Annotated in this window: 97 protein-coding genes and 1 other RNA gene (2 of these 98 cut by a window edge); 55 read left to right on the top strand and 43 right to left on the bottom strand. The window is 54.7% G+C overall.

All coding sequences use genetic code 11. The annotated features are described in order from the left end of the window. Positions 1–2, top strand: partial view of a hypothetical protein gene (locus tag HOV93_RS19460; RefSeq protein ID WP_207398203.1) — a 2-nt sliver only. It extends 475 nt beyond the left edge of the window; a 2-nt sliver of its 477-nt coding sequence is all that appears in the window; the start codon falls outside the window, past its left edge; only part of the stop codon is in view: it crosses the left edge, with 2 bases visible at positions 1–2. A 43-nt stretch (positions 3–45) separates the two neighbouring features. On the opposite strand, the gene HOV93_RS19455 is transcribed toward HOV93_RS19460, so the two are convergent. Both HOV93_RS19455 and HOV93_RS19450 read right to left on the bottom strand, forming a co-directional pair. Then, positions 46–1,038, bottom strand: a complete 993-nt coding sequence (locus HOV93_RS19455) for an ion channel (protein ID WP_207398202.1) — start codon at positions 1,036–1,038, stop codon at positions 46–48. Positions 1,039–1,158: 120 nt separating this feature from the next. Then, on the bottom strand, positions 1,159–2,010 hold the full coding sequence (locus HOV93_RS19450) for a hypothetical protein (RefSeq protein ID WP_207398201.1): 852 nt from the start codon (positions 2,008–2,010) through the stop codon (positions 1,159–1,161). A 551-nt stretch (positions 2,011–2,561) separates the two neighbouring features. On the opposite strand from HOV93_RS19450, the gene HOV93_RS19445 reads away from it, so the two are divergent. The 20 genes from HOV93_RS19445 to HOV93_RS19350 all read left to right on the top strand — a co-directional run bounded on the left by HOV93_RS19445 (position 2,562) and on the right by HOV93_RS19350 (position 16,443). Then, entirely contained in the window at positions 2,562–2,909 is a 348-nt protein-coding gene (locus tag HOV93_RS19445) for a hypothetical protein (protein WP_207398200.1), read from the top strand. 2 nt (positions 2,910–2,911) lie between these two features. After that, the gene (locus tag HOV93_RS19440) at positions 2,912–3,178 is read left to right on the top strand and encodes a hypothetical protein (RefSeq protein ID WP_207398199.1); all 267 of its coding nucleotides are present in this window, start codon (positions 2,912–2,914) and stop codon (positions 3,176–3,178) included. Next, positions 3,166–3,567, top strand: coding sequence for a hypothetical protein (locus tag HOV93_RS19435; RefSeq protein WP_207398198.1), 402 nt, complete (start codon positions 3,166–3,168; stop codon positions 3,565–3,567). Before HOV93_RS19440 ends, HOV93_RS19435 begins: the two co-directional genes overlap by 13 nt. Positions 3,568–3,695: 128 nt before the next feature. Beyond that, a complete protein-coding gene (locus tag HOV93_RS19430; protein WP_207398197.1) occupies positions 3,696–4,463 on the top strand; it encodes a hypothetical protein in 768 nt (255 codons plus the stop codon). 34 nt (positions 4,464–4,497) lie between these two features. Further along, positions 4,498–4,878, top strand: coding sequence for a thioredoxin family protein (locus tag HOV93_RS19425; RefSeq protein ID WP_207398196.1), 381 nt, complete (start codon positions 4,498–4,500; stop codon positions 4,876–4,878). Then, complete coding sequence (locus HOV93_RS19420) at positions 4,865–5,188, top strand: hypothetical protein (protein WP_207398195.1); 324 nt, start codon at positions 4,865–4,867, stop codon at positions 5,186–5,188. Before HOV93_RS19425 ends, HOV93_RS19420 begins: the two co-directional genes overlap by 14 nt. Before the next feature lie 50 nt (positions 5,189–5,238). Continuing rightward, entirely contained in the window at positions 5,239–5,643 is a 405-nt protein-coding gene (locus HOV93_RS19415) for a hypothetical protein (RefSeq protein WP_207398194.1), read from the top strand. 119 nt (positions 5,644–5,762) lie between these two features. Beyond that, the gene (locus tag HOV93_RS19410) at positions 5,763–6,101 is read left to right on the top strand and encodes a hypothetical protein (RefSeq protein WP_207398193.1); all 339 of its coding nucleotides are present in this window, start codon (positions 5,763–5,765) and stop codon (positions 6,099–6,101) included. Next, positions 6,028–7,326, top strand: a complete 1,299-nt coding sequence (locus HOV93_RS19405) for a terminase large subunit domain-containing protein (RefSeq protein WP_207398192.1) — start codon at positions 6,028–6,030, stop codon at positions 7,324–7,326. The genes HOV93_RS19410 and HOV93_RS19405 overlap by 74 nt, the downstream gene beginning before the upstream one ends. Positions 7,327–7,381: 55 nt before the next feature. Then, on the top strand, positions 7,382–8,953 hold the full coding sequence (locus tag HOV93_RS19400) for a phage portal protein (RefSeq protein ID WP_207398191.1): 1,572 nt from the start codon (positions 7,382–7,384) through the stop codon (positions 8,951–8,953). Positions 8,954–9,091: 138 nt separating this feature from the next. Then, a complete protein-coding gene (locus HOV93_RS19395; RefSeq protein WP_207398190.1) occupies positions 9,092–10,162 on the top strand; it encodes a hypothetical protein in 1,071 nt (356 codons plus the stop codon). A 123-nt stretch (positions 10,163–10,285) separates the two neighbouring features. Beyond that, positions 10,286–11,029: a hypothetical protein gene (locus HOV93_RS19390; protein ID WP_207398189.1), complete on the top strand. Its 744-nt coding sequence runs from the start codon at positions 10,286–10,288 to the stop codon at positions 11,027–11,029. Positions 11,030–11,177: 148 nt separating this feature from the next. Further along, positions 11,178–12,413: a phage major capsid protein gene (locus tag HOV93_RS19385; RefSeq protein ID WP_207398188.1), complete on the top strand. Its 1,236-nt coding sequence runs from the start codon at positions 11,178–11,180 to the stop codon at positions 12,411–12,413. A 48-nt stretch (positions 12,414–12,461) separates the two neighbouring features. Further along, positions 12,462–12,914: a hypothetical protein gene (locus HOV93_RS19380; RefSeq protein ID WP_207398187.1), complete on the top strand. Its 453-nt coding sequence runs from the start codon at positions 12,462–12,464 to the stop codon at positions 12,912–12,914. 133 nt (positions 12,915–13,047) lie between these two features. Continuing rightward, positions 13,048–13,290, top strand: coding sequence for a hypothetical protein (locus HOV93_RS19375; RefSeq protein ID WP_207398186.1), 243 nt, complete (start codon positions 13,048–13,050; stop codon positions 13,288–13,290). Further along, positions 13,287–13,622, top strand: a complete 336-nt coding sequence (locus HOV93_RS19370) for a hypothetical protein (protein WP_207398185.1) — start codon at positions 13,287–13,289, stop codon at positions 13,620–13,622. The genes HOV93_RS19375 and HOV93_RS19370 overlap by 4 nt, the downstream gene beginning before the upstream one ends. A gap of 10 nt (positions 13,623–13,632) precedes the next feature. Then, the gene (locus HOV93_RS19365; RefSeq protein WP_207398184.1) at positions 13,633–14,073 is read left to right on the top strand and encodes a hypothetical protein; all 441 of its coding nucleotides are present in this window, start codon (positions 13,633–13,635) and stop codon (positions 14,071–14,073) included. Between the two features lie 12 nt (positions 14,074–14,085). After that, complete coding sequence (locus tag HOV93_RS19360; RefSeq protein ID WP_207398183.1) at positions 14,086–14,988, top strand: phage tail tube protein; 903 nt, start codon at positions 14,086–14,088, stop codon at positions 14,986–14,988. Between the two features lie 149 nt (positions 14,989–15,137). Further along, positions 15,138–15,509, top strand: coding sequence for a hypothetical protein (locus HOV93_RS19355; RefSeq protein WP_207398182.1), 372 nt, complete (start codon positions 15,138–15,140; stop codon positions 15,507–15,509). A gap of 391 nt (positions 15,510–15,900) precedes the next feature. Then, the gene (locus tag HOV93_RS19350) at positions 15,901–16,443 is read left to right on the top strand and encodes a hypothetical protein (protein ID WP_207398181.1); all 543 of its coding nucleotides are present in this window, start codon (positions 15,901–15,903) and stop codon (positions 16,441–16,443) included. Between the two features lie 97 nt (positions 16,444–16,540). Here the strand turns inward: HOV93_RS19350 and HOV93_RS19345 are convergent, their stop codons facing one another. After that, positions 16,541–16,915: a hypothetical protein gene (locus tag HOV93_RS19345; RefSeq protein ID WP_207398180.1), complete on the bottom strand. Its 375-nt coding sequence runs from the start codon at positions 16,913–16,915 to the stop codon at positions 16,541–16,543. A 27-nt stretch (positions 16,916–16,942) separates the two neighbouring features. Between HOV93_RS19345 and HOV93_RS19340 the strand changes: the two genes are divergently transcribed. From HOV93_RS19340 to HOV93_RS19310, 8 genes are all read left to right on the top strand, one after another. Further along, the gene (locus HOV93_RS19340; RefSeq protein ID WP_207398179.1) at positions 16,943–17,665 is read left to right on the top strand and encodes a hypothetical protein; all 723 of its coding nucleotides are present in this window, start codon (positions 16,943–16,945) and stop codon (positions 17,663–17,665) included. 131 nt (positions 17,666–17,796) lie between these two features. Continuing rightward, complete coding sequence (locus HOV93_RS19335) at positions 17,797–20,349, top strand: hypothetical protein (RefSeq protein WP_207398178.1); 2,553 nt, start codon at positions 17,797–17,799, stop codon at positions 20,347–20,349. A gap of 1 nt (position 20,350) precedes the next feature. Then, positions 20,351–22,015: a hypothetical protein gene (locus tag HOV93_RS19330; protein WP_207398177.1), complete on the top strand. Its 1,665-nt coding sequence runs from the start codon at positions 20,351–20,353 to the stop codon at positions 22,013–22,015. After that, positions 22,002–24,815 (top strand): hypothetical protein, encoded by a 2,814-nt coding sequence (locus HOV93_RS19325; RefSeq protein WP_207398176.1) that lies wholly within the window; start codon positions 22,002–22,004, stop codon positions 24,813–24,815. Before HOV93_RS19330 ends, HOV93_RS19325 begins: the two co-directional genes overlap by 14 nt. Then, positions 24,815–25,372 (top strand): hypothetical protein, encoded by a 558-nt coding sequence (locus HOV93_RS19320; protein ID WP_207398175.1) that lies wholly within the window; start codon positions 24,815–24,817, stop codon positions 25,370–25,372. Before HOV93_RS19325 ends, HOV93_RS19320 begins: the two co-directional genes overlap by 1 nt. A 305-nt stretch (positions 25,373–25,677) precedes the next feature. Then, positions 25,678–27,132: a DUF2188 domain-containing protein gene (locus HOV93_RS19315; RefSeq protein ID WP_207398174.1), complete on the top strand. Its 1,455-nt coding sequence runs from the start codon at positions 25,678–25,680 to the stop codon at positions 27,130–27,132. A gap of 39 nt (positions 27,133–27,171) precedes the next feature. After that, positions 27,172–27,306: a hypothetical protein gene (locus HOV93_RS26225; protein WP_261358635.1), complete on the top strand. Its 135-nt coding sequence runs from the start codon at positions 27,172–27,174 to the stop codon at positions 27,304–27,306. A gap of 190 nt (positions 27,307–27,496) precedes the next feature. Then, complete coding sequence (locus HOV93_RS19310) at positions 27,497–28,513, top strand: alpha/beta hydrolase family protein (RefSeq protein WP_207398173.1); 1,017 nt, start codon at positions 27,497–27,499, stop codon at positions 28,511–28,513. On the opposite strand, the gene HOV93_RS19305 is transcribed toward HOV93_RS19310, so the two are convergent. Further along, positions 28,514–29,323 (bottom strand): TVP38/TMEM64 family protein, encoded by an 810-nt coding sequence (locus tag HOV93_RS19305; RefSeq protein ID WP_207398172.1) that lies wholly within the window; start codon positions 29,321–29,323, stop codon positions 28,514–28,516. It lies immediately after the preceding gene. Positions 29,324–29,719: 396 nt separating this feature from the next. Between HOV93_RS19305 and HOV93_RS19300 the strand changes: the two genes are divergently transcribed. From HOV93_RS19300 to HOV93_RS19290, 3 genes are all read left to right on the top strand, one after another. Further along, the gene (locus HOV93_RS19300; protein ID WP_207398171.1) at positions 29,720–30,595 is read left to right on the top strand and encodes an alpha/beta fold hydrolase; all 876 of its coding nucleotides are present in this window, start codon (positions 29,720–29,722) and stop codon (positions 30,593–30,595) included. 310 nt (positions 30,596–30,905) lie between these two features. Beyond that, a complete protein-coding gene (locus tag HOV93_RS19295; RefSeq protein ID WP_207398170.1) occupies positions 30,906–31,697 on the top strand; it encodes a hypothetical protein in 792 nt (263 codons plus the stop codon). A 26-nt stretch (positions 31,698–31,723) separates the two neighbouring features. Continuing rightward, the gene (locus HOV93_RS19290) at positions 31,724–32,332 is read left to right on the top strand and encodes a hypothetical protein (RefSeq protein ID WP_207398169.1); all 609 of its coding nucleotides are present in this window, start codon (positions 31,724–31,726) and stop codon (positions 32,330–32,332) included. A gap of 63 nt (positions 32,333–32,395) precedes the next feature. On the opposite strand, the gene pyrF is transcribed toward HOV93_RS19290, so the two are convergent. The 4 genes from pyrF to HOV93_RS19270 form a co-directional block, all read right to left on the bottom strand. Continuing rightward, complete coding sequence (gene pyrF, locus HOV93_RS19285) at positions 32,396–33,322, bottom strand: orotidine-5'-phosphate decarboxylase (protein ID WP_207398168.1); 927 nt, start codon at positions 33,320–33,322, stop codon at positions 32,396–32,398. Positions 33,323–33,417: 95 nt separating this feature from the next. Further along, on the bottom strand, positions 33,418–33,630 hold the full coding sequence (locus tag HOV93_RS19280; protein WP_207398167.1) for a hypothetical protein: 213 nt from the start codon (positions 33,628–33,630) through the stop codon (positions 33,418–33,420). A gap of 471 nt (positions 33,631–34,101) precedes the next feature. Continuing rightward, complete coding sequence (locus HOV93_RS19275; protein WP_207398166.1) at positions 34,102–34,287, bottom strand: hypothetical protein; 186 nt, start codon at positions 34,285–34,287, stop codon at positions 34,102–34,104. A 112-nt stretch (positions 34,288–34,399) separates the two neighbouring features. Then, complete coding sequence (locus HOV93_RS19270; protein WP_207398165.1) at positions 34,400–36,658, bottom strand: HEAT repeat domain-containing protein; 2,259 nt, start codon at positions 36,656–36,658, stop codon at positions 34,400–34,402. A 399-nt stretch (positions 36,659–37,057) separates the two neighbouring features. Here HOV93_RS19270 and HOV93_RS19265 point away from each other — a divergent pair, with 399 nt between their 5' ends. The 9 genes from HOV93_RS19265 to HOV93_RS19225 all read left to right on the top strand — a co-directional run bounded on the left by HOV93_RS19265 (position 37,058) and on the right by HOV93_RS19225 (position 47,061). Further along, on the top strand, positions 37,058–37,927 hold the full coding sequence (locus HOV93_RS19265; RefSeq protein ID WP_207398164.1) for an alpha/beta fold hydrolase: 870 nt from the start codon (positions 37,058–37,060) through the stop codon (positions 37,925–37,927). Between the two features lie 266 nt (positions 37,928–38,193). After that, positions 38,194–38,289: signal recognition particle sRNA small type (ffs, locus tag HOV93_RS19260), an RNA gene on the top strand. A gap of 502 nt (positions 38,290–38,791) precedes the next feature. Continuing rightward, positions 38,792–40,564, top strand: a complete 1,773-nt coding sequence (gene dnaX, locus HOV93_RS19255; protein ID WP_315853439.1) for a DNA polymerase III subunit gamma/tau — start codon at positions 38,792–38,794, stop codon at positions 40,562–40,564. A 177-nt stretch (positions 40,565–40,741) separates the two neighbouring features. Continuing rightward, positions 40,742–41,089, top strand: a complete 348-nt coding sequence (locus HOV93_RS19250) for a YbaB/EbfC family nucleoid-associated protein (RefSeq protein ID WP_315853438.1) — start codon at positions 40,742–40,744, stop codon at positions 41,087–41,089. A gap of 57 nt (positions 41,090–41,146) precedes the next feature. After that, positions 41,147–41,746 carry a recombination mediator RecR gene (recR, locus tag HOV93_RS19245; protein ID WP_207398162.1) on the top strand — a complete coding sequence of 200 codons (600 nt, stop codon included), beginning with the start codon at positions 41,147–41,149 and terminating at the stop codon, positions 41,744–41,746. A gap of 254 nt (positions 41,747–42,000) precedes the next feature. Beyond that, entirely contained in the window at positions 42,001–43,479 is a 1,479-nt protein-coding gene (rpoN, locus tag HOV93_RS19240) for an RNA polymerase factor sigma-54 (protein WP_207398161.1), read from the top strand. Between the two features lie 444 nt (positions 43,480–43,923). Continuing rightward, positions 43,924–45,054 carry a hypothetical protein gene (locus HOV93_RS19235; RefSeq protein WP_207398160.1) on the top strand — a complete coding sequence of 377 codons (1,131 nt, stop codon included), beginning with the start codon at positions 43,924–43,926 and terminating at the stop codon, positions 45,052–45,054. Positions 45,055–45,136: 82 nt separating this feature from the next. Then, positions 45,137–46,309: a transporter gene (locus HOV93_RS19230; RefSeq protein ID WP_207398159.1), complete on the top strand. Its 1,173-nt coding sequence runs from the start codon at positions 45,137–45,139 to the stop codon at positions 46,307–46,309. 20 nt (positions 46,310–46,329) lie between these two features. Next, entirely contained in the window at positions 46,330–47,061 is a 732-nt protein-coding gene (locus tag HOV93_RS19225; protein WP_207398158.1) for a C39 family peptidase, read from the top strand. A gap of 85 nt (positions 47,062–47,146) precedes the next feature. Here the strand turns inward: HOV93_RS19225 and HOV93_RS19220 are convergent, their stop codons facing one another. The 4 genes from HOV93_RS19220 to HOV93_RS19205 form a co-directional block, all read right to left on the bottom strand. Then, the gene (locus HOV93_RS19220) at positions 47,147–47,554 is read right to left on the bottom strand and encodes a hypothetical protein (protein WP_207398157.1); all 408 of its coding nucleotides are present in this window, start codon (positions 47,552–47,554) and stop codon (positions 47,147–47,149) included. Between the two features lie 420 nt (positions 47,555–47,974). Beyond that, positions 47,975–48,439, bottom strand: a complete 465-nt coding sequence (locus HOV93_RS19215; protein WP_207398156.1) for a DUF6314 family protein — start codon at positions 48,437–48,439, stop codon at positions 47,975–47,977. Positions 48,440–48,576: 137 nt separating this feature from the next. Next, positions 48,577–50,547 carry a SpoIIE family protein phosphatase gene (locus HOV93_RS19210; protein ID WP_207398155.1) on the bottom strand — a complete coding sequence of 657 codons (1,971 nt, stop codon included), beginning with the start codon at positions 50,545–50,547 and terminating at the stop codon, positions 48,577–48,579. Positions 50,548–50,907: 360 nt separating this feature from the next. Continuing rightward, positions 50,908–52,434 (bottom strand): AAA family ATPase, encoded by a 1,527-nt coding sequence (locus HOV93_RS19205; RefSeq protein WP_235990669.1) that lies wholly within the window; start codon positions 52,432–52,434, stop codon positions 50,908–50,910. Positions 52,435–52,813: 379 nt separating this feature from the next. Between HOV93_RS19205 and acnA the strand changes: the two genes are divergently transcribed. Next, positions 52,814–55,525: an aconitate hydratase AcnA gene (gene acnA / locus HOV93_RS19200; protein WP_207398154.1), complete on the top strand. Its 2,712-nt coding sequence runs from the start codon at positions 52,814–52,816 to the stop codon at positions 55,523–55,525. Positions 55,526–55,717: 192 nt separating this feature from the next. On the opposite strand, the gene HOV93_RS19195 is transcribed toward acnA, so the two are convergent. Then, a complete protein-coding gene (locus HOV93_RS19195; protein ID WP_207398153.1) occupies positions 55,718–57,916 on the bottom strand; it encodes a cation:dicarboxylate symporter family transporter in 2,199 nt (732 codons plus the stop codon). A 232-nt stretch (positions 57,917–58,148) separates the two neighbouring features. On the opposite strand from HOV93_RS19195, the gene HOV93_RS19190 reads away from it, so the two are divergent. Together HOV93_RS19190 and HOV93_RS19185 are read left to right on the top strand one after the other, a co-directional pair. Beyond that, positions 58,149–58,607, top strand: coding sequence for an SRPBCC family protein (locus HOV93_RS19190; protein ID WP_207398152.1), 459 nt, complete (start codon positions 58,149–58,151; stop codon positions 58,605–58,607). A 62-nt stretch (positions 58,608–58,669) separates the two neighbouring features. Further along, positions 58,670–59,134 carry a VOC family protein gene (locus HOV93_RS19185; protein WP_207398151.1) on the top strand — a complete coding sequence of 155 codons (465 nt, stop codon included), beginning with the start codon at positions 58,670–58,672 and terminating at the stop codon, positions 59,132–59,134. Between the two features lie 6 nt (positions 59,135–59,140). On the opposite strand, the gene HOV93_RS19180 is transcribed toward HOV93_RS19185, so the two are convergent. The 4 genes from HOV93_RS19180 to HOV93_RS19165 all read right to left on the bottom strand — a co-directional run bounded on the left by HOV93_RS19180 (position 59,141) and on the right by HOV93_RS19165 (position 65,230). After that, on the bottom strand, positions 59,141–60,559 hold the full coding sequence (locus HOV93_RS19180; protein ID WP_207398150.1) for a DUF1501 domain-containing protein: 1,419 nt from the start codon (positions 60,557–60,559) through the stop codon (positions 59,141–59,143). Between the two features lie 23 nt (positions 60,560–60,582). Further along, entirely contained in the window at positions 60,583–63,048 is a 2,466-nt protein-coding gene (locus HOV93_RS19175; protein WP_207398149.1) for a DUF1553 domain-containing protein, read from the bottom strand. A gap of 177 nt (positions 63,049–63,225) precedes the next feature. Then, complete coding sequence (locus tag HOV93_RS19170; RefSeq protein ID WP_207398148.1) at positions 63,226–64,422, bottom strand: Gfo/Idh/MocA family protein; 1,197 nt, start codon at positions 64,420–64,422, stop codon at positions 63,226–63,228. 22 nt (positions 64,423–64,444) lie between these two features. Continuing rightward, positions 64,445–65,230 (bottom strand): phytanoyl-CoA dioxygenase family protein, encoded by a 786-nt coding sequence (locus HOV93_RS19165; RefSeq protein ID WP_207398147.1) that lies wholly within the window; start codon positions 65,228–65,230, stop codon positions 64,445–64,447. A 581-nt stretch (positions 65,231–65,811) separates the two neighbouring features. On the opposite strand from HOV93_RS19165, the gene HOV93_RS19160 reads away from it, so the two are divergent. Together HOV93_RS19160 and HOV93_RS19155 are read left to right on the top strand one after the other, a co-directional pair. Further along, on the top strand, positions 65,812–67,926 hold the full coding sequence (locus HOV93_RS19160; protein ID WP_207398246.1) for a DUF1592 domain-containing protein: 2,115 nt from the start codon (positions 65,812–65,814) through the stop codon (positions 67,924–67,926). Then, positions 67,923–69,272 carry a DUF1552 domain-containing protein gene (locus HOV93_RS19155; protein WP_207398146.1) on the top strand — a complete coding sequence of 450 codons (1,350 nt, stop codon included), beginning with the start codon at positions 67,923–67,925 and terminating at the stop codon, positions 69,270–69,272. Before HOV93_RS19160 ends, HOV93_RS19155 begins: the two co-directional genes overlap by 4 nt. Before the next feature lie 8 nt (positions 69,273–69,280). On the opposite strand, the gene HOV93_RS19150 is transcribed toward HOV93_RS19155, so the two are convergent. After that, positions 69,281–72,556: a DUF6797 domain-containing protein gene (locus tag HOV93_RS19150; RefSeq protein WP_207398145.1), complete on the bottom strand. Its 3,276-nt coding sequence runs from the start codon at positions 72,554–72,556 to the stop codon at positions 69,281–69,283. A gap of 274 nt (positions 72,557–72,830) precedes the next feature. After that, positions 72,831–73,307, bottom strand: a complete 477-nt coding sequence (locus HOV93_RS19145) for a hypothetical protein (RefSeq protein WP_207398144.1) — start codon at positions 73,305–73,307, stop codon at positions 72,831–72,833. 225 nt (positions 73,308–73,532) lie between these two features. Between HOV93_RS19145 and HOV93_RS19140 the strand changes: the two genes are divergently transcribed. Then, positions 73,533–74,066: a hypothetical protein gene (locus HOV93_RS19140; protein WP_207398143.1), complete on the top strand. Its 534-nt coding sequence runs from the start codon at positions 73,533–73,535 to the stop codon at positions 74,064–74,066. Positions 74,067–74,140: 74 nt separating this feature from the next. Here HOV93_RS19140 and HOV93_RS19135 read toward each other — a convergent pair whose 3' ends face one another. The 3 genes from HOV93_RS19135 to HOV93_RS19125 form a co-directional block, all read right to left on the bottom strand. Then, positions 74,141–74,617: a DinB family protein gene (locus tag HOV93_RS19135; RefSeq protein WP_207398142.1), complete on the bottom strand. Its 477-nt coding sequence runs from the start codon at positions 74,615–74,617 to the stop codon at positions 74,141–74,143. A gap of 93 nt (positions 74,618–74,710) precedes the next feature. Further along, complete coding sequence (locus HOV93_RS19130; RefSeq protein ID WP_207398141.1) at positions 74,711–77,311, bottom strand: polynucleotide kinase-phosphatase; 2,601 nt, start codon at positions 77,309–77,311, stop codon at positions 74,711–74,713. A gap of 95 nt (positions 77,312–77,406) precedes the next feature. Further along, a complete protein-coding gene (locus tag HOV93_RS19125; RefSeq protein ID WP_207398140.1) occupies positions 77,407–78,801 on the bottom strand; it encodes a 3' terminal RNA ribose 2'-O-methyltransferase Hen1 in 1,395 nt (464 codons plus the stop codon). Positions 78,802–78,991: 190 nt separating this feature from the next. On the opposite strand from HOV93_RS19125, the gene HOV93_RS19120 reads away from it, so the two are divergent. After that, the gene (locus HOV93_RS19120) at positions 78,992–79,144 is read left to right on the top strand and encodes a hypothetical protein (RefSeq protein WP_207398139.1); all 153 of its coding nucleotides are present in this window, start codon (positions 78,992–78,994) and stop codon (positions 79,142–79,144) included. 57 nt (positions 79,145–79,201) lie between these two features. On the opposite strand, the gene HOV93_RS19115 is transcribed toward HOV93_RS19120, so the two are convergent. Further along, positions 79,202–80,146 (bottom strand): phage exclusion protein Lit family protein, encoded by a 945-nt coding sequence (locus HOV93_RS19115; protein WP_207398138.1) that lies wholly within the window; start codon positions 80,144–80,146, stop codon positions 79,202–79,204. 271 nt (positions 80,147–80,417) lie between these two features. Between HOV93_RS19115 and HOV93_RS19110 the strand changes: the two genes are divergently transcribed. Next, positions 80,418–82,178: a recombinase family protein gene (locus tag HOV93_RS19110; RefSeq protein ID WP_207398137.1), complete on the top strand. Its 1,761-nt coding sequence runs from the start codon at positions 80,418–80,420 to the stop codon at positions 82,176–82,178. 128 nt (positions 82,179–82,306) lie between these two features. Here the strand turns inward: HOV93_RS19110 and HOV93_RS19105 are convergent, their stop codons facing one another. The 3 genes from HOV93_RS19105 to HOV93_RS19095 all read right to left on the bottom strand — a co-directional run bounded on the left by HOV93_RS19105 (position 82,307) and on the right by HOV93_RS19095 (position 85,933). Continuing rightward, the gene (locus HOV93_RS19105; protein WP_207398136.1) at positions 82,307–82,801 is read right to left on the bottom strand and encodes a hypothetical protein; all 495 of its coding nucleotides are present in this window, start codon (positions 82,799–82,801) and stop codon (positions 82,307–82,309) included. 158 nt (positions 82,802–82,959) lie between these two features. Beyond that, complete coding sequence (locus HOV93_RS19100) at positions 82,960–83,667, bottom strand: hypothetical protein (protein ID WP_207398135.1); 708 nt, start codon at positions 83,665–83,667, stop codon at positions 82,960–82,962. 436 nt (positions 83,668–84,103) lie between these two features. Then, positions 84,104–85,933 carry a hypothetical protein gene (locus HOV93_RS19095; protein ID WP_207398134.1) on the bottom strand — a complete coding sequence of 610 codons (1,830 nt, stop codon included), beginning with the start codon at positions 85,931–85,933 and terminating at the stop codon, positions 84,104–84,106. Positions 85,934–86,624: 691 nt separating this feature from the next. Between HOV93_RS19095 and HOV93_RS19090 the strand changes: the two genes are divergently transcribed. Continuing rightward, a complete protein-coding gene (locus HOV93_RS19090) occupies positions 86,625–87,506 on the top strand; it encodes a hypothetical protein (protein ID WP_207398133.1) in 882 nt (293 codons plus the stop codon). Between the two features lie 50 nt (positions 87,507–87,556). Here HOV93_RS19090 and HOV93_RS19085 read toward each other — a convergent pair whose 3' ends face one another. Continuing rightward, positions 87,557–88,558: a hypothetical protein gene (locus HOV93_RS19085; RefSeq protein WP_207398132.1), complete on the bottom strand. Its 1,002-nt coding sequence runs from the start codon at positions 88,556–88,558 to the stop codon at positions 87,557–87,559. A 184-nt stretch (positions 88,559–88,742) separates the two neighbouring features. Here HOV93_RS19085 and HOV93_RS19080 point away from each other — a divergent pair, with 184 nt between their 5' ends. The 3 genes from HOV93_RS19080 to HOV93_RS19070 all read left to right on the top strand — a co-directional run bounded on the left by HOV93_RS19080 (position 88,743) and on the right by HOV93_RS19070 (position 91,024). Beyond that, a complete protein-coding gene (locus tag HOV93_RS19080) occupies positions 88,743–89,324 on the top strand; it encodes a hypothetical protein (protein ID WP_207398131.1) in 582 nt (193 codons plus the stop codon). Between the two features lie 70 nt (positions 89,325–89,394). Continuing rightward, entirely contained in the window at positions 89,395–90,210 is an 816-nt protein-coding gene (locus tag HOV93_RS19075; RefSeq protein ID WP_207398130.1) for a DNA-methyltransferase, read from the top strand. A gap of 151 nt (positions 90,211–90,361) precedes the next feature. Continuing rightward, on the top strand, positions 90,362–91,024 hold the full coding sequence (locus HOV93_RS19070) for a hypothetical protein (RefSeq protein WP_207398129.1): 663 nt from the start codon (positions 90,362–90,364) through the stop codon (positions 91,022–91,024). A gap of 86 nt (positions 91,025–91,110) precedes the next feature. Here the strand turns inward: HOV93_RS19070 and HOV93_RS19065 are convergent, their stop codons facing one another. Together HOV93_RS19065 and HOV93_RS19060 are read right to left on the bottom strand one after the other, a co-directional pair. Then, positions 91,111–92,025, bottom strand: coding sequence for a plasmid pRiA4b ORF-3 family protein (locus HOV93_RS19065; protein WP_207398128.1), 915 nt, complete (start codon positions 92,023–92,025; stop codon positions 91,111–91,113). A gap of 152 nt (positions 92,026–92,177) precedes the next feature. Then, positions 92,178–92,876 (bottom strand): hypothetical protein, encoded by a 699-nt coding sequence (locus HOV93_RS19060; RefSeq protein WP_207398127.1) that lies wholly within the window; start codon positions 92,874–92,876, stop codon positions 92,178–92,180. Between the two features lie 264 nt (positions 92,877–93,140). Between HOV93_RS19060 and HOV93_RS19055 the strand changes: the two genes are divergently transcribed. Both HOV93_RS19055 and HOV93_RS19050 read left to right on the top strand, forming a co-directional pair. After that, on the top strand, positions 93,141–96,038 hold the full coding sequence (locus HOV93_RS19055) for a TrlF family AAA-like ATPase (RefSeq protein WP_207398126.1): 2,898 nt from the start codon (positions 93,141–93,143) through the stop codon (positions 96,036–96,038). Positions 96,039–96,079: 41 nt separating this feature from the next. Continuing rightward, positions 96,080–96,730, top strand: coding sequence for a DUF2726 domain-containing protein (locus HOV93_RS19050; protein ID WP_207398125.1), 651 nt, complete (start codon positions 96,080–96,082; stop codon positions 96,728–96,730). Positions 96,731–96,805: 75 nt separating this feature from the next. On the opposite strand, the gene HOV93_RS19045 is transcribed toward HOV93_RS19050, so the two are convergent. The 14 genes from HOV93_RS19045 to HOV93_RS18980 all read right to left on the bottom strand — a co-directional run. Then, positions 96,806–97,870 (bottom strand): DUF3883 domain-containing protein, encoded by a 1,065-nt coding sequence (locus HOV93_RS19045; RefSeq protein WP_207398124.1) that lies wholly within the window; start codon positions 97,868–97,870, stop codon positions 96,806–96,808. Positions 97,871–97,875: 5 nt separating this feature from the next. Next, positions 97,876–98,547 carry a TIGR02391 family protein gene (locus HOV93_RS19040; protein WP_207398123.1) on the bottom strand — a complete coding sequence of 224 codons (672 nt, stop codon included), beginning with the start codon at positions 98,545–98,547 and terminating at the stop codon, positions 97,876–97,878. A 312-nt stretch (positions 98,548–98,859) separates the two neighbouring features. Then, positions 98,860–99,282 carry a hypothetical protein gene (locus HOV93_RS19035; protein ID WP_207398122.1) on the bottom strand — a complete coding sequence of 141 codons (423 nt, stop codon included), beginning with the start codon at positions 99,280–99,282 and terminating at the stop codon, positions 98,860–98,862. A gap of 28 nt (positions 99,283–99,310) precedes the next feature. Then, positions 99,311–99,790 (bottom strand): hypothetical protein, encoded by a 480-nt coding sequence (locus HOV93_RS19030; protein WP_207398121.1) that lies wholly within the window; start codon positions 99,788–99,790, stop codon positions 99,311–99,313. Between the two features lie 311 nt (positions 99,791–100,101). Further along, positions 100,102–100,593: a hypothetical protein gene (locus HOV93_RS19025; protein ID WP_207398120.1), complete on the bottom strand. Its 492-nt coding sequence runs from the start codon at positions 100,591–100,593 to the stop codon at positions 100,102–100,104. 274 nt (positions 100,594–100,867) lie between these two features. Further along, positions 100,868–104,407 carry a P-loop NTPase fold protein gene (locus HOV93_RS19020; RefSeq protein ID WP_235990681.1) on the bottom strand — a complete coding sequence of 1,180 codons (3,540 nt, stop codon included), beginning with the start codon at positions 104,405–104,407 and terminating at the stop codon, positions 100,868–100,870. Between the two features lie 29 nt (positions 104,408–104,436). After that, positions 104,437–106,491: a protease Lon-related BREX system protein BrxL gene (brxL, locus tag HOV93_RS19015; RefSeq protein WP_207398118.1), complete on the bottom strand. Its 2,055-nt coding sequence runs from the start codon at positions 106,489–106,491 to the stop codon at positions 104,437–104,439. After that, positions 106,475–109,090, bottom strand: a complete 2,616-nt coding sequence (gene pglZ / locus HOV93_RS19010) for a BREX-1 system phosphatase PglZ type A (protein ID WP_207398117.1) — start codon at positions 109,088–109,090, stop codon at positions 106,475–106,477. The genes brxL and pglZ overlap by 17 nt, the downstream gene beginning before the upstream one ends. A 6-nt stretch (positions 109,091–109,096) precedes the next feature. Beyond that, a complete protein-coding gene (locus HOV93_RS19005) occupies positions 109,097–109,705 on the bottom strand; it encodes a hypothetical protein (RefSeq protein ID WP_207398116.1) in 609 nt (202 codons plus the stop codon). Continuing rightward, positions 109,706–110,383, bottom strand: coding sequence for a hypothetical protein (locus tag HOV93_RS19000; protein ID WP_207398115.1), 678 nt, complete (start codon positions 110,381–110,383; stop codon positions 109,706–109,708). 131 nt (positions 110,384–110,514) lie between these two features. Further along, a complete protein-coding gene (locus HOV93_RS18995) occupies positions 110,515–110,667 on the bottom strand; it encodes a hypothetical protein (protein ID WP_207398114.1) in 153 nt (50 codons plus the stop codon). Further along, positions 110,668–111,483, bottom strand: coding sequence for a hypothetical protein (locus tag HOV93_RS18990; RefSeq protein ID WP_207398113.1), 816 nt, complete (start codon positions 111,481–111,483; stop codon positions 110,668–110,670). It lies immediately after the preceding gene. Beyond that, positions 111,480–115,091, bottom strand: a complete 3,612-nt coding sequence (gene pglX, locus HOV93_RS18985) for a BREX-1 system adenine-specific DNA-methyltransferase PglX (RefSeq protein WP_207398112.1) — start codon at positions 115,089–115,091, stop codon at positions 111,480–111,482. Before pglX ends, HOV93_RS18990 begins: the two co-directional genes overlap by 4 nt. Before the next feature lie 3 nt (positions 115,092–115,094). Then, on the bottom strand, positions 115,095–115,343 hold the 3' portion of the coding sequence (locus tag HOV93_RS18980) for a DUF262 domain-containing protein (protein WP_207398111.1). 1,512 nt of this gene lie beyond the right edge of the window; 249 of the gene's 1,761 nt are visible here — the last part of the coding sequence; its start codon lies off the right edge, out of view; the stop codon is at positions 115,095–115,097.

Raw genomic sequence — 115,343 nt, 5'->3', positions numbered from 1 at the left:
AGCCGCACTTACCCTGCCAAGTGCCTGGCGATAAGCGATCGACGCCTAACGCCACCCGTCTTGCTCGCACAAAGCGACCAGCTTTCCGCGACGCTTGGCGTAGCTTCTCAATGCCAGATCGAACTCGGCTTCGTCGACCACCGGAATATCCATTTTGCGAAGCGTATCCAGGCGAAGCGCTTCGGTATTCACCGAATCAATATGACCGGGAAGCATCGCCTGAGCCGTCGCCAGCTGGGCGTAATTGTCGATACTCGCATTGACCAGCTTGATGAAAGGTCGTGGCGGCCTGGCACTCTCGGCAGCTCCACAACTAATCAAAAAGATGGCATCGGCGAACATCAACATGGCCTTGCCGGGCGACTGTTTCCAATCGGCGCTGTGAAAGTATTGCAGGATCGGATAAGCCAAATGCTTGTGCGCATGCCGGTCGACTTCGGCACTAAGTGACAACAGGTACTGATCGAGAGCCCCGCTCGAGCGCCCTTGCCAAGATTCGACAATGAACTCAGGCACCGTCTTTCCAATTCCAAAAATGCGTTGGGCGAGGTACATACGTTCCAGGCTGGCCGCCACGATCGGCAACAAGTAGGAAAGCGACGTAGTAAGCAGCACCGTACTGGTGAACGCCGCGAAATTGCTCCACAGCGTCCAAGGAAAGCGGCCCGGCACCAGGTCGCCGTAACCGACGCCGGCCAGCGTGGTGCCGACGAAGTAGATAATCTTCTCGATGTTGGCAGGCTCCTGCGTCAGGTTATCGACCACCAAAGCATCGCCTGAGCAGAAGAACATAACCCAGCCGGTAGCGAGCAAAGCGTACCACACGCACACAACCGCCAAAAGCATGACAGGCCCCGCCATGGAAAGCACCCGATGGATCGGCCGGCGATGGTGAATCATCAACAACAGTCGCCATACTCCGCCGGTCCACCAACGCGTTAGCGGGCCCGCCCCATGCGTACTAAATACAGTGATGAACGCATCCCAAAACACGACGGCCATCAGGATAACAGAGCAGACCAGTAGGAGAACTTGCATAGATTTGGTGCGTGGTGTCGGAACCTCGGGCTGGGGTCACGCGCGTAAACGATACGCGTGGAATGCTCTCCATTGGGTGCAATCACCGTGCCAGTTTCTATGCTCCGGCGCCAGCGACCTCTACTTCAACCATTCTGGCCACCACACCGGTACCACATCACTGACCAGTGACAGGTCGTCTCGGTAGTGTTTCTCGTCCCAGGCCGATGGGTAGGTATGCAAGCCCAAGCCGATCAGCTCGCCCCACTGCTGATCGTTGGTGCGAAGTTCGCCGAGCAAACAATCCGCCGCGATCATCTGCCAGGCCCGGCTTCTGGGGTGCCACAACCGTAGTTGGTCGACATGCCGACGCGAATGATGCAGAAGCTTTTCTCGTTGAAGATCGGCTTGACCAGGAACTTTGAAATCCTCGCTTCGCGGTAATTCTTCGTGGGCGCTGGTGATAAGTAGCTCGTGATACTTGCGAAAGCTCTGCTTGGCTCGAAAATACCCCTGAGTAATTCGCGGCGGTTGCTCTTTCCACATTCGCTCGAGCCGACTCAGCGCTTCCAGCGAGACCGCCGTGGCTAACACTTCCAACTGCAAGTTGCTCCGGGCTGGTCCCAACTTCACGTGGGCCAGTTCGTGCGAAAGCTGGAACGCCATGTCTTGCCACAAGCGAGACTCTTTGCGCACACCCCGTGAATTGGTCGGGCTCAGCGGCATCGTCCGGCAGAACCCTTCAAAGATCACCATGTACCACGCATCGGCTCGGTTGCTGAGCACAATTCGATACGCCTCAGCGTCGTGGTCCTGCTTTTCCCACCACACGCCAGGGACGGCCTTAGCGCGATCGTCAAGCGAAACATGAATCTCCCGATCTCCAAACGGAGGTTCGCCCGGCAAGATATCATCGACCACGCCGACAATCTGATTGACGATCGCCAACGCCTCGCCGTTGCCATCAAAACCGTTCGCTTGAGTTGCCTGCACGTTGTTCTCTCTCCCTTAGCTGCTAAGAGGCCATGACCATGATTTTAATTTTAGGAGCTTAGCCACAGAGGTCACAGAGGGCGCCGAGGAAGAAGCGTTTCACCAACCGATGAACACGTGCAGGGGTCAAGAAATGAATACCACTGGCCTTAGGTTTCTTTTCTCCATCTCTATCCGCGAAATCCCTGTTCGCTCGCTTTTCCATCTTCCTCTCGGTGCCCACGGTGACCTCTGGGGTTACACCTCTTTTCGCCAAAAAACCTTCGTTTCGTCCGCGTTTTACCGGCATTTATTAAATCCGGAAAAATTTTGACGCGGGCACTATACATATGCTACACCAGGCTGGTATATCTATATCTCACGCGGGGACGCTACCCCCGCAACCGTATCTCTGACGGCCGAATCTTAGGTCACCGATCTCACTAAACGCGGTCGCGTTTTTCTTACTGGTGAACCTTTCGTTCCCTGTTCTGCGTTTGCCTATCTGCTTGGCACGGAACTCTCTCGGCGACGTCTTTTTTTCTCACCTTACTCGACTTTAGGAGCGAGTTATGGCGCATTTAGCCCAACATGTGGAAGCAATTCGAGACTCTTATCAAGCGGCGATTGCCGACGGCAAGTTCACCGCCGTCGAAGGCATGATCCTTGCCGGCCAGATCGGTCAGGCCGTCGAGCACCTGGCCGAAACGTTCGTTGGCGACGACCAACATTTTGAAATGGAACTGGTCGCAGGCCGCGCGGCCTACATGCAGTACATTGCCCCGATCGACATCCCCAACGTGCCGAACTTCCTGGAAGGTTGGCTCGACCAAGGCATCGTCGGCAGCCTGGAAGAAGGTGCGAGGCTGCTACGCCAGCGAGCGATTGCCAACAACCCGCACCTGGCACCGGAGGCCTAACCATGGATCTTCCAACCCTCATCACCTGTGGTGGTCTCAGTGCGTGTAGCGTGCTGTTGATCGCCACCAACTGGTCTCAGGCAAAGCAGTGGCTGCCGCGTTTGCCCAGCACTGCTTCGCCCAGCCGCAACCACAGCAACCCGGCCGAGTTGATCGAAGCCTACCACGTTGCCCGAGATGCCTGCGGTGACAACGCCAATTTGGCCACGCTCACCGACCAGGTATTCAAAGACCTCATCTGTCGAAAGGTGCTGCGATGCGAGAAGTAATCAACCGCGTAGTGCCGATGCTGATGGTCGCGTTGATCGTCTGGCATGTCGCAACGAACGGTTTTCCTAGGCTCGATCAAATCATGATCGAGCCGACCAGCGGCCCCCGAGCCGTGGTCACCGTCACCGAAAGCAGCACCGCCACGCCCCAGCGCGACGCCTTGTTAGCCCAACTGCAAACCGACACCGATTGGGGAACTTCGGTCTATCGCGCTTACGAAGCCGATCACCCCGCCGCAGAAGCGTTCACCCAAGCCCACCCCGGCAGCAGCCTGCACATTGGCACGCTGACCACCGACGGCAAGCTGAACCAGCTTCTTTATAGCGGCCCACTGCCGCCGACCAAGCAGCAAGTGCTTGACCAATGGAACCAACACGGCGGCAAGTAAACCGCCGCCGGGCAACATCTAACGCGCTCGGTGTCGGAAGAAGTCTCGCCACCGAGCTCACAGCAAGCATCGCAAGAAGTGCCTCAGCACTTGTTCGCTGCGCGATATCCACACGAAAGACAATATCTATGACGGAAACCAAACTTCCCTATTTAAACCAACCAGGCCGCGGCGATGCGGTGGTGCGTGGTAACACGTTTGGCTCGATGTTCGAGCGATTCGAGAACGACCAAAACGTGATCCCGCGAAGCCAATGGGACCAGCTTCTGGCCGAGCACGACTATGCCCTCGCCCAACGGTACGTAGCCCGCATTAAGCGGCAAACGCTCGGTTCGTGTGCGTCCCACTCGGCGACCAGCGCGCTCGAGTACCTGCGAAACAAAGCCGTCGGCACGAACCTCTGCGTGCTTCTTTCGCCGCTGAGTGTGTTCAAGTTCGTCGGCTCGCGTCATGGCGGCTCGACGTTAGACGCCAACATGCGGCAGATCAGTCAGGTAGGCGTGCTTCCGCTCGATACGCCGGAGAACCGCGCGGCGTACGGCGATCACGTCTGGCCAGAGAACCAGTGGAGCGGCAATTTGCCCAGCGGCTGGGAAGAAACGGCCGCCAAGTTTCGCTTCACCGAGTGGAACGAGATCGGTTCGTTCGACGAACTGTTTTCAGCGCTGCTGCAGTGGAAGCCGGTTTACTACGGCCGGGCAGGGCACGCGATCTACGCAGTGCGTCCCATGAAACGAGACGGCCAGTACGTCTTGAAGTACGCCAACAGCTGGGGCACCTGGGGTGACGCCGGCTACGGCTACGACACCGAGCGTTACGTCAGCAGCTCGATCCGCTCGTACGGCTGCTACGCCCCACGAGCCAGCCTGTTGCTGCCAGAAGACGCGCTCGTTTAAGTCACCACACACATCACGAAAGCAAATCACCCCTATGAAACGCATAGCAATCAACGGCCTACTGCTGGCCGGTATCTTCTCCGCAAGCACCTGGCTTTATGTCGACTCGACCCAGGCCAACCGCCCCATCCCGTTACCCGCGGCAAGCACGGCCCACTCACGTGTCGTGCAGCCCCAACCGATCATCTATTTCTTTACCCGCTCAGACTGCATCTATTGCCGGCCGATGCACAAGCTGGCCAATCAGCTGCATCGCGCAGGGCACACCGTGTACGTGGTGAACGAGTCACGGCCAGACCTTGTCCGAAAATACGCCGTGGCCGCCTACCCAACCTTTCTGGTTGTCGATGGCGAAACGGTCGTTCGCCGGGTGATTGGCTTAACCACAAAGGAACGCATCCTTGGCCACTCTTGAAACCGCACAACCCGGCGCAACCCGCCACTGGCAGACCTTTTCGACCGGTGCCAAGGCCTATATCGCTCGGCGTTTCTGGCAATACCGCCCCGACTTTCGCACCCGCGTCGTCCAGGCCGCCATCGATCATTGGCCGACCGAGCAAGCGACCTCCGGCAAAGCGGCCATCGTCAATCGCCTCTTTCACGATACCAACTTCCGCCGCGATCTGGCCCTGGGCCCCATCACCTGGTGGCTACTGGGCCTGGCCGTGAAAGCGATCTTGAACGCCTTGGTCGATTATTGGTTTCAGACGCAACAACGGCGTTAGCCACAGAGGTCACACTCCCAATTCACACCACCACACACAAAGCAAAACGCATGACCCTTCCACCCCTTTACGATCAACTGGCCGGCTACCTGCTGACCACCATGGTTTACCTGGCGACACCTCTCGGCTCGGCGGCATTGGCTGTTTTTGCCGTGACCGACAACACCGTGCTCGGCACATTGATCTCGTCGCTGGGTTCGAGCGGCCTGATGGCCTGGCTGATCTACTACTACGTCAAGGTCGAACGCCCTCGGCTCGACCGGCGACAAGACGCCAAAGACCTGGCCACACAAAAACATTACGAAGGCATCCTCGATCGCATCGAAGCCAACGACAAAGAAAAGAACGACAAGCTCTGCCGTTCGCTGAGCGAGGTCTCGCTCGCCCTAAAAACCCAAGGCCAACATTTTCAAAACCTGGCCTCGGGCTGCGGCACACATGGGGCCAACAGTTAGGAAGACTTAAGCCCTCTTCCAATCCAATCTAAACACGTGAACCAGCCCCCAGCGGCTGCTTCCTTTACCGTCCGCGTGCCCCGCGGCCAAACACTTACCAGGCTTACCCCATGATTTGTATGGCGAAACCACCTTCCTGCAAGAAACCGGCGACAGGCTATCGTATTCCGCAAAAAGCTTACGACCTTGCGATCTCGGTCCCGATGGAAATCGCTGACGATTTCGACGTCGACCCGAAAGTCCGACTCACGGCCGTCAACACGATTCGTCAGACCATCGATCACTACCACGAACTTCAATTCCAACAAGACGCGATCAACGACGGCGGCAAGCCCAGCGAGGTAATTGTCCGCGAAGACGAGACATTCTTTGAGAACGACGCCCATGCCCAAGCAGACTCAACGTACCAAGCAGACCCAGACCAAGAACCTCCCCAACCGCGAGATCACACTACCTAAACCGCTACCCCATCAGCGACCGTTGCTGCTCGATCCACACCGCCACAAAACGGCCATCTGTGGTCGCCGATGGGGCAAGACCGGGGCAGGGCTGCCGGCCTGTGTAAAAGGACACGGCCACCCTAATCCCCGGCACCCGCAGCACCTGAAAGGGGCGCTCGACGGAGGCAACATCTGGTGGGTCGCCCCCACGTTTGTGATCACGCAGAAGATCGAACGCGACCTGATCAAGTGCTTCAGAAACTCTGGCTTCATTTACCACAAAACCGATCACCGGATCGAAATTTCGACCGGCGGCAGCGTTACCTTAAAAACGGCCGCCTCGCCGGCCAGCCTCCGAGGTGACGGGCTCGACGGCATCGTCTACGACGAAGCGGCATTCGGCAGCGTCGATTCATGGAAAGAGGCCCTACGTCCGGCGCTGGCCGACAAAAAAGGATGGTCTCTCTTTCTCACTTCGCCCAACGGACCGAACTGGGTGAAGGACCGTTTCGACCTGGCCCAGGCCGACCCCGTCCACTACCGCTCGTGGCAATGTCCTTCGTGGCAGAACCCCTTAATGACGCCCGACGAAATGGAACAATCGCGGCGCGAAATCGGCGATCGGGCCTTTCAACAAGAGATGCTCGCCCAGTTCCTCGACAGCGAAGGGGCCGAGTTCGCCGGGTACTATTTCCAGATGCCCAACTTCTGGTTCGATGCCTGGCCGCTGCAGTGCGAAACCCACATTCGGGTCCTGGCCCTCGATCCGTCGAAGGGCAAGAGCGACAAATCGGACTACACCGCGATCGTCGATTGCCGCCTGACCTACTCGGGGCACATTTACATCGACGCGCACCTGGAACGGCTCGACCTGACCCGCATTGCCCAGCAAACGGTCGACGTGGCCGCCAGTAGCCAACCGCAAGGACTGGTGATTGAAACGAACCAGTTTCAAGAGCTACTCAATCTCATGATCGAGCCGCTGGCCCTGGCGCGCGGACTCGAGCTGAACCTCTTCTCGGCCAACAACATGGATAACAAAACGGCACGCATCCGCAGCGGACTCACGCCGTACCTGGCACGTGGCGAACTCCACTTCAAACGGAACAGCCGCGGCACCAAGCTGCTGGTCGAGCAGCTACAACAATTCCCCTGCGGCCCCCACGACGACGGCCCCGACGCCCTGGAACTAGGTATCCGTTTGCTATCGCACATGCTCAACGGAGGAGGCCCCACGCTATGAACCATCGGCTGCTTGATCACGCCCAAGTCCTTTGCATCGCGCGAAAGTTTCACCCATGACACACAGCAACCCATCCCCAACCGACTACGTGCACGAGGCCTCGCAGCTTCGGGCTCGTTTAGAGACGCATTTTTTGCGTCAGGAACTAGCGCTGGTCGAGAACGCTTCTGCTTCTCCGCCACGTGTTGTCCACGAATCGTTTCACGACCCGGCACCTGTCCGGCAAGGCTTCGCCGAGCTTCCCTTTGGCCAGGCTGGTCCGGCATTGCCAGACATTGGCAGCGACCGGGCAGACGGCGATTTGCGGCCGGTCTTTAGTACCGAGTGGCACCTGGCCGAACTGCGCGGGGCCGCTCGATCGCTGGCCCATACCTCGTACGGCACCGGCATCGTCGGCGGGCTGACCAGCTACATCGTGCGGACCGGCTTCGACTATCAGGCCACCGCCATACGCGGCCAGCACACCCCGCAGCAACTGGTGGCCGAGGTGCAGCGGATCGTCCGCGCGTTTCTCGACAACAACCACTGGCAGTTAGATTTCGAGCAGCAGCTGTGCGCCGCCGAGCATGTCGACGGCGAGATGATTCTCGTCCTGGAAGAAGACGCCGGCCATGTCCGGGTACGTCGAGCCGAGCCTGCCTGGCTGACCGAACCAGCCGACAAGGCATACCTCGAACGCCGCATGAACGCCCCCGCGCCGCTGAGCTGGAAATATGGCATCGCCACCGACCCGCACGACGCCGCCCGCGTGCATGGCTACTTCATTCAATGGAATGCCGACCCGAACGCCTGGCGGTTTTATTCGCCTGCCCGGGTGGTGCATATCAAGAGCAACACGCCGCGGCACGTGAAGCGAGGGCTGACCGATTTTTACCCGGTCGTCACCGAGCTGGCCGATGCCGTCGCGCTGAATCACCGCATGAGCAAAGGAGCCGCGATTCAAGCTTCGATCGCCATGATTATCGAAGCCGCGCAAGGTGCCGCCAACCTTGGCATTGGCGATCCGACCCACATCGGCGGCAGCCTGGCGCGGCCTAAAAGCAGCAGTGGCCAACGGCTTTCGGCAGATGGCCGCTATGCGAGCGAACGCCGTAGCGATTGGCACGAAGGAATGGTTATCGACACCAAAGGCAAGAAGTTTCAGGCCGGCCCCATGGGAGGCGGCCAGACCGATGGTTTTGTGAAAGTCCTGCAAGCTGGCCTGCGTTCGGTCGGCGTTCGGTGGAACATGCCCGAGCATTTAATTTCCGGCGACGCGTCGAACAACAACTATGCGTCGATCTTGGAAGCCGGCAGCCCGTTTGTATGCCGGATTGAAGCCGAGCAGGAAAAGCTGTGCAAAGCGTACGAGCGCATGCTGTGGGCCGTGCTGCGGATCACCTTCGAGATGGGCCGCTTGAATCTACGGCGATACGGCTTGACGTGGAACGACCTGCGGCAATGCGTGAACCTGATCGTCACCGGCACCAGCCCCGCCATCGGCCAACGCAGCGACACATTCCAAGTCGACGCCCAGCTCTACGACCGAGGCCTCATGTCGGCCGATACCTTAGCCGCCAAATACGACCTCGACCCAGAAGAAGAACGCGAAAAACAAGCAAGCCAATCAAACACCAACAAGCCGTGATGCGTTTAGCCCCGGGAGGGGCGACCGAAATTTTTGCCACCTCATCCATTCGATCGCCCGTTGGGCTTCGGATTGATGCTGTGCAACCACATCGCCACACGTAACACCATTCACCCATTCCCCAGAAGTTCATAACGCATGAATCCTACGACCACCACAAAACCACTCGTCTTTCATGTCGATACCGACAACGGCATCATCCACAACGTCAAGATCTGCGGCAATCAATCGAAGAACGGTCGCATCTACCCGCCGGAAGTTCTAGCCGCCGCAGCCCCGTTGTACGAAGGTGTCACCGTCTTTCTTAACCACGGGCTGATGCCTGGCGACGAGCGAGAAATCGACGTGCACTTCGGCAACTTGCAGAACGTGCGTACGCTCAATGGCGAGTTATTCGCCGACCTGCACTACGTCACCACTCATCCGCTGGCAGCTTCGATTGTCGAGCGAGCCCAGAAGTTTCCCCGCAACTTTGGTCTCTCGCACGATGCCCAGGTCGAAGCGGTCCCCAGTGGCGACTTTCAACAAGTCCAACGCATCACGGCGGTCAACAGCGTCGACCTGGTCACGCGACCAGCCACCAGCGACGGACTATTCGAGCAACAGCAAACAACGCCCGCGAAGCCGCCCACGCAAACCTATCGCCGGGTTCTCAGCGAGCTGCCACTCCAACAATTCCCCGGCAAGTTTCGTGTGCTGGAAGCCGCCGAGCGAGCCAACGACCCGCTGCTCAACTACGAGATCGCGCCATCCGATACGCAGTCCGCGGAAAATGCGTCGCTGCTCGATGCCCTGCGGCAGATGGTGATTGCAGCGCTGGACGACCCAGCGCACGATCTACCGGCCATCTTGGCCGAGCTTCATCGAATCGTGCAGCAGCAAAAGCAACTGCTCACCCAGTCTGAGGTCGATCCCAGCAATCAACCGTTGACCGAATCGCGGAACGCCCCAGCCAACACAGCGCACGATCAATTGATCGACTCGGTCTGCCGCGAGCTGCGAATCTCACCCAATGATTCGCTCCGGCGGATGCTTCGTCCCCTTAAGCAGCGCGAGGCCATGCTCGAGTACCTCGACGGCGGCGAAGTCGCCAGCGTCCTGGAAAGCGAAACCCGTCCCATCCACGCCGCCGCCCCGGACGAAGCCGACCAGTACGACCCGCCCAAAGACGAACACGACTTCCTAGCCCGTCTACGCCTACCCGGCTAACTCACGCATCTTGTCCCCTCTCCACCGCAGGCAGGGGAGAGGAGACCTTAACCGAAACATTTCCCCGACAGAAACACTTCTGTCAGCCAAAACACCTTTACTTCAACCCAAGAGAGACCAACCATGACCACCTACACCACGCCTGCCGGTTCTGCGATGAAGCGCTGGCGCACCGTTGCCGAGTTCTTTACGCATTTCCTCGGACTTCCTAACGAACTTGATCTAGTCAAAACCAATGCCAGTGCCGCGCTCACCATCGCCGACGCGGCTGGTGGCGGGTACGCTCGGCTAACCACCGGCAGCAGCACGCCAGCCGACAACAACGCCGCGCTGCTAACCACCCAAGGCGAGATCTTCAAGTTCGACGACCAGCATGGCTTCGTGCTTCGATCGCAATTGAAGTTCACCCCAACCGGCGGCAACACCGACAACGTCTTGGCTATCGGCGTGCAGAACGCCCCGACCGAAGACAACTTCCTGGCCGACGACGGGGCCGGGCCGCGTGCCGACTACTGGGGCGCTGGCATCTACAAGGTCGACGGCGGCACGACCTGGATCTGCGAAGTTTCCGCCGGAACGACCCAGCTGACGCTCGACACAGAAATTGCAGCCGACGGTAGCGAAACCACTTTCGAGATCGAATACCTCGCGGCAGACAGCGTCGGCGGTTACGGACGGGTGATCTTCCGCATCGATGGAGAGATCGTCCGCCGGCCCGGCACCTTCGCCCGAGAACCGTTCGCCCCCGAGTTCAGCTTGACGAGTGCCATCGAGATGAAAGGCCTGGTCGGCCAGAAGACCGGGGCCGCGTCTGAACTGATCGTCGACCTCAACGCCCTAGGCTGGGCCATCAGCCTATCGAACTAACGCACATCCGTCCCCTCTCCCTTCGCGGGAGAGGGGACGGGAGATGGGGGCCGAGCTGGCTGGTTTGGTTTAACTGGTATCGCTCCTTCACTCACGTTTTCCACACGACTTCTCCAACACATTCTCAACACTTCACGAAAGAGACAACATGCTATCACTCAACGGACTTTTAAACTGGCAAGCCTTCGGTCGCGAATATTCGGCTGCCGAGCGCGACCGCAAACGTAACGCGCGGCGGCAAGGCGTGCACGAATCGCATGCTGCCAACCGGGCCGAGCGCGACTTGTGCACGGCCATCATCAAGGGAGAGATTACCGAGTCGCAGTACTCGATTCGTCGGGCATTTTGTGCCTGCGTGCCGGATGGGCACGAGATCGTTCATAGCTGGGACGGCTCGATGGCCGGCCGTCCGACCGGCGTGAACCTGGTTCGCGAGAGCATCAACACGGGTGCGTTTGCGAACATCAATCAGACCTTCATGCACAAAAAGTTGATGGATCACTTCACCCGGCCAGAGATGATCGCCCGGCATCTGGTGACCATCGAACCGACCGGCGACAAGTGGGAACGCTTGCCTGGGGTCGGGCAGCTGGGCGACGGGGCCCGCGAAGTTCACGAAGGCGACAGCTACCCGCGTGTCAGTTTGACCGAAGACTGGATCGAAACGCAGCCAACCGAGAAGCGGGGCTTCATCGTTGAAGTTTCCAAAGAAGCGATCTTCTTCGACAAGACCGGCGAGGTCCTACGCATGGCCGACCAAGGCAGCCAGTGGCTGGCTGTCAACTGGGAGAAGCGGATTCTCGACACCGTCTTCGGGCTGGTCGATCGCTATCACCGCAAAGGCCGCGGCATTCAAGCCACCTACGGCAACAACGCCGCTGATCACAACTGGGACAACCTCCAGGCTAACCCGCTGGTCGATTATGAATCGATCGAGGCAGCCGACCTGCTGTTTGAAGACATGATCGACCCCGACACAGGCGAACCGATCATCGTCGGCGCGCGGCAGCTGGTCGTTCCCGGGGCGCTCTTTCAAACGGCCTTGTCGATTGTCAAAGCCACCCAGGTGCAGCAGTACACGCAACCCACGACCGACGTCGGTTACCAGGCCGGGCGAAGTTACGACAACCCCTACCGTGGGATGCTCGCTCCGATCACCAGTCCCTACGTGAAGGCCCGCACGTCTTCCAGCAGCAGCTGGTACTACGGCGACTTCCCGAAGGCCTTCAAGTACATGCAGAACTGGGCTCCCGAAACGGTCACCGCTCCGGCAGGCAACGAAGACGACTTCGAGCGCGACATCGCCTTCAAAGCGAAGAGCAGCGAAATGGGCCAGGTCGCCGTCGTCCAACCACGCTGCGTGCAGAAGAACACCGCGGCGTAGTCAATCGTTTTCAACCAACCCATATTCATTTCCACCCAAGAACGAACCATGACCAAGAACCAAACTCAAGAGCCCCCCGACAACGACCTCGATTCCCTCTACGCCGAACTCGCCGAGCGGGAAGCCAAGATCGTGCAGCGCGAGAACGCCCTGCGTGAAAAAGAAGCGGCACAGCTCGTTGCCGGTACCCCAGCCGTCCCGGCAATCGGCCTGACCGAAGCCGAACTCGATCTTTCGACCGCCCCCCAACAAGCCAAGCAGGGCAGGGCACCCCAAGCCGCCGCAGCGCACCGCAAGAGCTACGGCAAGTGGCTACGCGAGAACTACCCCGGCCGCACACCGCTGAAGCGTTTTCACGTCACGCTCAAAAAGAAAAACACCGACGACCGCTCGTTCAACCTGCAGGCCGTCGACGAAATCGACGCCCGTCGCCAAGCCTACCAACAAGCAGGCATTACCCAGAAAACCGAAGCCTTCAACGCGATCGTCCAACGAGCATAGCGAACACGGCCGCGTGGCCCTGAACACCCGCCTCTTGTCTTATTTTGTCCCCTCTCCACCGTCTTCGCACAGAGAGGGGACAGGAGGGTGTTTGCCTGGCATTGTTACTTACTTGTTTCCCAAGGAACCACTCATGACCAAATCGCAAACGGAAGTCATCACCGATCTGCTGACCCGGCGCGATGCTGTGCTGGCTCAGTTGGCTGGCATGACTTCCACCGACGTCGGAGCGTTGCCCAACACCAGCGGTACCGGAGATCATGTCGACCACCTCGCCTTGCGGCAAAGTCTTTATCGCGAACTGGCCGACATCGACGAAATGCTCGAGCGTATCGCCGGCCCGCAAGAATCGACTTCGCGGGGGCGACTCACATGACTCTCGCGCAGATGTACGAACTTTACAAGAACAGCTACACCGCGTTTGCCGACATCGGCGACGCGACCTATCAAGATTCGACCGCCACCATCACGCAGGTAAAAGCCCGCAAGTGCCTGCCGCGTGAAGCCGAGCTGGCCAGCGTCGGCGCGAATGTCGGCCTGCAGACTCCGCTGGCAACCTTCGTGCTGTGGGACGTTTCCCTCGACACGGCCGAGCCCAAGCCAGGCGGCAAGATCACTTGGCCTGGCAGCGGCGCTTGGACAATCGTCAGCTTACGACGAGAACACTTCGAAACCCAGTGGCGTTGCTTGTGTCGCCACGACAAATAAAGGACGACCCATGCCCGCTACTTGGGAAACCCTATGGGATGCGGTGGTTAGCCAGATCGATGGCCTGGGCCTGGATGGTCTTACCGCGGCCAACATCCGCCAGCAACCCCTGGCGCTAAACCCAGCCGACAACGAGCTAACCACCGGGGCGATCGTGTGCCCGGTCACCGAGGCCGAAGGAAACAACGGCACCAACCACAGCAACGATATCGGCTACGGCTTTCAGGTCACGCTCGTGAAACTCAGCAATTCGGCCCTGAACAAAACGGCGCAGCAAACGCTGCTGCCGTGGCGGGAATCGATTCGACAGCACTTTCATCATCAATCACCTTTGACCGCGCACGGCTGCTATCTGTGCACGGTCGAGCACGCTCCGGTTGTTTTGCCGGACGCGTGGAAACATCAACTCGACGCCTCGACCCTGGTCGTTCGGTGCTGGGTTTTGCAATAAGGAAGCGAACACATGCAAGCGATGGGACATGCCACCCAGCTGGGTCTGGGACCACAACATGCGACCAGTCTCGCCACACGACAATTTGAATTTCAATCGTGCACCCTCAACCGCCAGCAGAACCTCATCCACAGCGGCGGCATCCGAGGGCAGCGCGCACCGCTGGGTGACTTCACCCAGCCCGGCACGTCCTCGGTAGGGGGAAACCTCGTGCTTTTGCCGCGGCCCGATGATCTTGATTTCCTGCTGCCGTACCTTTTAGGCGGCGCGGAAGTTTCCGACGTCTTCGACCTGGCCGAGACCTTGCCAGAGCTGGTCGCCACCGTCGACAAGGACCTACTGGTCGAGACCTACCGAGGCCTGAAGGTCGCCCAGGCTATCTTCCGCAGTAAGCAAGGACAACCGCTGAGCTTAGAGCTTCAGCTCGAAGGCAAAACGAAAGACGCCTCCACAGCGGCCGGAACGTTTCCTTCCATCAGCTCTACGCTATCGGAAAAGCTGCCGTACGTGCATCATCATGCCAGCTGGACTTTCGACGACACCGCGATCGCCATCAACGATCTGGTTCTCACGATCGACAACGGGCTCGAACTCGACCATTTCAACAACAGCCAAACGCGGACAAGCCTGCCTGCCGGCGAACAAACGATCACGCTGGCCTTCACCACGCCGCACAACGCCGACTTTGCCGATCACCTACACGAGATCGCCGCATCAGGGGTGAGCGCCGCGCAGCTGGCCTTCGATAACGGCAGCGACAGCCTGACGATCGACTTCGGTCTTTTGCAAAAACCAGAAACGCCAATCAACATTCGCGGCAAGCAGTCGATCCGCCCTCAAGTGACGCTACAGGCATATCAAGACAAGGCGAATGCCCGACCGATGATTCGCTTCACCAACACGAACGAAACGTAGAACGGGCCTACCGAGTGAAGAGATAGGCGCGCGTTGTTCTTAATCCCTCACCCTAGCTCTCTCTTTGAAGGAGAAGGGACAAGATGGGTGCTGCGAGCGTTTCACTGCATTCAATTCCATTAACACTTCATCCCATAAACACAAGACTTATGACCGACTTACTTTTCATTGACGATGGCTACACGCACGAGGCTTGTCTTGCGGCGGTGCCTGGCCTGCATGCTGCTTTGGTTTTCACCTACCGCCCGATGACGCATGAGGCGCGGGATCAGGTTGCCCAGGCCGTTGCTCGGCAAACCAGCGGCACGACGGCCACCGAGCTGCTGGCCCACGCCATCGCCGCCCACGTGACGACCTGGAACGCATCGTGCGAGGTATCGGCCGACGAGATTCAGAAGCTTGTGCCAGGGCTTTTCGACAAAGTGTACGCGATCCTTGCCGGCGCGCGTCCTTCCGATCCGCTGCCTGACACTGGCCAGGTGCCGGAAGCTTACCAAGCCGAGGCCGACCTAAAAAACTAACCGAGGGTGTAGCACTTCTGCTGCTGCACCCCGGAGCCGCTTCGATCGATTGCGAGCAGTGCGGCCAATGGATTTACGACCTAGAGACCGGTCAGCGGCAAACCGTTCGCACTGGCCCTAACCGGCGTGAAATCCCTCAACCGCGGCCTGCGGGCGTTCCTACACCTTGCTCGTCGTGCCCCAAGCAAAGTCCCGACCACGCCCGGCGACTTCGCCTTTCGGCCAAGAATTGGCGCACCTACCAACTGTGGCGGCGGGCCAAAGCAACGCACTTTCACGGCGTGCCCAACCACTTGAAACACGACCCGATCTTGGCAGGCAACTTCGCCCAACTGGATGACGTGGCCCGGCAGGTCGAAATGATCCAGCGCTTAACCCCCGGAGAGCCCTCATGACCAACTCAGACGCACAGCGTCTTCAGCAGCTGAAAGCATTAACGCAAACACCGCATGATGCGGCCCCACTTCGGCGACAAGAATCCGGGCCAGCACTGGCCTCGATGGTTCGCAGCGTGAAAGAACGCCTCGCCGAGAACCCACCAGAAAGCGAACCTGACGAGGGGCACCACACGCCGTTATCGGCCAGCGAACGGTCACCAGCGCAGCCCGAGAGCGACCCGGTGTTCTCAGCGCCACGAAGCACCCTGCCGCAGGTAAGTATTCCGTTCGCCCCCCAGGCCCAAGCACCCCGCCGCGCGCCGTCGCCGGAACTTGCCCGGCGCGGCGAGCAGACGGCAAGCGAGACAATTCAACTTCGTGACCAACGCGAGTTCAAACTTACGTTGGTAGAAGCTGCTTCGCGCGACGACGCCTTGGTGGCTCGCCTGGCCGAGCAAACGGTAGACCTGGTTCAGCAGCGCGACGAGATGATTTTTCAACGCGTGATGCAAGCCATCGAGCAGCGTCTGGCCAACAGCCAAGGGGCATTCGGCTGACACGTGCGAATCTCGCTGAGGGAAAAGTGTTTTGCACACGCATCCGAGAGAGAAGAAGCGGACGCCGAGCCCCGCATCGGTTTAGCCGCACCCGCCATTACCGGTCTTGAAGCGTATGAATCCACAAGGCTTTTTCCGCGTCGCTCTGTTTAGATCGCTTGGAATCGCCACTCCCACGATCGACTTGGGAACGCAAAGCAGTCGACACAACGCATCCGACGAACAAAGCCGCCACGAACGCCAGGATTGTTAGCTGCAACGCGATAGCGTGTGAATCCCAGTGGGCGATTGAAGCCACAAGCTGTTTTGCACGCTCTTCGGCGGCCTGGTCGAGCGTTTCCGGTGGAACAATCGAAACCGCGAACTTCGACGCATCGAACATGCCGATCGCCTCTTCGGCGGAAGAGGCTTCAACCTCCAATACCTGGGCTTCACCAGTGTTTTCGCTGATGAGCTGAACCACATATTTCATGACGACACTCACACGCAAGGTCAGAACATGTACTTAACCAAAGGCGAGTATACGCACCCCATCGGCGAGCCACAAATCGCCATCAGTAAAAGGCCGATCTTAAACAGCGGCGGCGTCCCGGTCGCGCATACGGTGGCCTGGACCATCCAAGGCGTGCTGCTCGGCAGCGGCCAGGCCGACCTCGATGCCAAGATCGATGCGCTGACCACCGCCTACGCGCGGCAGAACGAAGATGTCGTGCTGCTACTTTCCGACGGCGTGACCGAGTCGCAACATACGCTCAAAGTGCGGGACACCCGCGGCGGTGTGTACGTGACGCAGGGCCCCGACTTTCCGCAAGGCAACGGCCCAGAATACGCCACGCGGCGTTCGTTTGCCGTGCAGATCTCGGCGGAAGTTCCCGTGCGTGGAAGCATCGCCGCTGTGATGAACTTCAACGAAACGCTCAGCACCGCTGGCGGCGGGCCGCGCTATGCCCATATCGAAACAGCGTTGGGCTTTCCGATCAAACAACAACTACGCCGCGCCACGACCTACCTGGCCACCCAATCAGGAACCGCGACCGGTTACGCCGTGTATCCCAGTGTTCCGCCGCCTATGTTCGGCCACGCGAACCTGGCCCAGGCCCCGAAGATCACGCGCCGCTCGCCTGATTGGGTCGGCAACAGTACCCGCAATTTCACCGTCCATTGGCAATACCATTTCGAGGCAGCCGCGCCGCTGTACGGCCTGCCGAGCGTTTCGCCCTGACGCGTGGATTTACCCGTGCCGCGTAGCCCCCTCGATGCTCGCAGTAGCTCGGTAACGAAAGGGGCCTTCAAATTTCATGGCTCGGCACACACTTCATTCACGATCCCCAACAACCCTAACAGGAATCATCCATGGCAATCTGTATTTGGCGCGGCGACGCGCAAAGCGTGGCCCAGGTCGACCGCGTTACCGTCGATAACGTCGAAATTGGCGACCAGTTCACACTTACCATCAACCGAAAGACAGTCTCGTATACGGCAACTGCCGGCACACCGGCCAACGTCTACCAGGGGCTATCCGCGGCGATCGCAGCGGCGGCGATTGCCGAGTTTCCCATGGCCACGTCGGTGGCCGCGACCGACGCTCAGGCAGCGCATCTGCGTTTGACGGGGCCGGACGCTGGCACCCCTTTCATCATCACCGAAGCAACCATCAACGGCGGCAACGCCGAAGTGGCCGTCGATGTGGTGCAATCTGGCGGCGATGGCGTGAACATGATTCAGCAGATCCGTCTGCCGGCGGGGCTAACCGGCGGGACGTTTACCCTTAGCTTCGAAGGGCAAACGACCGGCAACCTAACGCTGGACGAATCGGCCGCCGACGTCGAATCGGCGCTCGAGGCGTTATCGAATATCGACAGTGGCCAGGTATCGGTCAGCGGCCCCGACAGCGGGCCGTGGCTGGTCGAGTTCATCGGCACGCGGGCCTCAAGCACACAAACGCTGTTAACCGGAAACGGTACAAACCTGGCCGGGCAATCGGTCGGCGTGGCAACGACTGCGGCAGGTCAACCGGGGGACAATCATCGGCTGACAATCAGCGGGACTCAGGCCCTCGGCGAGACCGCCTCGATCGGGTTCTATCTATTACCTAACGAGCCCGACAGCACAGGTTCCGGGACCGTTGCTTCTCTTCATACCGATGCGCAGTGGCTCAATCTGCTGGCGCATGTCTATGGACTTTCCAGCAGCGCATCGCTGTCGATGGTTCGCACCACCTCCACCACCGCCACGACGCGCACTTACACGATTGAAGTGGAAATCGTCGCTGAGAAAGCGGGCCAGGCTGTGCTCGCGCCGACAGTCGCTCGCTCGTCGATATCGGGCTTAGACCAAGACGCCGTGGTCGATAGCACGACCTTCAGTGTCGGTGGAAACTCGACCAACGAAGTGCAGGTCGTCACCCTGCCAGGCAATCCTTCGGGTGGGACCTTTACGCTTACCTTTCAAGGGCAAACGACCGCCAACCTGAATTACGATCAGTCTTCCTCCGACCTTCAAACGGCGCTCGAAGCCCTCTCGAACATCGGTAGTGGCGATGTCTCGGTCAGCGGCGATGACGGCGGGCCTTGGACGATCGAGTTCACCGGCAGCCTGGCCGGAACCGATGTCGGGCAGATGACCGCCAGCGGCGCGAACCTGACCGGAGGCAGCGTCGCCATCAGTACCGTTCAGGCCGCCGTGGCTCATCAAAACGAACAGGTGCTGCTAACCATGTCGGCCAGCGTAACCAGCGGCACGTTCACCCTTAGCTACGATAGCAGCGAGTCGAGCGGCATCGCCTACAACGCCACCTCTGCCAGCGTGAAGACCGCGTTGGAAGGAACCTCTAGCATCGGCAGCGGCGATGTGAATGTCAGCGGCCCCGCTGGTGGACCTTGGCTGGTCGAGTTCACCGGAAGCCTGGCCGGGCAGGATATCACGGTCATCACATCGGACGGCACCAACCTGCTTGGGGCAGGTACGCAGACGATCGGCATCACGTCGCTTGTCTCACCGACCGGGCCGGGGCACTGGGACAACGCCCAAAACTGGTCGACCGGTAGCGTGCCGGCGGATGGAGACACGGTGATTTTGGAAGCAAGCGACCGCCCGATGCTGTATGGCTTAGATCAATCGTCGGTCACGCTCGACGCGTTGATCATCCGGGCCAGCTTCGTCGGAAGCATCGGCCTTCCCCAGGTGAACCAGGCAGGCTACCTCGAATACCGCGACACGCACTTGCAGATCGGAGCGTCGGATGTGCGTATTGGCGAAGGGCTTGGCAACGGAAGCGAACGAATTCGTCTCGACCTGGGCAGCGTGCAAACCGACGTGGTGATTGCCAACAGCGCGACGCCGGTTCGCCTGGGTGAGTACGCGATCGAACTTCTCGGAACGCACGCATCCAACGTGCTTCGCGTTTATCGCGGCAGCGTTTCCTCGGCGCAATACGCCGGTCAGTCGGCGGTGTGGGGGACGCTGCAAGTTGGTTACGCCGACGACCCCATCGGCGATGTGCAACTGCTGATGGGGGATGATGCGACGCTAGGAGATGTCGTCGTGCATGGTGGCCTGGTCACCTGCTTTGCTAACGCGGGAAGTGATATCACGTCGATGCGGATCACCGCCGGCAGCGTCACCCTGGGCGGCACCGATGGTCTTTCTCAGCTCGATATCGAAGGGGGCAGCCTCTTTTATCAAACGACCGGAACGCTCGGCGGAAACGCTGTCGTAGGGGGCTCTGGCACGTTGAGCTTTCAAGGCGACCTCCGCAGCAAGACCGTCACCAATGCCATCACCTGCCAAGCAGACGCGGCCAACGTGCTTGATCCGCAGGGGGTCGTGGCCGACTTGAGCATCCACTTTCAATCGACATCCCGTTTCCCGGAACTGGGAACGAACTTCACCGCAGCGAGGTCGTAACATGACAACTCAACCCATCTTTTATTACCCCGGAATCACCGACTATCTCTCGGTCAGCTACACCCTGTCGCACGGCACGCAGCCTGGCAAAGTGCAGGTTCGCTGCGTGGCTGGGACGGCAAATCCTGCGGGGCAGGGGACAGCTCGCCTGGTCGACCCTGGCACCGGCGTCACTGTGGAACTGCCAGACTGCCGCGTCGATGCGGCGCACATCGAGCTAACGCCGCGCGGCGAACAGATCGTACGTTTCGAACTGCTCGACCAACGCTGGCGATGGCGGCTGGGCAAGCTATCTGGCCAATACAATCTACGCACCGAAGACCCCACGCACATCGTGCCGGGCACCGAGAAGTCCCCGCGCGATTTGGCCCAGCTGTGCCTGGCGGCGATGGGCGTGCAGCACGGGGACGTTTCTCGCATGCCCAACCAGGCCCGGCCTTTTATTGATTGGGACATCGCCAACCCGGCCTCGGCCCTGGCGGCCTTGGCCGAAACGGTCGGCTGCACCGTGGTGCTGAAGACCAACGGACGCGTCTCGCTCGAACCGGTCGGGCATGGCAAGCCGTTGCCGGTCAATCGTTTTCTGCTGCAAGCGGGCTCTGGCTACGATCCGCCCGAGCTTCCCCTAAGCATCGAACTGGTTGCTGGTCCGACAAAATACCAGGTCGACTTCGAGTTGGAAGCGGTGGGCGAAGACATCGACGGAGAAATCAAACCGATCGACGATCTCAGCTACAAGCCCAAGCAAGGCTGGGCGTTCGAAGGCCCCTGGACCGACAACGTCGACCCACGCTACCAAGAGCTTTCGCAGCAGTCGATCTTCAAGATGTACCGCATCAAGGTGCCGGAGTATTTGCCAGGCGTGCCGAAACAGCTCGGCAATCGCTTGAACTCGATCGACGAAGTCTTGCCGCTGCTATCGCTGCAAATCGACGACGACCTGCTTCCCGACAAGACCCGCAAGCGTCGCCTGCCGTGGGTCTATGGAACGTTTGCCAAGGGAGAGCTGAACGCCCAGCAGCAGCAAACCACCCAGGCCCCCAGTGGAAATCTGACCACCCATCCCGAGCAGCGTTACCAGCGCTCGTTTCGTGTCGACCATCGTCGCGGCATCGTTCGCTTTGCCGAGCCGGTGTTCAATTACATCGACAACGGCACCATGCAGCTGCGCAAAGCGGCCGATCTGCGGCTGCGGATTGCGGTTCATTGGCGACGCGAAAACACGCGGGCACTCGACCATTGGAGCATGCTGCGAGGCCGGAAATCATTCCGCGACAATCCGCTGGTGATTCACCGCAGCGACATTGCGCTCGAGGTGAAGCACGACGAAAAGACCTCTCGCGTGCGAGACAACCTGAACGAGGTTTCGCAGCAGGCCCGCTTCTATCTCGATCAGGCCACCAGGCAGCGGCAACCTCAGCCGATTGCCAGCGCCCAGTATGTGGGGCTGCAACCGATCGAGCCGGACGGAGCGATTCGCCAGGTATCGTGGCGGATCGAAACGGGTGGTTCGCTGGCCTCGAAGACAACGGCCTCGCTCAACTCTGAGCAGCTTCTGCTCGATGCCACCTTCGAAGAGAAAAGCCTTCTCGAAAAGGTCCGCCAGAACCTGCTCTGGCAGCAACAACACCAACAGGCCAGGGGAGTACAGCATGGACAGCCCTAGTCGGCCAACCGACGCCCAGCGTTGGCTACGATTTAAGAACTCGGGAGACGAACGCATTCCACCGTTTGCCATTGTCGGCCCGCAATTAGACCGCGACGACGCATACGACGCGATCGAGGCCAACGATGAAGTTGACTTCGCGCTGCGCCTCGGCAGAGCTTCGGCCGCATCACGCCAGGGACACGATGCGGCTTTGTTCTACCTGAACGGCCCGCAGCCGGTCGATCCCGCGCGGCAAGGACGATGCACGCAAACCGGCATGATGCAGGCCATGATCGGCTACGAGACCGACAGCCCGCCGGCCTGGGGTGATGGCTTGGCGATTGATACCAGCCAAGAGGAAACCCCGTTCTACCTGGTCGCAGGGGCGGGTGCCTATAAGTTCGTCGACTTCGACGGCTGCCCCAAGACGACGTTCAAGGATTCGCAGCGGAAGGGGTACACGTTCAAGATCGGCTGGATCGTTCCCACGTCGCAAGGGACCGTCCTGGATGGGGTGATTATTAAGGATAGCTCGACACTGGCAACGCTGGAGCCTGGCGGTATCCTCACGTTCGATGGCCGCGACAATCCTGAACTTGTCCCGTTCGGTTTGAGCCGGAGCCTGCCTTATTCGAGCGAGACCGAAAGCTTGCAGGCTCGCGGCTTTCACCGGATCAACACAACCGGCAATTACCTACTGACCTTCACGGCCAGGATTCGCTCGTCAGAAACGTCGATCAATACCAACATCCCTGGCAACCTGAGCCTGCTTTGCCGAACCAATCGCATTGGCGACACAGACGAGTTTCAAACCGCCGACCAGGTCGAAGCGTTGGCGGCAGAGAACGACCTGGACGAAGAGAACGCGGATTTTATTTTCCACAAGCTGCGGGTCAGTTCCGAGGATCAGCCAGCGGATACCAATCTGGTCGAAGAAGAGATCACCGAGCGGCACCGGCATTGGCAGACCGTCAGCGGCTCGACCGTGCTGGACCTGACCGAGGGAGAGCTGCTGTTCATCTACAACCCGACCAGCTACGAGATGGAAGTCTCGAGCGTGTCCGCGACGTTGGTACTGCTGTCAGGTGCTGGCGGTGGTTCGGGGGCAAGTTCGTCCTCTTCCGATTCATCGAGCGGCAGCGGTGACAGTGGGGGTGATAGCGGCGGTGGTGGCGATACGACGGAACTAGACGGCAGGGTCACGACGTTGGAAACCGATGTCGGCACGCTGGAGGGCAACGTCGGCACGCTGGAAACGACCGTCAGCAGCCAAGGCGTGACGATCAGTGCCCACACTGTAAGCATCGCTACCAACGCTTCGGATATCAGCACGAACACGGGCGACATCGCCGCACACGACACCCGCATTGATGACCTAGAGACGTTCGAGACATCGGCCACGGCTTCCATCTCGACCAACTCTGATGACATCGCCACCAATGCGACAGATATTGCGACCAACGCCAGTGATATTGGTGACCTGGAATCGTTCGAGATAGCCGCTACGGCCAGCATCTTGGAAAACGCTGGCGACATCGATGACCTGGAAACCTTTCAGGCCACCACGGAAGCGGTCTTCGCCGGAGCCATTGCGGATGACACTTACCAAACGGCGGCTGGGGATGACCTCACGTTTGCGGGTGGCATTCTGACGGGGTTCAGCCAAGGCCCAACTAAGATGCCGCCTACCAATGGCACCAACCAGTACCTATTGAAGACCGATGGGGCAGGCCAAGCAGCTTGGGTGAAGGGGATCCACCAGTATTGGGAAGAGACGGGAGTGGGCTTCCTGGCTCCCAAGGTGCACAACACTTATGACGTTGGCACGTCTTCAGTCAGGCCCAGAGATCTGTGGATTGCACGCAATGCAACCATTGGCAACTCACTGACCGTAAACGGTGTGAATGTCGTTTCCTATATGTCGGGAACCGCGTTAATTGCCGCCCAGAATGCTTCTGCAATCAGTGACCTGGAAGACCTGCACGATAACGCAGTGCCTGTGCCTCATCACGTAGGCCATCGCCTAACCCCTTCCAACACCGAGCCCTACGTTACGACCGACGATACAGGCAATACGGTGCTTTACTTGCTGCCGTTTCGCGATAACCTGGCTCGTCTCTACACGGGCTCGGCCTGGGGACTGGCGGAGATCAGCAGTCTCTCATTCGACCTGACCAGCGATAACGATGTCGATGCGGCTTCGATTGCCTCGTCTTCCGCCTACGATGTCTTCATCGACTACAACGGAGGCAGCCCGCAACTGGCCCTCAAGAAGTGGACATCAGGCGGCTTCGGTTCGTCCTCTCGCGCGACGGCATTGACGCGGCAGGATGGCGTGTGGGTGCTGACAGGGGCCACCGATCACGTGTGGGTCGGTTCGATCTACACCAACAGCAGCACGCAGCTAGACCTTTCCGAGGGGAAGCTGGGGATCTGGAATTACTACAACCAGATGCTGCACCGACTCAATGTCTTCGACGACACCAGCCACAGTTACAACGGCGGCTATCGTGCGTGGAACAACGACACCTCGCTGCGGGTGGAATTCATCCTGGGGCAGAAGCAGAACATCGAGGTCATGGGCAACTTTGCGGCCTGGGACAGCACGGCCAACCATGGCGGTGTGCAGTTAGACGCAACCACGGGCACCCCCATCGAGACGATCGAGAACCGCAACAATGCTTACTACCGCATGGCGTTTACCTGCATGGTGAAGCCTAGCGAAGGCAACCATTACCTGCAGTGTATGGAAGGGACCGAGAGCGGCGGCAGTGTGAATTTTTACGAGGCACGCCTTGATTTTGGGATATTGGCCTGATGACGAATATTGAAATTACCAAGGCCCTGCTGGCCGCCATGAATGATGTGCTGGTGGGCGTGGCGATTGAATCCGAAGTGCGAAGCGTGGCGGGCTCGTCGTGGCATGAGGTCGACGGCATTACAGGCAAGGTGCGTCTCGATTGGCTGGAAGAAGTACCTGAAGACCTAGAAGCCGTCGGCACGCAGCTGGCAGCCGAAGCTACGAAAGCGATCAAACAGCAAGAGGTTGTGTCAGGTTTCGCGGTTGCCATTGAAGCGGGGTACGACACGGGGCTGGGGTTCTCGCTGAAACTTGCCGAGCAAGACCAACGCGTGTTGTTCGATTACCAGCAACGATTGCTTCGGCAACTATCGAAAGACCCTGCCGAGGTTACCCTGGCAGACATACGGCCATTGAAAGGAACAGACGACGCCTGGCATATGGCCACGGTTGCGCAAATCATTGACGCGATCGACGGTGGAGCAGGGCACGTCGAGAGCTTGAATGGGGCCTATGCCGGGTACGAAGCGATGCTGGCCGCTGGCGTGACTGACTTTGAAGTGGACTTTACTTGAACATGGTGAACGCTCTTTTGATCAAACTTTCACCATGGTGGTTTGCGGGCGCTCGGAACGGGAACGCGTGAGGATCTAGGTAACGCTCTTCTACTCGGATTCCTAACGTTGCGGCATTTGCGCGAAGTTTCTTTCGTGTGCTTACAGGCCGTATGACTCGGGAATATCCGCGGGAAAACCACTGGCTCGACGAACGCGATTCAATTTTCAACAAGAATTCTTTCCGCGAATTGGAACGCCGTTTGCCCCTGGGAAGCATCAACTGTTTACCTCGAACATCAATCCACTTGATAAGGAGCACACGCATGGGTAACCCGCTGCATGTTGTCGAACATGACAATCGCTGGGCCATTCGGGAAGAAGGAAGCAACGAATCGAAAGCGACCTTCGCAACACAAGAAGAAGCAATCAGCGAGGCTTATCGCCTGGCCGACGGTCGCGAGACCGACATCGTGGTTCACCGCCGCGACGGAACCATCCAGGAGTTGGGCCGAGACCCAGGCGTCCGTGCCACTACCAACACCTACACAGCCAACCGCGGCGTTCGCAGCGTGGATGAAGTCGTCGAGACGACTAGCCCAATCTCGCGAATGAGCTGGGGCGCCGTGATCGCCGGTATTTTCTTCACGATCGCTTCGACCTGGATGATGTTGACGCTGGGAACCAGCATCGGCGTCAGTGTGATGGATTCAACCGATTCGACCATTCTCGATGGCGGGCTGACCACGCCCACCGTGATTTGGCTGATTCTGACGGCCTTTGTGGCTTTCTTCGTCGGTTCGCTATTCACCGCACGTCTGGCCGACAACGAAGACAGCACGCTCGGTGTGATGCACGGCGTAACGCTGTGGAGCGTCACAACGGTTTGCATGATGGTACTCAGCTATTGGGGTATCGCTAATTTGGCTAGCACTGGTGCTTCGGCACTTTCGACCACGGCCAGTATCACCGGTGACGCCGCCGCTACGGCAACTGGCGCGGTGACTGAAAGTGGTAAAGCGTTGGCTTGGGCCGGCAATAACTTTGCCGAAACCCATTTGGCCGACAACTTGACGCAACAAATGAAAGACCAGTTGGCACAAACGGCCGCTGAGATCGACCCAGAAGGGGACGCCGAAATCAATCCGCAAGAGATCAAGCAAGCCATCTCGCAGCTTGATGCGGAAGTGATGGAGAAGGTCGCGACTCCGCTGATCCAGGGAGACCAAGAGGCTGCCCGCAAGGTGCTGGCCGATAATACGGATTTGACCGAACCGCAGATTGACGAGCTAGTGGCTGGCGTGAAGCAGAAGATCGAAGAATCGGACGCTCCGGAAGCTGTTCAGAAGAAGCTCGAACAATCGATCGATCAAATCGCTCAGGCAACCGCCAACGTCGCCCCATCGCTTGAAAAACGTGAAGTTCGTAAAGCGATCAGCGAAATGAACGCTGAGACCTTCAGCAACGTCTCGTATCACCTGATTAACGGTAATGTCGATGCCGCCAAGACCGAATTGGCCTCGAACACGCCGCTTGAAAAGCAGGAAGTCGATAAGGCGATTGATCATGTCTACGCTCAGACCGAGACGCAGATCAAAGAATTCAAGGACGAAGCCAACGCCGTCATGGAAGAAGTAACCGACTATACCCAAACAGTTCTTTGGACCACGTTTGGCTGTTCGGCCCTGGCCCTTGTGTTTTCAATCGCGGGTGGCATGGTGGGTGCCGGTCTGACCGAGCACCACACACGCCGCGTCGTCCACAGTCGTCAGGTTGCGTAACTTAATTAAACTACCTTGTTATAAAAGGAGAACATTCTCATGGCATATGGTCTCGTAGGACTTGTCGTTGTCGTTTTAATCGCCGGTCTACTACTGAAAAGTGTCGCTGTCGGCGGCCTCGGTGGTGTCTTGTTGCTAGTCGTGCTAGTCGCGCTGCTTTCAGGATACGCCTAATAGGCCGATACCAAAACTCGCGAAATGAAAAAGAGCCGCACATTTTTGTGCGGCTTTTTTTGTGTCCAGGCATTAAGCCATCTACCCCTTCTCAATTCTTTCTCCAGATTTTGTGAAACCTAAACCCCGGAACTTGGGTTTAACGAGATGAACCCACTTTTCGACGACTTCTACTCCCGGGGGAAATTTGATGGCTGCTAGTTCTCGTTCGACCAGACTCACTTGCGCGTTTTGTTCTTTGCTGCTGATCGGTGTCGCGGCCGGGTCGCTAAAGGCCGAGCCTTACGATCCGTTGCAAACCACGCAGCGTGTGACTTCCGAGACCTTCACGCTGACCGATGCCAAGCGAAAACGTGAGATTCCTGTCCGTTTCTATCTTCCTCAGGAAAAAGGACCGCGGCCGGTTGTTTTGTTTAGTCATGGCCTGGGTGGGTCGCGTGATAACAGTGGTTACATCGGCAAGCACCTGGCTGGCCGCGGGTACGTCTGTATTTATCTGCAGCACCCTGGCAGCGATATTTCGATTTGGCGTGGCTGGAGTGCGGCCGATCAGAAGGCCAGCCGCGAGTCGGCTTCCAACCCACAGAATTGGGTGCTGCGGATCGACGACATCAAAGCGGTGGTCGGTGCGCTGCCGGAGTGGAACGCCAAGCAGGGGCATCCGCTGCAAGGCCGCGTCGATACCCAACGCATCGGTATGTCAGGCCATTCGTTCGGCGCGTTGACCACGCTGGGAATTGTCGGACAACAGTTTCCCATGGTCCGGCGATCGTTCGCGGTACCGGAAGTTCGTGCGGGCATTTGCTACAGCCCTTCGATCATGAAGGCCGGTAACCAACAGCGTTCGTTCAGCACCATCAATCGCCCAATGCTGCTGATGACCGGCACCAAAGATGACACCGCGCAAGGGACCACGGCCGAGATGCGTCGTCAGGTCTATCCGGCCATGCCCACGAGTATCGATCGATACGAACTGGTGCTCGACGGCGGAACGCACTTTGCCTTTAGCGAAAATAAGGTTCGCCTGGCCGGCATGGGTGATGGGGAAAGAAACCCCAACCACCACCGCGTTATTGTGGCCCTGACGACGGCTTTCTGGGATACGTACTTACGCGACGACGCCGAAGCGAAAGCGTGGCTGCAAGGTAAGAGCCCTCGACAGGTCATGGAAAAAGGAGATGCCTGGCAGTTTGCCACGGCCAACTAGCTACCGCGCCGGCTCGGCTTGTTCGGCTTCCGTTTGACCGCACGCCTGGTAATAGTTCAGCCCCAGGCGAATCAGCAGCGGTATGACGCCCATCGCCGTGATCCCTAGCATCAGTTGCCACGAGATGACCGACGTGACCCCTTTGTCGGCGATCGTTTGCAGACTCGGCAGCGAGCCACCGATCCAGACGAAGACGATCAGCACCGGTAACATGCTCAGCTGGCTGACCCACCAAAACGTTCTCAGTTTGATGGTCGACAACCCCATCACCAGGTTCACCAGCACGAAGGGAATTTGCGGGATCAGGCGCGAGATAAACAGATAGAATGCCCCGCCGTCGGAAAGCTCGGTCTGAAACTTTTCCATCGTACCATCGAGCCAACGTTGCATACGTCGGCGAAAAAAGTAACGGCTGGCAAGAAACGTCAGGACGGCCCCGGCGGTAGACCCGATGCTAGACAAAATCAAAGCTGGGACGAAGTCGAAGAACCAACCCACAACGATCGTCATCACCGCGGCCAAAGGCAACCCGATGGCGAAACCCACCGTGTAGACCACAAACACTATACCATACAGCAGATAGGGGTGATCGGATTGAAAGGACCGTAGATTGCCTTCTTGGCTGGCCAAATAGTCGAGCGAAAAGCAATCAGAACACTGCCACGCCGCGACGACCACCAGCACAGCCACCCCGGCCACCCACGCTGCGCGATAGGCCCAAGTCTTCAGCCAAGGGCTGGATTCGATCTGCCGTGGCGATGGCAATTGATCGCGTGCTTCTGCGTCGAGTTGGTCTTCTGCCGTATCCATGCGTTTGCCTTGTGGGTGGGGGGCTTTCTGCCCGGTCAGGCCCTATACAGCAAGCGTCATGCCGGTTTTAAGAAGTTTCACCAAAGCTTAAAGCAAGCAGCCAACCCACACCACGTTCACCGACCCCGCGTTCATCGGTGTAATCTGCGGTCAGGCCTCTTCTTACGTTAATTCCATTTGCCTACGAGAAGCCGACGTTCGCCTTAAAACTGCGCGGCACGCGGTGTGCTGCTTAATCGTTCGGACTGCGTGCTTTGAAAGCCGCTGCAGAGGAAGCCGAACGTGTTCGTAGGAACTTTCCGCAACGATCGGACACGAACCCCTTGAGCTTGTCGCCCCAGGCAAGCGCTGGCTGCTTCAACCCAGAACTATGAATCCCCCCCAAGGAGAATCTTGATGAATATTGAAACGTTCCGCGACCGTCAACAAACCATTTCGCTGGCCGGCATCGTGCGAGAACCTGTTGAGGTGGCCTACACCGACCTGGGCGACGGGCCGCCGCTGTTGCTGCTGCACGGTATTCCGACGTGGTCGTTTCTCTTTCACGAGATGATCGACGAGCTGGCCAAGGATTATCGAGTGATTGCCCCAGATATGATCGGCTATGGATTTTCCGACCATCGCGATAACTTTGATCGTTCCATCGAAGTTCAGGCCGACATGATCGAACAATTTCTCGGGCACCTTGATGTTGCCAGCGCGCACTTCGTAGCCCACGACATCGGTGGAGGCGTGGCGATGATTCTCGCCGATCGCTCGCCAGAACTTGTGCGCTCGATGGTGCTTTCCAACAGCGTTGCCTACGACAGCTGGCCGATCGAAGAGATGCTATCCCTGGCCCATCCGCGCAATGCCAAGATGAAGCCAGAGGAGATGAAAGAGCTGCTGGAAGAGACCTTCGAGGTGGGCTTGTCTCGCCCGGAACGACGGACCCAGGAATTCAAAGACGGGGTGATGACCCCTTACCTGCAAACCGACGGGATTGTCAGCCTGGTACGAAACGCGTCTAGCTTGAACACCAACCACACCACGCCGCTCACGGCAAGCCTGAACAAGATAACGCAACCAACGCTGCTGCTATGGGGCGAGGACGACCAATGGCAACCGATCTCGACCGCCAAACGCCTGGTACAAGACATGCCAGACGCCAAACTGCACGCAATTAAAAACTGCTCGCACTGGGTCCCCCAGGACGCCCCAGAAGAGTTCACCCAAGAAACGCTCCGCTTCTTGAACTCGATCGAATCGGCGATCTCGCAAGCGGCGAGGTGATGCCCGTGCCGGCGTGGTCGTTGGTTGCCTGGGCGGCAGCGGAACACGTGCGACTATCAGTGTTATGCATGGTCATTCGTATCATCTGCTTGATTGGAACTGGTTCGTGGCACTCGCCTTCATAAGCAAGCGAAGCGAGATCGGCCACGTGGTTCACATTTAATGTCGCAACATGCTCCACCCCATAGGGCGTTTGCCCAACTACTTATAATATCAACTAACTTCTTTACTTTTCTCCGTGTCGTGATATACACAACTCACAAGTCGTTTGCCATCCACCTAACAGCTTCTGCAACGAGGACTTTCTCCCTTGAGCGCCAATCGGAATGTTGAGAAACGGGAGTCAAACACTTACCTTTTTTTGTGGAAGCTATTCGGCATTGCTACTGTCGGTGTAATAATGCTCATAATCTCAGAACTTGTGAGTGGTTACGATTGGATTCTAGCAGTTGTAAATGCGTTAGGCAGTACGATCGTTGCTTCCGCAATCATTACGGGTTTCTGGGAACTAGCCGCGAAGCGAAGGTTCGCAGATGAGTTGCACTCTCTCGCCGGAATTGATGAGTCCGTTCGCCGCGCTGGGATTGTCGATGTCACGATGAAGTTTCGAGACTTAGATTGGGAAAGTTTTTTCCAAAACCACATCAGGGTAAGCCTTTTCATTTCCTACGGCCAGACATGGCGGAACAATTGTCGGGAGTTAATAAAGCAGTTTTTGTCAAAGGAAGGAAATGAAATGCGTATCTTTCTACCCGATCCTAACGACGACGCTGTCATGACCGAACTAGGGCGTCGATTCGGAGTGTCGGCAGAAGAAACTTCTAAACGCATAAAAGATTCGTTGGAGGATTTCATCTCCATGGATCCGAAAAATAATCTCAAAGGACGTCTTCAGCTATTTTTTGTGAAGGAAATCGCACCGCTTGCAACTTATTACGTATTTGACAATATCGCGATCATCGCTAGCTATAATCACGCCCGCGATAGACAACCCGTTCCGGCGATCGTAGTCAAGAACGGAGGTGATCTATATGATTATGTGATTGCTGAAATGAATCGGATTAGTTCGGAGGCATCTCAGCATACGCAAACGAATGAATAGCAAGTTCAGCGAAAAGAGACAAGGCAATGGAGTTTCGTATTTGTGACGGAGACTTGGATCCCGATGTTTTTGAGGCTATTTCTCAGGAAACAATCGTCGCTTGTGATTCGGAGACATCTGGACTCGATTGGCGTACCGAAGAGATTGGACTTATTCAGCTCTACACGGAGAAGTCGGGACCTATTCTGCTTCGGCCTTCCGGCGTAATACCGATTCGATTTATTGAACTACTTGAAATGGATTCAACTCGCAAATTGTTCCACCATGCAATGTTTGACCTTCGTTTCATTGCAAATCGATGGACTTGTAGTCCTATGAATATTAGCTGTACAAAAGTCCTAGCGAAACTAGCTCACCCCGGAGACAAGAATTCGTTAAAAGAGCTACTTGATTGCTATTGTAATATCATCATTTCCAAAAAGATGCAGGTGTCCGACTGGACCAGTGAAGACCTGACTGGCGACCAACTCGAATATGCTATTTCCGATGTGTATTACCTTCCCTTGCTAGAGAAGAAGCTGCTGGAGAAACTTAGAAATGAGCATTTATTCGAGCTAGCTCAGAAGTGCTGTGACCATATTCCCACTAGATTGAAACTGGATTTGGGCGGCTACCCAGACGTTTTCGCGTATTGATTTCGTACCAGTTCGTGCTCTGATCCTTTCGGCCGTGAGATACCCCAGCCAGTGGCAGAGGCTTTACCCTTTCAGCTTTCCTGCCGAGGTCTCGGCTTGTAGGTCGGCGATCATCTCGAGCGTGGCGTCTTCTACGGCGCGTTGCCATTGGGTTGGTTCGTACTTCGATGCGTACGGTTCGCGCGAGTAGGCGAAGATGATGCCGCGCGAGTTGTTCACGATCGCCCCCAGGCCGGCATCATTGAAACCGCCGGCGACGTCTTTTGCACCGCCGCCTTGGCTGCCGTAGCCAGGGACCAGAAACCATGTGCTGGGCATCGCTTCGCGCAGCTCGGTTAGTTGGTCGGGGTAGGTGGCGCCGACGACCGCGCCCACGGCGCCCAGGCCGCACTCGCCAATGGTCTGCTTAGCCAGCGCTTCAACGTGCGCGCCGACGTGGCGATAGATAGGCTGGCCGTCGACCTCCAGGTCTTGCAGCATCTTGCCGCCGGGGTTGGAAGTTTTCACCAGGCAGAACAACCCGGCATCGTTGGCGGTGGCCGTCTCGACAAATGGGGTCAGGCTGTCGTCGCCCAGGTAAGGGCTGATCGTCAGGCAGTCGGCTTGCCAGGGGCTGTTGGCGCCGAGCATCCCTTTGGCGTAGGCGGTTGCGGTCGAGCCGATATCGTTTCGCTTGGCGTCGAGAATAACCAACAGGCCTTTCTCGCGAGCATACTGAATCACTTCGGCCAGCACGATCATGCCGGCTGGGCCCAGTTCTTCAAAGAAGGCCGACTGCGGTTTGACGGCCGGCACGTGCTGACAGACGGCGTCGATCACATCGCGGCAGAACACCAGGTACAGTCCTGCTTTGACCTTGGGATCGTGCGTGCCGCGATGCTCGCCGAGTAGGGGCTGCGGCAACGATTCAAACCGAGGGTCTAAGCCCACCACGACCGGGGCTGCCGTGCCAACGATGCCATCGCGAAGTCGATCCGAGAAATTGGCCATTTCCTGCTACCTTTCGTGTTCAAAACGAGTCCAGAATTAAGAGGTTAAACCGGATGGCCGCATGACGAAAGGGACCCTCCGGTAGCTTTGCCAGGTTAGACCATCTCGGTCGCGGCCGCGCAGCTGCAAATGACTGCCCGGACAAGCGGACTTTTATCGTCGGCATTTTGCTGGTTGTACCCGTGGGCATAGCTTTGGGCGACCCTCTGAGAAATCCCTGAGATAAGAATTTTTGCGTTTTCCTGGCCTGGTTTTCCTTCGAGTTCAATCACCATCCACCGGTTGGGTGACGTTCGCGTGCTGATCATTACGAGTGCCTTCACTAGCGGTTTCGCAAGTTGCATCAAAACAAACCGGCATCCTTGCCGAGCGCGGCATCCCCGCCGCGGTTCCTTGTGAACGAGCGCGCAGCTTTCCCCCACCTCAAGAACGAACTGCCTCGAAGCAAGCCACGCTTTGCCTATGTCGAAGAAAATAGGCATCGTCCACGGTCTCGATGCAAACCGGCCGATCGCCAGATCGGACTTGGAAAACTCTTCGTATCACGCAAGACCTAGTGTACAGCAGTAGTGTACATGCGCCCACCATCGCGAACATCTTGTGCCAGCAAATCAACCGGGGCACAACGCGGACACGGTCGGTCGAAGGACGGGACATCAGCAACCACTAATGGCCCCCAGAGACGCGAAACTAGAACGCGATGGGCCACTGGCCGCAAGCGGCTAGTGCCTGCGACATCCACCGTAAGAGGACATCGTTATCGTGGGCACTTCGGTCCCTTAGCGAGCTGCCTGGGTGGCGACAAACACCATGGTAAAAATACCGAACCAAGTTAGACCCATGCACACTTTTTGCGGAAGCAGAAACTTCTGGCCCCGGCTGTGTTGCAAGAGCCCAAAGCCGCCAAGGCCGCAACAGGCAGTTCCGAAGATCAGAAGAAATAGCGTGAGAAGAAATGTGGCCATGGGGGGCTTCTGGTGGGAAATTGGTGATGCAGGGTGAGATTCAAGGGAGTTCGGCAACATGGTAATTGCCGTATGCCGGCAAATCAACAGACGGTCTGCCGTGCTCGCAGGCTCAGCCTAAGTCCACCGGAAGTTCCTGCGCGGCCAGATCTTCTTCCCCATCGGTGAACAAACGCAGGTACGTGGCGCGGTGATATTGGTAGCTTTCAGCGAACATCTTTCGGTCGGAAAGGTATTCGCTTTCCTGGAAGTCTTTGCGGGTGTTGGTCAGGCATTTAATCAGCAGCTGGCGCGCTTCGGTCTGGTCGCCGCGGTTGTACCAGATTTCGGCCAGCATGCTCATCTCTTCGCAGCGGTAATAGCTTTCCATGCCATCGCGTATCTTGACGAAGAACGGCTCGGCGATGTCACCGTGACCAGCCAGGAAAGCGGCGCGGCCCAGCCTGCCGTAGCCCAGATTGTGCTGCCAGTGGGGTTCGAAGGCTTCGATCAAGCCGACGATCTCGGCCTCGCGGCTGTCCGCTTTCAAAGCGTCGACGTACACATCGAAACCCTCGCCCAGAATGCCGAACGAATCGAACGCCTCTTCTTGAACTTCTTCACTTGCCTGACGAGCCGCCAACAGCAGCCGCTGGTACGTTGCAATGACGGCAGCGTTTCGCTCGACCTGCTTGGCATCGGTCAACAACTCGATGTAGCGTTCGAAATGCCGGGCCAACATGCTATGGCTTCCCAACTGCTTCTTTTGGTCAGGCGAACTCGCATCGGTCGCAACGTCGAGCAGTTTCTCGTAAGCAGCAAGAAACTCTTCCGGCGTCCGACTGGGTGCTTTGTCCCTCAGGTAGCTCTTCCGGTTGGGCACGTTTTCGAAGCCTAGCAGTTGATGGCCAACGTGGATCTTCAGAAGCACACTATCAATCGTTTCGTTCGGCTGCTCGTCTTTCGGATACCAGGTGCTACGCGGACCATCGAGCACAACACAGCCATCTTGACCTGCGAGCTTGGCAGTTGCCACGGCCACAAACCGGGCAGGAATGTTCAGCTTCGGCGAGACCTCGGTAACCTGCGTGATGGTGGGGGCCTCGAGCGGATCGCCGGTCCATTGGCTGAGCATTCCGGCGTACTCGTTGGGATCGGTCACTTCGTGTTCGTCGATCAGCTCGGCGTTTTCCATTTCCCAGTAAGCATGAATCGCATAGACATCCTCAGGCGGGCGTTGATCCATTTTGTAGCAGAAGAAACACCACGTCATGCTGCCGACCAGCCCGCAATCGACGTCGTCCTCCTCGAGGCCCGTTTCGTCGTGTAGCGTATAACGAATCAACCACATCGGCTGCGGCTGACCCTCCGGCGGCCAGGCAATCTGCCGGTGATCGACTATCTCGAGCGAGTCGGGCGCTCGGCCAAGTTCATTGGGATGAGACAGCCAGTTCGAGAACTCGGCCTTCGCTTGAAACGCTTCGTCCTGGGCATCGCTGGGAATCAATTCGGCTCGATCCAGCTCTTCCAGATAACGCTGGGCCATGTCGCTGTGATTCACGTCCAGACAAAACTGAGCCAGCACTTTCAAACCGGTCTCGCGGCCCAGCTTGCCAGCCGCCCAGGCAGCTTCCAACTGCACGCCCGAGTCGGCGTGATCCATGGCCAAAGCCAGAAGCTGGTCGCGTGCCGGGTTGCTGATAAACGGCAGCGCGGCCGTCGCGCTGTGGGCATAGCTGAACTTCTCGGGGTCGGTATCTTGCAACCATTGCGTTAGCATCTGCGTACCCCCAGGCGAGTCGAACGGATGCTCTTCTAAAGTGCCATGGATCGCAGCCCCGTTGGCGCTATCTAGCAGACCGATCGCCAGAAACCCCGACGGCAGCGGATCGCTGAGTGCCTTGAGAACGAAGTCGCGCTGTGGGTGATCTTCGGAAAAGGTCGACAGAATGACGTGCCACATATAAGCATCGCAGTTGATCTCCATCTGGGCGGCCTCAACAATCTTCTGCGCGCCCTCGAACGAGCCATACATGGCCAGAATCTTCAAGACGTACAGCAGGTCGTCGATCTCTTCTTCCGAGGCGTCCTCCACGATTTCATCGAAGATCCGTATCAGCTCCGGCAGCCCTTCTTCATACAGCACGTCGAACGCGGGGCACTGCTTGCCGTCAACATCTTGAAACAGCCCGGTCAATTCGTGCAGCGGCGTCGAAAAATGTCGGGTATTTTGCGATCGATCGCCCGGTAACGTTTCCAGGGCACGGCAGACAGCCAGGGCATCGTTCTTGGAACTAATCACATAATCATCGAGGCCGCGCAACTCTTCTACCAAATCACCGCCTGGCTTAAGGCCACGCTTGAGGGCACGACGCAAGGGACTACTGAACACGGGGGCTTGCTCCTGGGATACTGACAGTCTGCCTGATCTCGCGAAGTGGTTGCCTGGGCGCTACCGAGTTGGGCACCTGCTTCGCTTGGCGACATTTTGCCAAAATAGAAGGAGGAACGCTATTGCGCCTCGTGGAAAGGTGATGATCGCTGCTGGGCCGATGCCTGTCGGTTGTTAGGTAAGCAGCGGTGTGCGGCCAAGGCTCGGCGGCCTGCGTGGGCAAATATTCGAATTTGAGCAATCACTTCCGACAAATCGGCTTGAAAGATCGCCGGAAAGGGGAACGACAACCTCTGAGTCACATCATTGCGTTGCTTGGATACAATCGTGATCGCCCGTGAGAATCACGGCGGTGTTCGTGGCATGTCTTTGGTGGATACCAAGGAATTGGAGTGAGCGATGAAATCTTGCCTTTTTAAGACGGAAGCTGGTCGCGACCGCCTTGATCAGTGGTACGAGCGATTCTTGGCGAAGACGGTTCCTCCTGTGGATTCTGTTTTCGTACCAACGCGTCATGGAGAAAATCACGTACTGGTCGCTGGCCCTGAAGATGGACAACCGCTGGTCGTATTGCATGCGATGCGGACGGGGGCCTCATTTATTCTGGCCGAGCTAGGCCCATTGCTAACCCAATATCGTGTCTACGCACCCGACTTGCCAGGACACTCAGTCCGAGGGCTCGATATGCGTCTTCCTTTAACCGATGATTCGTCCGCCGATTGGGCTGCCGATGTGATGGATGGCCTATGCTTAGATTCCGCCCATCTATTGGGAGTCAGTTGGGGAGGATATATCGCACGAGCCACGGCTTCCCAAAGGCCGGAACGGGTGAAGCATCTTGCGCTTTTGGTACCAGCGGGCATCGCCAATGGCTCTCACTTGACCGGCCTAATGAAAATGGCCTGGCCCATGATCCGCTATCAATTTAGTCCCAACGATGCCAATCTTCGTCGTCTGTTGTCCCCTCTAGTATCAACATGGGACGATGACTGGGGCAATTTCATCGGCTGCGCGATTCGCGACCTAAAGATGGATCCACGAATTCCGCCAATCGCCACAGACGAGAAATTAAAGAATCTACCGATGCCGGTTCTCGCGATCGTCGGAGAAGAGGATATCTCGTTCCCAGGCAAACTGATCGAGCAGCGTTTGCGTACTCTGTTGCCGACCGCTGAAATCGATGTTCTACCCGACTGCAAACATTGCCCACCTACGACGCCCGAGTTTCGCCAATGGTTGGGAGAACGATTAACGAAGTTCTTTGTTTAGACGCAGCAGGAACGAGTGCAATAGTTGCTTTTATTCACAGCCGCCTTTTCTTCTTCCATCTGTTTATCACGCAGCCGAAACTACTCATCGATAATCAGCGAGAATATCAAGAATCGATCATTTTCTTTCATCTCAGTAATTGCTGACATCTCACTATTCTGAATATTGGTTTGCAAATCCCAAGCAACCATTTAGGGGCATACCCCAAGCCCCCTTTGACAACAGCCCGCTCTCCCGGTAGCATAACTCGTTTTCCCTGACTGTCTTAGAGCGACCCTCGCAAGGGGAAATTCGGCAACCTGGTCAGGCCTTAATTGGAGCAGCCACACCTGGAGGACTCTTGTGCGAGGGTCACTCCAAGATAGTTGGGGAAAAAACGAACAACGAGTTGAGACTGCTTTCGAGCAACCCTCGCAAGGGGAAGTTTGGTAACCTGGTCAGGCCTTAACTGGAGCAGCCAAATCTTGGCGACTCTTGTGCGGGGGTTCCTCCAAAGCAGTCCGATGGGTTGCCGATGGTCGAAATGCTTTGCGTGGTTCCGGCTTTTTATGCCGGGATCCTCGATAAAGCGGACTGGCCGCTAGTCAGTGGAGTCGGAAGCAGTGATTACGTTTCACCTGCTTCCATCCGAACTCATGAGCCGCTTGTGGCCTACGGCCACCCAGAAATGAATTTCTGGGGCACCCGTCGGGATACACGTGCGACTTGCGGCGTTTTATTCGTGGCTGCGGCTACGGTTGATTTGGCTCGTCTTGTGCGTCAAACTGCATTCGCGGCCCGTGTTTGGGTGGCGGTGTATCTGGCGAGACCGACGTTCTTCGGCTCGGAAACTCGAAGAAAGTCCTTAGCCGGTTGAGAGGGATCGTGGCTGAGCAAAATAGTTCTCCCGACTACCTGGTGGTTGCCAGGCGTTATCGCCCGCAATCGTTTGGCGAATTGGTCGGTCAGCAGCGTGTGGCAACTGCGCTGGGTAACGCCATCGAGCGAAACAGGGTAGGGCACGCCTATCTATTCACCGGGGCTCGCGGGGTCGGCAAGACTTCGTCGGCTCGGATCTTCGCCAAGGCACTCAACTGCGCTAAAGGCCCTACGGCCACGCCCTGCAACGAGTGCGAGATTTGCGAAAGCGTGACCGCTGGCGAAGACGTCGACGTGCTTGAAATCGACGGTGCGTCCAATCGCGGTATCGAAGAGATTCGCCAACTGCGGGCCAATATCAACGTTCGCCCCAGCCGCGCACGCTTCAAGATCTACATCATCGACGAAGTGCACATGTTCACCAAGGAAGCGTTCAACGCGCTGCTGAAAACCTTGGAAGAACCGCCGGAACACGCCAAGTTCATCTTCTGCACGACCGACCCGGAACGTATCCCGATCACCGTTCTGTCGCGCTGCCAACGGTTCGATTTCGGTGGCATCTTGCCAGAAGACATCGTCGGGCGGCTGCGGCACATTGTCGATACCGAGCAGGTCCCCGCCGACGACGAAGCGCTCAAGTTGATCGCGCGGCGTGCAAACGGCTCGATGCGAGACAGCCAGTCGCTGCTGGAACAAATTTTGGCGTTCGGCGATTCCGAAATCACTGTCGAGTCGGTTCATCGCTTGTTAGGTACCGCCGACAATCAACAGATTATCGATCTGGCCGGTCAGGTTCTTTCGTCTGATGCGGCCAATGCGTTGCAAACGGTTCACTCCGTCTTTACCGAAGGCGTCGACCCAGGCCAACTGCTGGAGCAACTGCTGCGTTTGTTCCGCGACCTCATGGTTCTTGGTTCTGGTGGTTCACCAGATTTGCTGCAAACGATTTCGCCGGGCGCGGTCGATCAGGCAAAGGGCATGGCCACTCAGGCCGGCGTGGCCAAACTGCTCGCCGCAGTGCAGTGCTTAGACGAAACGTTGGTTCGACTGCACCGCAGCACCTACGGTCAGGTACTCGCCGAAGCGGCGGTCATTCGTATCTGTCAGCTAGACGACCTGGAAAGTTTGGGCTCGTTGATCGCCACGCTCAAAGAAGGTGGGGTCCCCGCGAAGTCGGCTCCGACTGCTGCGCAAGGGGCTGCACCTCAAAAAAAAACGGCTGAACACCCCGTAGAACGGCCGCCGGCTCCCGATACGATCCCCATTCGCCCGGTTGAACCGCCACCCACTCCACCCTCGATGCCGGCCCCCGCACCGAGTGACTCTCCGGCTCCGACAGACCCCATCCCAGCCCCCAAACTGGTGATTACCGAGAAAAACGTCCTCTCGGTATGGAGAAATATCGTCGAAGATTTGCCGGGGCTTACCGCGGATTTTGCCCGGAAGGGGCACGCAGTAGCAATTTCTGGGCCAAATCGTCTAGTCGTTGATTTTTTCTCAACGTATAATTCGGCTGTCGAAGCTTTGCGACGGCCTAAAAGCCAGGAAGTTCTGGAGAAGGCTTTCCGCGAGATGTGCGGAGACACTTATGCGATCGATTTTCGGGTATTGGAAGATCCCAATGCCGCACGAAAAGCCGATTCCCACATGACCCCCGAGCGATCGGCTCAAGAGGGTCGTCTAAAAGCTCGACTACTGGCCGAACAGGAACCCTTCGTCCAAAAGGCGATGGACCTGTTCGACGGCGAAGTGACTGGGGTCCGCGACCCGGACGCCTAAAGATTTTTTTCAGAACCTGGCACGCTTTTCGCACGTAAGGGAAGTTTCGGCCTATGGCTGAGCTAAACTTTGCGCGTGTCCCTGCGGTGTTTCCGATGATTAAATGACACCCGCTATTTCGGAAGCGTCTGAGGGGACCGGAATGTGTCGCACTGTTTCACTGAAAAGGAGATGTCCGTGTTCAAGAACCTTGGCAATATCGCTGGCATGATGCAGCAGGCTCAACAAGTGGGCCAGGAAATGAAGGCCGTCCAGGAAGAACTTCGCAACAAGCGTGTGAAGGGAACTGCCGGCGCCGGAATGGTCGAAGCGATCTGCACGGGACACGGCCAGCTGGTCAGCATCACCATCGATCCGAAACTGATCGAAGACGGCGACAAGGACCTGATCGAAGAACTCATTCCTCAGGCCGTCAACGATGCCCAAGCCAAAGGCAAAGAGCTTCATCAAGAGATGATGCAGTCGGTAACCAGTGGACTGAACGTACCAGGCCTAGATCAAGCACTGAGCCAGTTCGGCCAATAAGATTTGTTGCTTTCGGAAAGCAACTCAAACAACAACATAATAGAAGGAGCTAGGTGAATGGCGCAGCTGACTGAATCGGTGGTTCGATTAATCGACCAGCTTTCCAATCTGCCAGGCATTGGTCGGAAAAGTGCCGAGCGCGTCGCCTATCATCTTCTTCGCGTTGGCAAAGAAGAAGCCCTACAACTGGCAGATGCAATCCGCGACGTGAAAGAAAACGTTCGGTACTGCAGCCAATGCTTCAATTTGTCGGAAGGGGACCTGTGCACGATCTGCAAAGACCCCCAACGCGACGCGTCGGTACTGTGCGTTGTCGAACAACCGCGCGACTTGATCGCGCTCGAACAGTCTGGCGTGTTCCCTGGTTTGTATCATGTCCTGCTGGGGCGTATCGCTCCGCTGGAAGGTATCGGCCCGGACCAACTGACCATTGATGCCCTGGTCTCGCGCGTTGCTCAAGGAGACATTCGCGAAGTGATCATGGCGACCAATCCGACAACCGAAGGAGACGGCACAGCGCTGCATATTTCGAGCCTGCTTGCCGAGTTCTCGGTTAAATTAACCCGTTTGGCCCGAGGCGTTACCGCTGGTAGCGTTCTCGAATTCGCCAACAAGGAAGTGCTTGCCGATGCCATGACTGGCCGGCAATCACTTTAATCCCACTTGGGGTGATTGAGAGTTTACTGCTGGGTGCCCAGAGATTTCTCTGGGTCGGCAACGCCGACAAGCGGCTCTTGTATGGACGTAATTGAAGATAGAAACGATCTATCTTGTTCATGCCTGATGCATTAGCTGCTTGTGGTCTGCGACCACCCAGAGATGAAACTCTGGGCCATCCTACTTAGCTGAAAGCTGATGACGCAGTCTTCACTTTCAGCACCCCACTTCCCAACAGCTACGGAATCATTCCCATGAGAATGTCGTTCGGTCTTGAGCAGAAAATGGCCCAGAAGCAAGTTCTGGCCCCACGGATGATTCAATCCATGGAGATTCTGCAACTGCCCGTTCTGGCCCTGCAAGAGAAGATCGAGCAGGAAATGAACGAAAACCCGATGCTCGAGGTTCAAGAGCAGGAAGCAAGCGAATCGGAAGATTCCTCTCAAGAAGAATACGAATCGAACACCGAGACCGAGGAAGAATTCGTCGTCGAAGACGGCAAGGACAACGTCGACGACTTCGAGCGTCTGTTGGAAATGGACCAGCAGTATCCCGACACGTTCGACGAACGCCCGCAACGTTCTTCCGGTCAGATGGAAGAAGACGCCGAGCGTCGGATGGACGCCTTGGCAAACGTTCAATCGCGCCCAGAAACGCTGCAAGATCACCTCGATCATCAACTGTACGAATTGGCCATTGAGCCCCTGGTGCGCGAATGGGCCGAACGCATCATCTCGGCGCTCGACAGCAACGGTTATCTGACGACAAGCCTGGAAGATTTATTGCCGGCCGATTCCGACGAGGAACTGAAGGACACCGCCCAGGAAGCATTGCATGTCGTGCAATCGCTGGAGCCAGCCGGCGTCGGGGCCCGTGACCTTCGCGAATGTCTGCTGTTGCAAATCGATCCGTCGCGGATGTTCTTCGACGAACTTCGCACGTTGATCATGAATCACCTGGAAGACCTCCGCGACAATCGTCTTCCCCAAATTCAAAAGTCGACCGGCTTCTCAATCGAACGCATTCAAGCCGCCTGGAGCGAACTTCGCCGCTTAGATCCCAAGCCTGGTTCGATCTATAACGACTCGCACGTGGCGAATGTGATTCCCGACCTGATGCTCGATATCGACGAAGATGGCCGATACGTCGTTCAGGCCGAAGATCGCGACATTCCTCAGCTTCGTATCAGTAACTACTATCGCGAGCGTCTTTCCAGCCCGACGGCCACGCGTGAAGAGAAAGAGTTCATCAAGCGAAAGCTAAACGCAGCGCAGTGGTTGATCGACGCTATCATCCAGCGTCAAAACACGCTCAGCCGCGTCGCCCAGGCAATTGTCGATTACCAGAAGGACTTCATCGACAACGGACCCGAACACATCACGCCGCTGAAAATGCAACAGATTGCCGACCAAGTGGGCGTGCACGTAACGACCGTCAGCCGGGCCGTCGACGACAAATACATTCAAACCCCGCGCGGTATTTTTGCACTCAAAGCATTCTTCGCCGGTGGCACGGTGAATGAATCAGGCGAAGAGGTCACCTGGGATCAAATTCGTCTCCGCCTGCAGGAAGTGATCGACAACGAAGACAAAGCCAAGCCGCTCTCGGACGACGACCTGGTCAAGAAGCTCAAAGACGACGGCCTGAACGTTGCCCGACGTACGGTCACCAAGTACCGCAAAAAAATGGGCATCCCCAGCTCGCGCCAGCGGCGTGATTGGTCGAAGAAGTAAGGTCGCTGTGTAATCGTAAGGAACCGAGCAGCTCGAATCTCAGCAAGAACCTGGTTCACACATGGTGAACCAATAGTCGCTGCATTTTGGGGCGATACGATCCGCTTCTCTGCTCGCACTCTAGCAATCCTTTGCGCGCCCGAGCACTCTCGAGCCTGGGCCCCGGTCACTATGGCTTGGTCTGTCTATACCGAACGGTGGGGTTAGTCCGTTGGCAGCGGTTGTCGGTGCTACCAACATTCTTCTTATCGCTACCCCCTCGAAAGCACGATGCCTGAGAGGACGATTCTACGTGTTATGCTCGCTAGCACACCCGCAACGCTAGCACCGCATAGACGGGACGAAACGGTTCGTCTGCGTGAAAACCCCAATCGTTTAACAATGCATTCCGCTTGAGCATGGATTAGCTCGTCGGTTGTGGCGGTGGCTGAAAGGAATTCAGAAATGAAATTGCGTCACATCCCCTTAGTGATGTTTGCTTGGGTCTCGGCGACATCTGCCCTGTTGGCCCAGACGGACAATGTTTTCCGTCCGATCTACCTCGCTCAAGACCCCGAGCTGGCCCCGATGTCGTTCGAGAAGCTCGACAACTTGACCGCGACTCCCCAGCCGTATGTGGCCGAGTCGTGTGGTCCCGCTTGCGGTTACTGTCGCACCGGCTGGCGAGTGGGGGTAGAAGCGACCTTCCTGGCCCCGATGGGCGGCAACCAGGCCGGTTGGATTTTTGAAAACACGGTCGCCTCGACCACCGATAGTTTTTCGACGGATGCCCACGGTATCGATGGGCTCGTGCCGGCACCACGGTTGTGGGCTGGCTACGTCTGCGACAACGGGTGGGGCGTGCAGTTTCGTTACTGGGAACTTAATACCAGCTCGAACTACGCTGATCCTTACTTCTTATCCGGCGACACGTTCGGCTTCGCTTCCGGCACCAACCTGGAAATGTTTGCACTCGACCTGGAACTCGTCAAAGAGTTCTGCGTTGGCGACTGGAACATGGTCGGAACGTTTGGCTATCGACATGCTCAACGGGATATGAACGAAACGATTGGCTTCAACGGCGTCATTGCCCGGCCAGGCGGCTTGGGCGGCGGCAACGATTTCTTCACCGGTACCGCGTCGGGGATTGCTTCGTTTGAAGGGGACGGTGTGACGTTCTCGCTTTCCGGCTATCGCTGCTCGGACTGCTTCTGTGGCTTGCAATGGTTCTGGAACGCTCGTGGTTCGGTGTTGTCCGGCGACTCGTACGCCGGGGCACTGACGCATGCCCAACTGATCAGCCCTGGCGGCGACGCCAACCAAACCAACGGTGGCTATGCGGGCTCGACCGACACCATGTTTATCGCCGAGTTCCAGGTGGGTGCCCAGTGGAGCACACCGCTGAAGTGCATGGGGGGCCGTTTCTTTGCTCGCGGTGCATTTGAATATCAACACTGGGGCGAGATGAGCGGAGCGGCTGGTGCCACTTCGACCGTCGGTGAATTGAACGTGGGCGAACTGACGATGAATGCCTTGGCTCCGTCCGATTCGCTCGACCTGGTTGGTTTCGCCGTTTCGACGGGAATCGTTTGGTAACGCGGCACCTAGGCACACATTAAGGTTTCCAAACATGGAAGTTTCAAAGCCCCTAAAGTTCGCTTCCCGAAGGATCGACAAGATGCTGCGAACACCAGATACATGCCGCCGCCGTCGTTGGCTTGCAGGCTACGTACGCTCGGCGATGATCGCCGCAGCCATCGTGTTGACCGGGCAGGTAACTACCGCCGACGCCCAATGGGACTACGGTTCGTCGAACAATTTCCGCACCGATGACCCCCTGTTCGTCGCGTCGGACTTCGAGGATACGTCGCTCGTTTGGCGCTATGGCAACGGATCCATCATGCCGGTTTCCGCGATGCAGCAAGAGCCAGGGCCACTGCCGCCACCCTTGCCGCAAATTCCGGAAAATGGAAAAGTCGAACTGGTCGATCCGCCCACCAGTCAACAGCAGGAATATGGCGAACCGCTGGAAGACTTCAACGTCCAGTTTCTGCGCTCGGCCAGCGTCCTGTTGGATCCAGGCCAATGGCAAATGGATGTCGGCCTGGTCTATGCCAAAGCCGATTACGATTTTCCGATCTCGCTTAGTCCGTCCGGCGTTGCCCGGGCTGACATCCGCCGACGTTCGTTGTTTGTGCCGTTCGCACTGCGATACGGTCTGACCGATCGCATTCAGTTGTCCAGCAGTTTGCCGGTTGGCTGGTCGCACCAGGAATATTCGTCGCTAGGTCGATTCGATCAAACGAGCGATAGCGGTGGCATTGGCGATTTAGACCTCGGCGTGAACCTGCTTTGCCGCGAAGGCTGTTATGGTCATTCACCTGATGTCATCCTGAGCTTCGGATTGACCGCCCCGACCGGTGACGCCGAGTATGCCGTGAACGGGCTAACCCAAGCCACGCTTTCAAACGGCGTGTGGGCACCGTCGGTCCAGTTGCTGATGATTCAGCGTTACGACCCGATCATTTACTTTTATGGCATGGGTTATCGCTACCAGGCCAAGCGTCAGTTCAACGACCAAGATGTCTTCTACGGTCATCAGTTTACGTACAACTTTGGCGTCGGTTTCGCAGTCAACGATCGTATCACGCTGAGTACCGCATTTCTGGGGCTATTCCAAACCGAAACTCAAATCGATGGACTCGGCGTGCAAGGCTCGATGCGGGAACTGCTGCGACTTCGCTTTGCGGCAACCACCTATCGTTGCGGTCGGATTGTCGAACCGTTTGCTGAAATCGGCATGACCGAAGATTCGGCCGACTCTGTTATTGGTATCGTCTGGACGTTGTAACCGCAGTCGGAGAAACTCTCGTGAGTTACCCTATCATCAAATCGCTGATCGTCCCGGTCGTCACTGTGAGTGTTGTCGTGGCATTGGCCGCGACGGCTTCGGCCCAGACCCGGTCGCAATTTGGACCGCCGGTTCGTACGCATGACAACAACATTCAGGCCTACGCCCGGACATGGACGGCGATTCGCGATCAGAATGTCGTCAAGCAGCAGCGAGATTTTTCGTGCGGTGCTGCGGCCATGGCAACCCTCTGCCGGTATTACTGGGGCGATCCAGTCACCGAAAACCAGGTGCTCGGCGTCATTGAAAAGAACCTGACGCGGGAAGAGCTGGAGGAACGCTTTGAGAACGGGCTGGCCATTTCCGACCTGCGACTAGCAGCCGTGAAGTTGGGTTACCTTTCCACGATCGGTCGCTTGAGCATGGCTGAATTGGCCGACGTCAAGGTACCGCTGATCGTGGCGATTCGCCTGGAAGAAACCAATCATTTTGTGGTTTTAAGAGGCATGGCCAACGGCTGGGTTTTTCTCGCTGATCCGGCACGTGGTAACCTGCGTATTCCGCAATTCGAGTTCGAGCGAACCTGGATCGAGAATGCCGTGCTAGTGGTCGCCAAGAAAGGGAAGGCCAAGTCGGACATCTCACAACTAGGCGTGCGACACGAAGAAATGGCGCGCGGTTGGCTCGACGACCAAATCATTCGCACCTTTCCGGAAAAACCATTCCGAGTTCCGTTTCCCGCTTTCCCCTAAGCGGAGCAGGATCATCAAGAAAATAAAAACGGCCGCGTCGAGAACCTCGATGCGGCCGCTTTTGGTTTGGCTGACGCCTGATCGCTTAGCGACCAGCGAATGCCCACGAGCTACCCGTGGCGTAGGTGCCCAGGCTGATTGCTTGGCCACCAAGTACGTTGCCACGAGGGCCAAAGACGGTGTTGGTGTAATTGATTCCCGTCTGGCTGCTATTACCACCAGCAGCGAAATCAACACCACGACCGAAGTCGCCAGCAGCGTACACGCTGGTCTGCGAGTTACGCAGGAAGTTGGACGTACCGTAACCGAAGGCGATCGCGAACGTACCACGAACGTTCTTGCCTTCTTCGTCGCTCATGACTTCCATACCCGACAGGCCCATCGAGGCCAGGGTGGCTTGATCCACGTTGCCAGTAGGTTCAGCAGCGCGAGCTTCCGAAACCATAGCGACCGATGCCAGAGCGACAACCAACAAACTTGCAATAGCTTTCATCTTGTTTCTCCATCGAAACCGTTGTGAGGCAGATTCAGGCACGGACTCACCAATTGAGTCCCCCCCTGAGTGACTGAAAAATGCTGCAATAGTCCCGATTGTAATTACGGGTATTGATATATCGATGGGATAAAATAAAGGAATTACCCAGATTTTGGGGATTGCAGGAAAGATAACGGTGGGGGATAAATCACCGCAGAAAAACCAACTTGCCGACTGCCCAATAACTGCAAGTGGTTACGGCATAATCACTTAAATATCTTGCCGCAGGCCCAACAAAGAAGCGGGGCCGGGCTAGCCAGTAATCCAAAGCAATTGGCTGGCTGAGCTAAGTCTTAGAATAGTTGCCAGCTTTCGCTTCTCAAGTGCTAGCCGGAGAAAATCTGGCTGAACGCGCCCAAACCGTCCGTAGGAGCGAGGCTAATAGTAAACATAGTCAATGCACTCGTCCTTGCCGGGACCTTCGATCGTCCAGCGAAGTTGGAGTTCATCAACGGTCAATGTCATGACCGCTGCGTAAAGATCTTGCCGGCAGACGTGAGGTTCGACCGATAGCCACGTTGCTTCTCCGTTCTGCCGCAGGTCGAACAAGTACACCGGCTGCTCGCTGCCGAAACGCAGATGCTCGAGCCGCAGGCCATCTACTTCGTGAAGTGCCGTCCAGCGATAGACGTTGCTGAACGCGAGCTGCTTACCGCCATTTTGTTGCCACTGACCTAGCTCGTGAAACAGGATGGTCGTCGCATCCCTCGTCTCGACCACGACCTGCCCACGGCCTTCGCCACTCCAACCACTTGCGTCGGTTTTAGATGTGGACTCGAAGCTCAGCGAGTTCACTGCCGATAGCCGCTGCCAGAGGGTGATGAGGTTGTAGTTTGTATCCATCTGAAACCAGGTCTGTCTTCAATGAACTGAAACATTCAGATCGACGTTCCAATAGTTCGCTTACCAGGGCTCATGCCCTATCTTTTGTACACGTTTTTGATTGCGTGTTGTAAGTCGAAAGAGGGACAGGCTCTCGCCTACAGAACCTTCGCCACCACGAACGTCAAGTCGTCATCCTGCGAACCACTCCCGCGGTAGCCGACCAATGCCTGGCGGATGATCTGGCTGATTTCTTCGGAGGGCTTTTCCGCGTTCTGGCGTACCAGCTCTTGCAGTCGTTCTTTGCCGAACTGTAGGCCTGCTTCGTTCATTGTTTCTTCCAGACCGTCGGTCGTAGCCAGAATGACGGTGCCTTTTCGGATATTTGGCTGCCAATATTCGGCGTACTCTTCCCCTTCCATCAAGCCTAACGGCAGTCCTCCGCCGTCCATTTCAGGGAAAGAGTCTTCCTGCGGATCGTACACAATCGGTGGTCCGTGACCTGCTGACGCCCAGCGGATAGTATCCTTCTTTGCCGAAAGCGTGACCATCAGCATTGTCATAAAACGCTCGCCATTGGTATCGACCACCAGCATGTCGTTCAAGTGATTCAAGAAATCAGCCAAAGAGCCTGGCACGGCACAGCGGCTCCGCAGAATCCCGCGGGCCGTTGCCATCAACAAAGCAGCCGCGACGCCATGCCCCATCACGTCGCCTATTACCAGCACGGCCGTGTCTTCGTCGGTGCCACCGACGTCGAGAAAATCGTAGTAGTCGCCGCCTGTTTCGTCGCAGTAAGTACTGTGGCCGGCGATGTCGAGGCCATTAATTTGCGGCGACTCGGAAGGCAGTAAATTGCGTTGCACTTCCATGGCCAATGAAAGCGACTTCTGCATGCGTAAGCGGTCTTGCAGGCCTTCGGCCATCTTGTTGATTTCGGTCGCCAGGTGCGTGTACTCCGGTGCGTGCTGAATTTCGAGCCGCGTTTCCAGGTCGCCTTGGCCGATCCGCCTAACCGAGTCCCCGATACTTGCCAGCGGAGCGACCAACCAGCGGGCCGCCAGAAACCCCAGCCCCACCGCGAAGATAACCGCTACCAGGCTGGTAATCCAACTGCGCGCAAACTCGGCCTCGATGTCCCCCACAAAGTCCTTCTCTGGCACGATGGTCAGCAGCTTCCAATCGAGCCCGACCTCGCTGCCGACCTGCGAAGCGTGCAGGTAAAAGGTTTCGCCGTTAAGGTCGATATGCGTGCTCACGTCGTTCTGGGAGTCTTGGCTTTCCAGATACCGGGCGGCGGCCGTAATTTTCGGATTCTCTGATTGCGAAGCAGGCAGCTGGGTGCCATCGGCTGAAATGATTTTCGACCCATCGGAAGTGGCCAGCAGTTTGCCATCCGACGAAAGCATGAACGCCATGCCAGTCTTGCCAATTTTCAGCTTTCCCAAATAACTAGACAGATCGTTCAGCGAATAGTCGGCATCGACAATCCCCAATAACGTACGATTGGCTTGGTAGATGGGAATTCCATACGAGATGCCCAGCGTCGTCTCTTCTCCGCCACCACCACCAACCCAGACGAACGGATCACTCCAGGTCGGTCTTTTCGCATCGCGAGGAGCTTGAAACCAGGGGCGTGTTTCAAGGCGGAACTCAAACGAATTTTTTGAATCTTGAATGACATCGCCGTCGCTATTGAGCTTCCACTCTTCCATCATCTCGGAAGACGAGTCGCTTTTGATTGCCCAATAGGTGCTACCGTCGGCATAACGGCTGACCCAAACGGTCCGCCCGTCGCCACTGCCCCAAGAGATGGCGCTAAGCATATCGAACGTTTTCGACTCGTGTACAAACGTCGGCCGCCACGAGGCAAGTTCGTCCGGCGACAGGGCCTTGGTGGCAATCAGGTGCTTATTGACCTGGCAAACCTGGACGGGAATCGAGAGCACATCGGCGATTTTACCGGCCGTGGTGCGGTGGATCTCGTCGATGCTTTGCTCGGCCAGTTGGGTGACTGCATTCTGCGATTGCCGATTCCACGTCAACGACAACCACACCCCCACAATCAATACAGGGATACCAAAAAGCAGCGGAGCGAGAACGCGAATAGGAAGACGTGTAAGGAACAAGATCACATTTCCAGCAGACGAAGACGACCAGACAACACGAGCCCACCATCATAACGAATCAACCTCGCTAAAGCGCTCACCAGAGCGAAAGAGCGGAAAGATGTGGGAATGCTCGATAGATTGGGAAGGGCAGGGGACGACCACGGATCGAACGCATGGCCTTGGCTAACAAGGGAAGACGATCGAAAAGGTATCCGGAGCCCTGAAAATACCGCAGGGTGCAAGCAGTAACGCGAAGCGGAACGAATCGCACCCAATGCGGTCTCAATACTATGGCGGCGCGTGTTGGCAATTCATGGTGCGATGCGCTGGCGCTGCTCGCCCCTTACAAAAGGATCGCCGTGTCAGGCCGCCTTTTGCTTACATCACCGCGAAGTAATTATCGACCGCGTCGTCGAAGTGTTCGTTGGTCAGCTCCAGCGGTGCGTTTTCGTACAGGCACATATTACGGACCTGCATCAGCAAGTCGCGTGGCTGGCAACAGCGGAAGGGGCGGTCGACCTTTCTGTAGTGGTTTTCAATCAGGTAATCGATCGCCGACTCATTCACCATGAAGCCCATCATCGGACACATGATGTCGAACAACTGGCGGAACTCTTGTTCGGTCGGATCGATCACTTCGATCTTGTACGGAATACGACGCAGAAACGCGTCGTCGCACAGGTCGCGTGGTTCGAGGTTGGTCGAAAAGACAATCAGCTGATCGAACGGCACCTGAATTTTCTTACCGCCGCGCATGTTCAAAAAGTCGTACCGTTTTTCCAGCGGCACGATCCAGCGGTTTAGCAGTTCGTCGGTGCTCATCCGTTGACGGCCAAAGTCGTCGATCACCAGCGTGCCGCAATTACTTTTCAGCTGTAGCGGGGCTTCGCTCACGCCGGTCGATGCGACCGTGCTGATTTCCAGATTGTCCATCGTGAGTTCACCACCGACGACGATCGTCGGGCGTTTGATCCGCACCCAGCGGCGATCGATACGATGCTGCTGCATGATACCGGGCCCATCTTCCAGGGGAACTTCATCATGCACGGCCGGATCGAAGACGCGGAGGATTTCGCCATCGATGCCAATCGCACGGGGAACCCAGATATGCTTGCCGAATGCACGCGTAACACGTTCAGCGATGCTCGTCTTACCGTTACCCGGCGCGCCGAAGAGGAATAGCCCGCGACCACTGTTGATCGCCGGACCTAGTCGGCGGAACATCGTCTTGTTGATCAGCAGATCTTCGAAGGCCGATTCCAATGCCTCGACACTGGGAGACTGGCCTTCCAACGATTGAGCACGGACGCTGGCCACATAATCCTTCAGCGATACGGGTGCCGCACCGTAATAGGTGCAGTGTTCGTTATAACGCCGGGCTCGTTCGCGGCCGAGATCGGTCAGATAGTACACATAGTCGCCGGCCTGAGCGGTGTCTTTATAAACGACCAACTGGTCGTACTTCATCTTCCGCAGCGCCTCGTCCATCAGCAGAAACGGAATACTCAGCTGATTGCCGATCTCGCGACCGGATGCTTCGCCGGCGGTGAGCAGATATTTCAGGCATAACGCTTCAACGTCTGTGCCGGTCAAATGGGCCTCGCGGAGCGATTCAGGCTCGCGCGGGTAAAACGGCATGTCGCCGTCCTCTTGAGAGGACATCGATGGCTGCGGCGACGTCTCTTCGCTGCGGGCCGTCTCGGCAAACGCTCCTTCGTCGTCGGAGCCGCTGCTGGTCATGCTGTTAATCCGCGAGATCATCGCTTCGAGCGATTTATCACCGTTGGATTGCAGTTCTTCCTCAGGGGATACAGCTTCTACCAATTCCCAGGGATCTACTTCCCCAGATTCTGCCGCATCGCTACCAGCCAGTTGAGACAATAAATCTTTGAGCGGGTCGGACATAGGTCGTTTCTTCGTCGCGCTAGAACTGCCAGAGAGGGAGAGGAAAAGCCGTTTCGAGGAAAGCCTAGGTCACGCACGGGAAGAATCAACTTCCTTGCGCGTTACCCTCTGCCCAGGCGTCATAACCGTACCTAATACTTGCAGGAATCTCGAACTGCGGGTGGCTCTCGTTTTCAACCCAGGCCTCTCACGGCATAGTGACCCCACCCACGCGTGGAGGTATGTTAGAACCTTAGGGCCATGATCTGTCGCAGATCGGCGCTAAAAACTTCCCAAAACGCCACAAAGTTACCCGGAAGACAACTCCCGGGCGTTTCGCTAAAATTGTGGGCGTCTACCGATCTGCCTCAATAGATTCGATTTAGAAAGAACGAGTACGATGACCGCAAAGTTCGATCCGTTCGGCGCTCGCGACGTGTTTTCCACCTCGGAAGGGGACTTGGGGATCTACCGAATTCGCAAGCTTCAAGAAGCCGGCCTGGGGGATATTGATAAACTTCCTTTCTCGATCCGCGTTCTTCTGGAATCCGTGCTGCGGAACTGCGACGGCTATATCGTCTCGGAAGACGACGTGAAGACCCTGGCCGGCTGGAAAGCCGATAGCCCGGTCTCGACCGAGATTCCATTCATGCCGGCCCGCGTTGTCTTGCAAGACTTCACCGGCGTGCCGTGCGTGGTCGACCTGGCCGCCATGCGAAGTGCGATGCAGCGATTGGGGGGCGACGCCGCCAAAATCAATCCGCTGATTCCGGTCGACCTGGTGATCGACCACTCGGTGCAGGTCGATGCATTCGGCACCGATCAGGCCCTCGACCAGAACGTGGCCCTGGAATTCAAACGCAACAAAGAACGCTACGAATTCCTTCGCTGGGGTCAGAAGTCGCTTAAGAACTTCCAGGCCATCCCGCCCAACGTCGGGATCGTGCATCAGGTGAACCTTGAGTACCTCGCCAAAGGTGTCTTCATTCGCGAAGATGAAAAGGGCAAGGTTGTCTTGCCTGACTCGCTGGTCGGCACCGACAGCCATACCACCATGATCAACGGCCTGGGCGTCGTAGGCTGGGGTGTGGGTGGTATCGAAGCCGAAGCCGTCATGCTGGGTCAACCGATCTACATGCTCACGCCGCAAGTTGTCGGCTTCGAGCTGACCGGCAAGCTCGGTCCTGGCGTCACTGCAACCGACATGGTGCTGACCATCACCGAGATCCTGCGAGCCCAAGGGGTCGTGGGTAAGTTTGTCGAGTTCTTCGGTCCTGGCGTTTCGCACATGAGCCTGGCCGATCGAGCCACCATCGCCAACATGGCACCTGAATACGGCGCGACGATGGGCTTCTTCCCGGTCGACTCCGAAACGCTGAACTACATGCAGCGAACCGGCCGCACCGATGTCGAAGTCGAACGCGTCGAGCGTTACACGAAGGAACAAGGCCTGTTCCGCACCGACGACATGAAGCCTAGCTACACGTCGCTGGTTCGTCTCGACCTTTCGACCGTCGTGCCATCGCTGGCCGGTCCCAAGCGTCCGCAAGACCGCGTGCCACTGGCGAGCATGCAGTCCGAGTTCAAGAAGTCGCTGGTCACTTCGCCGAACGAACGCGGTTTCGGCCTGGGCGACGAAGACCTGGTTCGCACTGCCACCGTTGAAGATCACGGCCTGTCGACTGAAATCGGCCACGGTGCTGTCGTCATTGCGGCGATCACCAGTTGCACTAACACCAGCAACCCCAGCGTGATGCTGGCCGCTGGCCTGGTCGCGAAGAAGGCTGCCGAAAAGGGTCTGACGGTCAAACCATACGTGAAGACCAGTCTTGCCCCTGGTTCGCGCGTGGTGACCGACTACCTCGAAAAGGCCGACCTGATGGACGACCTGCGGAAGCTTGGCTTCAACCTGGTCGGTTATGGCTGCACCACGTGCATCGGTAACAGTGGTCCGCTGCCGGAGCCGGTTGCCGACGCCGTCACCAAAGGTTCGCTGGTCGCCTCGGCCGTTCTTAGCGGTAACCGCAACTTCGAGGGCCGCGTGAATCCGCACGTCAAAGCCAACTACCTGGCCAGCCCACCTCTGGTCGTGGCCTATGCATTGGCCGGCACCGTCGACATCGACCTCGACAACGATCCCATCGGCACCAATGTTCAGGGGGAAGACATCTACCTGAAGGACATCTGGCCAACCAACGAAGAGATCGCCGAAACGGTCGAACGGGCGATCAATCCCGAGATGTTCCGCGAACGCTACAACAGCGCCTACGAGTCGAATCCCAACTGGAACGCAATCGAAGTTCCCGATTCCGAACTTTACACCTGGGACGCCAACAGCACCTACATTCAAGAACCACCCTTCTTAGACGACGTGAAAGAAACGATCGACCCGATCGAGTCAATCACCGGGGCGCGTGTGCTGGCTCTCTTGGGCGACTCGGTCACGACCGACCATATCTCGCCTGCAGGTGCAATCGCCAAAGATAGCCCGGCCGGCAAGTACCTGATGGAGCACGGCGTCGAGCCGGTCGACTTCAACAGCTACGGTTCGCGACGTGGTAACGACCGCGTGATGCATCGCGGTACGTTCGCCAACATTCGCATTCGTAACCGCCTGACTCCTGAAAAGGAAGGTGGCTGGACGAAGTGCTTCAAGACCGGCGAAACGATGACCATCTTCGATGCCGCCGAGATCTACAAGCAAGACGACACGCCGCTGGTGGTCATCGCCGGTAAGGAATACGGCACCGGTAGCTCGCGCGACTGGGCCGCCAAGGGCACGTTTATGCTGGGTGTCAAGTCGGTCATCGCTTCCAGCTTCGAGCGTATCCACCGCAGCAATCTGATTGGCATGGGCGTTCTGCCGCTTGAATTCCCCAACGATTCGTCGTGGGAATCGCTCGGTCTGACCGGTGAAGAGATTTACGACATCTACCTGCCGGAAGACCTCAAGCCGCAGCAACAGATCACCGTTTCGGCCAAGAGTGCTGATGGCGAAGTCACCACCTTCGACGCCACCGTCCGCATCGACACGCCTGTCGAGCTCGATTACTACCGCAACGGCGGCATCCTTCAAACGGTGCTGTTGAAACTGCTTCAGGCAGCGAAGTAGGCCTGATCTTCTGCGGAAGATGCAAACGCTGACGCCCTGAAAAGGGCCACCGAATCGAACCAGGGGCACCAAATTGCCCCTGGTTTCTTTTATTGGCGAAAGCTGCCGCTATGGTGCAATGCGATTCACGGCTCGCACTCTACGAATCCTTGTTGGTGAAGTCCTTGGTTCCCTTTTCGCGCCAGCAAGACCTCAGTCCGCCCAGCCCAGGACATTTCTTAAGACCGACCAGCGAGGCGGTTTGCGTCGTTTTTCTTCCCCCAGAATCCAATAATCGTACAAAAGCTGGTAGGTTCCATCAGCACGTTTGAGCCGCAACCAGTTTTCGATCACTTCGTCGAAGTCCGGATCCTTGTAGCTCAGGTAGTAGAGGGGAACTCGATCTCGTCCGTGCAGCGGATTGGTCACGGCAAAGTGCGGGTAACGCAGCGTCCAGGCCGACCCCGACTCGGCGCTAATCACCAGCCCGTCGACCTTTTGGTGCTGACCTTCGAAAAATTGCTCAGCCGTGTCGAGCTCCACAATTTGAATGTTCTTCGGGAAGTCTTTCCGCGCCAGCTCAGCGAAGAAGCTGTTCTTAATCGCTGCCAGTTTTAATTTGGGCAGCTTCATTATCTTTTCGATGTCTCGGAACTTCTGTTCGTCACGATCCGGCACCACCAGAGCCATCGTCACATCCATGTACGGCTCGCTCGCAGGGAACGCAATGGCCTTGGAAACACTTCCTTCGATCGCCGACATGGCAACATCAAAGTGATCTTCCTGCATCTGCTGCAGGAAGTTGTCTCGATCGATGGGTACGAACTCGATATTAACCCCCAGATCGCTCGCTAGAATATAGGCCATTTGAATATCAAAGCCGATCAGCTGCTGCTGCCCGTTGAAGTAAGCAAACGGCATCCGGTCGGAATTGAAACCGACCCGCAGCACGCCTGAATTTTGAATTCGTTGGACCCGAGACTCGCCGGAGCGGATTGGCTGGGGGTTCGGCTGGGAAGTTTCCAGAACCTTGTGTCCCACCTCTTGGAATGAACTATCCCCATGAATGGGCAGCATCGTGCGTTCGGTGAGCAGATCTTCGCGTGAATAATGGTCTTGAAATTCGGAGATTAGATAGATTCGCGTCCCCAAAGACACGGCCAACAGCAGGACGAGCGAACTCGTCAAACCAACGACAAGCTTGGTCAGCTTAAAACGAATCGATCCGCCAAGCACGCAGAACGTCAGCAGGGTGAACGAGATCAAGTGCATCGTTTTCATAAGATCGCCAAACCGCGCCGCGACAACTCCGGAGATCAAATACAAGTTGATCAGATCGCTCGGCAACTCGGCAATACTGAGCATTAAGGGAACCGTGACAACCGGCTTGCCAAACGCTCCCAAGAAGCCGACACCCAACAGCGGCGGATAATCTTCGACCGCGATCACCGTCCCCGAGAACCACGCCGCAAACGGAATAAACACCAAGGCCAAAATCCGGCCGATATCCGGCATTGGATAGGCCAACGGAACCAGGTATTCTGGCTTATCACCATTTAAATTTCCGTCGAGACCGCTTTCCTTCTGAAGCCGTTTAACGCCGTCGATAATCATCGGCAGCACGACAAACGAGTTGCCGATAACAAACGCTGTAATCAACGCGTCACGCGAAGCACGAAGCACATCCCAATAACCGAGTGGGGTGACCGCGGCCACCAGTGACGGTAAGACAACCAGCGAGATGATGACCGCTGGCAAGCAGTAGGCCAGCAAATAGCCCTGTAGCAGACTCAGCTGCGCCAGATCGATCGTTCCGGCCGTATAGGCAGCAATTGCGAACAGCCCGATGGGTGTCATTTGAACCACCATCTTGTTGACCTTCGCTAACGCCTCGATCAAGACCTGGAGCGGTTCTAGCAGCTTTTCTTTATTGGGCAGATACATCAGGGCAATGCCTAGTCCAATGGCAAACACCACCACCGCCGGAACCGAGTTCGTTGCGAGCGACTCAAATGGATTTGACGGTATAAACAGGCTCTTCCAGTCATAAGCCGGCGGAGAATCAGTGAATCGGCTGCTATAAAATGAACCCGTATCCCATTTAGGAAAGGCTAGCGTGCTGATCGCCAATGCGACTATGCCAATCACCCATAGCAGCAACAACACCAGCAAACTAACGCGCAGCATCCGCATACCAGACTCCCTCGTCAGTTGCCCGATGTTGGCCACCAGCGAAACCAGCACGTACGGCAAGACGGCCATCTGCAGCAAACCGACGTAAACGTCGCTGACCCATTTGATGCTCGTGACGTACTCGCCAAGAAACAGGCCGCAGCCTATGCCTAAAACCAAGGCGATCAGGACCCAGGTAGAAAAGTTAAGATGGCCCTTGCGATCGGTAGAATTTGCCATCAAATGCGAGGCCAAGTGGGTTGAAAGCGTGTTGTCAGGTCGATGAAAGTCCCTCAAAAATAGTCCATGCGTGCTCAGAGTTCAATTGCCTTGCCGATAGGCTGCCTCGTTTGCCGCGTTGTCATAGCAAGTGGATTAACGGAAAACTTCCAGTTGGTTGTCGATTTCATCAAAACCTGGTCGACCAATCTATAAACAATCGTTTTCACTCACCCTGAAAGGAAGTCTTCTTATGCCCCAAGCATCGAACTCAATCCGACTACACCGTGTACTACGTGCCCCAACCGAGCGTATTTACAAGGCCTTCCTCGACCCTGATGCCCTCTGCCGTTGGCTGCCGCCGTATGGCTACCTGGGTAAAATTGATCGCATCGACGCGCAGCAAGGGGGTAGCTTTCACATGTCGTTCACCAACTTTTCCTCGGGCCATAGCCACAGCTTCGAGAGCAAGTTCGTCGAGCTAACCCCGAACGAGCGTATTGTCCTGGCCGACCAGTTCGACGATCCCGCGCTGGGTGCCGACATGACCAAAACAATCAACCTGGGCCAGGTAAGCTGCGGCACCGAGATCGAGATCTTGCACGAAGGACTTCCGGCGGCGATCCCAGTCGAAATGTGTTATCTCGGATGGCAAGATTCGCTGCGGCAACTGGCCCGCCTCGTCGAGACGGAGATTCCCGGTGGCGAATGAATCGCGATTAAGAGAAGCTACCGCTTGTTAACTCACTCTATTTCCAATCGGGACAAGCCATCATGCATTTCAACCACAAGATCACACCCTTTCTTAGCTTCAAGAACGAAGCCGCAGAGGCGGTTAACCTTTACGTTTCTTTACTTCCAGATTCACGAATCATTCAGACGGTCAACAACCCCGATAGCGGCGAATTGATGACCGTCGAGTTCGAGCTCGCTGGAATGACCTTCGTTGCGCTGAACGCCGGTCAACCGTGGGAGTTCACCGAGGCGTTCTCGCTGGCTATCAGCTGCGAAACCCAAGCTGAAATCGACCATCTGTGGGATTCGCTGATGGTCGGGGGCGAGCCGCTCGCGTGCGGGTGGCTGAAAGACAAATTCGGCGTCCGCTGGCAAATCCTTCCGGCCAGCATCGGCCAAATGCTCGCAGACCCCGACCCGGCTCGGGCCAAACGCGTGTTCGATGCTATGTCGCAGATGATCAAGCTGGACATGGCCACACTGCAAGCGGCCTACGACGGGTAACGCAGATTACGCCAAGATTTCGTGATGAACGTTTCCGTGGACGTCCGTTAATCGAAAATCACGACCGGCATGGCGATAGGTTAACCGCTGGTGATCGAGCCCCATCAGGTGCAGAAGGGTCGCGTGCAGATCGTGCACGTGCATTTTGTTTTCCTGCGCGTAATAGCCGTACTCATCGGTCGTGCCGTGCCGATAGCCAGGCTTCACGCCGCCGCCGGCCATCCACATGGTGAAGCCTTCGGGGTTGTGGTCGCGACCATTGGCCCCGCTGCCTTGGCAGGTTGGCGTTCGCCCGAACTCACCTCCCCATAAAACCAATGTGTCTTCCAACAGGCCGCGTCGCTTTAAGTCTTCCAGCAGCGCCCCAATCGGACGATCGACCTCGGCAGCATTTTTGGTGTGTCCCGCTTTCAAATCGCCGTGCTGATCCCACTGCACCTTCGTATCGCTGTGGGTAACCTGAATGAAACGCACACCGCGTTCGGCAAAACGCCGCGCGAGCAAACATTGCCGCCCGAAGTCTTTGGTGATGGGATCGTTGAGCCCGTACATCTCGATCGTATTGGCCGTTTCCTGCGAAAGGTCTTGGGCCTCCGGCATTCTAGACTGCATGCGGTAGGCCAGCTCGAACGATTGAATCCTGGCTTCCAACGACGGCTCGCTTTGCGCGTGGGCCATGTGCTCGCGGTTCATTGAATTCAACAGATCGAGCTGAAGCCGCTGCACGTCCTTAGACCAACGCGGATTGTCGATGTACTTCACGTTCGCCGCCGTCGATGGCTGCGAGGCAACCCCCAGCGGAATCCCTTGAAACTCGGCGGGTAGAAACGCCGAGCCCCAGTTCTTGGCGCCGCCGTGAGCGAACGTGGGGCAGATGGTCACGAAGCCTGGCAAGTTGTCGTTCTCGCTGCCAAGGCCATAGTTCACCCAGGAACCTAAGCTGGGCCGAATGAAGTTGTCGCTGCCGGTGTGCAGCTTGAGCAGCGCCCCGCCGTGCGACGGATTGGTGCCATGCACCGAATGCAAAAAGCACAAGTCGTCGACATGCCGCGCGACATGCGGGAACAGGTCGCTCACGTGCATGCCGTCCTGGCCGTACTGGCGAAACTTCCACGGCGATCCTAACAGGTTACCTGTGGGGGCGAACTGCACGCGGGGCTTGTCGAAGGGAAGCGGCTTGCCGTCGTCTTGTTGCAGCCGCGGTTTATAGTCGAACGTATCGACGTGCGAAGGGCCTCCCTTCATAAACAGGAAGATGACCCGCTTGGCCCGTGCCGGAAGGTGGGCAAGCTCAGTCGTCGGTGCCCCTAGCGCTTCCCGCGTTTCGCCTTGCAGCAGCGCCGACAAGGCCAAGTAGCCGAAGCCAACCGCCGAGTTCTGCAGCAGGCAGCGCCGAGTGATCGTCGATGTCGGAAGGTCATTCATTGTGGCTCTCGCTTCCCGCCAAGCTATTCAACGTAAAGGAATTCGTTCGACCCCAACAAACACTGGCACGCCGCCGCCCAGGCCTGGCGATGCGCTTGATCGGGTTCCATCTGCGATTGCAACGCGTTTTCCAACTGCTCGATCGTCTGCAGAAGACGCGTTACCTCGTGTTCTTGCGGCGGCCGTGCGAGCGTCAGCTGGTAAAGAAGGCCGATCCGCTGGGCATCATCGGTAGGCTCTTGCTGCTTGAGACGCTCGGCGAGTGCTTCGGCCGAGTCCAGAAACAGCGGGCTGTTCATCGTAAAGAGAGCCTGGGGAGCCACCGTCGAGGTCGGTCGATCTCCCTGGGTGGTATCGGCAGTCGCGTAGTCGAACAGCATGAACCCGTCGTAAAGGTTGTTGCGAATGACCGGCAAGTAGACCGCCCGGCGTAGCGAATCGTAGCTGGTGTCGTCCTTAGAAGTGTGATCGAAGACAAGCTTCCACTTTTCGACGGCCAACACGCTGCTTCCCTGCGTCGGGTCGAGCTTTCCACTGACATACAGCAGCGAATCTCGCAAGGCTTCGGCCTGAAGTCGCTGGACGTTGGCCCGCCAATACCAGCGGTTCTCAGGGTCGATCGCGGCACTCTCTGGATCGACGGCACTACTGCGCTGATAGGTATCGCTCAGCATAATCTGGCGGTGCAGCTTCTTCAGCGACCAACCACCGGCAACCAATTCGGTCGCCAACCAATCGAGCAGCCTCGGGTGCGAAGGCGTATCGCCCAGCTTACCGAAGTTATCGGTCGAGGAGACTAGCCCCGTGCCGAAGTGCCAGCGCCATACGCGATTGACGGCGACTCGAGCCGTCAACGGGTTCTCGGGATGAACCAACCACTTGGCCAGCTGCAATCTTCCACTTTCACCGTCGCTGATCTCTAGCGAATCCCTCAACTGCAAAACTGCGGGAACGCCCCGTTCGACCTGCTGTCCGAGAATCAAGTGACTGCCACGAACATGAATTCGTACGTTCTCCGGCGTTCCCTCTTCCACCGCCATCGCGGTTGGCAGCGAGGGTGCCTGGTCGGTGAGGGCCGCAATCTGTTGACGCAGCTCGGCTAGTTGCTGCTGAACCTCGGCCGGATACGACTTCTCTTCGATGCCGGGCTGCGTCTGCTTGGTCGCTTTGACAAGCTTGTCGAGCTCGGCCTGTTTTTCTTTTCGGGACTGGTCGAGCTGCGCCTTACGCTGAACTTCTGCTTCGGTCGCCAAGACCTTTTCGTTGTACTTAGCTACCGTCTTGAGCGACTGCATCGATTGCGTGCTTTTGAAGATTCCCGCCATTGCGTAATAGTCGGCCGTTGAGATCGGATCGAACTTGTGATCGTGACATCGAGCACACGCAATCGTCAAACCGAGAAATGCCTGACCGAGCGTGTCGATCTGCTCGTCGATGATGTCCATCTCCATCTTCACGGTGTCTTTTTCGGCCAACACCTTTGGGCCGAGCGTTAGAAAGCCGGTCGCAACGACCGCGTCGAAATCTTTCGGCGATCCTGATGAACCAGAGCTGTCCGCCAACAAATCACCAGCGACCTGCTCCATGACAAACTGATCGAATGGCTTGTCCTCGTTCATTGCATCGATCACATAATTGCGATATCGCCAGGCATCGACGAACGCCTGGTTTTCGTCCAGGCCGTTGCTATCGGCATAGCGTACGACGTCCAACCAATGACGCCCCCAACGCCGACCGTACTCCGTCGATGCCAACAATCGATCGACAACCTTCGCGAAAGCATCCGGCGACTCGTCGGCCAAGAAGGCAGCCACCTGCTCAGGCGTCGGCGGCAGACCGGTCAAATCAAACGTGGCCCGGCGAATGAGCGTCCGCCGATCGGCCGCGACATTAGGTACAAGTCCTTCTCGAATCAGCGCCGCCTCGATGAATGCGTCGATAGGGTTTCGTGGGCCGGCCGAAGCTTCTACTGCGGGCACCGCAGGACGCTCAACAGGTCGAAACGCCCAGTAATTCCGGGCCGCTTTCATATCAATCGGCGAGCGTCTTGGCTCAACGGCGTTCTTTCCCAGTAAATCGGGGTGAGGTGCTCCCATTTGAATCCACTGCTGCAGCAGCTTGATCTGGGCGTCGGACATCTTGCCGTCCGGCGGCATCTTCAGATGGTCGTTGTCGTACTGCACCGCGGCCAGTAGCAAGCTGTGCTTAGGGTCTTTCGGAATCACGGCAGCGCCCGACTCACCCCCACCGAGCATGCCCGACATCGTATCGACGCGGAGCGAACTTTCCTGCGTGTCGGCCCCATGACAATCAATACAGTGCGTCACCAACAAGGGACGAATCTTCGCTTCAAAGAACGACAGATCTTGCGAACTCGGCGCAGCGGGTTCCGCCGCGTTAACGTGCGATGCGTTTGGGACGATCCCCAGGGCAATCAGCACAAGCGAAACATGCAGGATCGTTTCAGGCACGAATTTCGATGTCGGCATAGTAGCCTCACTACGCGTCTGTCGGCGGGAAGAACCGCTGCTACGAATGCAACAACGGCGAGCGGGGCGGGGAAGTGATGTCAGGTGAGATCACAACAGTATATCGATTGTCGTGCGACTGCACACGTTGATTTTGAGAAACGGGCCAATTTGTCTTATCCAGCCTGGCGATTCGATTTATGCTGAAACAATCCGCTGACTCAGCTCGCCACTTTGTTTATGCCGCAGAATGAGTTTCGTCGCTCCGTCTGGCATCTTTTCCTTTTTGATCAGGTCGTGCTCGTCGTCGAACGAACACGATTTTCCCGCCCGCTCGTTGCCAGTCTCGCCTCGCCAGAGTGGCAGTTCGACCGGGGCCCACTGCCGCGTTTTAACCGATTGATAAGCGGCGTCGATAATTGCGTTGACCACATAACCATCGTAGAAATCTTCCTGAGGCCTTCCGCCTGATTCCATCTGGCCGAGCACATCGGCGAACATGTCGTCGTAGCCCAACGCGGCCCCTTCGTTGCCCACGGGAAACAGCCACCCGGTGTCAGTCTCGGCTTTCTCGGCAATATAGCCAGACTGCGTCGACGACGAGAACATCTCCATTCCGGTTCGTAACCAATGGTTGAGCCAGATGGTTCCCTCGCTACCGCCGACCTCGTCACGCAGATCCATGCCGCCGCGGAAGATCCAACTCGTCTCAAATTGCCCGATCGCGCCGCTTTCGTAGCGAACCATCCCAATCGCATGATCCTCGACATCGACCGGATGCATCTGCGTATCCGCCCAGCACATCACTTCGACCGGGCGAATCTGTTTGCCAATGAAGTTGCGGGCAATCTCGATGCAATGACACCCCAGGTCGATAATCGCCCCGCCTCCGGAAAGATCCTTGTTCCAAAACCAATCGCTATGCGGCCCCGAGTGCGCCTCGCGCGAGCGAACCCACAGCACATCACCAATCGCACCGGCCTGGACCGACTTCAACGCCTTGAGCGTCTTGGGTGTGTAAACGAGATCTTCCAGATAAGCATGGTAGACGCCCGCTTCCTCCACCGCTTGCAGCATTTGCAGCGCCTCGGTCGCGTTGATCCCCAGCGGCTTGGTACACAAAATCGCTTTGCCGGCAGCGGCTATGGCCAGCACCACCTCTCGGTGCAGGTGATTGGGCAAACCAATAACGACCGCATCGATGTCCGGGTTGGAGATCGCGGCGCGCCAGTCGGACGTGTCGTGAGGAATTCCGAACTCCTCGGCAAATGCGGCCGCACGATCCCAGCTCCGCGAATAGACCACATGAATTCGATCTCGCGAACGCCGCCCGTGTAGCGATTGGGCATAGAAACGGCCGATTAGCCCCGTACCAAGCAAAGCAATGCGTGTCATAGAAGTACCTCGTCGCGGCTAATCACCTGGCAGCGGAAACGGCCTGAATTGCTTTCGAGACCTGCTGGTCTGGCCAGATTTCCAGAGGAGCGTAGTTGGGGTGGCGACCGCCGGTAATGATCGGATCGTTGTGCCGCGTATTGTAGCAGCAGATCAGCGACCAACGCGGATAGTCGGAAACATTCTGATCCGAGCGATGCAGCAAGTTGCTATGAAAGAAGACGGCATCACCAGGGCTCATTTCACAGTACACCAACTCGTGCCGGGCAACCGCCGCATCGACGCGCTGTGGATCGGCGCCTGTCTGCTGGCCGATCTTCACATGGTTCACTCGTCCCAGGCGATGGGTACCGCGGAGAACTTGCAAGCACCCGTTGGCCTGGGTGGCCTGATCGACGGCCAGCATACAGCTTCCCATGTCGGGATACAAACAACCGTTTTCATACCAATACCCATAGTCTTGATGCCACTCCCAGGCCCCGCCAGTCTTAGGCTGCTTGAGCATCATCTTATGGTGATAATGATAGACCTCGTCTCCTAACAGAGCCTGCATGGTCCCGGCAACGCGTTGGCTTCGCACAATGGCCGTATACAACGACGTTTCATCCAAATCGTTACGAACCGTCAGGCGCGTTTCGCCGCCGGTAGCATCTGTTTTGACGTGCGACTGTCCCAGCAGATCTTGATCGGCACGGGCATACGACAGAAGGCCATCCATTTCCGACGGTTCGAATAGACTTCGGACGATCAAGTAACCGTCGACTTGAAACCTCGCGACCTGATCTTCGCTCACCGCGAACTGATTCATCGAACCATTCCTTTTCTGTCCCAGCATGAAGGAAAGCATCGTAAGACACGCCGCCATTATCCATAATCTGACGCGGATCGCCAAACGATTAAGTAGCCTGGCGCGATGCCCCTTAATCAGGCACGCCTCCCTATTCTTGTACCCTCTCGCTCAAAGGAAGAGAGCTAGGGTGAGGGTTTCCCGAACAACGATTGACGAAGACCACAAAATCAAGTTCCGAACCGTTCGAAAACCCTGCCGTCGCATGCGCTGCCAACGTTAATAACCACGCACACGCTTGTTCGTGGTGCGACTGGCTGTGCTGCTCAGCCCCCGACGGGACGACTACGAGAGGAGCCCCACGTTCAACGCCACTTGCTTGAAAAAGTTTGGTCATCCTGCGTTATTTTTGCTATAACTTCAACTTAGAGCGACACTATGCCGCTGCTAACTTTCCTATTCCACCATCCTTTCGAGGCCGAGCCAGATTCAGGTTGCACCTTGGCCGTGCTGCTTGTCGATTGGCTTTTTGCCTGCATTCCTACCTGAGTTTCCTTCCAGCTTTACGGCGAGTCGAGCCGCTCGGAGGCCATTGTTTGCGTATGTTCAGCCTGTTGTCGAACATCACCCTCGGTCGACCTATCGCAGCCCTCCTGTTGCTACCGGCTGTATGTGTGAATGCGTTTGCCGCCGAACCGCAGCCAAGTCCGGATGTGCTGTCCCGCACGATTCAGGCCCGCTGCGTGAAGTGCCATGGCGCCGATCCCGACGACCTTTCCGGCGACGTCGATTTGCGATCGTTCACTGGTAAGCAGTCCACGGCGGATGCCCATTTGCTACGGCAGGTGATTGAAGCGGTCGAATTTGGTGCCATGCCGCCGGAGGATCAGCCGCCACTGGCAGAGACTTTACAAGCTCAGCTGATCGACCAGTTGACCACTCGGCTGCACCAGGCAGTGACTGCCCAAGATACACTCCCGCATATTCCGATGCGGCGGATGAACCGATTTCAGTACAACAACGCCGTGATGGACTTGTTCGACCTGAAATGCGTGGTCTTCTCGTTGCCTGAACGCATGATGCGTGACCACAGCCGTTACTTTCAACCGCAAACCGGCAAGATGCCAAAACTTGTCTCGGTTGGTAGTCGCCCTATGGGCAAGTCGCAATTGATCGAACCTCGCCTGGCAGGCGTCGCCGTCATTCCGCAAGACCTAAGAGCCGAACATGGCTTCGACAACCGCGGAGACCACCTCACGCTTTCCCCGTTGCTCATGCAAGAGTTCCTCAAGCTTGGCAAGTCGATCACCGAGAGCCCCGACTTTGTTCCCAAGAAGGTCGGCATCTGGGACACCTTCTTCGCGACACCTCGTAAAAACCAGAACGCCAAGAGGCAAGCAAGACGACGCCTGGAAACGTTTCTGACCCAGGCCTTTCGGCGACCGGTCGAGCCAGAAGTGCTGGACCGCTATGCCGGCTTCGTTGCACATCAACTAGACGCGGAAGTCGCATTCCCCGAGGCCATGAAGTCGGCAGCCGCAGCAGCCATTTCCTCCCCCAAGTTTTTGTATCTTTACGACCAGAAGAGTCCGGGGGACCTATCAACCTCGATTGACGACTTTGAACTCGCGTCTCGGCTCTCGTTCTTTTTGTGGGGAAGTATTCCCGACCAAACCTTGCTCGATCTGGCGGCTAGTGGACAGCTCAGTTCGCCGGAAGTGCTTGAGCAGCAGATCGACCGCATGATCAAAGACCGCCGACTCAAGCGGTTCAGCGATAGCTTTCCCACCCAATGGCTTCAACTGGAACGGATCATTTCGTCGGTCCCCGATCCCGATCGTTTTCCCGACTTTTACTTTTCCCGATACCGCGACAGCATGCATATGATGCTGGAGCCACTGTTAATTTTCGAGACGGTCTTGATCGAGGACTTACCGATACGTCAACTGATTGACTCGGATTTCACCTACCGCTCGCACCTTCTGGAAGAAGCCTACGACGCGCTTTCTTCGCCTGATGCTAACAAGCGAGTCAAAGGGTCCCAAGTTACCGTTTTGAAATTTGAACGCGTGCCGGTCACCGATCGCCGCAACGGCGGCATGATCACCAACGCGGCCGTCATGACCATGACCTCAGGCCCCAACCGCACGCAGCCGATCTCGCGCGGCGCGTGGATCGCCGCCGTGATCTTCAACAACCCACCTAAGCCGCCACCGGCCGATGTGCCACCCCTGGATGAAAAGCCTAAAACGGGCGAAGAACATCTGACCTTGCGAGAACGCCTGGCACTACATCGCGAGCGAGCCGATTGCCGCGGCTGTCACGAACAGATCGACCCGCTAGGCTTTGCGCTAGAAAATTACGACCCGGTCGGCAAATGGCGAGTCGAGTACGAGAATGGCCGCGAGGTCGATGTTTCTGGCAAGCTGTTTGGCAAACACGAATTCTCGAACATCATTGAATTCAAAGACGCGATCCTTAGCGAAGAGCAGCGTTTTGCTCGAGCGTTTGCAGGGCATTTGCTTTCGTTCTCGTTGGCCCGCGAACTGGTCCCCTCGGACGAGCTTGCCCTGGGCGCGATTGTCGCCAACGCGGCTACGGACGACTTTCGGATGCAAGCTTTGCTGAAACAAGTTATTCTCAGCCAACCGTTTCTCGCGAAACGAAGTCCAGCCGAATCGGCCCCTCCGCAGCTATCTCAAAAGGTGAGCCCATGACGAGCCAGCTTAACCGTCGACGTTTTCTCCGCGGGGTCGGTGGCTCGATGCTCGCCTTGCCTTGGCTGGCAAGTGTCAGCAAGGCCGCGGCACCCAAGGCCACAGCGCAGCGGATGGCGCACTTTTACGTGCCGATTGGGGTCGTACGACGGGGGTTCTTTCCCGGCGAAGAAAACGGCGTGATTCCCGTAGGAAATATGGGAGCCCGCATGAGTTCGCTCGACAAGCAGGACCCCAAGTTCCGCCAAAAACCGCTCGAGAATCTCACGCCAACCCTGCAGCCGCTGGAAGGCATCAAAGGGAAGGTCAACCTTATCACCGGAATGGACCGCACCTTCCAGCAAGGCACCGACGTTCATGCGCAGTGTGCGTCGTGTTATATGAGTAGCGCGAAGCCGTACACTATTGAAGGAACCGCGTGGCCGTTGGACCGTACGCTCGATCACTTGGTCGCCGATCAAATTGGCACTAGCACGCCTTTCCGTACGTTGGAGTTCAGCTGCAATAGTCATCGCGACAATAAGGAGTCGATCTATTTCGACAACATCTCGTGGTACGGCACCGGGCACCTGGCACCATCCATTCGCGACCCACGCAAGATGTATCGTCGGCTGTTCTCGACGCAAGACACCGACCGTTTGCGAGACGTAACCGACCTGGTGTTGGAAGACGCCAACAGCTTGCGGAAACAACTGGGCTATGACGACCGTCACAAGTTTGCCGAGTATTTCGATTCGATCCGAGCAATCGAACTGCAAATGGATCGACTCGAAGCGATGAAAAGCGAACTGGCCAAGGTCGATCTAGAGGAGCCTCCGGAGGCCTATCTTCCGCGCGGTGAGTACATTCGCCTGATGGGAGACTTGATGGTAGCGGCCTTGCAATCTGGCCTGACGAACGTGACGACCTTTATGGTCGGTCCCGAGCGGTGGGACACGCCGTTCATGTTCGAGAGCCTGTTCGATAAACCGCGGAGCCATCATCAGATGTCTCACAATCAATCCAAAATGATCGACGACCTGTTGAAAGTCGACGAGTTTCACATGCAGCAGTTCGCCTACCTGGCCAGCAAAATGGACGGCATAGTCGAAGCCGACGGAACCACTCTGCTGGATAATACGCTATTCACTTACGGCAGTGGACTGGGTGACGGATCAACGCATCAATACAACGACTTGCCGATTGTTGTGGCCGGTGGTGGCAAAAAAGTCCGTACAGGTCAGCATATCAATATGCCTGAGGGAACACCGCTGGCAAACCTTTGGCTAACCCAGGCTCAGGCAATGGGGCTATCGATCGACGAGTTCGCCGACAGCAACGGCACAATCGATGCGATTCGAGCGTAGAAGCTGGTTCAATTCGACGACGAAGAATCGCTCAGCCGATGAATGGTGTTATGAATTCGCAGCTTCAACGGAGCCGCATCTTCAGTCTTCAAGAAGCCGCGGATTTCCATGCTCCAGGTAGGCTCGATCTGCGGCACGATGAGCGTGACCGTTTTCCCATCGGCCGATAGTTTCGCTTCGCGAACCTTCCAAGTTCGTTCGTTGTAGTGCTTCGAACCGTAGTTTTTAGTCCGCCTCAAGTCCCAAGCAGTGATCGCGTAGTTTTCAGGATTGACCGCAGACTCTCGGTCGAGCTTGTCGGTGAAAGTGATTTGAATTCCATCTTGCGACGCATTTAACCCGATGGGTAAATGCACCGGCTGATCGGTTCGCCGAATGCGGTAGAAGCCGCCAGGCTGCTGCTGATTGCCAGCCCAAGCAAACATGCCACATGCGTACAATTCGTTGTCGGTTGGATGAAAGCGACCTCGAACCAATCCGGTTGGAAACTGCTCAAGTGGCAGTTCACACATGCCCCCTTGCCGCTGCCCGTCGATGTTTTCAAACGGCACGACAAATACTTTGCCATAACCGTAGGAAAGGTTAAGCAGCGATCCGCCCAACGATCCCCAAGCATTTTCAGGCACCCACAACAGCTCGGCCGGTGAACGATCGAACGCGTTGGTGATCCAGCACAACGGTGGGTCCATGGCCGCATCAGACGAATCAGACACGTCATGGTAGCCATACATATTGCCGTAGAAACCACCTTCCTCGACCCAGTTGATTCGGTTTTTGGGGTTCCAATGGCCTTCCTGATCGGTCACCACAAACGTGCCGTCCGGATTCAAACAAACCCCGTTGGCTGCCCGAAATCCGGTGGCCAGGATATCCGTTCGACTTCCATCGGCTGAAACACGCAGCAAAGTCCCATGGTGCGGCACGATCGCCGGCAACGCATGGCGAGCCGACTTCGCGTAGTAAAAGTTCCCGTCGTCGTCGACCTGCAGCCCCATCGCGAACTCGTGGAAGTGCTCGGTGACTTGATGGTCGTTGTTGAAGCACTCGTAAAAGTCGGTTTCCAAGTCGCCGTTGAGATCGCGCAGAATGACCAGTTGATCGCGACACGTCACGTAGATCACGCTGTCTACAATTTTCAAACCCAACGGCTGGAATAAGCCGGTCGCGATGCGTCGCCATCGGAGCGTCCCGTCTTTCGAGATCAGCCCATCGACCAACCACACATCGCCATCCCAGGCACACACAGCCGCACGATCGGCGCCGGGGTAGAAATCGAAACCGGTCACTCGCACCAACGCGTTCCATGGGTTGGCATCCGGCAAGGTCAATACGTCCGCCGCAAACGGACCGTCATCGCTTCCGCGAATCGTTTTTGTTTCGATCACTTCCGGCCACCGGGTAGGGCCTCCGTGGGTCGCTGCTTGTAAGTCCGGCACGTTGATGGATGTCAACTTGACGGCGTTAACCACTTGGTCGACCTCGTCAGCCGCGTCACTCGACGTGAACCATAAGGTGAACTGAGTGGCTTGATCGCTGGCCGGCAAATCCAACAGAAGCGACTGCCCATCTAAGCGGAAAGTGGCCTCTGGTGGTGGGTTCTTCAGGCCGGCTACCAGCATACTGGAAGCGTTCGCTTGACCGCTACGAACGACAAATGCCGAGCCCTCGTCGTTCCACGGCTGAAGCTGAGCGCGTTCGCCGCTGCCCTCAGGCACATCGGCGACTCGCAGCACCAATTTGTGATCGCGGGGCGCGATCTCGAAATGACGAGCAAACACGGCCAGCGAATCGACCAGTAACTCAGGCATCTCCAAGATGTTTGCGTCGCCAATCTGATAGCTGACAACTCGTTGATTTCCGTGCCGATACAGACCGTTGTATTGTGCCCATGCTTTCGGCAGCGGTCCGTAACGGCGACCGTCACGTCCGATCACGCGTGGATCGTCGAAGGAGTCGTTCTGGGGATTTGCCCATCCCGGGGCCGTTTTATTGGTCGCGACTACGTCGCCGACAATCCGCGGATGAATGCCGTGTTTGCCATCGAAGTGAATCCCGTGCCAATCAATAAAACCTTTCCCTTGCCAGGCAGCGGCCATGCGCATCGTATCGTGATCGAAGATCATCCAACGACTGCCGCGCGAGATACCGCCGGCACCGTCATCCAGCCGCGTAGCGATTCCCTTATAGGCGAAGTTCGAGCCATCATTACCGACTTCGTACGTGTTGATCAGAGACGGCCCATAGTCCATCGTGATCCAGGCCTGCATTGGCGACGGCTTCGGACCGCGAAAGTCGCCTGCTGGCAATCCAGCTAAATACGTTTCATCGACCTCGAAATACTGCGACCGATTGTCGGGCCGGAAGTAGGCCTCGCGAATGTAATGAATCACGTCGTACTTCTGCTGCGGAACCATCCACCCTTGCGGCTGCATCATGCCAAAGCCGTGCGTCAGTGTTTGATACATTCCATGTGGATCGGTTCTATTTTTTAACTTTCCAGTTGCAAAACGAGGCGATGTCGGTAGCGAACCAGCCTGATCGTGCGTGCCATGACAGTTCGCGCAAACTCGACCATAAATGGCTTCGCCACGCTGGAAACTAGCGTCGTTTAATTCGGCGATCATGCCGACGTGATCGATTCGTTTTTCATATTCTGGTATCGGTTTGACTGCATAAAGATGGGGTGCTGGCTCTAAGTTTCGGGCCGCAATCGTCCCCCCATCGCGAACGTCAATCAGGTAACGCACAAGATCAAGAAACTGCTGTCGGCCGATTAGTTGGTTCGCCAAGCCGGAAGGCATCAACGACTGCGCAGCGTCTGCCTGTGCTTCGATCTCGTCCGACGGTATTGTGTGCCGCTGCTGAGCACCGGTTAGCTCTTGCAACACGATCTGCTCAGGCGTGTTTTCTATGAGCCGACCGGTAATCACTTTTCCATCAATCGTCAGAACGCTAACGGCCTCAAAGCCTTGTCGGATCTTCTTCGAGGGGGACAATATCGCGTCGACCAGGTCTGCGTCCGACGGCAGCTCTTTCCAATGCGTTAAATCAGGGCCAAGCTTCGCCTCTTCCTCCAACCCATGACACGAGCGACATGCCATGTGCGGTTGATAGAAAAGAATCGCCCCTCGTTTAGCATCGCCAAGCTGACGCGCCTCTGCCGCCAACTGACTGGGGGCGATGGCCTGAAGCTGTTCTTCCAACGTCTGCCCGAGCACGGCCTGAGCAGAGTAAATGACGATAAGAACCGCGAACTTCGACAAACTTTTGGAGAATCGGCTCATAGATCGTTTATGTTTAAGATGTTTTTGGGCAAAGCGTAGCAGCCGTGCACTGCTATTAACTCGACGACTTCGCATTAATATCCAACGAGAGTTCCGCTGGGCACTGGAAAGCCATTTTAGCGATCTCAAACCCTACAAACTATGAAGATCACCATCTTAAGAGCGTATCGCTGCGCATAATTCGATCGCCAGCATCGCAAAGCCCACGGCACCGATCGGTGACCCTGAAACTATTGGACCGCGTGCGCGTGGCCTGACAAGCACTTTTTCGCCTTCAATCAATCGAGACGGAACGATGCTTGAAATGCAGGATCGCTTGGTTGGGTGATAGATTGAAAATGGCTCGGGGATTGGCGATCCAGCGGTCGCCGTCGTACTCGAAGACCCCGGTTGCGGCCCTGAGGTTGCCGACGGCTTCGACTTCTTCCATGTCTCCCCCTTCGATGGCTTCGAAGCGGATGGTCAAAGAGACAAACGCACGCAGCAAACCGTGCTCTTCGTCGCAGGCATATTGAACGTCGTTGCCAAACTCGCAATCGACCCAACGTAGACCGCGCGGCTTGCCGCTAGCGGCGGCGGCTTTCAAGAAGTCGGCTTCCAGCCATTCCCGACGCAGACGAAACCGCTGCTGGGCTTGCTCCTGATTCGTGCTGCTTAGTTGGTGCCGGCGACGTCCGCGGAGCCACTCCGCTAATCCCCAAGCACCCACTAAAACGACGAGGACCACTATCGAGATCCAAATCGTCCACATGGCTGTCATCCTCAGACAATGGGTCCGCTTGCGTGCTGTCCAGAAAAGCCACAGGGGGCATCACCCAAGCGAAACAAGTAATATCTAATTTATTCTAAGGATCACTGCTCCATAAATACAGCGAGTTTTACCGCAACCTGGAAGATGCTGGCACACGCTACGTCAAGAAGCTACCATAGGCGCCAATTCACTGTCTTATCTGAACTCTTTTGTTTGCGTCATCGTATGTCGTCCGCTTCGGAGCCTCCCACAACCGCATCGCCCGACGAGGGCCCCTTATACTTTGTCAGGATTCCTGAAGGGCAGATTTTCGGACCAATTCCCTCAAAGGAACTGGACAAGTGGGTGCAGGAAGGGCGCATTGATCGGCAGTGTGAGTTACGGCAGACAGACTCGCAGGGATGGGAAAAGTCGGATCAAAGATATCCGATCTTGGCCCTGCCAGAGCAAGTAGGATCAGGTTCTCCATTCCATCAGGTCCGACTCAGTGAAACGAATGCCCGTTATCTGTTACCTCATCGCGGAATCCCTAGTTTAATCTTCGCCCTAGTTGGACTTTTAGGCGTCTGCCCGATCTTCAGCATCGCGGCCTGGAGCATGGCTCACACCGATCTGGAAGAAATCGACCGGCAGCACATGAACCCCAGTGGCCGGATGATGCTGCTATGGGCCAATTACCTGGGCATGGCCGGGGTGATTGGCTACGGCATCCTTTTCCTCGGCTTCGTGCTGGTAACGCTGCTACGGCTTCTGATTTGAAAGCGATCGCGAAGACAAACCATCCGAGGCGTGGTGAACATTAGCCAGAGTAACTTAGCGAGACTCGGTCGCGATCAATCGCTCCAATCCCCCAGACACCGCCGCAAGAACACCAATTGCCCGAGGTGATACGCGTTGTGATCGGCCACCAGCAAGGCTTCCCGCAGAATCGTCTGGCCATCGCCATGCGGAATAGGGGCGAACAGATCGGTGTTGGGGTCGGCCATCAAGTCGACCATTGCCTGAGCATCGGTACGAAACGCTTCCACACACGCATCCCAGGCCTTCTCATTCGGAGGCCCATCTGTTGGAGGCCACAAGCCGATCGGGAACTCTGGCGAGACGTGATTGGCGTTGATCGAGAACTGCAAGATATCCCACTGGCAGATCCGCAGATGCTCGACCAGTCGCCATGCGGTATGAGAACAGCCGTCGGCCTTAGCCCCGCGTAGTTCCGGTTTCAAACCACCGATGGCCTGGTCGAACCCGAGATGTGCTCCGCCGCCGTTAAGGACGTAAAGGACATGCTCTCGGAGTACTTCGTCTGACATGGTGTTGCTCCTGGTCGTTGGCTTCCGTTTCATTCCTGCTGCCATGATAGACATGCGATGCGTTCCGAGCGAGACACGAAGTCCACGCAGGCATTACAGCCGCGGATCGACCGGTTCGCTCTCTAGCGCCAGTACGCCGAAGACGCACTCATGCACGCGGCGCAGTGGCTCGCCGCGGACGAAGCGTTCCAGGCCTTCGATCCCCAGGGCAAACTCGCGTAATGCCAGCGAGCGTTTGCGATTCAGGTTGCGGCTTCTCAGGCGTTTCAGGTTTTGTGCTGAATCGTAATCGGGGCTGTAAATAATTCGCAGGTACTCTTTACCACGGCATTTGACCGCCGGCTGCACTAAGCCCTTATTGCCTGTCACAATCCAGTCTAACGGCTTGACCACCATTCCTTCGCCCCCTTGCTGTGTGCGCACCTCCCACCAAGCGATGCCCTCCTTCACCTGGTGCTGCTGCGTCACGTCGATCATTTTGAAAGGGGTCGCTAAGAGTAACTCCGAGTCTTCGCGGCAGATGCTGGCCAACGTTTCCATGTGCCAAACGTGATTCTGATCGATGTGTACCTGGCCTTCGGTGGCCAGCAAATGAAACGGGGCCAGTTTGTAATCGTTGATCGATTCGACCGGCCAGCAGTATTGTCGATAGGCTGAAACAAACTGCTGGACGCTGGTGAGGCGATCGGAATACTTGTCTAGTTCAGGCGAATAGCGCAACGGATCGTCGTCACCCAGTCGCCCAGCCATTTGTTTTAAGGCATCAATCGCTTTGGGCAACGCCGCACAGCCCGCCGCGCCGACGGCTGCGTATTGCGAGCGTAACAGCTCTTGGGCTTTCGCCGACCAGGGCATCAGTTCGCAGTCGAAACACGCCCAGTTGGTGTTAAACTGATCCCAGAACCCGGCGGCTGTCATGGCCGTACGCAGTCGATCAAGTACACGTGCTTCGAGTTCGGCATCTGGAAAGAAGCGGCGTCCGGTCCGGGTGGTGATGATGCCCGTTTCTCCGTCGGTCACACCGAAGCGATCGCGAGCGGCCTGCTGGTCGCGGCAAATCACCACGACCGCCCGGGACCCCATGTGCTTCTCTTGGCACACCACTTGAGCAACGCCTTGGCCGCGGAAGTACGAAAACGCTTCGGCCGGATGCTCGAGCAAGCCAGGCTCCTGCGACGTTTCACACGGCGACATCGTCGGCGGCAAATAGACTAACCACTTGGGATTGGCAGCAAAGCGGCTCATCACTTCGAGCGCGGCGGTCGAGTTTTCCTCGCGAATGGTAACGCTGTGCTGCAGCCGGGTCGAGATGATCCGCTTTCCTAGAACGTCTTCCAAATCAAGAACATCGTCGTGTTGCTGCTGGGCCGACAGGGGGGCGTCTTGGTCTTGCGGCAGGAAGGGACGCGACGACTTGCAGTAAGTCTCCTTCGCCGCGACCGAAACGAATTCCCCTTCCGGGTAGCGTAGCCCGGTGAGCTTTCCGCCGAAGACGCAACCGGTGTCGACGTTAACCGTATGGTTAAGCCACTGGGGCTGCGGAACCGGTGTGTGCCCGTACACGACCATCGCCGAGCCACGGTACTCGGCGGCCCAGTTGTAACGCACCGGCAGGCCAAACTCGTCTGTTTCGCCGGTAGTTTCTCCGTAAAGCGCGAACTCGCGCACCTTGCCTGAGCCACGGCCTTGAAACTCTTCTTTCATCCCGGCATGAGCCACGACCAGCTTGCCGTCGTCGAGCACGTAGTGACTGACCAGTCCATCCAGAAACTGGGCCATCGCGCGGCAGAACGGCTCGCGGATTTCTTCCGGCAGTGCATCGATCTCGGCGACGGTCTCGGCCAGCCCGTGGGTAAGCTGCACGTTGCGCCCGTTGAGCTTACGCAGCGGCTTCATGTCGTGGTTACCAGGCACGCACAGACCGGTACCATGGTACACCATGTTCCGCGCGATCTTCACGCAATCAAGTACCCGCGGCCCCCGGTCGACCAGGTCGCCCACGAACATTGCCTTGCGGCCTTCTGGATGGGCGTAGTACGCGTTGCCCCACAGTGCGTCTTCTTCGTCTGCCGTTTGAATCTGGTAGCCCAGCGCGGCCAAAAGTTCTTCCAACTCGGTGCCGCAGCCGTGCACGTCGCCGATGATGTCGAGCGGGCCATGCTCGTCGCTACGATCGTTCCAAAGCGGAACGCGCTCGACGGTGGCGGCTTCGACCTGCTCGACGCTGTCCATCACGAAGACATGCCGAAACTTCTCGCGTTTAAGCGCTTTCAAGCTTCGTCGCAATTGCGAACGTTGGTTGCGAATCACATGCGGACCGAACGTGCGGTCTGCCCGATCGCTATTTCGCGCCTGGCAAAGCGTCTCCGGCATGTTCAGCACAATGGCCACCGGCAGCACATGATACTGCCGAGCCAGTTCGACCAGCGGACGCCGAGCTTCCGGCTGCACGTTGGTCGCATCGACCACCGTCAACAGCCCCTGCGCGAGGCGTTTGTCCGCGATGTAGTGCAGCACGTCGAACGCATCGTTGGTGGCCTCCTGGCTGTTCTCGTCATCGCTGACCAGCCCGCGACAGGTATCGGAAGATAACACTTCGGTCGGCAGAAAATGCTGCCGTGCGAAGGTACTCTTGCCGGAACCGCTAGGGCCGATGAGGACAACGAGGGATAGTTTGGGAATTTTCATTTGCATGGGAAAGACGTTGCAATCGGATGGATGCCATTGGAAACAATGAAGTATGCATCGATGACTGAATCAATTCGGGGCGTACGCGAGTTCACACGGAATCAAAACTCAAACACCCCCATCTGCGTCGGTGATCCGACCTTTTCGTCTTCTGGCCCGACCGGTAAGTAACGCACCGTGTATCCAAATGCTTGGCAAATGCGTCCGGCCCAGGCTTGAAACTGGGCTCGGGTCCATTCGAAGCGATGGTCGGCGTGGCGGAACTGGCCGGCGGGCAGGCTTTCCCACATGACGTTGTATTCCTGGTTAGGGGTCGTGACGACCACGATCTTGGGCCGGGCGAACTCGAAGACGGCCCGCTCAAGCGCGGTCAGCCGGGGAGGGTCGAGGTGTTCGATCACTTCAACCACCGCAGCCGCATCGAAGCCTTCCAGGCGGCGATCGCGATAGATGAGCGAGCCGTGCAGCAGCTTCAGACGCTCGGCCTGACGCGGGGGCAAGCGGTCTAGCTTCAGGCGTTTCTGGGCCATCTCTAACGATCGGATCGAAACATCGACGCCGACAATCTGCTCGAACTGGTTCTCAGGCAGCAACTGCCGTAGCAGCTTCCCCTCGCCGCAGCCCAGGTCGAGCACGCTGCGAGCACCACTTGCTTTGAGCGCGGCCAATACCGCACCGTGACGCTGGTCGTTCAGGCTCACGCTGCGCTCGAGCGTCTCTTCTTCGGCGGAAGCTGTTTGTTCGTCTGGCGGTGCTTGCAACTCTTCAACCTCAATCAATCGCGACAACGCCTCGCGATACAGACCATAACGATGCTTCAGATAGCGCCGTGTGATCTGATCCTTCTCGGGGTGCGCAGTCAGCCAGCCGCCCCCCTTGGCCAGCAGCTTTTCCAGCTCGGCTTCCCCCACGAAGTAATGCTTCTCGTTGTCGAAGACCGGCACCAGCACGTACAGATGCGTGAGCAACTGCGAAAGAGTCGTCACCCCGCGAATGGTCACCGAAAAGTAAGGACTGTTGCCCCACGCCGGGAACTTCTCGTCCAGCGGATAAGCTTCTGCTTCGACCGTATAGCCGAGTGGCTCGAACAATTGCCGAAGGAAACGCTCGCCTCCGCGTACCGGTAAGACATCGATCCGAGCAGCCAGCGGCAACGGCGTGTCGGCAAGTTCAGGGCGATCCTTACAGCGGCCAGACATGGCCGCCCCCAAAACCTGCGAGATGGCCACGCTTAAAAAGGACGACGCGACATAAGGCCGGTCATTCACGTAACGCGCAAGCAAGTCGCCCTGACTACGATTCTTCCCGCGAACCATCCCCACCGGGTCGATATCCAACAACAAACAAGCCGTGCAACGATTTTCATCCGCCTCGGGATAAAACACGTGGGCCTTGCCGAAGCTCAGATCAAACGTCTGCAACCGGCCAGGGTGCTTGTGCAGCAAATACCCGAGATCAGTCGCAGGTGGGTGCTCGGTGGTGATCGAGAGAAGCATGTGGCTAGTTCATCACATCGGGATAGGGCCAGGCTATGGGGATTGAAACGGTTTCCACCTACAGACAGTTGGTGCTTACGTAAGGTTCGGCGGCTAGTGAAGATGTTCGTAGAGTAGCGAAAGCAACCTGTTTTTGATAGTTTATCACCCAATCTCACACCGACCCGTTTCCCTGAAAAAAGAATTTACCATGCCCCCAATCGGTGCCCATATGTCGATCGCCGGCGGCTATTACAAAGCTGTCGACGCTGCTGCTGAATTTGATATGAATGTCGTTCAGCTGTTCTGGAAGGGTTGCAGAGAAGACAATGGGCCACAGACGGTGTTGAAAAACGAGATTTGATGATTTTGATGCTCGAATAAAGTGGCAGACCAAAATTGTCCGCTATCGCAATAGAAACTACTCTCTCTCGAACTTAGAAATTCTATTTATGAAGTAGTTCACTCGATCTCTTGGATCGGGCTGAGCCAATGCCACTTCCTTTTCGTCAAATTGGTAGTTCGCAGCACGCATGTGAACAAACAGAAGAGTAGCTACGGACTCCCAGATGAAAACGTACTCGGATTCTGAACTTGGATCTACGAATTGATCCAGAACCTGAAAGAGTCGATCATATCCCTCTGGATGAGTCGTCGATTCCTTGCGGCCAAAGAACACGTTAAAGATCGTGAGCCACAGAAGTGCCAAGGCAATTCCCGTAAGCGCATTTAATCGATTTGCTTCCTGCTCACTATCACCAGAATTAGTTGCCGCATCGACCATCCAGTTGGCAGCAAACATGTCCGCTTCTTTCTCCTGCGTCAAGGAGAGGAAACCTTCTTGTGAGCTATGTCCTAGTTTTAAATGTCCAAGTTCGTGAAAGAGAATCCATGCAGTCGCATAACGATAAAACCCTTCACCAACAATACGATTCTTCTCACTGATTTTTGGCAATGCATCGTCTGGAATTTCTTCCTCTGTTTTCCTCAACACATGATCGGGAGGGAGTACAATTCCGTCGCTTGCTACCCATCCCGTAACATCAACACCAACTGCCCAGTTCAACATGTCATCTACTGGGCGAAGAATCTTATCACGCTCATCCTTCGATTTACCCAGCGAGGAAAAGATTATCGCAGCAGCATAAGCATGGACTTGTAAACGTCTTGAGCACTTGAGCCCCATTACAATTTCATTAGGTTGTCCTGGTCTAGCTTGAAATAGAATGCGTTCGGCTTCACGATCCACCATCCATTTGGTGTCTAGCTCGTCCAGAAGTCTGATCAGTTCGTTGTTTCGACACGGTGACGCCCAGCAAAGCAATCGCCGGACGTCATCTTCTTTAACTTGGACGATTCTCTTCATCGTTGCCTCAGTAAAAACACTTGGTTGCTCTGAAAAAACACAATCTCTCTTTCAGTTCAGTTAATATAGCCCTTCCGTCAAGTGTGGAAGCCAAACAACTAGCCAATCGTCGGCGCACAGAAGCAAGGCATACTCAAGATCCAGGCCGAACCTAATCCTTTAAGGTAATACAGCATTGCACTGTTTCTATCTCCTCTCAAACAGTTGCCAAGACATTGCTCGTCAGATATTCTGCCTGAATCGTTAAATACTTCAAACGGGAGTCGTATCCGTGCGAAAAAAGAAGGCTTACAGCTACCTACGCTTTTCTTCAGGGCCTCAAGCCAAGGGCGATAGCAAGCGCAGACAATCTGAACGTCCGGCTGAATGGGCGGAAGCCAATGGATACGAATTGGACAATAGCTTGGTGCTGATGGATGAAGGAGTAAGTGGCTGGACTGGCGCTAATGCAACGACAGGCAAGCTTAAAGCCTTCATTGATGCCGTGGATGCTGGAAGCGTCAAAAAAGGCTCAGCCCTTATTGTGGAGAATCTCGATCGCCTTACACGGCAACAAGTGCCTGTCGCTTTGGAAATGTTTCTTTCCATATTGCGTCGAGGTATCACGATTGTAACCTTATCCGACGCTCATCCAGAAATTTTCCACTGGGAGAAATTGAGCGAAGTTCAGCTAATCATTGCGATTGTGATCTTATCTCGTGCTCACGGCGAGAGCGAACGCAAGAGTCAGTTCGGAAAGGCAAAATGGCGTTCACGCCGAGAGGAAATGCGAAAGGGAAAGACAGTTGGAAACCTTTGTCCTCGATGGCTCAAATCCAAAGAAGATCGTTCAGGTTTTATCTTTGTAAGAGACAAGGTCAAGACAGTACGCAAGATTGTCAAACTATATCTCGATGGCCTGGGAGCCCACTTGATCGCAGAGAAACTTAACACAGACGGCAATGCGCCTCTCGGCCACGGTCGGCAATGGGATGCGGGACAGATAAAGCATGTTCTAAGTCATGAAGCATTAATTGGCCGAAAGCAGCCCATGAGATTAGAGGTTGTCGATGGCAAAAGAAAGAAGGTCCCAGACGGAGAACCGATCGTTGACTACTTTCCAGCAGTCGTTGACCAAGAGACATGGGACAGATTGCAATACGAGCTTTCAATTCGCTCCGTAAATACTCAACCCAGAAAGCAAACGATTCGAAATCTCTTTCCAGGATCAATCATATCGATCTGGGACAACCACATCCACGTTTGGAAGTTGCACAGCACCCAAAATGGCATTACGTCGATTTACTGTCCTCGACCCGGTAAATCTAACAAGAAAAAGCGATACCACCTTCCGTACACTGCTATTGAGAGAGCAGTCCTCTTGCACCTTAGAGAGCTTGATGCTTCGAAATTAACAGGTAGAACGACGTCTCAACCCAATCAGATTGATGCTATATCGGGCAAACTCGTCCAGCTTGAACAGCAACTGACCAACACGGAGCAGGGCCTAACGAAAGCATATTCAGATACACTTGCGAGAGTCGCCCAGAGGCTCGAAGGAGAGATTGATGAATTGCAACAACAACTATCCACACTAACAAGTGAACAGCAGAATGTAACTACGGAGCGGATCAAAGACTTACAAGATTTGATCGAGCAACTTGACAACAAATCAGGTGACACGCTGATTTCTCTTAGACGAAAGCTAAAGGCTCGCATGCAAACCCTTGTTAAGCGGCTGCAAATTACACAGATTGATGAGATCTCTAACCAACACAAGCACATTGTGCTCGGCATTGTTTTTCGAGGTGAGCCGAGATGCCGAATTCTAAAACTTGAAATTAAACAGGGACAACTGGTCTCCAGCTACATGTTAGCAGAGGCCATTGTTGAGCGTGAAACTGGCGAAGTAACACTCGCCATGATTGACAAAAATGATCCAGACTGGTGTTCACTTGATAAGCCAGAAATTCTCGCCTACATTGATGACCAGTTTCAGAAGAGCCGAGAGGAAAGAGAAGTCGAGGACAGTCACTACTTTTCTCTAGAATAATCCTTTCTGTCAGGCAGATCATCTAGCGAAGACTTCGTTACAAATCAAACCGTAGAGTATGAATAAAAAAGCCCCACCCGCTTGCAGCGGGTGGGGCCTGACATCACTGGGTACCTATCGAGTTGTGCTTACGACGCCAGATTTACAAACATCTGGTCATAAAACATTTCCGCCGCTGTTTCGCACTGCTTGTATTCCTCAGTTCCGCAAATCGACCTAGACGGTGCGTTCTTCTTAGTGACGATGTGGATTGAAGCAGTGGAATGCAGTTTCTTCAGTCGATTGATTAGGCGATTCACCTTCTTGTAGTTACTCGCACCAATTCGACCCTCCCAAAGGAAAATGCAATTGAGTATTGCGTTGTAATCGACAATTACACCAGTCTTGTCGGGACGATCTCGAATCCATCCAGCCTCATACCCGCAATTGAAGGCTCTGCATGAAGCTGGTCGATCTTGGTAAATCCCACATCCTTCCGAGCATTGGTGCTCGCATCTTTGATAGTTGTTCTTCTCAATTTCCCGGACGGCCATAGCCGTGCAGCATGCCTGACAGTCGCCACAGGGACGAAGCTCATCTGGGTCAAGAATTTTAAGTTCGTAATGTTTGGCTTCCATTGCCATTTGTTATTCCTCCGTGATGTTTGATTCGCTTCAACCCTTTGGGGTTTGCCACCTTTGTTGAACCGATTTTCTGTTTGATTCGTTTGTTTTGTGCCGCCTTGAAGTACCGCTTTCGAAGTGCTCGATTGCCATAAGGAATGGTTGGACAGACATATTGATTAGCCATCGATATCTTGTCCCTGCCTAGTTGGTTTCATCCTTCGTTTCCACGTCTCCAAATAGCCAGGGGCTCGGATAAGCTTTCTGGTACCACGAATTGCATGAGTCAAGTTGTGGCACTTCTTTGTATAGACGGCCTCGCTTGTGGAAATCCTGGCCTTGTCGGAAGTAATGATTAGTTTTTCAATTGTGCGTTCTAAAGATGTGGCAATTAGATCACGGAGTGCATCGATGTCTTCCACATCAATGTGATTGCCGCTCAACTTCTTGCGTTTCCCATTGAATTGAATCCAGTCACCACGAATCGAGGCTTTCCCGACGTAGTCGCATTCGTAAGAACGCCAGTACCTGCCTTTCCCTTCAAACTCCTTCCATCGAATAACCACATTGACTTCGTTAACTTCTGCTGGTTGCGGCTTCTTGGCTTTGGCCATCGTCAGCAGTTCTTGGGTTGGTTGCTCGAATAGCTCTAAGACTTCACCAACATCGTAGTAGTCAACGCAGTTTGCGAATTTGCTGACATGATGCCATTCGCCGCTGTCACCATATTCCTTCAAAAGGCATTCGCAGCCGTACAAGGTGGATGGAATCGCACGCAATGAAAGAGCCTGTCGAAGACGCTTCTTTCCTTCCGAAATTGGAAATCGTTCTTCCTGCTCGGCGAGCAATGCATTGTCTGATTTGATCAAAACTCCGTAATGTTTCACTATTCAGTCCTTTAGTAAAGTTTGCATTTCACTTGTGTTGAATAATCCCCTCGAACAATTCAGAGGGGCAGGGGGATGCGCATGCAGGCACTGCCACGCAACGCATACGCATGCAAGCTCAGTCAACGAATGACTCAGCGTGTAGCCACAAGATTGCGGCCGGAGAATGTTCAACTGTTATTCAGTTGATAGGTTAAGAAAGTGCTGTTGGGAACCGCTCCCGGCGACTCCAAGTCGCCGCTCGCCCTCCCGCACTGAGAACCAATTTAGCAGGGACTCAAATCAAAAGGAATGCTGACATATGGTTGCTGATGTTGACCACACTTCGTGGGCATGCAAGTACCTCAGGGAAGGTCATTCATTGTGTGCAATCAGAAACCAACTTTGGCTTGATGAACTCACGCAACATCATCCTTGCAACCTTATTCGGATGACTTCAGTTCAACGAATTGGAAAGAGTTAGATGCCAATCAGGCCCTTTTGATCGAGGTGGGCCACGATAATGGCTGTTGCGAATCGTTGTTACGGGATTTTGCAGCGGAAGGTGATATAGGGAGTTATGTGTATATTCTTTTTCTACTCCCTTTCCTCCCCACTCCCTCGCACCTCCGGTGCTCAGTCGCATCGCCCTACTTGTTTCGCACAAAGACTTGATTTCTGAAAGCTTGCACGAACGTGACTCATTCGAGCAAATTGAGCGACGACTTTGTTTCATCTTCTGAGGAAAGTTTTCTCCCTTCCTCCATCGCCAAGCTTTTCCGGTACAGTGATTCTTGTCGTAGATATCGACAACGCCAATCTTTTCAAGGTGACGACGAACTACCTGGAAGTATTTCTGATTCCAACTTGGTGTATTTGGCACCAAGTCCCAGACTGCCTTGATTCGATTGATCGGAAGAGCATAATTCTCCAATGGATCATTCAAGCAGAATGCGATAACACCGACAGCGTACTCGACGAATCGACCAGGGACACGAATGTCTTTGACCACAGAGGTCATGTCCACCTCGTTAATTTGACGTTGCTTACCAGTTATTCCATTTGGAAATTGGCGACGACACCAACGACGAATTCCGGGATCAAGTGTGACTTTCTGATGACTTTTCAGGAGTGATGGGTCAAAGGTCTCTTGGATCTTATTAAGAATGTCCGTGACACGAGCACGACGATGTCTTTCATTGTCGCTCCAGTCACCGGAATAAAGGTCATTTTCCTTCAGGTAGTGCAGGGCCTCACTCACCGAAGGGAACGTCTTATTAAGTTTGAAAAACTCTCGGACAAACGGCAGAAGAGCAGACCAGTTTCGGCTAAAGGCGGATGGATCACTCTGGCCCTTAGAGTCCGTGCGAGTGACCGCCTTATTAATGCGTTGATTGGCAAGCCCGCTCCCCGCAGGGGAGCGGGCAACGACCGGCTTGCTGGGAGCGATTGACACATCGTCGTCAATCGACATGTCATCCGGCATTCCCGCACAGGAAAACCGGAGGGCAGATATCAGTGCCGGTTCGCTGTAGTTATCGCCCTGGTAGATCCAGTTGATGAAATGAAGGATGGAGTAAGACCGATAGTATTCCCAAACGGTTTCTCCAAAAACACGCTCGTCCTTCATTTTGCGAACACATCGAGGCAGAATCCCACGATCAGCGATCGAGATTTTATCTCTTCTCAATGGCAGGAAGACCGCTTTGCAGTTGTCTGGGAATACTTCAATATTCCCATTGTGGCATAGATTGCGTTCGATCAGTTCCTGTTTGATATGAGATGCGATTTTTTGAGCATCACTTAGCAAAAAATGATCGCCTGCCCGTCGAAAGCCGAAGAATTTGGTGGATCCGTTGTTTGGATTGACTTCAGCAATCCATTTGATGTGTGGGAAACAGCAAAGATAGCGGCCAATAGCGACTACAAGTTGTTGGTGACGATTTGATGAAACAGATGACGAATGTCGGTCGATATCAACGGAGATGAACGGGACCTTTTTGGTCCTTTTGTCAGCAACGATGCCTTTTCTATCACCAGTAATATGGTCTCGAAGAGGAAGCCAACGGGCATAATGCCTGGATTTAGTTGGGCAAGAGAAGCGGCGAGGGTTGGCATTTGGTGATCGGCCAACTCCATCTTCACAAGGGGGCAGTGAGAGATACTTTTCACCGTGCCCGTGATACAGCCATCGAGATAGTGCTTCGGTCTTCACTCCCTCTTTGAGGGCGGGACTTTTGGATAGTCGATTAATTGCTTTTAAAAAGCGTGTACTTGGTTTGCCCATTCATTCCTTCTCTCCACTATTATAGTAGCTTCCTTGTCTCAAAAAAATGCTGACAAAGTCGTGAGAAAGATGTGGTTTGTACTCTAAATATATTGTTCGTGTTTGCCCACGAATCCTTCAAGAGCCCGCCAGCGAAAGCTGGCGGGCTTTTCTTTTGGACTTAAAGTTCGTCTAAGAGTTAATAGTGGGAATCACTGAAGACGTCTTCAATGAAAGTAAAAAGTGGACTTCACACTTGTTGAAGCCGAACGCCTGCTGCTTTAGTTCGTAGTTTGTTAGCCGTGCGATGGTCGTTTTGCGAATTACTGGGAGAACCTCTGTTAGTATCCCCACAGAAATTTGGTCGGCTGAGATGTCTGCATTGATTTAGAATTCGAATCTCGATAGCTTGGATATCGTGCAGAATGCACATGCGTCGTCGATCTAACTGACCGGTCCTGGCTCACTCTCTGGACATTTGTGAGGCGGTACGAGAATCGGCTGCGACGGCTTTTCTCTTAGAGGCAACTATGTAAGTTGCTAACTTGCGGCGTTTCGGCCGTTCTCTTCATAGATCTTTGATTCTAAGCAAGAAAGACGGGCCGTATCAGGGTTCGGATTCACGGGACGAATAATCAATATTTGTTCACTGCGATGTTCGAACTTGCTCGCCCAAGAAAGAAAGCTATGAAGGTAAAAGCTATGGTGAAAAATGGATTTTTGGAATTTTGAAACAGAAAAGGGATTTGCTAAATGCAATGAGGCTGAATTGGAGGAGTGGATTGACGCAATGAGTACCAGCATTTCTCAGGCAAGTCAGTCTCGATCTGAATGGAAGTGGGTTCAGGCAAAGAGACCGTATTATGACTTGTACCCGGCAATAATCCCGCTACTTGAAAAGGTTGATCTGTCAGACGTGCCTTCGGATCAGGTTGCTCCGCAATTGCCTCAACTCGTCATCCGATTTCCAAAGGTGGACCACCCACTCTTCTTTGAATACCAAGGCAAAGTTTATCACATGCGAAGTATCTTCTTTGCTCAAGCAATCAACCAGAGGCCCCCAGTTGTTCAGTTCTCAATAGACTACGGTGAAACGGACCCACAAGGACGAACGGTCACGCTTTGCAGACATTGGAGTAAGAGAGAGGGCTCGTCCCTTCAATCGGTACAGGAGGCCATCGAGCCTAAATCGAATGGAGGCGTGGACGTTCCACCAGACTTTCTGATGAGAGTTGCCAAGGTATTGGCATCCATCTGCATGCTTGCAAATGATCCTGAGTTGATTCAGTCAGACGTTCTCGCCAGTGACCGAACTCGCTTTGCGGAAACTGGAGACAATAAGTATGTAGAGCGTGCTCATCGCCGGGGAAAACGGGCGTGGACGATCGGAAAAACGATTGAAAAAATACCTCACTATAGAAGATCTCATTTGGCCAAGTTTTGGATAGGTCCGGGGCGAGTGACTCCAATTTTGAGGCTTCGGAAGGGAGGGATCGTATGCCGTGAGAAGGTTCTTGAGGTTCCAACAGGATACCTAGATGGTCAGTTCTCCGAAGTTAAGGCAGTTGGACTGAATTTGAACTCACGAGCTTAATCCTCGACAGAATTCCATTTGGAAAATCATCAACACAACTTATCGAGTTGTCAGGCCCATAAATCCCCAATCAATATTCGACGGTCACCAGCTTCATTCGGAAGAGAAATATTGATCCTCCTGGTGGCCCAGAGTCCTAACAAGAAGAAGTGGTTTGCAATTTCTGGGTGGTTGCGAAACTTTGCCGCCGCACTATCTTCTGGTTCGACTGAGTGAAGCTGACGCAGGATCTTTGGCAAGTCGCTCGTCTTCGACGTCGAATAGGCGAGTTCGACTAGATCGTGAAGAGTCGATTGGACTGTGTATGACTTGGTGAGTGAGATGATGGCGTGGTAACGATACCACGCTCCAAGAGACAAGAGCCAATCGGTGACATCTTGGTCATCACGAAAAAGTCTCCAAAGGGCGGGATGTTGCTGGGAATGTTGATGAGAGATTCGGTTTAGCTCGTTTTTTGCTTTGTCATTTGAAAGAACTCCAATATTGGCATAGCTAGACGCACTACGTTTTTTGATTTCCGACTTGCGGATACTGGGCACCATTGGTTCTCGAAGAGGTCGCTCTAGCCGAAATCGATCATCACGAAATGAGAATTGCGTTCGATGAAATGATTTCTCGGGCTCGTTTAATCCATCAATAAAATATTTCAGGATAGCCAATCGCCGTCGTCTTGAACGCTGTGACGTAACGTCCGCAATCCAGGCTCGAACTTCTTGCAGATTTTCTAGCTCTACTGTGAACTGATATGAAGACAATGGCGGAGACGAATGATAGAGCGAAATGGCGTGCTTTTTTAGGAAGTCCCAAACGACGAGATCTTTTTGGGTCAACCGGATGATTATGTCGTCATCTTCGATCCATCGTTCGTTAAAGCGAAGTTTCTCTGGAAAGACTTGCTTCCGTTTCTTGCCGTTCAGTTTTCGATGGCGCACAACTTTACAGAGGTTTCGAGTGACTTCGATTCCTCTCTCGGCCAGTTGCTCCTGAAGCTCTTTGGGGGATAGGTCTGGCTTCTCGCTTAGAAGCTTCCTGATGTGGGCGGAATTCTCCAAGTTCTTTTCTTCAAACCCAAAGGTTACAGGGCGGTTACACTGTCAGTGCGATGGTACCTCCTCAGGCAGTGGTTCGCAACAAACTGTCGGTTACAGACCGGTTAAATAGACCAGTCCACTGTACCTTGTTTGCCGAGCGAAACGTTAATCGCCACATTCACAAACCCTTTGTCTGGAGTGAGTTATGTCTGATTTGAAGAAGCTTGAAGCAACAATTCGCCGTGGCCAGAAGGCATTCTTTGATGCAGCACGGGCGTTATTGGAAATTGAGCGTCGCAAGCTTTGGCAACCGCAGTTTGCCAGCATTGTAGAATACGCTGCCGCCCGATTCGACTTCTCAGGATGCGACGTTTCTCGTTACCGAAATGCAGGTCTCGTCCTCGAAAACTTGGCTGACTTTGAACAGTTGCCAAGTAACGAGGCTCAATGTCGGGCTCTGGCCTGCCTGAAGCACAAAGAGCCGCAGGTCAAAGTTTGGCAGGCTCTCTTGGAGTCGGGTGACAGTATCAGCGCCAGAACGATCGAGGAAACCGCTCAGCGACTGCTCAACGACGAAGAAGACGATGAACAACCAGTCGAAGTTGAAGAAGCTCGAACGGCGATCCACGAAGTCGTCACAGCAGTCAAGTTCCTTCAAGCCGCTAAGGATCGAGTCCAGTCATTGGACGAAGTTGGACGCACCTCGTTGATCAAGCAAATTGAGATCGTCGAGGCTGAGATCGTGCAACTGCGAGAAAGCTTGTTGCCAGTCTCGATCGCTGCCTAGTTGTTTCTACGTTTTGCAAAGCCGCCCCGCCGCTTGGCGGGGCGGCTCTTTTTATTCCCAGGAGCCAGAAATGAACATCCACGAAAAACTACCGAGAAACCAAGTCATTAACACCGACAATCGAAAGGGACTCAAATCACTTCCCGATGATTCCATTCCGCTCACGGTGACATCACCTCCTTGGGATGATGTGCGTATCTACGGCGATGGAACATTGACGCCCTGGAATGCCAATGTCTTCCGAGAGGTGGCAGATCAGCTTTGGCGTGTCACGGCACAGGGGGGCGTCGTCTGTTGGCACGTCGGAGAACAGATCCAGAACGGTTCCGAGAGTGGAACGTCTTCCGAACAGCGACTTTACTTTCGAGACCTGGGTTTTCGCCTATGGCAGACTTTGATCGTCGAGACGATGGCTGGGCATACCCACGGGAATCGATACGGATCGATGATTCAATACATCTTCGTTCTTGCGAAAGGTCCACCAAAGACAGTTCATTTATTGAGAGATCGACCAAACAAGCACGCCGGTGAAGTTAAAGGCTTCAATAAGCGACGACGTGACGGCAGCTTTTTCACAACGACTCAGACCGTCATTGCTGAATACGGCATCCGAGGTTCGGTGTGGAAGTATCACCCTCGAAAGCAAGAGGACGATGAGGCCCGCCGCCACCCGGCCCCAATGGATGAAACAATTAGCCGAGATTTGATTCGCAGCTTTTCCAACCCCGGAGATTTGGTCCTCGATCCGTTTGCGGGATCAGGGACAACGCTTAAATGGGTGATGACGATGGGAAGGTATTACCTTGGATTTGAGGCCGTCGAACAATATTTCCAATTGGCAAAGAGACGACTGGAGAGGTATCGGGTTGGGATGGAACTGTCCTGACGAGATCTACTTCAGCGACCCTGAGGTGATCTAGTGAATGGCGTAATCACCAATTCATTTTGAGGTTCGATCTCCGGTCCGTGGCGTCGGATCATCGATGCCTGGAAGAAACGCTACTTTAAAACGTACCCTGGAAACAATGGAAAGAAATATGAACATTAAAGAACTTGCAAGCCAACTCCGCAAACGCTTAGAGGTTGCTGGCCATCTCTCATCTAATATGGTCAAAAACCTGTCCGACGAGGACGTCATCCGTGCGTATACGACATGCAACGAGTGCCAAAAGCAACAGTTGGACGCCAATAGTCTGGAGCAGGCAGTTGCCTCGATGGAGGATATTGCTGAATTCCTTGATCTCGCTCATCAACTTCAGCGCCATTGCAGGACCCAGTCAGCGAAAAAGAGGAATCGCAAAAAGCAATATCGAAAACGGCAACGACCGTCCCGTTACAAGTCACCGACACTCACAAATTCAAAGAGCACAACTATTTGGGACGCAGCGAACGAGTGGGCGGAGGTCAATTTTCCACGCCTCAATGGCAAATGTTTGACCTCTGATGAACTCACAACGTTGATGACGTCGCTTCATGCCAAGTGGACTGGGCAAAGCTCACAAAAGTATCTTTTTCTGTGGTCGCCTACGTCGTCCGTTCCTCTATTTGAAGTTGGGGGTGGAGTTTTCAGGATGGTAACTGCTCAGACCAAACTGCTCACGATCTCGACGGATGGTGGAATGATCTTTGGCGTCGATGCAATGAGAGGGCAAGTTGAGCCGCTGGTTGTCGTTGCTTCCAGTGGATGGGAAAGCAACTGACTAACACTAGGTGGGCTGTCGGTTTTTAGCAGATGGTTGGGAGCAGTACCGGCCATGCCTCCCCGGCGTCAGCCGGGGAGGCTTTTCTACCGATCCCGCCAATTCGGAAGTCCCTTCTTCATCTCTTTAGTCGCCTTCTTGGAATCAAATTTGTCGGGATCGAATGGCCCGTTCCATTCCATGTACTCCTCATGAAGTTCATGTTGCGAATCTGCCAAAGCTTCCAGGTAGTCCGCATAGCCCCACACTCCACCGATGTCCTCAGGCGGACAAGCTCTTTCGCCCTCCAGGCAGAGTGGATATTTCTTTCCTTTTTCCGATAGTGGGCTACCTTCGTAAAGAACTTCGTGCTCCCAGCCATCCCCGAAGTCGTAATCGTACTTGAAGCGGAATGGCTTGCCGGTCTTGGGAAGAATCTCGCTCATCATCGTCGCTGTGGAGTCGATGCAATCGAGATCATCCATTAGACCTGGATCACCATACCTCTTCTCCTTGATCACAAACTGATGGAGATGGCTGTTGGTCCAACCCATTGCCGTTTGGATATGCTCGTGCAATTTATCGAGCGTGCAATCCTGAACCTGAATTCTTCGCCAGATCAATGGCTTAACGCCTAGAAGCGTGATCTTGAATTGGTAGAGAATGCCCGGATTTACCTTCGTCTTACGCTGCGGATTCCGTGCGTCCCTAATCTTCAAAGTCAGCGGCGGTTCTTCGTCCATGTACTTGTCGAGGACATCCTGAACTCTCTCGAACACGGCGTCGAGCTTCTTTTGTTTCTTCTTGTCCTCACAATGATTGGCCTCGGAAGCGATGTAGCCACCGAAGTCCTCCAAATCGTCGAGATACATCATTACCGGCTTGCCGGAAGGTGTTTCTCGAATGATTTGCTCGTAATCCTGATCGAGGCACATCAACTCGTCGAGAATGAGTTTCCGCTCAGCAGCGGTCAATTTGAGTGGAACCTCTTCGCTGTGTTGAATCTTCTTCTTGGGGGACATGCGAGGCTCCATTCAATGATGAAGGTGGTCAAGTAAATTCATCTGAGTTTCACGAGCTACAAGCGATCGCAGGACGATTTATTTAGAGGTACAAGTGATCAACATGCCAACGGACGGGAATCGTCCACGTCTGTCGATGATCCGGCAAGAATTTAGAAAATATAGCCGTGCGGGCCTAAAGCAATCGTTTCCTCTTGCGTTGCGAAGTTGAATCGTCCTTTATGAAATGTGTCAGTGAAACGAAATATTGACTCTTGCGCCAAGCCACTGAATGTGTGGAACGTGATCGTGACGATGTCTCCTTGTTCGCTATACGTCGGCCCCCAGGTCTCTGGTCGATCTGCATTCCATGTCCATTCGTCAGCCTTCCCCGAGGCCAGAGCTTGCCGTTTGCGACGGTCCTTTGCGTCTGGATCACATTGCCACGGATCGGTACCCAGAAGGGAATGAGTGGACCATTGGCAACCATGCCACATAGCGCCAAACTCTGATGCTTCCCTCGAAAATATCGATGCAGAGAAATACGACCAGGGTGTGTCGTCTCCCTCGATCGCATCCATTAGCTGATCGAGAGATTGTGGGGGTTTTGGCGGACGTAGGAATCGCCCTACTTGAGTCGGGCAATCTTCTGGCTGAGGAAAATCGGCATCGATTGGCATCGCCCATACGAAGCCGTTTCCATTTCCACCTTCTTTGAATTGGTATGCACGCAAAATGTAACCACTTTTGATCTGTAGAGCAGGAAAACATGCCAACATCTTCATGGGATCGGCAATGCTTTGACTCCAGCCATTTGGATTGTTGTCGTTGTCGGCGGAAGCTCTAGCGGCTGTCTCACGAATTGAATTCATTCTAGAAACATCGAGGACGGTCATAGGGTTCACGTAGTTGACGCCTGAGGAGGCATGATGAAAGAACGCTTAGGGGAGTTGGGCGTTTGAGTGTTGGAGCCCTGGGCGTCTTGATTTCCTACAAGAGTTCCAGCTTTAGGGTACCAGAGTTGTAGCAAGGTTATTTCTATAGTCCGGGTGGATCTATTTACCTCCACAGGCTGGATTTATCATATCAGACTTTGTAGATTCTTAGAAAACTCGCCCCTCTAGTCGAGAGTTCTCATGAGAAATGACCCCCGTGGATCTTGCTGGACGCAGTGGGACCTGCATTTCCATACGCCAGCATCGTTCGACTATAAGAACAAGTCGATAACCAATCAGCAAATCGTTGAGAATCTGATTTCTGCGGGTATCGAGGCCGTCGCAGTAACTGATCATCATCGGATGGATGTTGAGCGGATCGAAGAACTTCAAAGCTTAGCCGAAGGAAAGATAACAGTCTTTCCGGGTATAGAGTTTCGCTCGGAACTTGGGGGAAAAGATAGTGTTCATTTCATTGGAATCTTTCCTGAGGACTGCAATGTCAGCCACATATGGACCACATTGATGGGGCGATTGGGCGTGACATATGAAGATATTGCTCGAAAAGGTGGAGATGAAGCGATCTATGTTGATTTTAAAAACGGAGCCGAATGCATCAAAGAGTTGGGTGGTTTGATCTCGGTTCATGCTGGTCGAAAGTCCAATAGCATTGAAGAAATTGGAAATGCACAAGCGTTCAAGCGAGCGTTAAAGTCCGACATGCTCTTAGACTTTGTGGACATGGTTGAAGTGGGGGCAGTGCGAGACGAAGAATCCTATCGGGAAATTGTTTTTCCTGCTATTAAGAAACATTTGCCGATTGTGATCGGCTCCGATAATCATGACGTCCTTAATTACTCTCGGAAGGCTCCATGTTGGATCAAAGCCAACTGCACTTTTGACGGCTTAAAACATGTTCTTCATGAGCCAGAAGAAAGAGTGTTTTTGGGCGACATCCCTCCATCTGTTGCCAAGCTAAAGGGTGGCGATAGAACAAAGTACATTCGCTCAATTGCAATTTCTAAGCTCCCGGACTCGACGTTACCGGAGATATGGTTTGACTGCGAAGTGCCTTTGAATTCCGGCCTCGTTGCCATCATCGGAAATAAAGGAAGTGGGAAGAGTGCCCTCGCAGATGTAATGGGACTATTGGGCGATTCAAAAAATGGAAAAACGTTCTCGTTTCTTCACCGAGATCGATTCTGCCAACCCAAGAACAACAGAGGGCAGCACTACGAATCAACAATGACGTGGGAGAGTGGCGGGACCGCAAAACGCAAGCTTCACGAAAGTGTAGCAGACGGCACACGAGAATCTGTTCGTTACTTACCACAGGCTCATCTCGAAAGCGTATGCAATGATCTTTCAAATCCAGATACAGGAAGTTTTTCCGTTGAACTCAAGTCGGTAATTTTCTCACATGTTAAGCGAGAGGATCGCCTGGAAAAGGCAAGCCTTGATGAACTAATTGCGTATAAAACGCAAGAGACAAACGAGGCAATATCTCTTTGTAAGTCGGATCTCAGGTTGAGAGTTGCTGAACTAGTTGGAATTGAGAAGCAGCTTTCTCCTGTTCACAGAAAATCACTTGAAGAGCAGTTGGCGGCGAAGAAGCGAGAACTTGTTGCACATGATGAAGCGAAGCCTAAGAGTGTGCAGAAGCCTGATGATGGTACTCCTGAAACTCAATCAAAGACAGAAGAGGTGGAGCGTAAGATAGAAGCTGGCCAACTTAAAATTGGCAATATCGATAAAGAGATCAGTCGCCTCAAAGCGGACAAAAACGAGCATGCAAAAAATGTCGCTGCGGCAAACAGGTTACTCGGACGAATTGAGAACTTCGAAAAGCAGATTCAAAAGTTTCGCATAGACTCGGAAGAGGATTGTTTGCAGCTTTCCTTGAAGGCCGAAGACCTTATTTCGATTGCAATTAAGTCTAAGGACATTGAGGCTAAGAAGGCAGTTTCTGAGTCGAAAATAGCAGAGATCGAACGCAAGTTGGCTCCTGACGATCCGAAAGCACTGACAGCGGCATTGGCAGAAGCGTCTAAAGAAGTCGATGCACTTCGCACTGAACTTGATCAACCAAACAAGGAATACCAGCAATACTTAAAGGACCTTGGCGAATGGGAGAAGCTCCGAAAATCAATCATCGGTTCAAAAGATGAGCCAGGTACGGTTGAGTATCTGAACGAGCAAATGTCGGCGTTAAGCTCCTTGCCCGATCACGTCGAAAATAAGATCAACAAGTGTATTGAAATTGCACTTCAAATCTATGGCCACATCGAATCCCTTGCGGACGAGTACAAAAAACTCTACCAACCGGTCCAGCAGTTCATTGAGCAACACCCATTGGCTGAGGATCATTTCGAGTTGAGATTCGAAGCATCAATAGTTGAGCGTGGATTCGTGGAAGGGCTCTTGAAGCTTATACATCAGTCCCGAAAAGGTACGTTCAACGGATCAGACGACGGTCGGAGACGTGCGCATCATCTTGCAGAGTCGGCAGACCTGAAGAATTTGAATGGGGTAAGAGAATTTCTTGAGGGAATAGTTTACAGCTTGAGAAACGATGTTCGCTCTGACACTCCTGCCCCTGTTAGCGTTCTTGATCAATTGAGGTCTACCGCATCCCCTGAATCTTTATACGAATTCGTCTTTGGGCTTTCTTATCTAAATCCGTTTTATACCCTGAGTTGGAATGGGAAAGAGATAGGACAACTGTCTCCTGGCGAACGTGGGACGTTGCTTTTGGTCTTCTACCTACTCATCGACAAAGACGATATTCCATTGATAATCGATCAGCCTGAAGAGAACCTAGATAATCAGACGGTTTTCAATGTCTTGGTTCCGAGTCTGCAAGAGGCAAAAAAGCGGCGACAAATTATCATTGTGACCCACAACCCAAACCTCGCCGTAGTTTGTGATGCTGACCAGGTAGTTCATTCCGCTCTAGATAAGAACGACGGCAACCGAATTTCATACATGTCGGGTGCCATAGAGAACCAGCAGATCAACCAGCATCTCGTTGACATCCTGGAGGGAACGTGGCCCGCATTTGAAAATCGAAAGAAGAAATATCGTGAGGCAACGACCTGAGACAAAATGGCTGCGCAATTCATCTGGGATAGTTGTAGTAAATGACCAACTCCGAGCCCCAAGGATGTCTGCTGGCGATCCTGCAACTTTTTGGCATAAGTTCCGGCAGTAAGTCTGATGAGCACGAGCGTCCTTATCGCCTTCGAGACGACTTCCTGTCGGCAGCCGAACTATCTTTTTACAGAGTGCTTCAATCTGCCCTGGGAGATCAAGCCACGATCTCTCCCAAGGTTAACCTTGCCGATATTTTCTTTGTCGCTAGGCCCAATGAAAATCAAGGTTATCGAAACAAGATAGATCGCAAGCATGTCGATTTTCTCATCTGCGATCCGACATCAATGAAGCCACTGTGCGGAATCGAACTGGATGATTCTAGCCATGCTAGGCAGGATCGAAAGACTCGGGACGAGTTTGTCGATCGGGTGTTCGACGTGGCAGGTCTTCCTATGGTTCGAATACCGGCGAACCGTGGCTACAGCCCGCAGGAGCTTTTGCGTTTGGTTGGACCACGTCTTGCACCTGTCGAAACAGGAGGTAAAAACACGGAGGAAATCGTTCCAGCCGTTGTGCCTAGTTGCCCGAAATGTGACGTGCCAATGGTCGAACGCAAGGCTACCAAGGGAAGAAATGCAGGACAAACATTCTATGGATGCCCGAATTATCCGAGATGTCGGCAGGTGGTGAATCAATAGAGTAGAGAGGGCGCTCGTCTCAGGAGATGACAGTTTTTCCAAGTGATCTCGAACGTTGCAAATTCAAGACTTTTGTCAGTCAGTTGAAATATCGTACTTAAACGAAATTGGCGTTAGTGCCGTTTGATCTATAATCCACGGCTGGATGATAACTTCTTCACCGTGTTCCAAGGTTGCGCCGTCACTTGACACCTGAATTGAGTGAAAAATAAAGAGAGCCATCTGCTTTGGATGCTGGCCAGCAAACTCAACTTCTGCGTTCGTCAAAAATACACCTCTTCCGTCAGTCTGTGTGCCTTTGACTTCAATGAATAGAGTTTCCTGATGGCGAGTGCATTTCAGGTCATAAGGATGATTCTTCGAGTGATCCTCGACATCGTATCCCTGTGATCCATAATGCTCGATTGCCGCTCTCATTGAATAGTCTTCAATCTTCCTCCGAAGCAAACTGTCGAGCAAAAAACCTTGACTTTTGGCATGGGCTATTTCGATTTCCTCGGAGAGAGTGCTGTCAAGCGTATTTGGGAGTGAGGAAAGCTCTTTCGATTGATAGGTTTCTTCTCCGCTTGATACTCTTAGCTGTTCTGAAATCTCATCGAAGTACCGTTTTTCAATCTTAAAGAATACTCTTTGGATCTCGTTTACGGGGATAAATAGATCGTCAGGCCACGGAACACCCTTAGCTGAGCAGTACAGCCACTTCTCGACATCGATGCGTTGTGCGTGCCTTTTAAGTGGATCGTCTGATCGCCGCCACGAGTCATTGAAATCTTCGTAGAACACTGAAGCGTCCTTGTAGTGAACTACACCGGAAGTGTATTCGTGAGATAGTTTGGCTGAGACGTAATCCGAAATGGTGGAAACATGGTTTTCTGAGGTAGCAGGCCTTCTCGGAAAACGAATTTTTCCGATAGCAAAAAACGAATGTTTGGTTCTACTACGTTTTTGTGGAAGATATGCGATGAGCCAATCGCCATGCTGAATCTTCGGTAGCCTATTCCAGTTTTGTGTCGTTGTGTACTTCTCAAATTCATTGCCATTGCTGTCCTCGTATTGATACTGCATCATCCAAAGATCATGAGTGATCCCGTACGATAGGCACTCCTCAGAATAGAAATTTGCACACCAGTACTGAGTCATGTGCTCTAAACTCCTTGGGGTGAGACTGGGCCGGGAACCAAGACCGCCTCATCAAGTCTGCGGTGAATGTACGAAAGCATTGTGAGGGCATCCATTGCGTCGGTCCGATTTACGGCCCAATGAATCCTAGGTGAATGTGCTGTCACATTGCGAAACGTCCCAAAGACTCCCTTAAGAAGATGAGCGAAACCCTTCTGTTCAGACTGTTCGGATGCCGTCTGAAGAGTGTTGAGAGCAAGCCTTGGAGAATTAATAGGAAACACTTGGTCCACCAAACCACTCCCATCGGCTTCAATGCCTGTACGATCTCGAATCTTTTGAGCGGCACTTTTGGTGGCTTCGAGAACGCAGTGAAAATAATTGTCTTGCAATAATTCAGCACTACAGAACGCTAGGACATCGGGATGAACCGCACGATGTTGTAGCTCAGATCGAAGCTCGTTAGCCCTTTCTTGAGCTTCGGAGATTATAGAAGCGGCTGAAATTGGGACTGGCTGAGCCTTTTCGTTAATTGAAAGCCCAATGAATGCAAGTTGGTAATTTATTGACGCTCGGAACGCTTCAAACTCTGAAATACGGTCAGCAAAACGTGATGGATGAATCAACGCACAGAGAAATGCGATGACGTTGTTGCCGCAGGAATCACGTTTTTGCCTAGTGGAAAGTGCAAACAGCATCCGTTCCCACTTTGGCGTACCGCCGCATTCCTCTATACCACACTGAGAAAACAGTCGGCCTAGCTCCTTATGCGTAGCTGCATCTGCAACGTCTCGACAAGTCGTTTCAAGGGAACTTTCTGGAAGTTGTGGTAATGCTGCCATCTCAAGTTACTGCGATCTGCTTATCAAGCTACTTGGTGGGAGTGAAAAGAACAAAGAACACTTATCGATCTTTGGTACAGCAATACTCATGACGCATCACGAGCGACTACTTCTGTCATTGTGGGTCAATCCAAGTCTTAGTGCGTTGGGCCGATCTTGAAGCCAAAGTTAATGAACGATCCCCAAATGCTCCTCAGCGCACGATTGGCATACCTCATCACTGTGCATGTGTTCGGGCGGCTTGGTTTCACCACATCGCTCACAGGTGCGATATCTGCTCAGACGTTTCCGCCTCGCTGAATCGATCAATTCGTCGAGCCGCAGTTGTAGCCGATCTGCTGACAATTCGTACCAATTCAGAATTGCGTATTCTTCCGGGACCATGACGGGCGTATACGGCGTTTCCCACTCAACTGCAAACACGGAAACAATGATCGACTGGTCGATGATATGAACAACGACTTCTCCCGGATCACCTCCCACAAAGACCTGACTGTTCGCTCCCAGTTGGTGAATCGGGACTGGTTCAGGCAGACGTGCCTGAAGGTAGTCGATCAGTGATTGTTTGTCTGGAGCGTTTTCAGGTGGCATTTTCATTATGCGGGCAAAGGATGCATCTTCAGTCGAGAGTCGATACTGCCTTCTCAAACTCTTGCAATAGTCCTGCTCGTTTCGTTCCGAACGCTTCAGGGTACTCAATTGCCCTAGTGCAGGCGACGTAAAAGCTTGCTCTTCCCTGTACATCGGTCGGGAACTCATCTGCCCCACATAGGAGGACTGCATAGGCATCGTAGCCTTTTGCTGATGCAACTGTTGAAATCGACAACCAGCCTCGCTGATGGAGTAAGTCATCCTTTTTGGCCTTCGCTACATGAATTCCCTCGACAGATGGAATCCGAGCTTCTTCAATCGCCCGCACCAGCTTGTCAATCTGATTTCGGTAATATACTAGAAGATGAATGTCTTCCGGGCGAACCTGCTGATCTTCGATTAGATAACGAAGCCGATTAGTGATTTCATCTCGCAGCTTGTTTCTACTCGGAAGCACGTTGACCTTGGGCTTCAAGCCATCACGTTTGGCAAATCCGATCCTCCACATGTCGTCGTCTCGTCGAAGAAGACCTTTCTCTTCTAGCGTGGCAATATCCCCAAATATTTTGGTCGGCCCCTTAGTCTTTTCATCTGCGAATGAAGCATAGAGAACATTGAACGCAGGTTGCTGAAGTCGATCTTCCGACCTTTCATGGCTGGATGTATCTGGGGCATGAAATGCCCGAAGATGCACTGGACAAGCTGCGGAACCAATTCACGAATATTCGGTGATACAAACACGCTTGATTGCGATGTTCCCATAGGAAGAGCGGCGAAATTCATGGCACCAATATTTCGTTGACAAGTCGAGAGTGATGGTCAGTGCAAGTTGAGTAACGTCAACTCTTCCTCAAGTGCATCCAGATAACGAATAGTGCGGCCCTTGATTTGAAGGCCATTAGTCCTGCATTGCTCGAAAAAGTCAACGGAGTGCCGAAGAATCGCCTCGCCGTGTCTGACGAGATCGTCGGCTTTAGGGCGGTGAACCGAACGTGAGGTACGTTCGTGTGTCAGGTGGGCGACGTATTTATTCACGGAATCGACAAACGAACGAGAGAGGGTTGGTGCCTGACATAATCCAGCCGCTTCAAATTGCTTTACGGAGATGTCATCCTGTTTGGGATCATCGATGAAGAACATTAACAACGATCTCAACTTGGTTAGTCCGGCAGCCTTGGCGACTTCCTTGGGATCATAGAGGCCGTTCCCCATGGACTCTGACCATGGCGTTTGTTGATAGCGAACCGACATCGCAAGCAAAAGAGAATCGTAGGCAACGTGGCGAATTGCTGACGAGAGTTTGGTGGACATCTATGGATTCCTGCTGAGCGTGGCAAAGACTATTTTCCAGTGACACTCTTGTCATCGACGAGGTTCGTGCTCGACCGCCTCTGCGTACTTGCTTTTCAATATGAAGACTTCGTGGGATGTAGGTCACTGATTCATTACCCCAACGCTCCTGCAATCGCCGTGAACTGGTCTAGGGCCTATTTCTTAGTTGTCCACAATTTCTAGGCCAGTACATCGGTGGCTGGCGAGTGATCGGAGTCTTCGACAAGAAAGGTTGAAATGCGGGAGTCGTCCGTCATTGCCCCTCTTTCTCCGCTTTGTCAATTCTTGCATCATCGTTACCATCACTGACGTTGATTTCAGCTTCGTCCGTGGCGGATTCGATTCCGAGTGTCGTTGCTATTCGCTTAATTATGGGCTGAGCCTCGTCTTCAACTGGTTCAGTCATGCAGTCCCTCAGCCTGTTCTCAAACGCCTTGACAGCCGTCTTATCCGAAACCTTGTCGAGGAGGTCTGGGTGGGCGTCGAGAATTTCATCCAACCAATTCAATCCAACAACATTTCGTTCACGAAGAATAGGCGAGAATAAGCGGAGTACGATCTGGTTATGGGCTACCAAGCTTTCGGCGTCGGAAATCTCATCGCCGTACAATTCGAAGAAGGATGCGGCTTGTGTTCCATCTTTCGTTGCCGCAGCATCAATCAGTCGGGTCCGCAGTTCTTTGCGAGTTGCTTCTTCACACAAACAGTCGAGCAGTTTCCTCCATGCCGCACGCAGATCATTCGGCGGTACGTCCTTCCCTGCCAATAGCGATTGAGCGTGAGTCGCCAAAGCATCTGAGAACCCTGTCTTCAATTCTGGCGATTTGCCTTGTTTGACGAGATGGAGTGCAAGGCGGCAGCAAGAGAAAAAACCAGCCAACTGTGCCGTCCAATCGTCTGACAATAAACGCTCTAAACCACTCTTGCACCATTGGGCGAACTCGGGAAGTTCCTCTTTTGCGCCCTCGATGACTGACAAGTACAACTCAAAATTGCTTGTGGAGAAACCGCCATCGGCATCCTGTATCGATTGGCAAAGTGATGTACTGTGCGCCAGTCTTCCAACGAGCGTTGTAAACCGACCTTCGTCCGACGAATCGTTCAGAGCCGAACGCAATTCTTTCCACGATTCCAAAATCAATGGTGGCGTAAAGACGTGTTCGGCTTCGTCCGCCTCCGCTACATCTCGTAGTCCTAGACAGATGAGCGAGTCGTATTTGGAGCGAACAGAGGCGATCCGCAAGAGAAGACTAATCTCTCCGAACTGGCGTAGGAGAGCCAGGAGGCGACTTGCCACATCTGCATCGTTGCTTGAAAGGATCGCATGCAGATTCTTGTGACCCTCGTCTGAATTCCCCGCTGTTCCCGGCTTCTTTGCGCCAGGTCGCTCCCGCAAGAACGCAAAGAGGGACGTTGCCTTTCCGTTGTGATGGCCTTCCGCATTTGCCCGATGAAAGTGATGCAAAGTGTGGCCGTTGTCAGCCAGTTGCTTCAACAAACTCGTCGCTTCTGCTGAGTTCAGACTTTTCAGAACGAATAATCCCCGAAAGAGGAGGCACGCTTCGTTCGGGTCTACGTTAGCACCAGCGTCGAGTCGTTGTCTGATTGCATTGACGACAGCATTCCACGACGACTTGATTGGAGACAACGACGTTACACGAATTGTTGTGATTTCTCTTTCCTTGAATTGACGAGCGCTAACCGTTGGTTCAATCACGCTGGATACAGCGGCAAAAGCCTCTTTGGGGCGAATAAACTTCCAATACTTGCCTTCCGTATCCGCCTTGGCTAGAAAGTCGCAGGCAGAAGGCCATGCCTCAGCCGTGATCGGTAGAGTGAGTGCCTGCGGGATCGCACTTTCATGGCCGAGCAAAGAAACTTCTCGCATGACGGTCAGCAGCGGCTCAATCACGGACTGCGGCTCTGAACTCGATTTGGCATCACCGCTGTATTGTTCGAGAGTTGCGGCAACGGCCTGCATAACGGATGCTGACAATTCGGGTGACTTGCCTAGATAACACAGCGCCGCCAATCCATTCGCCGTGGTAGAGTCGAAGGGCGACCATTGCTCGATCTTCTTGCCAGCACTCTTCAAGCCGTTCAGGATGCTGCTCGATTCAGGTCGTTGGTTGCCGTCGAGAATACCAGAGTGTTTGAGGCATGAAGCTGCCTTGGCAATAGTCTGTGCATCGGTATCACCCAACCTCGAAGTGGCGACGACTTCAAGCACTGCCCAGAATCCATCTGGGTTGCCCTCCTCTAATTCTTTTAGCTTTTCGGAGTCACCGTCTGCAAGAGACTGGTAGATCGGTTCCGCCAGCAGAAGCTCAATTCCTTTGCTTGCCTCCACGTTGAATGCAAGTCCTGCCAGATTACGCCGGAGACTTTCACCGAGAAAGGCAGAGTCTTGTTCGGATGGAAACGGCGACTCAGAATCACGAAGCCGCTCAATGATCGACTTGCTGGCCCGGCGATGCAGAACGTAGTAGGCGACATGTTCAATCGGGAAAGCGTGTTCCCACTGTCGGTGGATGGCCCCGATCTGGTTGACGTACAACTTCAACTCACGGGGAGTAGGTGGTTCGCCCGTCCTTGTTCGGCAGTGATCGAACACACGGTAAATCCAGTGACGGTCTTCCTGTCCGTGCTTTGGAAACGCCTCTTCGACCAAGCGATACACATAAGCCTTCCAATCGGATAGTACGGGCGGTGGAACATGGAACCGAACTTGGAAGCTCTTGTCCAGAAAGGAATCCGAAGCAGCACTCTCGTTTACACCAGCAAGTGCCGTGGTGTCGCTGTTCGATGAGCGGTTGTCCCAGAGCTTTCGCAATCCGCCCGGATCAAACGGAACAACTACCCAAAGTCGTCTGAACCACGCTTCATTTCTGTGGCTACGATCTTGAAGAAAGGTCTGCAACGTGGACCAGATTGCAAGGGCGCTCTCAGGATCAACACGATCCAGATTGTCCAGAACAAGCAAGCAGCGACGTTCGTCAGATGCACTCAGAGCTTCACGCATCAACTTCGTAAAGTAGTCCTCGAACTCAATCGACGTGGGATTTGGCGACTCCACCGTCTCGGTTCGAGTTTCGTTGATCGCCCGGCTGAACAAGAAGGCCCATTCGGAAGGCACTTCATCTGTCTCATTCTCCGAAACATCCTGAGTTTTCCCAGAGTCAGATTTCTTGTCTCCACGGGTGAAGGCGACTCTGAAGAAGTTTGCAAGCAAAACCCAGAAGGGCGACAACCCCAACGACAATCCGATGATGAAATACCAATTCGGAGAAAGGTCGGTGCCGAAAGTTACACCGGCCCGAAGTCCCGCTGCCAGAAATGCTGATCCGAGTGGAACGAGTAGGAGTGATATCGCCAATGCCACACCGAGGTTTGTCGGTTTGGGAGTAATTCTTGTTATGGTTTCCTTTCGACGATGAGCGATCTCTTCACGCCGTTTCTTCCACGTCGCATCATCGACCCATTTTGTGGCCCGAAGTTCCTGAATCAGAGTTTCGAGGTAAGTACGACGTAGGGGATCACCCTCATGCGCCCACGCATCGAATGATATTACTGTGTAGTTTGTGTTCTTCGAGAGACGTTTGACGAGGAATCCAACGACGGTTGACTTTCCTGCTCCCCATCCACCTTCGAGGCCAATGACTTTGCCACCTTTCTCTGAGGACTCGATCAATTCAGCGATTGCATCCGCTACTCGCTGATGAGGGCCAAACGCATCTTCATCGGCAGGCGTGTCTTCAATCAAAAATGTCGGGCATTTATCTTCTTCGGTCATCATTCGCCTCGTTAGGGCATCCGCCTTGTTCACTCCACCCCCAGCGCTTTGAACGCTGCGTCTCGTGGGTCTGAGTAGAAGCTGGTTTGGAACTTGGCGAACAGTTCGCCGGGAATCGTTGGAATGTCTCCCACACTCGCCATCGGGAGCAGGATGCGTTTCGCTCCCGCATCGTGAGCAACTTGGAGCGACTCAGCCAAGTTCTCGACCGGAATGATGCTTCCACCGAGGCTCATGCTGCCGAGGATCACTAACTGCGATTGGAGCGGTTTCCCCAAGACCGCCGAACAGAGCGCCACGAAGGTCGTGAGCGTCATGGCATTGTTCGGCCCGGTGTTGTGGAGTTCGATCACATGCAGGTGGTAGTCGTGATCGCCTGCTTTGGCCGAGGCGCTGACGTGGGTGGCGTTCGCCTTGAAGTAGTCGAACCCAACCTTGATCGCTTCCTTGGCTTTGGAGTTCGATCCCAAGCCCGAAGTCTTGAGCGATCCGTTGCCTGCGGTGACCTGTGTTTCGATACGGTACAGTCCCAGATGACCACCGTTCCCCGTGCCGACTGTGTGCAGCACGCCGGGGTTGAGTGGGCCATCGGGAATAATCGATCCACCGCCTTGTTCGGCTACGCTGATGAATTTCTCTTCGGATGTTTCTAAATCGATGTAGCTGAAGTGAACATCATAGAACTCCATGCCGCCGATCTTCTTCAACTGCTCCTTAACTCGGCGACGAACTTCGAGTGCATATTCAAGGCAACGACGGACAGCTTCCTTGTCGTACTCCTCGTTGGGGTACATGAGCTTCAGTAAACCCGAAACCGTGTGCTTCACGGCGATGGTGTCACGCTGGTTTAGGTCTCGCCCGAGCTTGAAGTACTTGTTGATAGCATCACCGAAGCTGCGTTTTCGCATCTCACGCACCCACTCGGCGAAGTAGTCCACGATCAGGCCGTACTGGTTCGTGAAGAACTCGGGCCGCATCTTGGGAATTTCCCAACCGGGGATGTACCCATGAAAGCGATCAAAGAAGGCCGAGTCAATCATTGTCTCAGGGAATGGTGCCAGCAGGTGGCTGGTCTTAACGAGCGTATCAACAGGCTGGTTGATATTACCGACGAAGACCATCGAGGCGTAAGCGTTGATCGAGTCACGGCCACGGGCAAATGAGCCACTGGCCATGTAGTCCTTCATGATCTGGACACCGTCTTTATCCTTGAAGGAAATGCCTGCCACCTCGTCGAAGGCGACAACATCCCACAGTCCGACTAGACCGACTTGACGCCGGGCCAAGTTGTAGAACAGGTTGGCTACAGTCGTCTGCCCACCAGAGACCAAGATGCTATTAGGACTGATCTCTTTATAGATATGGCTTTTGCCTGTACCCCTTGGGCCGAGTTCGCAGACGTTGAAGTTGTTCTCAATAAGGGGCACCATCCGACACAGCAGGTGCATCTTCACTCGTGCGTCAAAATGTGTCGGTTCGTAACCACAGGATCGAAGCAGTACATCGATCCATTGCTCCTCGGTGAAGTATCGTCGCCCCTTGAACAGTTCCTCCATATCCATGTTGGGCATTTGGATAGGTTTAAGTTCCTCGATGACGAAGGGCGATCCCTTTTGTCCCTCTTCGAAGTAGTACTGCATGGTGATAATGCACCAGATGCCACCGGCCAGCAGCTTCTCGTACTTCTTCACCGTGCCGGTCGGAATTTCGACGCCCTTCGTGCCGAGGTTCGACAACAGCGCTTCGTACACATCTCGCTTCTCGTTTAGCGTGACAGTTACCTTGTCGATGATCTTCAGGCTGCCACGCTCACGAATGGTGGACTTCACCTTCTCGGCTTCGTCGGGCCGAACGTAGTTGTCGGCCAGCACTTTCTTGACGGTGTCGAGACCGTTACTGATGACCTCGGGATCGTTTGAGGCGCAGTAGTTCCCGAGCAGATATTCGAGAACGTACACCGGGACGTTCGCCCCTTCCTTGACCAGTTTGGTCAAGTCTTTGCGGACAACCTTGCCTGCGAAATGCTCATTGAGCAATTCGTCGATCCCCGTATCGCTTTCATTGGTTTCAGAAGTCAAAGTCATCGGCAATCGCTCGATCTATGGTCACATCGTGACTCTGTAATTCGAAATCTGTACTGGAGTCCTTCACAAGCAACTTGTATTGCTTGTGCTTATCAAACGACTGGTCCTTTAGCGTCAACATTACGGACTGCTGTCGGTCTTCGAGGTTCGAGGAGGTGCTGGCGAAGGTCACAGTCTCGATGCTGGAGACCGGCTCGTCCCCATTGTATATTGCGATCTTCACCGTCATCGCCTTGGCACGCTCGCTGACGGGCTCCATCTGGATCAGCTTGAAGCGGTGAGTGTGAGTGGTGATCTTGTGGTTGCTGCCCAGCACCGAGAATGACACCTGCTTTGTCTTTGTTTTCTCAAGGGCCGTCTTGCTCTTTGCCTGTCGTACCGTGATGACCGGGACGACAATCTCCTGCGGCATAGCACCACCGTGGATGAAGCGAGCACCGCCGGTGAAATGGAAGCGGTTCGATCCTTTCGGAATCCAGAACTCCATCCCACCATCACATTTGGCAGTGATCTCGGTCTTCCCTCGCCATGCGTCTTCGTATTCTGGTAGATCGTAACCGATCAGGTATCGTTTCTTAGCTTTGACGGTGCCTGCTGGCTTTTCCGCCAGCTTACTCTTGTCCGTCTCACTGGGAGACGACTCGGTGAAGAGAAATCCGTGATCGGCGGTCACAACAATATACGTTCCGCTTAACGAATTGATGATGTAGCGAATAATGGCAGCCAGTTCACGGATGGTTTCCTGAGTCGCTTTAAAGGTGTCAGCCTCGGTAGCGGGATTCTCTCCTCGAGTGTCGATTTCATTGTGGTAGATATAGACAACTTTCTGCCCTTCGATAAACTCAAGCCCTTCCGGCTTATTCATGCTCGACAAAGCATCGGCTTGAATGACTGTACCGTTAACCTTCGAGAGAATCGTGTCCCGGTTTTCACTGCCAGATGTGGAGACCCCATCGGCAAGGACATCACCCTTGTCGGTGTATTGTAGCTTTTTGTGCGGCAAGATGCTGGCCATACCCAGAGCCGTGTACGAAGGCAACACCGAAAGCTGAGTCGAAAGTTCCGCTTGGAAGCGGTACTCGCCATTGAGAACCTTTGTCAATTCCGCTGCAGCTTCGTACCTGAACGCATCGCTGATAACGACGAACGATCTGCGATTTTCGGCCTCACGCTGACGTGATCCGATGTGCTTCTCGTAGAAACGGTACTGGTTTGGAATGCCGGGAATTTCCCACTTGTCCAGCAAGCCACCACCGACAAACTTTGCCCACTTCAGGGAAAGTTGAACCAAGTACCAGTTCTTATAGGCCGCTTCAACTTCCTTGCGGAGTGATTTGAGAATGTCCCACGCCTGCGACTCGGCCACGTCGGCGTTGTGGCAGAAGTGCCGATAAAGCTGATCGAACTTATAAAGTTCCTCTGTATAGAGCTTGTAGACCTCCTCAGCGGTATTGCCGTCGAAACCGTCAGAGTGCTTGTTCCTCAGATCAAAAAACTCCGCAGCCACGGCCACTGCTTCATAGGCAGCGTGGCGAGCCTTGCGTTGTTGTTCTGGTACGGAGAGCGAGGCGATCCAGTGTTCTTCCTGACGGCGACCGACGATCTCACGAAAAGCCTCGGCGTTGACGTGATCTTTCGTGGATGACAGGCGTTCCAAAAGTCCGAGCAGAATTACACGATCCACGTTGCGAAAGGCGACGGCGTCAACGAGCTTCTCAGGTTCTAGACCTTGTAGCTGCTCGTCAATGTTTGTATTTCCGCCGATTACGTCGGAGAGGACATTGTAACTGCTGGCTTGTTTGGCGCTGTCACGCCACTGTGCGAGGCAGACGACGGCGTTGTGCGTGCCACTACGGCTTAGTTGCAACTTTTGTATTGCTGGGGGAACGTGAATGCCGAGTTGATGGGCGAAGTCGGAGAGCATCAATCGCATCAGCAACTTCTGGAGCGTCGGAGTTTCATCGTCGTAGCCAAAGGCCGTCGAAACTAGCTTCCAGAATGAGCCGTCGAGGTCGAACTTCTCAATTTGTGTCCATGCTGGTGGAGGTGTCTCCAAGTCCAATTCGTCCTGCTCGGCCATGGACTGAAAGAGCGTGCGGACGATGTTAAACAGTTCCGGTTGATCCGATTTGGTGACAACAGCCAGCATCTTGCGATCCAAGTCCAACTCGTTGTCGTCGGCGTTGACGAGTTGCTTGAGCTTGCCGAGTCGTTCCTTGCTGTCAAAGAACTTGCGACGAAGCGTCAGGTGGCTACGCAGGTGCTGCCGGGCCAGTTTGAGTTCATCGAGAATGATCGATGAACGATCTGCTCGAAAGCTACGGCTGTAGAGGCGGATATCGAGCAGAATGTCATCCTCGAATTCCGGTTCTTCCTCGGGAGCGTAGAGCAGAAACTTGGAGTCCGGTTCATCACGCTCGATCCGCAGTTTAGTCTCGATGCCCCCAACCTGATCGAGCCGAACGAGGTTGACACTGTCGAGGTCGAGGTTCTCAACGACCCGGTCGAACTCCTGCTGCGGATCGTTCCAGAAGACGATCCGTGCCTGTTCTTCGTCGTAGATTTTGCTCAGGGCTTCGCTGAGTTGTTTGGTGTCCATATTTAACTACGCTCCCTGTGCCGAGGGCAGTGGAGGCACTTCAGCCTCTGGCTCATCAAGCCACCAAATTACAACCCTGCCGACGATTGTTAGGCAGTTCACCAGATTCGGAATGCGGGCCTGAAGAGTCGCCTCGGCGTCCATTCTCATCGGCTCAGGCATCGAATCCCACTTCTCCGCCTTGTCCACGTCTGTGTGGAATCTTCCACTGTACAGCCATAGTCGGAGTAATTCGTAATACGAGTTTCCTACTCCATCAATGTTGAAACCAATAGATGGAGGTGAGTTCATCAGTTTGTTCCATGCATTCTCTGCATGTGTGACCATATCCACCAGTTCGGTTCTATCGCACTCGTCCTTGACGATCTTACACACCTTATCAAAATTGACAGTTTTCTCTGTTGGAATCATGAACTGCCGGAGGGTGGTGAAGAACGCTATATACTCAGTTTCGTTGTATCCTCGGAAGTCACAGATTGTCCCGCCGCTTTTTCCAAACAGAGTCAGTGTATCAACTTTGATCTTCTCAATCGGCTCTATCACGATCTTGCTGTCGTGAAGCTTCTTCAGTTGGTTCAGGTACAACCGAAGCTTCTGTTCTTTTGTAGTGTCCATTCAGGTCATTGCTCCTTGCTTCCAAGATACATGAAGTTGTTGGGCCGCTTGGTCAACGATCACTGAGCCGTATTCAAGGTCAGGGAGTGCGGCGGGATGAAACTGGCGATTGGCGTTAGCGTTCAAGATGACGACGGGATCGATTCCCGGCATTCCAAAGGCGCACAGCATCGCTCCCGAGATTGGCTCTCGTGCTGGCGAAGGTTTCATGTCGTCGTCTGGTTTTAGAAAGATTGCCGGGTAAAAGTCAGTCGTAAGGTAAGTGTCGCTCGTTTCACCAGTCTTGATGTTGATGTCCCACGTCATTTTGGTCTCGCCAGTCAACAACATGTTGACGATGGGACGCTGGTTAAATTGCATCGCTACAAACCCGTGCCAAGTTCCCACCGCTACGAGCAGCGGTGCGTCGGCAGTCGTCGATTGTCGCACCTTATGGATACACTTGTTGAACACGGCAAGAGTGATGGGACGGAATCCCCCCAGATATGGCCTATCGTTTGGGATGCCGGTTGTCTTCTCTGCGGTCGCAATGCGAATGCACGCCACTTCCACATAGAAGTCGATGCCATTTCTCACGCATTTGAAGTCAGAGGCTTTCTGCCTCGTGTCGAGGTCTTCGTTTGGCTCGACGCTGACTCCGAAACCTTGTAGTCGTCGCCGCACAGAGGCTTCTGCCATGGCAGCTTCGTTGTCGGACTTGAAGAGTCGCTCCCAATTTGCCAAATATCTTCTATCAGAGTTCGCAAGCCAGTCTCGATGTTCGTCTGCAAGTGCCTGCATTGCATCATTCAATGGAAGCGTGAGTCCGCTCATGTCGTCACCACCACGTCTGGCTTCACTACTGCATTTAACTTCACTTCGGCCTGATGGGCCTTCGATGACGAATTATTCACAAAGATGATCCGAGTATGATCTTCGTCGTAGATTTTGGTCAGGGCTTCGTTGAGTTTATTAGTGTCCATCTATTCTTGCTCCTCTTTCGGCCATTGAACGTTCAGTGTGCCGTCCACGTCGTTGATCTGAACTTCACAAAATGGAACGTCGGGAAGCCATGACGGAGAGAACGGCTTTGAGGCGTTGGGGTGCAGTATGCCAACTCGCATGACAGGTTCAAAGCTCAACCCACATAGCAACAGACCTGAAATCGAGTTGCGAACCACTTTGATCTGATCCTCTTCACTGCGTTGGATGAATGCTGCTGCATCCAACTGACTTTCGTACCGAGGTTCTACGGAAGACTCCAACGTCTCCTTATCGATAAACACCGTCATCGTTGTCATTCCAGTAAGAAGCATCTCTGGATACGGTGGCATGAACGAAAGCATCGCAGCGCTGCCGTGCCATGTGCCAATGGCAAGCAACACGGGAGCAGGATGATTTCCGCTCTGTCGTGCTTTGCCGATACACTTTCGACGTATTGCGCCATTCAACGGTGTCGGATTCCGCATGAAAATCATTTGAAAGTCGTCAGCAATTCCTGTGATCTTCTCCGCTTTCTCAACAGGGATACAAGCAACTTCTACGAAGAATTTCTCACCGTTCGATAGGCAGGAAAAATCGACACGCTGCTGATTGCCATTTAGGTCTTCGTTTGGACTGACCACCACGTCGAAACTGGCAAGCATTCGACGTACCCCAGCTTCACACATCGCCGCTTCAGCGTCCGCCTTGAGCAGCTTCTCCCAATTTCTGGCATATTGCTCGTCGAAGCCCGATAACCACTCCCTGTGGCTTTCAATTAGCTCGCTAAAGAATGGGCGGGAGATGTCGATTGTCACGTCGTCACCTCCACGACAGGTGTCTTGCCGGTGATTGATTTCACTTCCGCCAGCAGATCGCCGAACTTGCCGTAGTTGACTTTCACGCCATCGTCGAGGTCGAGTTCGATGCGTTGGTCGGCGTAGTGGCGGAGCTTCTCGTCGAACTCTTGAAGCTCTTCACGCTGCTTGATGAGAGTGTCCCGTTCCTTCTCCAGCTTTTTGCGGTGGCTGGTGCTGTTGGCGGCGGGGATGTCATCTTCGAGTTGGTCGATGCGAGAGTTGATTTTGCCTTGGAGCTTCACGACGTACTCGGTGCGCATTCGTGAGAGCGTGCCAGCGTGGTAGCGGTGCAGGTAGACGAGGCACTGGAAGGCCCGCTGCTTGCCACTGGAGAAGAGCCAGTAGATGGGCCGCTTTTTGTACATCGACAAGTGATGCTTGTAGAAGCCTGTTGCGAAGTAGCGACGTATGCATTCTCGGGGTGTTTCGCTTTTCTTCATTCCAAGGTTCTCGGCGACGAAAGTCAGGTTTTCTTCGAGATGTTCCTCGGGCCAAGCCGCTTTGACGAATTGTTCGAACCGATTGGCCGCATCATCGGGAAACCATGCAATGTCGGTGAGCGGAACGATGCCGTCATCCTCAGCGGGGAACGTGTTGTACTTGGTGGAGTTAAACCCCTCGTTGCCGCTGCAAGCGTAAATCAAGCCCGGCTGGTCAAGGCTAAACCTTCCCATCATACAACCGATGGCATGGGAAATTAGGCGTTCACACTCTGCGTCTCGCTGTGGCAATTCGACCGCATTTGCCGACGTCAACTTGTCTGAATCGGGAACACGCTCGACGCCAAAAAGAGAATAGAAAAAGTCGTCAATATCCTTTTCCAACTTCGAAAGTCTTCGGACCTGCTCTTGCTGCTGGCGTTCCCAAACATAATACGATTCTTCTAGGCTGATAGCTGGCAAGCCGAGCAAAGGATGCTCGTCGTAATCCCAAGAGGTCTCCCTTGAGTCCCAATCGTGTCTCGCCAGTTCGATACACGTTCTCACCTTTTCAGCGGGAAACCCGGCATCACCAATGAACGGAAGCCTGTTCACATTGCCGATCTCAATCCCTAAATTCGGGCTTAGCAAGCCAAGAAAGACATCAGCCAGACTACTGTTAAGGAAGCCCAAAGTCGCTTCACGCTGTTTGGAGTTCCCAAAAACCCCCGGCCCCTTATGCCCTATGATAAAGCCTTTTGGAAACCACCGGAACGAAGAGCCTCTCCCCGCAATAAGCGACCATGTAATGCCTTCCTGAAAGTAGTAGTCCATATTCTGCGGCCGAGAGCGAAGTTTGCCGGTTTGGGGATGCCGGAAGTCACGAATTGCCTTTCCGTCATCTTTCCAATCGACGATGTACTCGTTGTTGCCGTACCATCGCCGCAACTCACCACCTTTGCAGAAGGGAAACCATCTCTTGCCAGATCGACTTGCTTCGTCCCGAGTGTCACAGTGAAATGCAATTTGAGTAAGCGGAACTTCATGCCAGAATCGCAGAAAGCGATCATCCTCGGCGGTAGCCAAACCTTGCTTAACATTGAGCACGTCACCAATGCGGTCGTTATTGGAAAAAGCAGATAGAAGTGATGGGGTGACCCAATATGCAAGTGGAATACCCGGAATCGTCGAGAAACCATCTTGCTCCGTGAGACGAAAACAATTGTCCCGGCGAAGCAGCGCATCTCGCTTCGCATCTTCACCACCATTAACGAGCCGAAAAAACGATGGGGTAAATTGCCCCATGTGATGATTTAGGCAACAGAAAGCTACGGTTTGCACTACCTCTCCTGAGATCGTCGCAAACGCCCCCGGCCCAAGATGTGCTACTGTGGTCAAAGTCTTGTTGCTAAGGATGTCTGAACGCAATGCCGAGAATGACGACAAAAACATCCAGCCTTGCATCGTAATCATTGCTGTAATGCCATTGCGCCGAGTGAATCCAATCGCTCGTTCAATAAACATCGAATATAGGTCGGATCGACTATCTGGAAAATGTTCGTCAGCAAAGTTCTTAAGCAATGCAAAGAAGCTTCCCATGTAGGGCGGATTCATTACAACCGCATCATGTCGTGCTGCAATGGAATGGGACTGCTGAACCAATGGTTTTAACGCCTTCGCTGCCGCCTGCTCGAACATCTCCCCATAAGCAGCCACGTCGTCTATTCGCTTGGCGATCGCAGACAACTTCTCGGACAGCGTATCTGGAATCTGGATCAAAGAGCCGAAAGTCTTTCCATGCTCAAAGAGTTGAATCAGATGAGCGACATCAGCCTGCGAGATGTCGCCTTTGACAGAAACGTTCTTGCGACTGAACAACGGTGACTTCTCGTCGGCGACCTCTTCGAATAACTTACCAGAGGGCGGTGGTTCGTCTATGAGTATAGGTTCATTCAGTGCGTCAGTGATGTCCTTCGCATTCAACCCTTTGCTTTCCTGAATCGACAGCACGTTTGGCTGAACCTCTCGTCCAAAGATGCCTCGGTCATCGGCACGAGCCTTCATCATCAAAGCAAAGGCTGCTAGCTGTGCAGCCCGGTCATCAATTTCTAACCCATAGAGGTTCTTGGTCAGAATCAACTTCGAAATGTCTCGGGGACGAAAACCTCGCTCGGTGTAGATCGCTTTGAACAGGTCGTAGGCTTCGACAAGGATGTGACCTGATCCACAGGCAGGATCGAGGAGCGTGAGTTCTTCCGGGTTGAGGCTGTCCGGCGTGATCTCATCGAGTTGCTGCTGGACTTCCGCTGTCTGCTCCGCTGGTTCGATGTAGAACTCCATCTGCTGCTTGAGCGGCGAGTCCGGGTAGGTGGTAACCCACTGCCGACCGAGGCTATTCTGTACGAGGTACTTGACGATCCAGTTCGGCGTGAACAACTGAGTGGCGGCGGGGATGTCTTCGCTCTTGACCACCTTACCGATCACCTCGCCCTTCTTCTCCGAGATGTAGAACTGGTACAGCCACCCGATGATCTCGACATTCTCCCATTGCTCCTCGGGAATGTCGTTCACCAGAGTCCGCACCAACGAGTCGGTGTGCAGCAGGTTGTCCGGCAGCAGAAGCTCAGTACCGTCCTTGATCGACTCAAAGAGGAAAGGCATCGCATTATGCAGAGCATTGCACTGGGCCAGCAGCAACATCTGGTAAAGCTGCTCGTCTTTTCCGCCATCGAGCTTCAAATCGACGACTTCATCCCGCTTCAGGCCGGAAAGCTCGATCCGCTCGGCATTCTCAAGAATCTCAGGCGTCGATTTGCCTTCGGGATGGCTCAGCACCCGGTAGCCGTGGTCGAGGTAGCCGTGAAGCTCCATGTACCGAATGGCGACAAAGCGGTTGAACCATGTGTAGGCGATGGCTTCAATGAACTGCCGGAAGCCCTCTTTGCGAATTCGCTCTTCGAGTTCCTTCCGCTGCTTCGCCACCGAGCGTGGGAATGGCCGATCCCCAATGATGACCACATCCCCATCTTCCTGCATCGGAAGAATTTCATCAGGCAGCAGACCATACACCGCCGCCTTGTTAGTAACAGCTTCTATAAAGTCTCGCCGAGCTTCTGGTGCGTACTTTTTGAGATGCTTCGTTTCCATGTTCTATTCCGCCTCTTCCTTGACAACCCCGAGCAAGTCCACGATCTTCTGCTTTAGCGCTGTCTGTCGTGCGTCGTAGAAGTTTCTGAATTCCAACATTGAGTCAGGCACGTCTCCCAAGACGTGATTGTCGCAGTAATTGGTTCGCTGCGAGTCCTTCATTGTGGCGTTCATCCATTTGGCAGGCATCTCGGCCTGCTTTTCGATGTTCTCGCCGCCCTCCAACAGTTGAAGATTGGGGAGGCTGTTGCA

This window comes from Bremerella alba, assembly GCF_013618625.1.
GTDB classification, from domain to species: domain Bacteria; phylum Planctomycetota; class Planctomycetia; order Pirellulales; family Pirellulaceae; genus Bremerella; species Bremerella alba.
Note: the sequence above shows the minus strand (reverse complement) of the source record. Positions and strands in the feature narration are given on the sequence as shown.

Excerpts from the sequence above, each read along its gene's own strand:
- HOV93_RS19455 (WP_207398202.1), bottom strand. The coding sequence starts at position 1,038 with ATGCAAGTTCTCCTACTGGTCTGCTCTGTTATCCTGATGGCCGTCGTG.
- HOV93_RS19445 (WP_207398200.1), top strand. The coding sequence starts at position 2,562 with ATGGCGCATTTAGCCCAACATGTGGAAGCAATTCGAGACTCTTATCAA.
- HOV93_RS19440 (WP_207398199.1), top strand. The coding sequence starts at position 2,912 with ATGGATCTTCCAACCCTCATCACCTGTGGTGGTCTCAGTGCGTGTAGC.
- HOV93_RS19435 (WP_207398198.1), top strand. The coding sequence starts at position 3,166 with ATGCGAGAAGTAATCAACCGCGTAGTGCCGATGCTGATGGTCGCGTTG.
- HOV93_RS19430 (WP_207398197.1), top strand. The coding sequence starts at position 3,696 with ATGACGGAAACCAAACTTCCCTATTTAAACCAACCAGGCCGCGGCGAT.
- HOV93_RS19425 (WP_207398196.1), top strand. The coding sequence starts at position 4,498 with ATGAAACGCATAGCAATCAACGGCCTACTGCTGGCCGGTATCTTCTCC.
- HOV93_RS19415 (WP_207398194.1), top strand. The coding sequence starts at position 5,239 with ATGACCCTTCCACCCCTTTACGATCAACTGGCCGGCTACCTGCTGACC.
- HOV93_RS19410 (WP_207398193.1), top strand. The coding sequence starts at position 5,763 with ATGGCGAAACCACCTTCCTGCAAGAAACCGGCGACAGGCTATCGTATT.
- HOV93_RS19405 (WP_207398192.1), top strand. The coding sequence starts at position 6,028 with ATGCCCAAGCAGACTCAACGTACCAAGCAGACCCAGACCAAGAACCTC.
- HOV93_RS19400 (WP_207398191.1), top strand. The coding sequence starts at position 7,382 with ATGACACACAGCAACCCATCCCCAACCGACTACGTGCACGAGGCCTCG.
- HOV93_RS19395 (WP_207398190.1), top strand. The coding sequence starts at position 9,092 with ATGAATCCTACGACCACCACAAAACCACTCGTCTTTCATGTCGATACC.
- HOV93_RS19390 (WP_207398189.1), top strand. The coding sequence starts at position 10,286 with ATGACCACCTACACCACGCCTGCCGGTTCTGCGATGAAGCGCTGGCGC.
- HOV93_RS19385 (WP_207398188.1), top strand. The coding sequence starts at position 11,178 with ATGCTATCACTCAACGGACTTTTAAACTGGCAAGCCTTCGGTCGCGAA.
- HOV93_RS19380 (WP_207398187.1), top strand. The coding sequence starts at position 12,462 with ATGACCAAGAACCAAACTCAAGAGCCCCCCGACAACGACCTCGATTCC.
- HOV93_RS19375 (WP_207398186.1), top strand. The coding sequence starts at position 13,048 with ATGACCAAATCGCAAACGGAAGTCATCACCGATCTGCTGACCCGGCGC.
- HOV93_RS19370 (WP_207398185.1), top strand. The coding sequence starts at position 13,287 with ATGACTCTCGCGCAGATGTACGAACTTTACAAGAACAGCTACACCGCG.
- HOV93_RS19365 (WP_207398184.1), top strand. The coding sequence starts at position 13,633 with ATGCCCGCTACTTGGGAAACCCTATGGGATGCGGTGGTTAGCCAGATC.
- HOV93_RS19360 (WP_207398183.1), top strand. The coding sequence starts at position 14,086 with ATGCAAGCGATGGGACATGCCACCCAGCTGGGTCTGGGACCACAACAT.
- HOV93_RS19355 (WP_207398182.1), top strand. The coding sequence starts at position 15,138 with ATGACCGACTTACTTTTCATTGACGATGGCTACACGCACGAGGCTTGT.
- HOV93_RS19350 (WP_207398181.1), top strand. The coding sequence starts at position 15,901 with ATGACCAACTCAGACGCACAGCGTCTTCAGCAGCTGAAAGCATTAACG.
- HOV93_RS19345 (WP_207398180.1), bottom strand. The coding sequence starts at position 16,915 with ATGAAATATGTGGTTCAGCTCATCAGCGAAAACACTGGTGAAGCCCAG.
- HOV93_RS19340 (WP_207398179.1), top strand. The coding sequence starts at position 16,943 with ATGTACTTAACCAAAGGCGAGTATACGCACCCCATCGGCGAGCCACAA.
- HOV93_RS19335 (WP_207398178.1), top strand. The coding sequence starts at position 17,797 with ATGGCAATCTGTATTTGGCGCGGCGACGCGCAAAGCGTGGCCCAGGTC.
- HOV93_RS19330 (WP_207398177.1), top strand. The coding sequence starts at position 20,351 with ATGACAACTCAACCCATCTTTTATTACCCCGGAATCACCGACTATCTC.
- HOV93_RS19325 (WP_207398176.1), top strand. The coding sequence starts at position 22,002 with ATGGACAGCCCTAGTCGGCCAACCGACGCCCAGCGTTGGCTACGATTT.
- HOV93_RS19320 (WP_207398175.1), top strand. The coding sequence starts at position 24,815 with ATGACGAATATTGAAATTACCAAGGCCCTGCTGGCCGCCATGAATGAT.
- HOV93_RS19315 (WP_207398174.1), top strand. The coding sequence starts at position 25,678 with ATGGGTAACCCGCTGCATGTTGTCGAACATGACAATCGCTGGGCCATT.
- HOV93_RS26225 (WP_261358635.1), top strand. The coding sequence starts at position 27,172 with ATGGCATATGGTCTCGTAGGACTTGTCGTTGTCGTTTTAATCGCCGGT.
- HOV93_RS19310 (WP_207398173.1), top strand. The coding sequence starts at position 27,497 with ATGGCTGCTAGTTCTCGTTCGACCAGACTCACTTGCGCGTTTTGTTCT.
- HOV93_RS19305 (WP_207398172.1), bottom strand. The coding sequence starts at position 29,323 with ATGGATACGGCAGAAGACCAACTCGACGCAGAAGCACGCGATCAATTG.
- HOV93_RS19300 (WP_207398171.1), top strand. The coding sequence starts at position 29,720 with ATGAATATTGAAACGTTCCGCGACCGTCAACAAACCATTTCGCTGGCC.
- HOV93_RS19290 (WP_207398169.1), top strand. The coding sequence starts at position 31,724 with ATGGAGTTTCGTATTTGTGACGGAGACTTGGATCCCGATGTTTTTGAG.
- pyrF (WP_207398168.1), bottom strand. The coding sequence starts at position 33,322 with ATGGCCAATTTCTCGGATCGACTTCGCGATGGCATCGTTGGCACGGCA.
- HOV93_RS19280 (WP_207398167.1), bottom strand. The coding sequence starts at position 33,630 with ATGATCAGCACGCGAACGTCACCCAACCGGTGGATGGTGATTGAACTC.
- HOV93_RS19275 (WP_207398166.1), bottom strand. The coding sequence starts at position 34,287 with ATGGCCACATTTCTTCTCACGCTATTTCTTCTGATCTTCGGAACTGCC.
- HOV93_RS19265 (WP_207398164.1), top strand. The coding sequence starts at position 37,058 with ATGAAATCTTGCCTTTTTAAGACGGAAGCTGGTCGCGACCGCCTTGAT.
- recR (WP_207398162.1), top strand. The coding sequence starts at position 41,147 with ATGGCGCAGCTGACTGAATCGGTGGTTCGATTAATCGACCAGCTTTCC.
- rpoN (WP_207398161.1), top strand. The coding sequence starts at position 42,001 with ATGAGAATGTCGTTCGGTCTTGAGCAGAAAATGGCCCAGAAGCAAGTT.
- HOV93_RS19235 (WP_207398160.1), top strand. The coding sequence starts at position 43,924 with ATGAAATTGCGTCACATCCCCTTAGTGATGTTTGCTTGGGTCTCGGCG.
- HOV93_RS19230 (WP_207398159.1), top strand. The coding sequence starts at position 45,137 with ATGCTGCGAACACCAGATACATGCCGCCGCCGTCGTTGGCTTGCAGGC.
- HOV93_RS19220 (WP_207398157.1), bottom strand. The coding sequence starts at position 47,554 with ATGAAAGCTATTGCAAGTTTGTTGGTTGTCGCTCTGGCATCGGTCGCT.
- HOV93_RS19215 (WP_207398156.1), bottom strand. The coding sequence starts at position 48,439 with ATGGATACAAACTACAACCTCATCACCCTCTGGCAGCGGCTATCGGCA.
- HOV93_RS19205 (WP_235990669.1), bottom strand. The coding sequence starts at position 52,434 with ATGTCCGACCCGCTCAAAGATTTATTGTCTCAACTGGCTGGTAGCGAT.
- acnA (WP_207398154.1), top strand. The coding sequence starts at position 52,814 with ATGACCGCAAAGTTCGATCCGTTCGGCGCTCGCGACGTGTTTTCCACC.
- HOV93_RS19195 (WP_207398153.1), bottom strand. The coding sequence starts at position 57,916 with ATGGCAAATTCTACCGATCGCAAGGGCCATCTTAACTTTTCTACCTGG.
- HOV93_RS19190 (WP_207398152.1), top strand. The coding sequence starts at position 58,149 with ATGCCCCAAGCATCGAACTCAATCCGACTACACCGTGTACTACGTGCC.
- HOV93_RS19185 (WP_207398151.1), top strand. The coding sequence starts at position 58,670 with ATGCATTTCAACCACAAGATCACACCCTTTCTTAGCTTCAAGAACGAA.
- HOV93_RS19180 (WP_207398150.1), bottom strand. The coding sequence starts at position 60,559 with ATGAATGACCTTCCGACATCGACGATCACTCGGCGCTGCCTGCTGCAG.
- HOV93_RS19175 (WP_207398149.1), bottom strand. The coding sequence starts at position 63,048 with ATGCCGACATCGAAATTCGTGCCTGAAACGATCCTGCATGTTTCGCTT.
- HOV93_RS19170 (WP_207398148.1), bottom strand. The coding sequence starts at position 64,422 with ATGACACGCATTGCTTTGCTTGGTACGGGGCTAATCGGCCGTTTCTAT.
- HOV93_RS19165 (WP_207398147.1), bottom strand. The coding sequence starts at position 65,230 with ATGAATCAGTTCGCGGTGAGCGAAGATCAGGTCGCGAGGTTTCAAGTC.
- HOV93_RS19160 (WP_207398246.1), top strand. The coding sequence starts at position 65,812 with ATGTTCAGCCTGTTGTCGAACATCACCCTCGGTCGACCTATCGCAGCC.
- HOV93_RS19155 (WP_207398146.1), top strand. The coding sequence starts at position 67,923 with ATGACGAGCCAGCTTAACCGTCGACGTTTTCTCCGCGGGGTCGGTGGC.
- HOV93_RS19150 (WP_207398145.1), bottom strand. The coding sequence starts at position 72,556 with ATGAGCCGATTCTCCAAAAGTTTGTCGAAGTTCGCGGTTCTTATCGTC.
- HOV93_RS19145 (WP_207398144.1), bottom strand. The coding sequence starts at position 73,307 with ATGTGGACGATTTGGATCTCGATAGTGGTCCTCGTCGTTTTAGTGGGT.
- HOV93_RS19140 (WP_207398143.1), top strand. The coding sequence starts at position 73,533 with ATGTCGTCCGCTTCGGAGCCTCCCACAACCGCATCGCCCGACGAGGGC.
- HOV93_RS19135 (WP_207398142.1), bottom strand. The coding sequence starts at position 74,617 with ATGTCAGACGAAGTACTCCGAGAGCATGTCCTTTACGTCCTTAACGGC.
- HOV93_RS19130 (WP_207398141.1), bottom strand. The coding sequence starts at position 77,311 with ATGCAAATGAAAATTCCCAAACTATCCCTCGTTGTCCTCATCGGCCCT.
- HOV93_RS19125 (WP_207398140.1), bottom strand. The coding sequence starts at position 78,801 with ATGCTTCTCTCGATCACCACCGAGCACCCACCTGCGACTGATCTCGGG.
- HOV93_RS19120 (WP_207398139.1), top strand. The coding sequence starts at position 78,992 with ATGCCCCCAATCGGTGCCCATATGTCGATCGCCGGCGGCTATTACAAA.
- HOV93_RS19115 (WP_207398138.1), bottom strand. The coding sequence starts at position 80,146 with ATGAAGAGAATCGTCCAAGTTAAAGAAGATGACGTCCGGCGATTGCTT.
- HOV93_RS19105 (WP_207398136.1), bottom strand. The coding sequence starts at position 82,801 with ATGGCAATGGAAGCCAAACATTACGAACTTAAAATTCTTGACCCAGAT.
- HOV93_RS19095 (WP_207398134.1), bottom strand. The coding sequence starts at position 85,933 with ATGGGCAAACCAAGTACACGCTTTTTAAAAGCAATTAATCGACTATCC.
- HOV93_RS19090 (WP_207398133.1), top strand. The coding sequence starts at position 86,625 with ATGGATTTTTGGAATTTTGAAACAGAAAAGGGATTTGCTAAATGCAAT.
- HOV93_RS19080 (WP_207398131.1), top strand. The coding sequence starts at position 88,743 with ATGTCTGATTTGAAGAAGCTTGAAGCAACAATTCGCCGTGGCCAGAAG.
- HOV93_RS19075 (WP_207398130.1), top strand. The coding sequence starts at position 89,395 with ATGAACATCCACGAAAAACTACCGAGAAACCAAGTCATTAACACCGAC.
- HOV93_RS19070 (WP_207398129.1), top strand. The coding sequence starts at position 90,362 with ATGAACATTAAAGAACTTGCAAGCCAACTCCGCAAACGCTTAGAGGTT.
- HOV93_RS19065 (WP_207398128.1), bottom strand. The coding sequence starts at position 92,025 with ATGTCCCCCAAGAAGAAGATTCAACACAGCGAAGAGGTTCCACTCAAA.
- HOV93_RS19060 (WP_207398127.1), bottom strand. The coding sequence starts at position 92,876 with ATGAATTCAATTCGTGAGACAGCCGCTAGAGCTTCCGCCGACAACGAC.
- HOV93_RS19055 (WP_207398126.1), top strand. The coding sequence starts at position 93,141 with ATGAGAAATGACCCCCGTGGATCTTGCTGGACGCAGTGGGACCTGCAT.
- HOV93_RS19050 (WP_207398125.1), top strand. The coding sequence starts at position 96,080 with ATGACCAACTCCGAGCCCCAAGGATGTCTGCTGGCGATCCTGCAACTT.
- HOV93_RS19045 (WP_207398124.1), bottom strand. The coding sequence starts at position 97,870 with ATGACTCAGTACTGGTGTGCAAATTTCTATTCTGAGGAGTGCCTATCG.
- HOV93_RS19040 (WP_207398123.1), bottom strand. The coding sequence starts at position 98,547 with ATGCTGTTTGCACTTTCCACTAGGCAAAAACGTGATTCCTGCGGCAAC.
- HOV93_RS19035 (WP_207398122.1), bottom strand. The coding sequence starts at position 99,282 with ATGCCACCTGAAAACGCTCCAGACAAACAATCACTGATCGACTACCTT.
- HOV93_RS19030 (WP_207398121.1), bottom strand. The coding sequence starts at position 99,790 with ATGTGGAGGATCGGATTTGCCAAACGTGATGGCTTGAAGCCCAAGGTC.
- HOV93_RS19025 (WP_207398120.1), bottom strand. The coding sequence starts at position 100,593 with ATGTCCACCAAACTCTCGTCAGCAATTCGCCACGTTGCCTACGATTCT.
- HOV93_RS19020 (WP_235990681.1), bottom strand. The coding sequence starts at position 104,407 with ATGACCGAAGAAGATAAATGCCCGACATTTTTGATTGAAGACACGCCT.
- brxL (WP_207398118.1), bottom strand. The coding sequence starts at position 106,491 with ATGACTTTGACTTCTGAAACCAATGAAAGCGATACGGGGATCGACGAA.
- pglZ (WP_207398117.1), bottom strand. The coding sequence starts at position 109,090 with ATGGACACCAAACAACTCAGCGAAGCCCTGAGCAAAATCTACGACGAA.
- HOV93_RS19005 (WP_207398116.1), bottom strand. The coding sequence starts at position 109,705 with ATGGACACTACAAAAGAACAGAAGCTTCGGTTGTACCTGAACCAACTG.
- HOV93_RS19000 (WP_207398115.1), bottom strand. The coding sequence starts at position 110,383 with ATGGCAGAAGCCTCTGTGCGGCGACGACTACAAGGTTTCGGAGTCAGC.
- HOV93_RS18995 (WP_207398114.1), bottom strand. The coding sequence starts at position 110,667 with ATGGACACTAATAAACTCAACGAAGCCCTGACCAAAATCTACGACGAA.
- pglX (WP_207398112.1), bottom strand. The coding sequence starts at position 115,091 with ATGGAAACGAAGCATCTCAAAAAGTACGCACCAGAAGCTCGGCGAGAC.